Below are 111,143 nucleotides of genomic sequence, written 5' to 3'. Positions count from 1 at the left end.
CCTCGGCGAGCGGGCCCTTGGCCTGGGCGTCGACCTTGAGCAGCGCCGCGTGGCTCGACATGTCGGCGATCTGCGCCTCGGCCTTCGTCACCTCGACGCCGGGCGCGCCGACGATGCGGCCCCGCGCATTGCGCACCAGCATGCCGGCCCGCTCGAAGACAAGTTCGCCGGAGAGGCCGTTCAGCGCAGGCCAGGACTTGGGCGTATTGGGCGCGGAGGGCACGTACGCGTAGGTGACGTCGGCGACCCGCGCTGCAATGCGGAAGTCGCCCTGCTTCGGGTCCATGAAGGGCATGTCGTGCAGATCGCCCCGGACCTTGAAATCGACGGAGCTGGCCGTGCCCTTCGTCACCGCGTCGCGCACATAGTCGCGCGTTTGCTTGGGTATGTGCAGCGGCAGATAGCGGTAGACCCGCGTGCCGTCGGCGCGGGTGAGCTTGCCCTGCAGGTCCAGAACACCCGGATAGCGCGCACCGCTGCGCGACACCGCCGGATCGCTGGTGCGCCAACTGGCCTGCGCCTCGCCCTCCGCGTCGACATTGGCGAAGCGCAGGTTCGAGACCTGAACCTGCACCGCCTCTCCGTCAACCTTCCACTGCGCCTGCATCGAGAGCTGGTCGATCGGGACCACGGGCTCTTCGAAAACGCCCGGAAAGTCGAGCGCGCCCTTCGTGATCGAGGCCGTGGCGCTGCCGCCGGCCTGGCTGGCATCGAACTCGACCGTGGCGCCGCGCACGCCGGGAGTACCCACGGGAACGGGTGGCGGCTCCGCCGCTGCTGCTGCCGTTGCCGCGGCGCGAGTTCCTTCGTGAGACGGCGACGCTTCAACGGGTTCGCCCGGCTGCGACGAAATGCTGAAGTCGCTCACGCGGCCACGCAGCTGGTATTTGCCGGGCGCGTCGGGCGGGCCCTGCCAGTTCGCATCGACGCGTTCGACCAGGCCGCTCAGACCATACTCGCCAATGAGCTTGCGCGTGGCATCGCCGAGCGGCAGGCGATCGGCGATCAACGCCAGCGCGCCAAGGTCGAGCCGGTCGGCACGGAACGCGCCGCGCTCGGCGGCACGGTCTTTCGCGGGCGTGAGCTGCAGCCAGATGTTGCCCCCCGGCCAACGCTTGCCATCGGCCGTGTCGAACTGCAGATTGGTGGTAGAGAACTCGAAGGTCTCGTCGTTCAGCCGCCCCTCCATGCGTCCCGTAACGCCGCGAAGGATCAGCGGCTGGAGATCCTTGGCCAGCGAGGCGTCGACCTTCGCCAGCGCCAGATCGGCGACGGCTCCGGTGAGCCTGCCGTCGGTGAAGTCAGCCCACAGGCGCAATCCACCGCTGCCTTCGCGGATCCGCGCGTCGAGGTCCACGTAACGGCCAAGGCGCTTGACATCGATGTAGGGAAGGTTCGCGAAGATCTGGCCGTCCCAGGTCTTCCAGTTGCCGCTGCGAACCGACAGCAACGGCTGGCGGAAATCGCCGATCAGCGTGATCCGCTCGCCCCAACCGGCAGGCGGCGTGGCGTCAAGTCGCATGGCATGACGTCGGCCGCTGTTGCGAGCCACGAACTGCACATCGGTGAGGCGCAGCGGCTCCATCTTGCGGCCATCGTCGATCCAGCGGACCGTCCCGCCCTGGACGACGAGTTCGCGCTGCGCGAAGAACCAGTCGGCTCCGTCGCCTTTGCCACTGGTCTCGGTCGACATGTGGATCCCCGCGATGTGCAGCTCGCCGGAGGCATCGCGCCGCACATCCACCTCCGGTTGCTCGATGTAGAGCTGCTCGAAACTGAGGTTCCAGAGCGAGCGCGGCGACACGCTGGCCACCACGCGCATGAGCCGCAGCGCCTCCTGCTCGCTGGCGTCCTGAAGCACGACATCACGGAGTTCGATGGTGGGGAACAAGCCGCCGGGCTGCGCCGAAACCGAACCGATGCGCACGGGCACCCCGATGGTCCGGCTGGCCTGCGCCTCGAGCGCACCACGATAGTCGCCGATTCGCGGCACAATCCAGACGTGTAGGACAACGACGGAGAGCACCAGCAGGAGCCATGCACCGAAAAGCAATGCCAGCAACCAGCGCGCCGTCACAGCGGTGATCTTGAGCAGACGTGAAGGGGAAGACGTCGTGTCGTTCATTGAGGATCGCGCTGTGTCGGGAATTATGACTGCCAGCTCCCAACCGGGTTCCAACGACCCCAACTCCGTGTCGCAGAGTTCGCCGCAAGCATCCGGATCGACAACGCCGCTGTCGGGCTATTCGCGCTTCGTGCAGCGCCTGCGGCGGCGCTATGCGGGCGAGCTTTCGCTGCTGCCCCCTGGCGCGCCCGTTCTCGCGCACATGGCCGAGGCGTATGAATCCCTTCGCCGTCGCGGGGACAATGCCGCCGACGCACTGCGCACCGTGCGCCAACTGGTGATGGAACGGCTTGTCACGCTCGATTGCGACGCGCAAGCGCCGCTCGCCGTCGTGACCACTGCCGTGACCGAGCTCGCCGAATTCGCGCTCGATGTCGCATGCCACGAGGCCTGTGCCGAACTCGACGTGATCCACGGCGCACCCCTCGGGGCCGACGGCCAGCGCGCTCAGATCTGGATTGTCGGCATGGGCAAGCTCGGTGCTCGAGAACTGAACGTATCGAGCGACATCGACCTCATCTACCTCTACGACCAGGATGGCGAGACCGTCGGTGACGTCGACGGTCGGGGCAAGCTGTCGAACCAGGAGTATTTCGCGCGGGCGGTGAAGCGCATCTATGCCTTGGTGGGCGACACCACCGAGCACGGGTTCGTGTTCCGCGTGGACCTGGCGCTGCGCCCCAACGGCAACTCGGGACCCAGCGTGGTCTCGCTCGACGCGCTCGAGGAATATTTTCAGGTGCAAGGCCGCGAATGGGAGCGCTTCGCCTGGCTCAAGAGCCGCGTCGTCGCCCCGAGGTCCGTGGTGACCAGCGGCTCCGCCCAGGCGCTCAGGGGCGTGGTGCTCCCATTTGTCTTCCGGCGCTACCTGGACTACAGCGTGTTCGACTCGCTGCGCACGCTGCACCGCCAGATCCGCGAACAGGCATCGCGCCGCAGCGCCGGCCGGCCCGAACGCGCGAACGACGTGAAGCTGTCGCGCGGCGGCATCCGCGAGATCGAATTCACGGTGCAGTTGCTGCAGGTGGTGCGCGGCGGGCAGTTCCCCGAGTTGCGTACCCGCCCGACGCTCGACGCGCTGCAGCGGCTTGCACGCGCCAACCTGATGCCGCAGGAAGCTGCCGATGCATTGGCTGCCGCCTACGAATTCCTGAGGCGCGTCGAACATCGCATCCAGTACCTGGATGATCAGCAGACGCACGTGCTCCCGGTCAACGACGACGACATTCGATGGATCGCGCAAACACTCGGTTATGAGGATTGCTGCGCCTTTCTCGCACAGCTCGACACGCACCGCGAGTTCGTCGCCCAGGAATTCGACAAGCTCCTCGGCGGCAAGGCACCCTGCACGCGCTGCAATGGCGGCGCGGCAAGCGCGGCGCCCGTGGACCTGGCCGACCTGATCGACGGCCTGCCCCCACCGTTCGCCGAACGCCTCAAGGCCTGGCGCGACAACCCGCGCGTGCTGGCCTTGCGCGACGAAACGCGCGCTCGCCTGCGCCAGTTGGTGCACCGCACCGGCCAGTGGCTGCGCGAGCCCGACAGCGAAGCACCGGGCAAGATCGGGCACCACATCGACGGCGCGCTGCGCTGGGCCGACTGGATCGAGCCGCTGCTGCGGCGCGAGAACTACATCGCCTTGCTCGTCGAGCGGCCCGCGGTGCAAGAACGCTTGCTGCGGCTGCTGGGCTCCGCCAAATGGCCGGCGCGCTACCTGATGCAGCATCCCGGTGTGATCGACGAGCTTGCCAGCGACGAGATGCTGTCCGGCCGCTTCGTCGCAGCCGAGTTCGAGCGCGAGCTCGAAGCCCGGCACCAGTCGCTCACCCGCACCGGCGAGGCCGACGAGGAGCGACTGCTCAATCTTCTGCGCCACGCCCACCACGCGGAGCTGTTTCGCACACTCGCGCGCGACGTCGACGGCCGAATCACCGTCGAACAAGTCGCCGACGATCTCAGTGCGCTGGCCGACGCGGTGCTGCGCGCCACGGCACGCTGGTGCTGGCCGCACGTGCGCAACCCGCACCGCGAACAGCCGCAGTTCGCGATCATCGGCTACGGAAAACTCGGCGGCAAGGAACTGGGCTACGGCAGCGACCTCGACATCGTCTTTGTCTACGACGACGACGACGAGCGCGCCGGCGAGGTCTATGCGGCGTATGTGCGCAAGCTCATCAACTGGCTCACTGTGAAGACGCGCGAGGGCGACTTGTTCGAGATCGACACCGCGCTGCGGCCCAACGGCAATTCGGGGCTTCTCACGACAAGCTTCGAGGCCTACGAGAAATACCAGTTGGGCCGGGGCAGCAACACGGCCTGGACGTGGGAACACCAGGCCATGACGCGTGCGCGCTTCGTGCTCGGTGATCCTTTGCTGGGCGAGCGCTTCGACCGCATCCGTGAAGCCGTGATCACGGCGCCGCGCGATCGCGAGGCCCTCAAGGCCGAGATCGTCGCAATGCGCGAGAAGGTGCGCGCGGCGCGACCGGTGAAGCCCGACCGCTTCGACGTCAAGCACAGCGCCGGCGGCATGGTCGATGCCGAATTCGCGGTGCAGTTTCTCGTGCTCTCCGCGGCGAAGGCGCATCCGGAATTGGTCCCCAATGTCGGCAACATCGCACTGCTCTTGCGTGCGGAAGCTGCCGGCTTGCTTCCCGAAGGCGTTGGCCAGAACGCTGCGGCAGCCTATCGCGAACTGCGGCGCGTGCAGCATCGGGCGCGACTCAACGAAGAGCCGACCCAGGTGCCGATGAGTTCCTTGGTCGCGGAACGCGAAGCCATGCTGGCCTTGTGGAAGGCGGTCTTTGGCTGAGACGCCGCTGCCGATCCAGCGCGCTCTTGCGTTGGTCGCAGGCGCGACGCTCCTTTTTCTCGCCGGTTGCGCGAGTGGCCCGAAAAGCGGCGGCTTCGGACGCGACGGTGCCGACGCCAACCCACCGGCCGGCCTGAGCCAGGTCCCCGACGCGGAGCCGCGCATCGAACCGATCCGCAGCAGCGGCGGCACCAGCAAGCCCTATGTCGTGCTGGGCCGGTCGTACGTCCCGATCGCGGACGACCGCCCTTTTCGCGAAACCGGACTGGCTTCGTGGTACGGGCGCAAGTTCCACAGCCAGTCGACTGCCAGCGGAGAGCCCTACGACATGTACGCGATGACGGCGGCGCACAAGACCCTGCCGCTGCCGAGTTACGTGCGCGTGCGCAATCCGGCGAACGGCCGCGAAGTGATCGTCCGCGTGAACGATCGCGGGCCTTTCCACGAGGATCGCATCATCGACCTGAGCTACACGGCTGCACTCAAGCTCGACTTGCTGCGCGGCGTCGCGCCAGTCGAAATCGAGCGCATCACGAACGAGGACATCCGCACCGGTGCATGGCGGCGGGGCAATGTGGAAACGACACAGTTGGCACAGCGTGCGGCGCCGCCCACACCTGCCGAAATCGCGCCGGTGACGGACAGTGTCACAGTGCCGTCGGCATTGACGGCACCGGTCGCTGCCACGCCGCGCACCGACGCGATGGAGGTCGTCACGCTGGCCCCGATGACCCCGCTTGAAGCCCCGGCAGCGTCGCCTTCAACCACTTCGCGTCTGCCCGCGTCAGATGGCGTCGCATCAGCACCATTGCCCGGGTTCTGGGTACAACTGGGCGCATTCAGCCAGCGCGATGGCGCAATGCGCTTCCAGCAGCAAGTCGCACGCGAACTGCCGACCCTGGCGCCATCCCTGAACGTATTCAGTGAACGCGGCACCCATCGCCTGCAGGTCGGCCCCTACGCGTCACGCGATTCCGCCCGCGATGCCGCCGAACAGGTGCGCAACGGCCTCCAGTTGACCCCTCTCATCGTCGAGCGGCGCTGAGGTTTTGCGGGAGGGCGGCCGAGCCCGGTCAGGCCCCTTGGTATTCGGGCTTGGGCCCGAGCGAAGCCGCCAGTTCCTTGCGATAGCGGTTCAGCTCTTGCACGGTCTTGAAGCTCCTGTTCATCAGCAGGCTCAGGTTGTGCAGGATGCGATCGCCAACCTTGTTTTCCCAGACGGTGTCGAACTTGATCTGCTTGTCCAGCCAATGTTCGAGCCAGTTCGGGTCCGGGACCCGACTCTGGATGGTGTCGTTGGGGAACAACGCCTTGTTGACGTGCAGATTGGTCGGATGCAGCGCCTGCGCAGTGCGACGCGCGCTGGCCATGAGCACGCCGACCTTCGTGAATGCGGAACGCGCCTCGTCGCCGAACTTTTCGAGTGCGCGCTTCATGTAGCGCAGGTAGGCGCCGCCGTGGCGTGCCTCGTCCTGGCTGAGCGTGGTGTAGATGTGCTTGATGACCGGCTCGGTGTGCCACTCGGCCGCGCGGCGATACCAGTGGTTGAGCCGGATTTCGCCGCAGAAATGCAGCATCAGGGTTTCGAGCGGCGGGGCAGGATCGAAGTCGAACCGCACGTCGTGCAGTTCCTGCTCGGTCGGCGCGTGCTGCGGACTGAAGCGCTTGAGGTATTCCATCAGCACGAGCGAGTGCTTTTGCTCCTCGAAGAACCAGATCGACATGAAGGCCGAGAAGTCGCTGTCATGCCGGTTGTCGCGCAGGAACATCTCGGTGGCAGGCAAGGCCGCCCATTCCGTGATGGCATTCATCTTGATGGTCTGGGCCTGTTCTTCGGAGAGCCGAGTACCATCAAAAGACTGCCATGGAATATCCTTGTCCATGTCCCAGCGGACGGATTCGAGTTGTCTGAAGAGTTCCGGGTACAGCATTAGTATCTTTCTTGAGCCGCTGGATTTTAGTCGGCGGGGTTGGCGCGTCCATGACAAGCGCGCGAAGAAGCGAATAGGCGTACCCTTTCCGTGCGGATTCACGCCGCGTTTACTCAGGAAAACCGCCATGCGAGTCCACATCCGGCTGTCCATGACTTTTCTATTGGCCGTCGCGGCCGCGGCCTGTTTTCTCCCCTACAGCGCCAGTGCCCAGGACGTCCAGAACACTCCGAATGCCGCGGCTGCGTGTCCGGCCATCCTGCAGCACACCTTCCCAAGGCTCCAGGACGAAAAACCCCAGACCTTATGCCAGTACACGGGCAAGGTGGTGCTGGTCGTCAATACGGCGAGCTTCTGTGGATTCACGCCGCAATACAAGGGGCTGGAAGCGCTCGACGGCAAATACCGCGCTCGGGGACTGGTCGTGCTTGGCTTTCCATCGAATGATTTCGCGCAGGAAACCGGCTCCAACAAGGAAATCGCGGATTTCTGCGAAAGCACCTTCGGCGTCAAATTTCCGATGTTCTCGAAAAGCTCGGTACGCGGATCAGATGCCAACCCGCTGTTCAAGGAGTTGGCGCGCGCTTCGGGAACGACGCCGAAATGGAATTTCTACAAGTACTTGATCGGCCGGGACGGGACGGTCGTCGCGTCCTACTCGAGCCTGACCTCGCCGGAAGACCGATCGTTCATCCGGGACGTCGAGAAGCAACTCGGGCCGAACTGATTTACTCGCCGTTCACAAACGCTTACCTCTGACCCGGGAACCGGTCGCGCAGGCTGCGCTCATAACGGGTTCGGGTGTGGATCACCCGATCGGTTTCATGTTGCGAGGTCTTCCGGGCGCCTGCCGTCTGGTTGAAATCCCGAGGCGATTCTTCTCCTCCTCCCTCCCTCCCTCCTTCGTTTCGGGGCGCCTCGCAACGTTTTTATTTCCCCCAAGGCGGGCTCCTTTCGAGCAACAGCCCGGCACAAAAAGCCCATCACAAAAAAGCCCCGCGATGCGGGGCTTTTGTCGTTCTGCAGGCCTGAACCTCAAGGGGTCAGGGCTGGGTGTCGGCGAAGCTGGGGCGCAGCATCAGCTTGTCGTAAAGCTTTGCCAGATTCGCATGGTCGCCGCGCCAATCGATGTCCGGGAAGCGATAGCCGACCCAACCCAGCGCACAGCCGACCGCGATGTCCGAGAGACTCAGGTGGATGCCGCTGCAGAAGGGCTTGTCGCCGAGGCCCTTGGCCATGGCGGTGATGCCAGTCAGGACCTTGCCGCGCTGGCGATCCATCCAGGCCTGGCTGCGTTCGCCGTCGGCGCGATGTGCCCACGTGGCTTCGAGACGCCAGAGGACCCCGGCATCCATCACGCCATCGGCCAACGCCTCCCAGGTCTTGACTTCCGCACGCTCGCGGCTTTGCTGTGGAATCAGCTTGCCGACCGGCGAGAGCGTGTCGAGGTATTCGACGATCACGCGCGAGTCGAACATGGCTTCGCTGCCGTCCATGATCAGGCAAGGCACCTTGCCAAGCGGATTGGCGCTGGAAATCGTGGTGTCGGCAGACCAGACGTCTTCGATCACGAACTGGTAGTCGAGCCGCTTCTCGGCCATGACCACCCGCACTTTGCGCACGTAAGGACTGGCAGCGGATCCGATCAGTTTCATTCGGGCTTTCCCCCCATCAGGGTCATCGTTGTAGCGCTTTGATTCTAGGGTAAGGGACGCATTGCAGATTCGACCTCATCGGACCGGATTTGTCTTCCCGTCCGGCCACTGCCGAGGGCCGAAATTGCTTCGCCCGGGGCGAGACCTAAAATTCGCCCATGAGTTTCTCCACTGTCTCCGCGCTTTCCCCCCTTGACGGCCGTTATGCGGCCAAGCTCTCAGCGCTGCGGCCGCTGATGAGCGAACAGGGCTACATGCACCGGCGGGTGCAGGTCGAAGTGGCGTGGTTCATCGCCCTTTCGGATTGCGGCTTCGCCGAATTCAAGCCGCTCACGGGCGGCGCCCGCAAGTATTTGCTCGGGCTGGTCTCCAATTTCTCGGAGGCCGATGCGGTCGCGATCAAGCAGATCGAGAAGACCACCAACCACGACGTCAAGGCCGTCGAGTACTGGATCAAGTCGAAATTCGAGGCCCGGCCCGAACTGCTTGCTGCTTCCGAGTTCGTGCATTTCGCCTGCACCAGCGAGGACATCAACAACACGAGCCATGCGCTGCAGATCCAGGCGGCACGCGAAAAGGTGATGCTGCCGGCCATCGACGGACTGATCGCGACGCTGCGCGAGATGGCGATGAAGTTCGCCGACGTGTCGATGCTCTCCCGCACCCACGGGCAGACGGCCAGCCCGACCACGGTCGGCAAGGAAATCGCGAACGTCACCGTGCGCCTGTCCAAGGCACGCGAGCAGATCGCAGGCGTGCAGTTGCTCGGCAAGATGAACGGCGCTGTCGGCAACTACAACGCGCACATGGCGGCCTGGCCGGATTTCGACTGGGAGGCGTTCAGCCGCAAGGTGGTCGAGACGCCCGCGCCGCTGGGCCTGGGGCTCGCCTTCCAGCCGTACAGCATCCAGATCGAGCCGCATGACTACATGGCCGAACTGTTCGACGCGATCGCCCGGGCCAACACCATCCTGATCGACTTCTCGCGCGACGTCTGGGGTTACGTGAGCCTGGGCTACTTCAAGCAACGCTTGAAGAAGGGCGAAATCGGCTCGTCGACGATGCCGCACAAGGTCAACCCGATCGATTTCGAGAATGCCGAAGGCAACCTCGGCCTCGCCAACGCGGTGCTTCGCCATTTGAGCGAAAAGCTACCCATCAGCCGTTGGCAGCGCGACCTGACCGACAGCACAGTGTTGCGCAACATCGGCGTCGCGCTCGGTTACGCCACCCTCGCCTATGCAAGCCTTGCGACCGGCCTGGGCAAGCTCGAGCTCAACGAAGAAGCGATCGCCGAAGACCTCGACGCCTCGTGGGAAGTGCTCGCCGAACCGATCCAGACCGTGATGCGTCGCTTCGGCGTGCAGGGTGCGTACGAGCAACTGAAGGAAGTGACCCGGGGCAAGACGGTCACGGCCGAGGCATTGCATGGGTTGATCCGCTCGCTCGACATCCCCGAGGCCGAGAAGGAACGGCTGCTGGCGATGACGCCGGCCAGCTATACCGGCAAAGCTGCCGAACTGGCCCGGCGGGCATGAAGGCCCCCACACTCGGCACTTCGTGTCCTCGCTGCCTCCTGAGTGGGCTGATTCGCCTTGGGGCGGCCCGGCGGCGAATCTGATGGCACTCAAGTCAACGATCTTCAAGGCCAATCTCGCTGTCGCCGACATCGACCATGGCTACTACGCGGATCACACGCTGACGCTGGCGCGTCACCCGAGTGAAACCGACGAGCGGATGATGATCCGGCTGGCTGCGCTGGCCCTCAACGCCTACAAGCTGCAGGACGTATGCAACGGCGACGGGACGCTGGCCTTTGGGGCCGGCCTCTCGAATCCGGACGAACCAGACGTCTGGCTGCGCGATTTCACCGGCGAAGTGAAGATGTGGATCGAAGTCGGCCAACCGGAAGACAAGCCCATCATCAAGGCCTGCGGCAAGGCAGACGAGGTCATCGTTTATTGCTTCAACCACGCCGCGGAGATCTGGTGGCGCGGCATCGAGAACAAGCTGACGCGCCCTCAGAACCTGAGCGTGTTCCGCATCCCGACCGCCGCCTCGCAGGCACTGGCAGCCCTGGCCCAACGGTCGATGCAGCTGCAGGCCACGATCCAGGAAGGCGCGCTGATGTTGGGCGACGGCACGCACAACGTCGACATCGAGCCAGTGAGATTCAAATAGCCCAACGCACCCCGGCCGGCAAAGCCAGGCCCGTTGGTGAAACACCGCGGAACCGGCTTTGCTGGGCCGCTGGTGTTGCCCCCGGCAGGGGGTGGGCGCCCGACACGAAGTGCGGGCAACCTGGGGGCGAGCCCACTACTTCGGCATCATCGCGCCGCAGTGCCAGCACTGTTCGAAGCCGCCTTCGACCAGTTCACCACAGACGCATTGCCAGCGGCGCTGCGGGCGATGACGCAGTTCATGCAAGAGCCGCTCGGCGAGCGCGAACTGCGCATCGTCCTCGATCCAGATTTCAGGCAGACACTGGTCGGGCGGCAACTGGCCTGCGGCGGCCCCAAGATATTCGCGCTGTACCGAGGCCTCGACGCCGTCTTCGCGCAGTGCGTGCACCCAGAGCGTCGCAATGGCCAAGTTGGGGGCTTGCACGAGGCGGCGCATGGTTTCAGGCCGGAGTGTCGGAAACGTCCTGGGCGGAACCGTCGTCGGGCCAGACGTATTCGGCTTCGCGGGCGCGTTCGGCGTATTTGTTGAAGCGCCAAGCCGAATCCTGCATCGTGATGCGGCGCCAGGTCAACCGCTTCTCGGCCGGTGTCATGGCGGGCCAGTGCTGGACCTCGTCGAAGCTGCGCCCGCAGCCCTTGCATTGGTCGTCGCCCTGACTGGTGGAGCAGATGGCGATGCAGGGCGTGTCGGGGGTGGTTTGGTACCACGTCAGCCAAGCGTCCCACGCCTTGGATGGGAAGCCGACTTCATCGACTTCGTCTTCGTGGTGGAACACCATGAGCGCGTAAACCTCGGCCAACGCCCGCAACTCGGGCGCGAGGGTGATGCCGTCGGGCGAGGGCTTGCGGCCGCGCCAGAAGTTGATGGCGGCCTCGATGTCGGTGATGTGAATGGCGGCCATAGGGACGAAAAAAAGCGAGCGGCGATCATAGTCCCGCCAAATCCCGTCGTGACCGAAGGATTTGATTCGCTATCGGATTCATAGCAGCAAATTCTTTGCCGGCGCGACACTCCGGCGCCTTTTGCTTAAACCGCCGACGGTGCCCGGTTGCCACACGGCAGACGCAATGCTCTAATTCCGCCACGAAGGGGAGTAGCTCCCGCCAGCTTATTCATGAGCGGGCATCGCCAGGTCGTCAATACGAAGCACAACACTTCCGGCCTGTCGGGCAGCCCCGCGCTGTCGAGCAAGACCTTCGATTTGAACCTGTGCGGGTTTGATCGAAGCGATTGCGTGTTCCTCGAGGGCGTTGTTCCTCATCCGACCGCTTCATCCGACCCGCGTGGGAGGAATCGAAACGAACAGAGGACTTTATGGAACAGTTTCTGACGCCCGAGTTTTGGGTTGCGGTCGGTCAGATCATCATGATCGACATCCTGCTCGGCGGCGACAACGCCGTGGTGATCGCGCTGGCGTGCCGCAAGCTGCCGTCGGCGCAGCGCACGAAAGGCATTCTCTGGGGCACCGCAGGGGCGATCCTGCTGCGTGTGATCCTGATCTTCTTCGCGCTCACACTGCTGGCGATTCCTTTCCTGAAACTGGCAGGTGCCATCTTGCTGGTGTGGATCGGTATCAAGCTTCTGGTGCCCGAACATGACGACGCACACGGAAACATCGCCGCCAGCGACAAGCTGTGGGCCGCGGTCAAGACCGTGATCGTTGCCGACCTGGTCATGAGCGTCGACAACGTGATCGCGATCGCCGGTGCCGCCGAAGGTGCCGGTGAGGGCCACCAGATGGCGCTGGTGATTTTCGGCCTGCTGGTGAGCATTCCGATCATCGTCTGGGGCAGCCAACTGGTCATCAAGTTGATGGACCGCTTCCCGATCATCATCACGCTCGGCGGCATGCTCCTGGGCTGGATTGCCGGCACCATGGCGGTATCGGATCCCGCCGTAGCCAATGCCGCAGCGTGGACGTGGGTGCCCAAGCTGCCGCAGAGTGATGTGGTCCGCTATGGGGCCGGCGTCGCCGGCGCGCTGCTGGTGCTCGCAATCGGCAAGTGGATGGCCGCCCGCCGTCCCAAGCCCTCCGAGACGGTCACTGTTTGATCCAACGTTCGATGTCTCTGCCACTCCAACCAACGAAAGAAGGAGCACTCATGGAAAAGGTCATTCTGTACGTCGACGACGCAGCCTACGCGCGCGAGTTTCTCGCGAAGATGGCAGCCGAAGGAAACGGCAGGGCTCCACGACACTGGGTGCTGGTGGCCTGCGCTCCGCGCATGACACATCGCATCAGCAAGTGGGTCAGCCACAGCGCGCGCGAGAACTGGCGCAGCAAATGGTTCGCCAAGGTGCAGGAGCAGTTGCTGCCGGCGATGCAAAGCGAAGCAGGCGATGTCGTCACGCCGGTTCTTGCCAAGGGGCCGCTGGCCGAACTGACCAAGCGGCTGAGGCTGGAGCATGGTGTGGCGCAGGTCATCGATGCGCGCCGCCCGAAGGCGGGACTCGACCTCGAGCCGGTGGCAGCCGATGTGGCGCCACCCGGCCGCCAGGGCTGGGCGCTTCCGAGTGCGCTGTTGGGCATGGGCGCGTTGATCATGCTGGCGAACGAATTTGCCGACTGAGCCCGCGCCGGTCGAATGCGCCTCCTCATCAAATGGCTGCTCAGCGCGCTTGCGCTGCTGGCAGTGACCTATCTCTACAGCGGCGTCCAGGTGACGAGCTACGGCTCGGCGCTCCTGGCCGCGGCTGTGATCGGCTTGCTCAACATGTTCGTGCGGCCGGTGCTGGTGGTGCTCACGCTGCCGGTCACCATCGTCACTCTCGGGCTGTTCCTGTTCGTCATCAACGCCCTGCTCTTCTGGGCGGCGTCAGGATTGCTGTCGGGCTTTCACGTCAACAGCTTCCTGGCAGCGCTGATCGGGTCGCTGCTCTACTCGCTCCTCGGGCTGATCATCGAATCGGCGCTGGGCGGTTTGTTCGCCCGGAGTTGACTATTCAGTTGACTATTTGAGAGGCGGCTCGGCCGCCTGCTCCCTCACCAGAGCTTCCACCGCACGTGCGCGGGTGTCGATGATCGACGCTTCGTAGTTGTCGATGGGCTCGGATCCTGCCGCACCACGCGCGTTGGCGCGTATCAAGTCCTGCGCCGCCTTGAGTCGGTCACGGGCGGCCGGATAGTCCAGTATCGCGACGCTGGATTCCGCGTCTGCACGTATGGCGCGAACCGAGTCGTTCTGGGCACCGTACAGAGTGGCCAACGTGTGCCAAGCGGTCGCGTCGTGTGGATGCGTGGCGACCCAATCGCGCAACGGCGGAATCATCGGCCCCGGGTTGCGCACCGCGACGGCTGCCTGCGCGGCAAGCAGCATTTCCGGCCGGTCCTTGGCCTTGGGATTGAGCAGCGCCTGCGCCGCAGGGGCCGCGCCTGCGGTCAGTTCGATCTCGGCGGAAAGCAATCGCGCCAGGCGCGCTGACGGCGCATCGTCCGCGGTCCGCGCGATGAGCCGCTGCGCAAGGGCGCGGGCCGCCTTGAAGTCACGCAGTTCGCTCGCGGACATGGCAGCTGCGTAAAGAATGGCGGCCTGTTGCGCCGGCGAACTGCGGGCAAACTCGCTCGCCGATGCCGCATCGACCCAGAGCCGCAGCACATCGACGCCCGGTCGCGTCAGCACCCTTGCGCGGGCGGAAATCATGGCGTGATCCATCATCAACGGGAGGGCGGCCGACTTGCCGGGCTGAAGCTGGAAGCGCGACTGCATGTCAGCGATCCGCTCGCTGGTCAGCGGGTGGCTGCGCAGGTAGGGGTACGACCCGTTGTCGTTCAGCCGCGATGCGTACTGGAGCTTCTCGAACATCGACGCCGCGCCCTGCGGCGCATAGCCCGCCTGGGTCATCACGCCGAAACCGATGCGGTCGGCCTCGCGCTCCATGTCGCGCGAAAAACTGAGCTGGTTCTGGGTGAAGGCGGCCTGGCTGCCCATCATTACTGCTTGGCCGGCATCGGGGTTGCGACTCTTGCTCGCGGCGATCACGCCGAGGATCATGCCCGCGAGCATCAGCGGAAGCTGCTTGCTCTGCTTGGTCATCGTGCGCGCAATATGGCGCTGGGTGACGTGGGACATTTCATGCCCAAGCACTGTCGCGAGCTCGTCGCGGCTGCCGACAATGGCGATCAGCCCCAGGTTCACGCCGAGATAGCCGCCGGGCAACGCGAACGCATTCACGTCTCGGTCGCGGCCCAGGATGATCGTCCACGCAAAGCGCTCATCGAGTTCGGGCGTGAGTTCGCCGCGCGTGCGCGCCGCCGCGAGCAGGCGCTGCCAGATGTCATTCACGTATTCGACCAGCACCGGATCGTCGATGTAATCCGGGTCGCGGTATAGCTCGCGTGCGATCTGGTCGCCAAGGTGGCGCTCGGCGGCGGCGGTCATTTCGCCGCCATCGCCCATGCCAGGCAACTGCTGGGCGCGGACGGGGGCCGGCAACGCCAACTGGGCGGCGATCACCAGGGCGGCGCAAAGGGATCGCAGCGGACGGCGGGCGGGTCTCTGCGGTCTGGAGGATTCAGAAATCGGAGTCAAGCGCGGCATTCCTCATCAACGGCTCGGGCTCGTATGATGCGGCACTCCGCAGAACGTTCATAGTTGACATACTCCACCGCCCTAAAGGACGGGGATTCCCTCTGCAGGGGTTCCATGTCCGGAACCGCGCAACAAGATATTCTTGGCGGCGTTCACGTCGCGATCGTGCTCCGCGCCGCAGCCACAAGTCCAGTTGCGCTCATTCAGTCCCGCACGCCCTTTCGGGCCGGCGACTACGCCGCATGCGTTGCAGGTCTGGGTACTCCACGCCTCGTTTACTTCTTCGTAGCCCGCGCCATGCGCAATCGCCTTGTACGCGAGCATCTGTCGGAAGGACGACCACGATGCGTCCAAGACGCTCTTTGCCATCCTGGTCTTGGCAAGTTTTGCGGAAGATACATTGCCGACCGCGATGTAGTCGAACTCGCGCACGATGCGCATAGAGAGCTTGTGCAGGAAGTCCCGTCGCCTGTTGGCGATCTTCGCGTGCACATTGGCGACCTGACGCTTTTTGCCCGCGCGCTGGGCGGTTGCCAGCTTTTCTTCGAGTTGGCGCAAGTGCGCCGGGTTGTTGATCTTCTCGCCGGTGGACAGTGCGGCGAAGTCCTTCAGGCCCAAGTCAATACCAACGCCGTTGCGGATCTCCCGCGCCTGACCCTCGGGCACCTCAATGCACACGTTCAAGAACCAATTACCGCGGGTATCTTGCGCGAAATTCGTGCCGTCCTTGATCTTTGCGCCTGGGGGCAGTGGCCGGCTCTTGAAGACCTTGAACTCGCGGCCATGGAAGTGGAAACCCCTGGGCGTTTCCTTGACGTCGCGACCTTTCATGGGCACCCAGCCCAGCGATTTCTTGTGGCTGCGGTAGCGCAGGAACGGACGCATCTTCTGGTTGCGCGACTTGGCATATTGTTCACACACCGCGTTGACGGTGCCAGAGTGCACTCCGAGCTCCCTGCTGCTTCCGGTGGTGAGCTTGTTCAGATCGAACCCGGTGAGCCAACGCCGGCCAAAGCGCAAGGCGTCCTTCTGTCGGTCGTTGCAGTAGTTGAAGACGAAGTTCACCGCTCGGGCTTGCCTGGAAAGCAGGCCTGTCAACGACTTGACTCGATAGCGGTAAACGACCAACATGCGGCCGATTGTAAAAGATTGGTCTGCTCGGATGTCAATTCAAGACTTGCGCAGGGAAAGGCACTCGATTTCGAGGCTCGTCATTCATTTGGTCTGCGTGACAAAGTATCGGCGCAAGGTGTTCGACGACAGGGCGCTCGCCTGGCTGCAAGTGCACTTCGCCAGGGTCTGCACGACGATGGGCGCGCAGCTCATCGGATGCGACGGAGATTCGGACCATGTTCACCTTCTGATCGAGTACCCGCCCAAGCATTCCGTGTCGGTGCTGGTCAATGCGCTCAAGGGCACATCCAGCCGGTTGCTCCGCACAGAACGCCCCGACCTTGCCGGACGCTACTGGAAAGGCGTTCTCTGGTCGCCGTCCTACTTTGTGGTCAGCGCCAGCGGTGCGCCGCTGGAGACCATCAAGCAATTCGTCGACAGCCAGCGCGCCCGTCCAACTCCCTAAGCGGCGCCCTCTACATCCCCGGCCTGAAGGCCAAGATTTCTCGGAGTTTTCCATGAGCACCCTCACCCATTTCGATGCCCAGGGCCAGGCGCACATGGTCGACGTGGCAGCCAAACCCGCGACCCATCGTGTGGCCGTGGCGACGGGGCGTATCGAAATGCAAGCCTCGACGCTGGCCTTGATCGAGTCCGGCACGGCGAAAAAGGGCGACGTGCTGGGCGTCGCCCGGATTGCGGGGATTCAGGCGGCAAAGAAGACCAGCGATCTGATTCCGTTGTGCCATCCGCTGGCGCTGACGCGGGTGGCGGTGGCGTTTGCGCTTGGCGAAGGGGAAGTGCCGCAGGTTAATTGCACGGCGACGGTGGAGACTGTCGGGCCCACCGGGGTTGAGATGGAGGCGCTGACCGCTGTGCAGGTGTCGCTGTTGACCATCTATGACATGTGCAAGGCGGTGGATCGGGGGATGACGATCACCGGAGTGCATGTGCTTGAGAAGCATGGGGGCAAGTCGGGGAGCTTCGTCGCAAAGACGTGAGCTACCGATCCAGGAGGAGTAAGCGCGGTTTCCGGCAGCTCACCCTGCTGTGCAACCTGGGCTGCAGCTAACTCTCGCGTCCACATTTTTGACTCTCCGGCCGGACATCCCGACCGACGACACACGTTCTGGCATCCCGAGCAGTAACAGCCGCAAGGGCTGCTGACGCTCACCGTGCGCGCACTTGCGATGTGCGTGCCATCCAAAGGCTCCGGCGCCCGAGCACATTGCGATTTTCCGCAGTTTCCGACTCATCAACTGATGAACGGCCGCATCCAGAGGTCGGACGGCTTTGAGTTTGAAAGCCCCTCGTGACAATCTGTGACGAACGTCATCGCGCCTTGCTTCCTCTCGTTCGAGCATGGCAGCTGAATGCCACGGCTCTCTCCTTTTGTCGGATCAATGTTTGCGCGCTATTACGCCGATTCATTAATGGACACTGCACCAATGAAATTACTCAAATTCAAGAACGCGGCGAAAAAATTAAAGACTCAAAGCGGATTTACGCTGATTGAGCTCATGGTAACAGTTGCAATCGTGGCCATTCTTTCCATGATTGCCTACCCGAGCTACACAGATTACCTGCGGCGAGGTCAAGTCCAAGAGGCGCCAAATAATTTGGCCAGTTATCGGACTCAGATGGAGCAGTATTATCAAGACAACCGCACCTATGCGTCCGGCGGCGGATGTGGCATCACATTGCCTGCCGCTCCTCTCGTTAAAAATTTCACCTACGCTTGTCAAACGGCCAACGCGGGACAGACATATACGGCGACGGCGACCGGTGTTACCGGTGGCTTGGTAGCTGGCCTTGCCTATACGGTTGACCAGCTCAACAATCAAGGAACGACCTGCACAGGTTGCGCGTGGAATTTCAGCGGAACCCAGACGAGTTGGGTCATGAAAAAGCCATGAAACTCATCGTCCGCGAACGCATGAGGGGATTTACCCTCGTTGAGTTAATGGTGACAGTCGCGTTGTTCGCATTGTTGTTCGCGCTCGCATATCCCAGCTATACGAGCTTTATTCAAAATGCGCAAATTCGTACCGCCGCCGAATCCGTCTTAAACGGGCTGCAGCTTGCTCGCGCTGAAGCAATACGTACAAACAGCAACGTTCAATTCAATTTGCTCAATACCTCCAGCGGCACCGCCGTGACTGGCGGCACGGACTGGTCGGTCATGGCAGCAGCGCCAGCTACGCCCACGGTGTTCGATCAGCAGGTCCAGACCCGCAGGGAAAGTTCGGCGCTATCCCAAGCTCGCGCGGGCGTTAGAACCACAGTGAGCACCACCGCCGCCAATCCAGGCGCGGGCATGCCGGCGACCATTGCGTTTACGGGGCTGGGACGCTTGACCACCGCAAGTACCGCACGGCAAATCGACATCACTGGCGTCGCTGGAGCTCGAAGGCTCGCCATTGTCTTGGCGCCAGGCGGTGACGTCAGGCTTTGCGATCCGACAATTTCCCTGGCCACTAATCCGCAAGGCTGCTCATGATGCGTAAATCATCGCTCAAAGCCACGCGCACGCCACCCACCGCGCAGCGCGGCGTCATGCTCCTCGAGGCACTGGTAGCAATTGCCATCTTCTCTTTCGCGATTCTGGGTATCGTGGGTCTGCAAGCTACCGCGATCCGCACGGTGCGCGATGCAGACTATCGCGCCAAAGCAAGCCTTTTTGCAAATCAGATCGTGGGGCAGATGTGGCTCGATCGATTTAACGTTCCGACCTATGCGTTGAATTCCGGTTCGGCCGCCTGCGGCATCGGCGGCAATGCCACGGGCAATGCGGTTGTGACGAGCTGGATCAACGGACTTTCCGATTCGACCAATCCAGGCTCCTTGCCGGGCGCAGCCAATTTGCAGCAGCAAATTGTCGTTGGCCCGAACAATACCGTCACCTTGACGCTTTGTTGGCAAAGCCCGCAGGACGTCACGCCTCATAACTTCACGCTCACGACGCAGATTCAGGGCTGAAAAAATGTCAAGACTTCAGCACATCAAGCGCCAGCGGGGATTCAGCCTCGTCGAAATTCTTGTCGGCATGGTCGTGGGTCTCGTTGTCACGATCATCATTTATCAGGTGATCGCGACGAATGAGGGCGTCAAGCGAACAACCACGTCGGGTGCGGACACCCAGCAAAACGGCCTCTTCACTCTTTCTGCCGTCGAGCGGGACGTCCGTGCCGCCGGCTGGGGCATCCCAAGCGCAGGCGTCATGACTTGCAGCACGTACTTCACCTATATCAACGACGGCACGCTCAACGGTCCGGTTCCGAACTTTCCAGTCTCACCGGTCCGGATCGCCGACGGCGGCACTGCGGCCGGGGCATCCGACAGCGTCACCCTGCTGTGGGGCACGTCGGTGCGAGCCAACGTGATGGATGCGCTGCTGCAGAACGTCACGGCCAATCCCACCGGCACACCCACGGCCAACCTTCAGCCCACCACCGCGGTCGGCCTGTCGACAACGGGCGGATTCGTTTGGCTGACCGATGACATCGGCAACTGCGCGTTGACGCGCATTACCGCCTCAGCGCCGAATGGAGCCAGTCCGGGCACTGTGATCCTCTCTCACGATCCGGCCACCGGCACCGCATCCGCGCCCAGCTACAACCCGCCAGCAAGCTATATGACTGCCCAAGGCTGGCCAATTACGTACAACACGAATCCGCGCATCTACGACCTCGGCGCGCTCACTCAACGCACCTACTCCGTGGTGAATGGCTCGCTGATCTCGCAAGACTATTTCAGCTCGACCACCCAAGTTCAGGTGTCGAACAACATCGTCAGCCTCAAGGCGCAATACGGCATCAGCGACGCGGGCAGCCAGGTCGTCAACAACTGGGTAAGCGCGACCAACGGCGGCGGTGCGGGAAACTGGGCCACGCCTTTGGTGGCGGACCTCAAGCGAATCAAGGCGATCCGCCTCGCGGTGGTTGCACGCAGCCCCCTGCGGGAAAGGTTGGCTCCCGGTGCCACCGCATGCACGACCACCACCGTCGCGCCCACGAGTTGGCCCGGCGGCCCCGCCATCGATCTGAGCAACGATCCGGATTGGCGCTGCTATCGATACCGCACCTTCGAGACCGTAGTGCCGCTTCGCAACGTCCTTTGGGCCAATCTGTCATGAACTTCGCCAACTCTTCCCCGGTGCCGACGGTTCGCCCCCGGGCTTTGCGCAGCCGCTATCGCAACGCACAGCATGGCGTCATCGTTTTCATTGCCTTGATCGCGCTGTTGGTGCTTTCGCTGGCGGCCGTCGCGCTCTTGCGCTCAACCGATACGGCAGGCGTCATCTCAGGCAACGTCGCTTTCAAGGAAGCGAGCACGGGTGCTGCCGACACGGGCGCCGAACGAGCCTTCAACGCATTGCCCGCGCTCGCCGTGGCCGATGCAGACGTGCCCAACAGGTACTTCCGCCTCATGCAAGCGGTGGACGCCAACGGCGTGCCCAGCACGATCAACTGGACCAATGTCCCCTGCTATGACAACGTCGGCGGCGCCACCGCCATCAGTTGCACCGACGAATCGGCCTACCGCGTGCAATACGTCATCGACAGGCTGTGTACCACCGCGCCGGCCACGACCGACCCGGTCACTTTGCTCACAAGCAAATGTGTCGCCGGACAGCCATTTTCTGCAGGTGGCGGCTCAGTGGGCAACGACATCAGCAGCCATGCGCAGACCACCAACGTCCTCGGCAGCCTGACGCCACCACCGCCTACGCGCCCAACCATCCACTACCGGGTGACGGTGCGCGTCCTGGGTCCACGAAATACAAGCAGCATCGTCCAAACAACCATCGAACTGCCCTTCGGTTGATCACGGCCGTCACAACAACGAGTACGCACCATGCATCCATCGCTTAAAAAAACATCGAAGGGCATCATTTCATTGATGGTGCTCGCGCTGATTGCTCAACCTTTTCATGTCCTCGCCGCAACGACGGATTTGACGGACGTTCCTTTGGCGGTGCAGAGCGGTGTCAAGCCGAACATCCTCTACACGCTGGACAACTCCGGCAGTATGGAGTGGGGTTCGATCACAGGGGCAGACGCGACAGCTGAATACACAAACGGCAATAAAGACATGCGGGCGTACTACTCGCCCACGTTTAATCAGTTGTATTACAACCCGGCAATTACTTATTTGCCTGGCGTTAAATATGACAGTACCGCCACAACGTTTACCTCATCGATGGGAGCTAGCCCTACTACAACTGCGCGAATCGATCCGTATGCGACGACGTCGGGCGTTACCGGAACTCTGGATCTCACTTTATCTTGCTGGAACACCTCCACCCCTCCCAGCTTGCCGCGGTACAACGCCAGCAGCTTTGCGACCAATAGCAGCTGTTCAGCGACGACGACCACGTCCAAGACGACACAATACGCGCGCTACGCCTTCTATTACGTCTGGAAAGGCACTGGAACAGAAAGCGGAAGCTCAGGTCAAGACACGGACAGCAACTACAACCGAGTCGAAATCATCAGTACATCGGGTCCCTTCGCCAAAGCCGCCACACGAACAGACTGCGGGGACAGTACGGTTACGTCCTGTACCTACGCACAGGAAATACAGAATTTCGCAAACTGGTTTACGTACTATCGCACGCGCATTCAGACGGCAAAAACTTCGCTAGGGCTTGCATTTTCCGCGCTGGACGCAAAGTCACGCGTAGGATTTGCCACGATTAACGACAACAACTCAAACGACAATATAACTGCAGCTAACTTTGTCGCGCTTTCTGATTTCAACAGCAATCAGAAAAACACTTGGTACACCAAGCTTTATTCCATCAATCCAAACGGCGGTACCCCGTTGGTTGCAGCACTCGATCGTGCTGGCCAATATTTCCAATCAGGAACGATGACAGGTGGTACTAAGACGGCTCGCACCACGACGGTTCCCTTGTCTTGCACGCCTAACTATTCGATTCTTTCGACTGACGGCTATTGGAATGGCACCGGAATTAAAACGGCCGGAGATCAGGACACGACCGTTCCAACTCTGCCGGCCAACGTCTACACGGATGCCGATACCGGAGCAACGATCAATGACCCCGTCGCCGGCGCACCGCTGGTCAAAGGGCAGAATTTTCCCGCCCCCTTTTATGACGGCAAGAAAGCCTCCAACACTCTTGCCGATGTGGCAATGAAGTACTGGATTACCGATCTCACCGGTTCTTCAGCGGGAAAAGTGACGTCCAATGCGTCCGATCCGGCCACTTGGCAGCACATGACGACCTTCACGATTGGTCTTGGTGCCAACGGCACTCTTACCACGCCGCCAACAGGAACTGGCGGCTGGCCCACGCCGGTCGCAGACACCAACACCGCCATTGACGACCTCTGGCATGCAGCGCTCAATGGCCACGGACAATATTTCAATTCCAAGGACCCGGCCAAGCTGCAGATTGCGCTCGCATCCATTCTCAATGACATCGCCAACCGCACAGGCTCCGCTGCCTCGGTGGCTGTCAGCAACCCCAACGTCAAATCGGGTGACAACACCGCCTTTGCGTCCAGCTTCAATTCGGGTGCGTGGTACGGCGACCTTCAAGCCTTTGCCATCGACCTCAATACGGGCTTGTTGGCGGACACCGCGCTTTGGTCGGCTCAGTCACTGCTGGACAGCAAGGTATTCAGCACTCGCTATATCGCCAGCTTCGACGGCAGCGCCGGCGTGGCGTTCACAACGACTGGGTTGTCCGCCAAGCTGTCGCGCCTGAATTCACCTTCTACACCGCCTGGCCCGACCGACAATGCGGCGGTGATTTCGTATTTGCGGGGAGCTCGAAGCCTGGAAGGTGATGGCAGCGACAGCACCAAACCGTATCGCAAACGAACCCATGTGCTGGGCGATATCGTGGATGCCGAACCGACCTACGTGCCAGCGCCGCGCTCCAGTTACACCGACACCGGATATGCGATCTTCAAGGCAGGCACCGCAGCAACGCGCACCAAGGTGGTTTACCAGGGCGCCAATGACGGCATGCTGCACGCATTCAACGCCGACACCGGCGCAGAACTGTGGGCCTATGTGCCGGGCAACTTGCTCGACATGAATCTTTCAACGACCTATACCTCGACAAGCTCGCTGGTGGGCCTGACGCAGCAATCGTTGTTCCAGCACCGCTTCTTCGTGAATGGCACTCCCACGGCCACCGACGTGGACCTCAGCAATACGCAGGCGAACCAACCCACACCTCCGGCCGCCAACTGGGCCACGGTCCTGGTCGGGGGCTTGGCCAAGGGCGGCCGCGGTTACTACGCCCTGAACGTGACCAGCCCTGACGCAACCTCGGATGCATCGGTCGCCAGCAAGGTGATGTGGGAGTTTCCGAACGCGAGCACGGCCGCAGCCGTGCGGAACAACATCGGCTACACCTACGGCACACCGCTCAATGTGAAGACCAAGGCGGCGGGCTGGGTCACCCTCGTGACCTCGGGCTACAACAATGGCTCCACGACGGGTGGCGACGGCGCTGGCCACCTTTACGTGCTGAACACCGCGACGGGCGCGTTGATCAAGGACATCAGCACCGGTGCGGGATCGGGCACGAACCCCAGCGGGCTGGCCAAGATCAGCGCCTTCCTGGCGAATCCCGGTGTCGATGACACGACCGACTATGTCTACGGTGGAGACCTTCTCGGCAATGTCTGGCGTTTCGACCTTACCGATGCCTCGACCAGCAATTGGAACGTGAAGTTGCTGGCGACGCTGGTGGATTCCAGCGGAGCGGCTCAACCGATCACGGGATCGCCGGAGCTCGGCGTCGTGAAGGACAAGCGCATGGTTTACGTGGGCACCGGTTCGTATCTGGGGACCTCCGACATTCCGGGTACTTCCGGCGCAAGTGCCAGCGCCACTCAAGCGCAATCGATGTATGGCTTGTTGGACGACAAGTCGCCTACGCCGACGATTACCCCGTTGCGCTCACAACTCGTCGGGCAAACCGCAGTCGCATCTGGCACCAATATCAACGTGACGACAAATCCCGTGGATCTCACGACCAAAAAGGGTTGGGTGTTGGATTTTGCGACCACGCCCGCCGGCGAGCGCTCATATACAAGCCCCGTGCTATTCCAGGGTGTTCTTGCGTTTACGACGAACATTCCTTCGAGCGATCAGTGCGCGCCCGGAGGGAGTTCGAATCTCTACTTCCTCAATTACAGCAACGGCAACTCCATACCCAACCTGACCAGTCGCTATGTTGGCAATGTGCTGGCAAGCCGCGTGCAGCCCGAGGGTCTACCCAATGGAAAGGTCAAGATTCTCGTGCGCACGTCTGATGGCAAGACCAAGGTCTATGACGTAGCGGTGCCGTCTTCGACCAATCCGACTCGGATCATGTGGCGGGAAGTGATCACGAATTGAGGTCGGGCGCATCTGACGCCTTTTTTGGTGACGGACAACCGGCTTGATCAAGGCGGCCAATGGCGCCCGATGAATCTCATCGGGCGCTTTCAGTTTGGGGATTGGTGGGGGCATTGGTGGTTGTCGCTTGAGCGCGCCGCCAGCATGCGAAGCTCGCGCGGCACATCCAGCACCCAAGGTGTGCGTGCTGCAGCGGCCTACTTGAGAACGCGTGCAGTTGCGTGCGCCCAGGCGTGGGGGTGGCGCAGGCGAACGGCGCGAACAAGCCCAATTACCGTGTCAGAGCGTGCACGGCGTTGCTACTTATGGCTTGATAGTTGACGCCCCAATAGAGATGAGCCCCCGACACGCTCAGTCGCGAGACGAGCTTTTGCGAGACGGCTTGCCCAAAGGGTGTTATCCGACACGCACCCCGGTCTGTCCTCGGGACATCGAGCACGGCCTCGAGCAGCCGCGCGCCTCGTTGGCCTGCAGCTGAATTTCAAGCGCCTTGATCTTCTGCTCGCGTCAGCGGCACACGCGCTGGAGAAGAATTTTCATCTGCATTGACATAGGCAGTCTCGAATGATGTCCTAGACCCCCGGCCTTGCTGGCCGTGCTTGCGCAGCCACAAGCCACATCGCCATCATCGAGCGCCTTGGATGCCGTAGCGCTCCTGCATTTACTTTGTGGCTGAGGCCGCCCTTTTGCCGAAAGCTTTAAAACCCAGCGTGTAGTCCGCTGGGCAAGCGTGACGCCCGATTCCATTGACTTGCCTTTTCTTGGTTGAAAAGACGTCGACCCTTCAGGGCGAGTCAGCTACAACGAAAAAAGCCGCCCGAAGGCGGCTTTTGTTCACAGAGCCGAAGGGCTTAGCGGCATTCGGCCGGAGCGTACTTGGCAGGCATCGTGCCGACGGTACGAGCACCCAGACCGCGAGTCGTCGCAGTTGCATTGCCAAGGGACGCGCAAGCCCAGTCGACCGGACCGGTAGCCGTTGCCAGCGCAAGGCTGTTCACATTCGGCGAAAAGATGATGGTCGTAGCAGCAGCGTCCGCGGGCAAGCCAGACGTCGCGGCTGCAGCGGTGGTCACGGTGATGGCGCCAGTCGCTCCGTCGATCGTGATGTCGCCGACGAACTTGGATTGCTTTTCAGCCGCGGGGCGAGCGTTGTACTCCGTCGCAGCGGCAGCGACGCCGGTCAGGCCGTCTGTGGTGAATGACTCCGACACGAGGGTCTTGGCGGTCGTTGCAGCGGTAATCGCTTCTGTGATCTTGGCGCGCACGGTGTAATCCTGATACGCCGGCAGAGCGACAGCGGCCAAAATACCGATGATCGCAACGACGATCATCAATTCGATAAGCGTGAAGCCAGCTTGTGCGCGGCGGGCGATGGAACGACGGTTCATTTCAGTTACTCCAGGTTGGTTTTGAGGGCCCGAGGCGAGCCCTCGGTGCGCTCATGTAACCGCAGCATCCATGCCATGCCGCCATATCCCTCCTAAAGCCCCTCGCACCGCCAACTTGTTCACGTTCGAGTTACAACGTGTGACAAATTCTGTTGCAACTGGCAGACGGCAGATGACATTTTTGTCACCCCACGCACAAGTCTCGTCAGACCGCCAGGATTCCAGCCGTCTGCAGCCACCGAATGTCCCACCCCTTCTTGCCCTGCCCTTGCGATCCATCCGCCAACAGGTCGATCTGGCTCATGATCTCGCCCGTCTCCGCCGGCTTGGTGTGGGTGATGTAGATCGGATAGTTCTTGCCCACAGCAATCTGCGCCAATTCCCCCGCCAGCGACGCCGGCGAAAGATGCAGGCTCCGCTGGGCCAGTGCCTGCTCCCGATTGCTGAATGCCGTCTCGATCACCAGCATCGCCACATCGAGCTGATTCACCCGATCCCAGAACGGCGCGTTGCGCTCCGTGTCCCCGCTAAAGACCCAATTCGGCCCGCCTTGCGCGCTGCGAACCGCATAGCCGCAGGCCGGAACCGTATGCACGGCAGGCAGCACTTCAATGTGCTTGAGCGCCGCAGTCCCCAGTTGCAGCTGCTGCCCAATCACCAGGTCATGAAAACTGACGAACGGCGCCTCGCGGCTCGGAATGCTCGCGAAATCCGGCCAGATGACGTTGTTGAAGACATGCGCACGCAACGCCTCGATGGTGGCCCGCAATGCATGTACACGCAGCGGCCGCGTACGAAGGTTCGCGACAGAATCAAGCATCAGGGGAAGAGAGGCGACGTGATCGAGATGCGAATGCGTGAGCACCACATCGTCGATGGCAGCCATTTCCTTGAGCGTCAGATCACCAACGCCGGTGCCGGCGTCGACCAGCAGATCGCTGTCGACCAGGAAAGAGGTCGTGCGGCAGTCCTTGGCGATGGCGCCGGAGCACCCCAACACACGCACCTGCATTTAGCGAGACCTTTGACCTTTCAGCCTTTCGGCTGTTATTTCGATTCGAACCGGGTCGCACCATCCCAGTCTGGGTCCTTGGGCTGCAACGATTGCGAGGCTAATCGCTGCGCATACAGCTGGTAAAGGACTTTTTGCGCATCCGTGGTGTGCAGGTTTGCCAGCATGACTTGACCTTGCTGCCAGTCTTGCGCGCGGTAGGCAGAAAGGACGCAATTCCAGCGTTCGAGCTCGTCGGCTTGCGATTTGGCCACGCCGTCCCGCCTGCCGACGGGCGTAAAGATCCGAACCATCTTCAGCTTTCCCTGGACCCGCACGCAGTCAAGCTCCTGCCAGACGAACGAAGGCGCCAACGATTGCGTCGCCTCGCTGGCGACGATCTCGACACCATAGTGCACGCCCAAGCCCTCGATTCTGGACGCCAGATTCACCGCGTCCCCGACCACGGTATAGCTGCGGCGCACGGCGGAGCCCATGTCCCCGACGCTCATGACGCCGGAGTTGAGGCCGATCCCGACATTGATCTGCGGACGGCCTGTCTTGCGATGGACCTCGTTCAGATTGCGCACGTCCACAGCCATGTCCACGGCGGCACGGACGGCCAATTCGGCGTGATCGGGCGTGTCGACGGGCGCACCCCAAAAGGCCATCACGCAATCGCCCATGTACTTGTCGACGGTCCCGCGATGCGCGCTGATGATCTCCGTCAGGCGGCTGAAGATGGTGTTCAGAAAATCCTGCAGTTCGACAGGCGCCATCTGTTCGGCCATCTGCGTGAAGCCGCGCATGTCGCAGAACATCACGGTGAGTTCCTTGCTCTCCGCGCGCATGCTGTAGCGCTCGGGGTCCGCGCGCATTTCGACGACGAGTTCGGGAGGCACGTAGGTGCCGAACAGGTTGGCCAGCCTCCGGCTCGCGCGCGATTCGACGAGGTAACCCCAGCTCATGTTCAGAATGAAGGCCGACACGATCATGACCAGGGTGGAGCCCAAGGGCAGAACGAGGTTGGCCTGGAGAAAAAACCAGGTATTGATGCTCACTGTCGCACCGACAGTGAGCAGGGCAATCAGCACGGCGCGCGGCGCGCTACTCAGCGAGAGGCCGAAGGCCAGCACGAGGCCGGCAACCAGCACGACGACCAACTCATAGCCGGGGGCATAGTCCGGAATGCCGCGTATGCGGCCGTCCAGCAAACCGGAAACGATGTTGGCATGCACTTCGACGCCAGGAAAGGCAGCGCCTCCAGGCGTGGATCTCAGGTCTTCCAGGCCGGGTGCCGTGGAGCCGACGAGAACGATCTTGCCCTTCAACTGGCCGGGCTCCAGCACGCCGCGGATGACGTCGGCAGCAGAGATGTGCTGGAACGAGCCACCGGACGCGCCGCCCGGCCCGCGAAACGGCACCAGCATGCTGGCGGTCGCGTTCACGGGAATGCGCACGGTTCCCGAGGCCGTCGCCAATGCCAGCGCTTCGAGTGGCGGCGGCCCGCCTTGCGGACCGTTTGGCGCGAAGACCGGGCGAACGGCACGTGAGCCGACAGCCATCCGGTACACGGTCAGCGCCAGGGATTCGTAATAGCCAGGCTGCGCGACCTCCCCCGTATAGCGGGCGATCAACGGCACCGACCGGACGATGCCGTCCTGGTCCGCATCGAACACCACGTTGAGAAAGCCGGCGGCCGGCGCGGCACGCGCGAGTTGCGGGATGCTGCCGACGAAACCATTCCATTGCGTCGTATACACGCGTCCCTCGGGAAAGGCTCCCGGCGGCAAGACCGGGGCCGGCAACTGCCCTTTGGTGCGCGGCTCCCGCGTTTGCGTGAAATAGAACCCCAGCGCAACGCGCCGACCCGTGAGCGTCTTCGCGAAGGCGGTGTCGTGGTCGAGCTCGGATGCGAAGCGTTTGATTTCGTCGACCACATCGGGGCGGGCGGACAGAGGCCCCTGGGCCAGTCGTCGAAGGGGCTCGACGCCGGAACTCGCATCGGGTTCGACAAAGAGAACGTCGAAGCCCAGCACTTCGGCCTGCTGTCGCTCCATCACTTCGGTGGTGAGTTGCGCCAACCGGTCGCGACTCCAAGGCCACTGGCCGAGCTGTTGCAGGCTTCGATCGTCGACGTCGACGATCACGATGCGCGGATCGAGCGTGTTCGGCATCGTCGCGCGCAGGCGCGTGTCATAGATGAAGTAGTCGAGCGCCTCGACAAAGGGAAGATGCCGGCCGCCCACCACATGCGCAACGGCGAGCGCGACCGGCAAGAGAGTGACTGCGACCCGCGCCCAGCGCTGGCGCAGCGCGTTCATTGTTGTGAGCGGCCGCGGATTGCTGCGTACCGCGGCGAGGGATCAGCTGACGACGAACTGCATCCGCGTGCCGCCCAGTTCGAGCACGTCGCCGTCCTGCAAGGCCACCGCTTCACTGCCGAGCGGCTCGCCGTTGAGGGCGGTACCGCCGTCGATGGGCGCCACCACATAGCCGTGCAGCCGGCGGGTGACGGCCGCGACAGCGACACCGGGCTTGCCGATGGTCGTGACGACTTTTTGCAGGGAGAGCTCGCGTCCGGCACCGCTGCCGGAAAGAACACGGATGACCGCCACTCCGGCAGTTCCGCCACCGAGGGGGGCCTGGACAGTGGGCGCGGAAGAAAGCGGGATCGGGCCGGACGGCGCGGGGGGAACGACGGCGCGAACCGCGGGCGTGCTCTCTGTCGCGCTCGCACTCGCGGTCGCGAGATAGCGAATCTTGTACTTGCCAACCTCGATGATGTCGTTCTGCTCGAGCGCCTGCTTCTTGATGGCACGGCCGTTGACGTAGGTACCGTTGGTGCTGTTGAGATCTTCCAGATAGACATCGCCGCCGATCATGTGCAGCACGGCATGTTCGCCGCTGATGGCGAGATTGTCGACCACGATGTCGTTGTACGGCCGGCGACCCAGCGTGGTCCGGTCCTTGGCAAGCGTCACCTCCTTGATGACGACGCCGTCGATCGACACGATCAATTTCGGCATGGCCGACTCCTGGATCTCATTTTTCTGTTCACAGTAGGCCCCTGCGGCGGAAGTTCCTTGATCTTGGCTATCCAGGTTCCTCGGACGCTCCAACTCCGCTTGCACGGGCCAGGACAACCGAAATGTTATCCCGTCCCCCATTGTCGTTCGCAGTTGCAACCAAAAGTGTTGCTTTTTCTGGGAGATCGATATTCTGTAACAAAAGTGTGAAAAGCTGCGCGTCCGACACCATCTCGCTCAAGCCATCGGAACATAGCAGAAACAGGTCGCCAGCACGCACGCTGTGCTCGTGCATTTCGAGTTCGACATGGCGCTCGATGCCGAGCGCCCTTGTTACAAGATTGCGGTGCGGCGACAGGATGGCCTGCTCCGGCGTGATCGCGCCGGCGTCGAGTTGCTCCTGCAGCAGGGAGTGATCGCGCGTGAGCAGTTCGAATTTTTCGCCGCGCAACCGGTAGCAGCGGGAATCGCCGATGTGACCCACGATGGCGCGTTGCTGGCCGAAGGCAGCCAACACCAGGGTCGTGCCCATGCCCTGCAATTGCACGTTCGCAATGCCTGCCTCGAGGATGGCCGAATTGGCTTCATCGGTGCCGGCTTGCAAGGCCCGGCGAACCGCCTTCGGGTGCGCTTGCGGCCCTGCATGGGCGAGCCATCGGCCGAAGCTGGCCTGGAGCAGCGCGATCGCCATGCCGCTGGCGACTTCACCGCCGTTGTAGCCGCCCATGCCGTCGGCCAGGAGAACCAGGCCCAAGGAGGCATCGAAGGCGATGGTGTCCTCGTTGTTGGCGCGTACCCGCCCCGGGTCGGTCAGGGCAGCGAAATCCCAGGTCAGAGCGCCGGTTTCCGGAGATGCGGGTGCGCCCAGGTTCGCCATGGTCGTTCGTTGGAGGATCAGGCGACCAGCTTTTCAGTGTGTCCGCGGCGTTGCAGCCAACGGCCAACCACCACCACGAAGACCGCGCCGGTGATCGCGCCGGCGTAGTGCAGCCAAGGGTTGCTCGCCAGGACATCGGTGAGGATGGTGTCGCTGACGATCGTCTCGCCACCGACCCAGCCGATGAGGGCGGCGCCGAGCATGACGATGATGGGAAAACGTTCCATGAGCTTGATCATGAGCGTACTGCCAAAAATCACCAGCGGAATACTGATTGCAAGGCCAAGAACCAGCAGAACCATGCTGCCCTGGGCCGCGGCCGCCACGGCGATCACGTTGTCCAGGCTCATGACCAGGTCGGCCAGCAGGATGGTTCGCACGGCGGCGAGCATGCTGCCGTACTCCTTATCCTCGCCGCCGTCGTCTTCCTCTTCGCCGAGCAATTGCGTACCGATCCACAGCAGCAACGCGCCGCCGACGATCTGCAGATAAGGCAGCGCGAGCAACTTGGCGGCAACCACGGTAAGGATGATCCGCAGCACCACCGCGGCGCCCGAACCGAACAGCACGGCCGTGCGCTGCTGCTGAGGCGGGAGCGAACGCGCCGCCATGGCGATCACGACGGCGTTGTCACCCGAGAGGATGATGTTGATCCAGACGATCTTGAGAAGACCGATCCAGAAGTCCGCAGTTTGCAAATATTCCATGTCTCAGGGCCACTTGTTATTCGATTGAAAAAGCGCCCGCAACCTGAATTGCGGGCGCCCTTTCTTGTGTGGTTCAGTACGCTGGCGCGATTATCAGATAAGCGCCTTCAGGCGTTTCGCCAGTTCCGAGAAGTTGCGCGTCACGGTGAATCCGCATTCTTCCATGATGGCCAGCTTGGCGTCGGCAGTGTCGGCGCCGCCGGAAATCAACGCGCCAGCATGGCCCATGCGCTTGCCGGGGGGCGCCGTCACGCCGGCGATGAAACCGACGATCGGCTTCTTCATGTTGTCCTTGCACCAGCGTGCCGCATCGGCCTCGTCGGGGCCGCCGATTTCGCCGATCATGATGACCGCATCGGTGTCGGGATCGTCGTTGAAGGCCTTCATCACGTCGATGTGCTTGAGGCCGTTGATCGGATCACCGCCGATACCCACGGCGCTCGACTGACCGAGACCGATTTCGGTCAGCTGAGCCACGGCTTCATAGGTCAGCGTGCCGGAGCGGCTGACCACGCCGATGCGGCCCTTGCGGTGGATGTGACCGGGCATGATGCCGATCTTGATTTCGTCGGGCGTGATCAGGCCGGGGCAGTTCGGGCCGAGCAGCAGCGTCTTCTTGCCGCCGGCGGCTTCCTTGGCCTTCATCTTGTTGCGCACTTCGAGCATGTCGCGCACCGGGATGCCTTCGGTGATGCAGATCGCCATGTCCAGGTCGGCCTCGACAGCTTCCCAGATTGCGGCGGCAGCGCCAGCCGGCGGCACGTAGATCACGGACACGGTGGCGCCGGTCTGCGTCGCGGCTTCCTTGACGGAGCCGAAGATCGGGATGTTGAAGATCGACTCGCCGGCCTTCTTCGGATTCACGCCGGCCACGAAGCAGTTCTTGCCGTTCGCGTATTCCTGGCACTTCTCGGTGTGGAATTGGCCGGTCTTGCCGGTGATGCCTTGCGTGATGACTTTGGTGTCTTTGTTGATGTAGATCGACATGACGTTTCCTTAGGCTTTCTTGACTGCTGCCACGACCTTCTGGGCCGCTTCCGCCATGGTGTCGGCGCTGATGATCGGCAGGCCCGAATCGGCCAGCAGCTTCTTGCCTTCGACTTCGTTGGTGCCCTTCATGCGCACGACCAGCGGCACTTGCAGGTTCACGGCCTTGCAGGCTGCGATCACGCCGGTGGCGATGGTGTCGCACTTCATGATGCCGCCGAAGATGTTGACGAGGATGGCCTCGACATTCTTGTTCTTCAGCATGATCTTGAAGGCTTCGGTGACCTTCTCGGGAGTGGCGCCGCCGCCCACGTCGAGGAAGTTGGCGGGCTCGCCGCCGAAGAGCTTGATGGTGTCCATGGTCGCCATGGCGAGGCCGGCGCCGTTCACCAGGCAGCCGATGTTGCCGTCGAGGCTGATGTACGCGAGGTCGAACTTGCTGGCTTCGACTTCGGCCGCATCTTCTTCGTCGAGGTCGCGCAGGGCGACGATTTCGGGGTGGCGGAACAGCGCGTTGCTGTCGAAGTTGAACTTGGCGTCGAGCGCAACGACGTTGCCCTTGCTGTCGCGGTTGAGCGGGTTGATCTCGACCAGCGAGGCGTCCGTCTCCATGTAGCAGGTGTAGAGCTTCTTGAAGACATCCACGGCCTGGGCGGTGGAGTCGGTCGGGACGCCGATGGCGTCCGAGATCTTCTTGGCTTGCGCGTCACCGAGGCCGGTGAGCGGATCGACGAACTCGGTGACGATCTTCTCGGGCGTGGAGTGAGCCACTTCCTCGATGTCCATGCCGCCTTCGCTGGAGGCGATGATCGCGACCTTCTGCGTGGCGCGGTCGGTCACGACCGAGACGTAGTATTCCTTCTGGATGTCGGCGCCGTCCTCGATGTAGAGGCGGCGGACCTTCTGGCCTTCGGGGCCGGTCTGGTGCGTCTTCAGCTGCATGCCGAGGATTTCGCCGGCGAGCTTCTTGACGTCGTCGATCGACTTGGCGACCTTGACGCCGCCGCCCTTGCCGCGGCCACCCGCGTGGATCTGGGCCTTGACAACCCAGACCGGGCCGCCGAGCTTCTGAGCGGCCTCGACCGCCTCCTGCACTGTGTACGCCGGAATGCCACGGGGCACAGGCACGCCGAACTTGGCAAGAATTTCCTTGCCTTGGTACTCGTGAATCTTCATGAGGGTGTCTCTCGGAACGGGGTTTAGAGATCGGGAGAAATTTTGGCTGTTGTCCGCGGGCCACGGCGCCTGACGGCGGGGGCGGCGAACAGCAGGGGACTGTATCATGGTGCGCCGCACCAAGGGCTGGCCCTTGCGCTGTGGTCAATACGTAGTTACTCCAGAGCTTTTCGAGGCCCTACCATGCCCAAGGTCTTCATTGATGGCGAAGCCGGCACCACCGGCCTCCAGATCCGCGAGCGGCTTCAGTCGATGCCGAACATCGAACTCGTGAGCATCGCCCCCGAGTTGCGAAAGGACGTGGCAGCCAAGCGCGAATTGATGGCCGGTGTCGATCTCGTGGTGCTGTGCCTGCACGACGATGCTGCGCGCGAATCGGTGGCGCTGATTGACCAACTCGAAGGCCGTCGTCCCAAGATCATCGATGCCTCCACCGCGCACCGCACGGCGGAAGGCTGGGTGTTCGGATTCCCCGAACTCGTCGCCGGCCAGAAGGACGCCGTGGCGAAGGCCGAGCGCGTCGCCAATCCGGGCTGCTACGCGACGGGCGCCATCGCCATCGTTCGCCCGCTGGTCGACGCCGGCCTGCTTCCGCCCGGATTCCCGATCGCCCTCCCCTCCGTCAGCGGCTATTCCGGCGGGGGGCGCACCATGATCGAGGCGTACGAAAAGGGCGAGGCGCCGGCGTTCGAAACCTATGCGCTCGGACTCAAGCACAAGCACATTCCCGAGATCATGAAGTACACCGGCCTGACCCGTCGGCCGGTGTTCATTCCGTCGGTCGGCAACTTCAAGCAAGGCATGCTGGTCCAGTTGCCGCTGCACCTCGACGACCTGCCCGACCGTCCGAAGGCCAGCGACCTGCACGATGCCCTCGCCTCGCACTATGCGAGGAGCAATACGCCGGAGCTGTTCGTGAAGGTGCTTCCGCCCACCGGGGACGGCAAGCTCGACCCATTGGCGCTCAACGACACCAATCAGCTCGAGATCCGCGTGTTTCCGAATGAAGATCATCGGCACGCCGTCGTCATCGCCCGGCTCGACAACCTGGGCAAGGGCGCGAGCGGCGCAGCGGTCCAGAATTTGAAGCTGATGCTGGGGATCTAACTCGCCCCCAGGTTGCCCGCACTTCGTGTCGGGCGCCCACCCCCTGCCGGGGGCAACACCAGCGGCCCGGCGAAGCCGGTTCCGCGGTGTTCACCAAAGTGCCCGGCTTCGCGGGCCGGTGTTATTCATCAGGGTCGTAGCGTAGTACCTTGGAGACCACGGCGCCGTTGAATCCGCGCGCCAGCAGGAAGCGCGTCTGCTTCGCCCGGTCCGTCGCATCCTGCGGAAGGGCATCGAAGCGGCGGCGCCACACTTCACGAGCCCGGTCCAGTTCGCTGCCTTGCAGGCTCGCGACCGCTTCAGCGACAGCCTCGGGCGCGATGCCCTTGTGAAGCAGTTCCTGGCGCACGCGCGCGGCGCCATGCCGTGCTGCGCGCTGATGGAGCACCGACTGCACCACCCTCGCCTCGCTGATGAAATCCTTGGCGGTCAGTTCATCCAGCGCGCGCGACAGTTCGCCGGGTTGTTCCTCGTATTTCGCGAGTTTGCGTTCAAGCTCCGCGCGTGAGTGTTCGCGCTGGCTCAGCAGGCGAAGCGCGCGGCCCTTGAGGGATGGTGCGGCAAAGGCCATGACATGAATGATCGCTGCGTGTCAAAACCGCGCCCGCCGCGTCGGCGGGCGCTTCTGCAGGATGAGGCAGCCTTACTTCCCGGCTTTCTCGGCCTTCTCGGCCGGTGCGTCCGTCGCCTCGGTCAGCAGCAGCGGGATGCCCAGCGATTCGCGCACCTTGTTCTCGATCTCGCGCGACAGTTCGCGGTTCTCGCGCAGGAACTCGCGCGCGTTATCGCGGCCCTGCCCGATCTTCTCGCCGTTGTAGGCGTACCAGGCGCCCGACTTGTCGACGATCTTGGCGGTCACGCCCATGTCGATGATCTCGCCCTCCCGACTGATGCCTTCGCCGAAGAGGATGTCGAACTCCGCGGTCTTGAAGGGCGGCGACACCTTGTTCTTGACCACCTTGACCTTGGTCTCGTTGCCGATCGCTTCGTCGCCCTTCTTGATGGTGCCGATGCGACGGATGTCCAGGCGCACGGAGGCGTAGAACTTCAGCGCATTGCCGCCGGTGGTGGTTTCGGGCGAGCCGAACATCACGCCGATCTTCATGCGGATCTGGTTGATGAAGATGACCATGCAGTTGGTCTTCTTGATGGTGGCCGTGAGCTTGCGCAGCGCCTGGCTCATGAGGCGTGCTTGAAGGCCGGGGAGCGAGTCGCCCATTTCACCTTCGATTTCGGCCTTGGGCGTGAGCGCGGCGACCGAGTCGACCACGATCAGGTCGACCGCGCCCGAGCGAACCAGCGAATCGACGATCTCGAGCGCCTGCTCGCCGGTGTCGGGCTGGCTGATGAGCAGGTCGGACAGGTTCACGCCGAGCTTCTGGGCGTATTGCACGTCGAGTGCGTGTTCGGCATCGACGAAGGCGCAGGTGCCGGCCTGGCGCTGCATTTCGGCGATGACCTGGAGGGTGAGCGTGGTCTTGCCCGAGGATTCCGGACCGTAGATCTCGATCACGCGGCCGCGCGGCAGGCCGCCGACGCCAAGCGCGATGTCGAGACCCAGCGAGCCGGTGGAGACCACCTGGATGTCTTCGAGCGCTTCGCCCTCCCCCAGACGCATGATCGTGCCCTTGCCGAACTGCTTTTCGATCTGGGCCAGGGCGGCCTGCAGGGCCTTGGCCTTTTCGCTGCTGGCGACCGAGATGCTTGTGCCCTTGACGACTGCGTCCATGTGAAAACTCCTTGAATATCAATGGGTTGTATTGGATTCATCCATCTGCTTTTAACCACAGGCTGGATGCTTGAACAGTAGTGTAGGGGCTGATGAATGGGCGATGGTCTGTTTTTTGGTCAGTTTGCTTTACTATCGATCGACGATGACTGACGCGGCATTCTCAATCGACCATGACGCCTGGCGGCAAACCCATCTGGGCCGGTTGCTGGGTCACGCCATGCGCCGCTTCGACGAACGCCTGCTGGCGTTGATGGCCCACGACGCCGAGGTGCCACTGGCGCTTTCCAACCTCGCGGCACGCGCGCAGGTGAGCGCAGCCCACATCCACATCACGCGGCATCTATCGCGCGAAGGCTCGCGCCTCACGGACTTGGCTGAACGCGCAGGAATGACCAAGCAGGCCATGGGCACGCTGGTCGACCAGTGCGAAGCCTGGGGCCTGGTGACGCGCGGCCCCGATCCGCTCGATGCGCGCGCGCGCCGCGTGATGTTCACCACCGATGGACTGGCGTGGCTGGAAGCCTTCCGAAACGCGGTGGCCCAGGCCGAAGCCGAGTTCCGCGCGAGCGTCGGCGATGACGTCGCCACCGTGGTAACCATCGGACTCGAAGCCTATGCCGCGTCCTAGAATTCCGGAAGGGCGGCGGCCTGTGCAAGCCGCGATGTCTGGAGGCACGGGATGCGAATACTGATTGCGGAAGATGACCAAGTGCTGGCCGACGCGCTGCTGCGAAGCCTGCGCACCTCCGGCTCGGCGGTCGACCACGTGGCAACGGGGTCTCAGGCCGACGCCGCACTGATGACGAACAGCGAGTTCGATCTGCTCATTCTCGATCTCGGCCTGCCCAACATGCATGGCCTCGAGATCCTCAAGCGACTGCGCGCCCGCGGCTCGCAACTGCCGGTGCTGGTGCTGACCGCGGCCGACAGCGTCGAGGAACGGGTCAAGGGCCTCGATTACGGCGCGGACGACTACATGGCCAAGCCTTTTTCGTTGCAGGAACTGGAGGCGAGGGTGCGCGCGCTCACGCGGCGCGGCATGGGCGGCACCAGCAACGCCATCAGGCACGGCCCGCTGGTCTACGACCAGGCCGGCCGTGTCGCGACCATCGACGGCAAGATGATCGAACTCTCGGCACGCGAACTCGGCCTGCTCGAAGTGCTGCTGCAACGTGCAGGCCGCCTGGTGAGCAAGGACCAGTTGGTTGAACGCCTGTGCGAGTGGGGCGAGGAAGTCAGCCTCAACGCCATCGAGGTCTATATCCACCGCCTGCGCAAGAAGATCGAGAAAGGCCCGGTTCGCATCGCCACGGTGCGCGGCCTCGGCTACTGCCTCGAAAAGATTCCCTCCTGATGCGCCGACGCGCGTAGCCTGGGCAAGCCGGGTGAAACTTTTTCAGCGCGCGCAGCGCTCTCTTTTCGGCGAGATCCTCGACTGGATGCTGACGCCGCTCCTGCTCCTGGTGCCGGTCAGCATCGGGGTCACGTGGTTGGTGGCACAGGGCATTGCCAACGCGCCGTTCGACCGCGCCCTCGAATCCAATATCCAGACGCTCGCACGACTGGTCGAGGTCGAGCATGACCGGGTCCAGTTCGTCCTGCCGCAGCCGGCGCGCGAGATCCTGAGCGGCGACGACGTGGACCGCGTGTACTACCAGTTGCTCGACGGACACGGCACGCTGCTCAGCGGCGAGCGGGACGTGCCGTTTCCCGGCACGGACGATCCGCCGTCGCCGGGCGTGGTCTACCTGAGCAGCAGCGAGATCCATGGGCAGCCGGTGCGGGTGGCCTCCCTTTGGATAGCCGGCAGCACGCCCGACGCGCCGATGGCGCTGCTGCAGGTGGCCGAGACACGCGAGAAGCAATCGATTCTCGCCACGGAAATCATCAAGGGCGTGTTGCTGCCGCAGTTTGCGATCCTGCCGCTGGCGGTGCTGCTGATCTGGCTCGCGCTGGTGCGCGGCATCAAGCCGCTGTCGGTGGTGGAGGCGCGCATTCGCGAGCGCCGGCCGGGCGACCTGAGTCCACTGGACGAATCCTCCGTGCCGCTCGAAGTGGTGCCGCTGGTGCTGTCGGTCAACGATCTGCTGAGCAAGCTCAACGACTCGATCGGCACGCAGAAGCGCTTCCTGGCCGATGCGGCGCATCAGCTCAAGACGCCGCTCGCCGGGCTGCGCATGCAGGCCGACCTGGCGCAGCGCGAGGGCGCCAACGCGGATGAGCTCAAGCAGTCGCTCAAGCAGATCGGCCGCGCGAGCGTGCGTGCGACACACACGGTGAACCAGCTCCTGTCGCTCGCCCGCGCGGAAAGCAGCGGCGCCAACATCGGCCGGCAACCGTGCGATCTCGCGCGGCTCACCATCGAGGTCGTACGCGAGGCCGTACCGCGTGCGATCGACAAACGTATCGACCTCGGCTACGAAGGCGCCGAGGCAGGTGCACCGGGGGTCGTGCTCGATGGCAATCCGACGCTGCTCAAGGAGTTGGTGCGCAACCTGCTCGACAACGCGATCAACTACACGCCTTCGACGCCCGAACGCCCGGGAGTGATCACCGCGCGGGTGTTGGCAGATCCCTTCGGCCGCATCGTCGTGCTGCAGGTCGAGGACAACGGCCCCGGCATTCCCGAGAGCGAGCGCGAGCTGGTGTTCGAGCCCTTCTACCGCGTCCTCGGCAACGAGGCGGACGGCTCGGGCCTCGGCCTGCCGATCGTGCGGGAGATCGCGCGGCAGCACTTCGCGACGGTGCGGCTGGAAGACGCCCATCCGGGCCAGCATCCGCCCGGCACGCTCGTCAGCTTGCGCTTCGACGGCAACGAAAGCGAACGCCACGCCGTCAGGCCTCGCTAGATGCCGCCTCCAGACCCGTTCTTGCGAATTTCGAGCATCTGCGGCCGCACCTGCTGCTGCAGACGCTGAGGTTCCCGCTCGTCGAAGCGAGCGGGCTTGGCACCGAACACGGCGAGCCCGCCGTGAGACCACGCGTAGTAGCCCAGGTTGGCCAGCAACAGCGCCACCACCAACAGTCGCAACTTCATTGCGACGAGCGAACAGGCCGCACGCTGACTTCGGCGCTGGTGATGGTCTTCATGCCGTCGGCCGTCTGAACAAGCAGCTCGCCGCCCCAGCCGACGCCCTCGCAGCGCCCTTCGGTGCCGTCGCTGAGGCGCACCTCACGGCCGTGAAGGATGTCGCGCGCGGCGAATCGAGGTGCAAAGGGCACGAAGCCCCGCTCATCGAAGAGCCGGACGCTGTGCACCAGCGGCACCACGACTTCGCGAAGCACCTCGGGCGCGGTGGCGAGCGGTTGCCACTCCTGGAGCCAGGCCGGCGCAGTGCTGAGTCCGGCCGCTTCCCGCGGCCCGATGTTGATCCCGATGCCGATCACCAGGTAGCGCTCGGGTGAATCGGGCTGGAGCAGGGCGGTTTCGATCAGGATGCCGCCGAGCTTGCGGTCGCCGACCCACAGGTCGTTGGGCCACTTCAGCGCAAGACCTGCCGCATTCGAAGGGTCGAGGCTTTCTGCCACGCTGACGCCGACCGCCAGCGACAGGCCCGACCAGTCGCGGGGTGCCAGCGAAAGGCCGAGCGAGAAGGTGAGTGATGCAGGTTCGCCCGCGTTCTGCGCGCTTTCCCAATTTCGGCCCAGCCGTCCGCGACCGGCGGTTTGCCGCTCGGCCACCAGCAGCATGGGGGACCGGCGGCCATCCCGGGCACGGCGCATCAGCTCACTGCTGGTGGAGTCGATCTCGGCGACGACTTCCACGTCCAGGCCCGGCAATGGCTGTGCCAGCGCGTCCGTGATCTCGTTCTCGAACCAGGGTGCAGCCATGCTCAGTCCTTGTTGGACTTTGCAGTCTTCGCCGCCTTGTCGGCTTTGCCTTTTTTCTTCTTCGGTTCCTTGCGTGCCTCGTTCTTCTCGCTTTTCTTTTCGCTCTTGGCGCTCTTCTTGGCCTTCTTGTCCTTCTTCTTGTCCTTCTCGTCGGACTTCGGCGCCAGCAGGGTGCCTCGGCAGTTTTTCGAGCCGCACCAGCACGGGAAATCCGCCTTCAGCTTCCTGGTGTAGGGTTCGTCGATGATCAGGCCGTAGTCGTAGCTCAGCTCTTCGCCGGCAGCGATATTGCGCAGCGCCTTGATGAAGACGCGGCCGTCCTGCTCGTCGGCTTCGCAGCTCGGATCGCAGGAATGATTGATCCAGCGGGCCGCATTGCCCTTGACGCCGCCGTCGATCACCCGGCCGTCATCGATATGGAAGTAGAACGTGTGGTTGGGCTGCGCCGGGTCATGCGGATGGCGGCGCAGCGCCTCCTTCCACGTGATGATCTCGCCCTTGTATTCGATGAGCGTCTCGCCCTCCGCGATATCCTGCACGGCGAATACGCCGTTGCCATGGACGGCGGAGCGCCGTGTCTGAATGCGGCGGCCGCTGGAAACAAGGGACTTGGAAGGCATCGGCGAAGTCTGATAGTTTGAATATGTACGCATGCGCGTGCGCGTGCGCACGCGAGAAGCGCCAGATTGTAAGGATGACTTGTCAATGAAGACTTTGGTGATTGCAGAGAAGCCGTCGGTGGCCCAGGACATCGTGCGCGCGCTCACGCCGGTGGCCGGCAAATTCGACAAGCACGAGGAGCACTTCGAGAACGACAAGTACGTTGTCACGAGTGCCGTGGGCCACCTGGTCGAGATCCAGGCGCCCGAGGAGTTCGACGTCAAGCGGGGCAAGTGGAGCTTCGCGAACCTGCCGGTGATTCCGCCGCGCTTCGACCTGAAGCCGGTCGACAAGACCAAGACCCGCCTCAATGCGGTGGTCAAGCAGGCCAAGCGCAAGGACGTGACCCAGCTCGTGAACGCCTGCGACGCGGGCCGCGAGGGCGAGCTGATCTTCCGGCTGATCGAACAATATGCGGGCGGCAAATCGCCGCTGGGCAAGCCGGTCAGGCGGCTCTGGCTGCAGTCGATGACGCCGCAGGCCATTCGGGACGGTTTTGATCAACTGCGCAGCGAGCAGCAGATGCAGGGCCTCGCCGACGCCGCGCGCTCGCGCTCCGAGGCCGACTGGCTGGTCGGCATCAACGGCACTCGCGCCATGACGGCGTTCAACTCGCGCGATGGCGGCTTCTTCCTGACCACCGTGGGCCGCGTGCAGACGCCGACGCTTTCGGTGGTTGTCGAGCGCGAAGAGAAGATCCGCAAGTTCGTCAGCCGCGACTACTGGGAAGTGCATGGCAGCTTCCTTGCCGAAGCCGGCGCGTACCCGGGCAAGTGGTTCAACCCCGACTGGAAGAAGCCGCTGCCTGGCCCCGACGGCGTGCCCGACCCCGAACAACGCGCCGACCGCGTCTGGAACGAGCGCGAAGCCCGCGAGGTCGCCGAGGCCGCGCGGGGCAAGGTCGCCAGCGTCACCGAGGAAAGCAAGCCCACGACAACGGCTTCGCCAATGCTGTTCGACCTGACCTCGCTGCAACGCGAGGCCAACAGCCGCTTCGGCTTCAGCGCGAAGACCACGCTGGCGCTGGCGCAAAGCCTGTACGAGCGCCACAAGGCGCTGACCTATCCGCGTACCGATTCGCGAGCGCTGCCGGAAGACTATCTTCCGGTCGTCAAGCAGACCATGGGGATGCTCGCCAACAGCGGCATGCGACACCTCGCGCCTTTTGCGCAGCAAGCGATCGACGGCAACTACGTCAAGCCGTCGAAGCGTATCTTCGACAACGCCAAGGTCAGCGATCACTTTGCGATCATTCCGACCCTGCAAGCGCCCAGTGGCCTGTCGGATGCCGAGCAGAAGCTCTACGACTTCGTCGTTCGACGCTTCCTGTCGGTGTTCTTCCCGAGTGCCGAATACCAGGTGACGACGCGCATCAGCACCGTCGAGCATGCGGGCAAGAAGTATCCGTTCCGCACGGACGGCAAGGTGCTGGTGAAGCCGGGTTGGCTCGCGATCTACGGCAAGGAAGCCCAGGACGATGAAAAGGAAGACGACAAGGACGGCAAGCGCCTGGTGCCGGTCAAGCCCGGCGAGTTGGTGAAGGTCGAATCCGCCGAGATCAAGGGACTGAAGACACGTCCGCCTGCGCGCTATTCGGAAGCCACGCTGCTCGGCGCGATGGAAGGCGCGGGCAAGACCATCGACGACGATGAACTGCGCGAGGCGATGCAGGAGAAGGGCCTCGGCACGCCGGCCACGCGCGCGGCCATCATCGAAGGCTTGCTGGCGGAAAAGTACATGCACCGCGAAGGCCGCGAGCTGATCCCGACCGCCAAGGCGTTCCAACTCATGACGCTGCTGCGCGGCCTCGGCGTGGAGGAACTCTCCAAGGCCGAACTCACCGGTGAGTGGGAATACAAGCTGGCGCAGATGGAACACGGCAAGCTCAGCCGCGAAGCCTTCATGCGCGAGATTGCCGAGATGACGGAGCACATCGTCAAGAAGGCCAAGGAATACGACCGCGACACCGTGCCGGGCGACTACGCCACGCTCGAGACACCGTGCCCCAACTGCGGCGGCATCGTGAAGGAGAACTACCGCCGCTACTCCTGCACCGGCAAGCCGGGGCAGGAACCCTGCGGCTTCTCCTTCGGCAAGTCGCCAGCGGGCCGCACCTTCGAAGTGCAGGAAGCCGAGCAGCTGCTGCGCGACAAGCAGATCGGTCCGCTGGAGGGCTTCCGCTCCAAGGCGGGCTGGCCCTTCACCTCGGAAATCATCCTCAAGTTCGACGAGGAAGCGAACAACTGGAAGCTGGAATTCGATTTCGGCGACGACAAGAACGCCGAGACCGGCGAGATCGTCGACTTCGCCGGCCAGGAATCGCTCGGCCCATGCCCGAAATGCGGCGCGCGCGTGTTCGAGTACGGCAGCAACTACGTTTGCGAGAAGTCGGTGCCGACCAACGAACAGCCCACGCCGAGTTGCGACTTCAAGACCGGCAAGATCATTCTTCAGCAGCCCGTGGAGCGCGCGCAGGTCGAGAAGCTGCTCGCCACCGGCAAGACCGACCTCCTCGAAAAGTTCGTCTCGATGCGCACGCGTCGCGCGTTCAAGGCCTTCCTGGCGTGGAACAAGGAAGAGGGCAAGGTGACTTTCGAGTTCGAGCCCCGGACCAGCAAGTTCCCGCCGCGCAAGACTTTCACCAAGGCAGCGCCCGCCGCCGCAAAGAAGGCCGCTGCGCCTGCGAAGGCCGCGACAAAGAAGACCGCTGCGAAGAAAGCTGCCGCGCCCAAGGCGCCGCGCAAGCCCGGCGCCGGGCTCAAGCCGAGCGATGCGCTCGCCGCCGTGATCGGCGGGGAACCCGTGGCCCGCACCGAGGTCATCAAGAAGCTATGGGACTACATCAAGGCCAACGGCCTGCAGGATGCGGCGAACAAGCGTGCGATCAATGCCGACGCAAAGCTCAAGCCCGTGTTCGGCAAGGACCAGGTCACGATGTTCGAGCTGGCCGGCATCGTCGGCAAGCACCTGACTTGAACTCGGAGATTCGCATGAAGTCATTTTTCGCCGCGCTGTTCGCAACCACCGGGATCTGCCTGCTCACGGCCTGCGCAGGAGCGGGCGGCGGCGGTGCTGACGGTTCGGCCAGCGCGGGAAGCAGCAGCGTGACGGTGTTCGGTACGGTCGACGCGGGCGTCAGCAGCTACAAGAACCGCTAAACCGCTAGCGCATCAGGAGCGCCTGCCGCAGCAACCGTGCCGCGCGGTTGCGGATGCGGCCTGGGGCAGTGCGCAGCGGCCCCTTGGGGCTGACCTTGGCCGTGGCGCAGGCCCACAGGAAGTCCTCCAGGATGGCCGTGTCGTCAAGCGTGTCGGTGGCACCGTACGTGTGGAACTCCGGATGCCACTGGGTGGCCGCGATGTAGCTGCGGCCGCGGTCCGACCGGCGGCGGATGGCTTCGGCCACATGATCGGGAATGCTCCACGCATCGACTTCGAAACCGGGGGCAAGGTCTTTCACGCCCTGGTGATGGATGCTGTTGACGCGCGTCGTTTCCATGCCCGGATAGAGCATCGACAGGCGCGATCCCGGCGTGACGCGGATTTCGTGGAAGTTCCGGTCGTAGGTCACCGGATCGCGATGCCGCTGCGCGTTGGGGTGCTGAACCTCGATGTCCTGATAGAGCGTGCCGCCGAAAGCCACGTTGATGAGTTGCAGGCCACGGCACACGCCGAAGATCGGCTTGCCAGCCTCCTCGAAGGCCTCGACCAGCGCAAGATCGTAGAGGTCGCGGACGCGGTCGCCGACCCATGCATCCTTGAGCGGAACTTCGCCGTAGCTGCCGGGCCAGACATCGGCACCGCCGTGCATCACCACGCCGTCGAGCCACTCCGCGTAGTGTGAGAGCTTGGTGTCGCCACGAGCGGTTTCGCCGGTCGGGCAGGGCACCATCACCACCATCGCCCCGGCGGACATCAGCCAGTGAGCGATCGACTGCTCCACGTACTGCAGGGTCTTGTTCGTGAACAAGGAGCGCGCGGGGTCGGCATGGAAGAAGCAGGCAGACAGGCCGATCTTCAGACGCCCGGAAACCGTTTGTGACATCGCTCTTTCGGGGCGCCGCATGAGCCGCGTCGCCCTCGGGTGGACAGGCATTCCATTGTGAGACGTTCCGTCGCGGAGCGCATACGTCATCCCACATCGCGACGTGTCGGACGGTGCCTTGCGTTGCTTTAACGCAAACGCGTGCATCATTTGCATCGATCGACCAGGAGACAACCCATGAAGACCATCAAAGGGCCCGCCATTTTTCTGGCCCAGTTCGCCGGCGACGCCGCGCCCTTCAACTCGCTCGACGCCATTGCCGGCTGGGCCGCGGGCCTCGGCTACAAGGGCGTCCAGATTCCCAGTTGGGATGGCCGCATCTTCGATCTCAGGAAGGCGGCGGAAAGCAAGACCTACTGCGATGAAATAAAGGGCACGCTCGCCGGCCACGGGCTCGAAATCACCGAACTCTCGACCCATCTCCAGGGCCAGCTGATTGCCGTGCACCCGGCTTACGACGCAGGGTTCGACAGCTTCGCCGCGCCCGAAGTCCGCAACGATCCGGTCAAACGCCAGAAATGGGCGGTCGAACAACTGCACTACGCCGCGCAGGCTTCGGCCAACCTGGGCCTGACGGCGCATGCGACCTTCTCGGGCGCACTGGCGTGGCCCTATCTCTATTCATGGCCGCCGCGCCCCGCCGGCCTGATCGAGGAAGCCTTCGACGAACTCGCGCGGCGCTGGAAGCCGATCCTCGACCGCTTCGACGACGCCGGCGTCGACGTCTGCTACGAGATCCACCCGGGCGAAGACCTGCACGACGGCGTGACCTACGAGATGTTCCTCGAGCGCGTGGGCAACCATCCGCGCGCCTGCCTGCTCTACGACCCAAGCCACTTCGTCCTTCAGCAACTCGACTACCTCGCATACATCGACCACTACCACGAGCGCATCAAGATCTTTCACGTGAAGGACGCGGAGTTCAATCCGACCGGAAAGCAGGGCGTCTACGGCGGCTTCCAGTCCTGGATCAACCGCGCGGGCCGCTTCCGCTCGCTGGGCGACGGACAGGTGGACTTCGGCGCCATCTTCTCGAAGATGGCGGCCTACGACTTCCCCGGCTGGGCAGTGCTGGAATGGGAGTGCTGCCTCAAGCATCCGGAAGACGGCGCACGCGAAGGCGCGGAATTCATCGCGCAGCACATCATCCGCGTCGCCGACCGCGCCTTCGACGACTTCGCAGCCGGCAGCATCGACAAAGCCGCCAACAAGAAAATCCTGGGCATCCCCTGAGCCGCCCACAGCCGCCCCTTTCCAGAAACACCGCGGAACCGGCTTTGCCGGGCCGCTGGTGTTGCCCCCGGCAGGGGGTGGGCGGCTACACGAAGTGAGCCAACCTGGGGGGGAGCCTTATATGCCTTGAGGTTTGCGCAAAGTCTGCATGCGATCGACCGCATGCACCTTGATCTTTCGCACTTCCGAACCTTGCTGCACCGTGAGCTCCACGTCGCCCTCTGCGCCCGGCCGCTTCCATAGCTGCTTGTAGAAGGCTTCGAGCGTGCTGACCTGAACGCCGTCGATTTCCAGCACCACGTCACCGGGCTGCAGGCCCGCTTCAAGCGCCGGTCCCGAGCGATCGACCCGCACGATCTCCACATGACCGCCGCGCTCCGACGACGAGAGACCGAGCCATGGCCGCATGCTCGCTCGGGTAGTTCCGGTGGACTGCATTTCCTTCAGCACCGGCCGCAGCAGATCGACCGGCACGAACATGTTGCCCGGCAGCGTCCGATCCGGCCCGCCGGCTTCCAGGACGAACAGGCTGCCGATGCCGAGCAGTTCACCGTTGCTGTTGAAGAGCGACGCGCCGCTGTGATTGGCAATGGGCGGGCTGGTGAAGATCGCCTCCTCGATGTGGTATTCCCAGTAGCCCGAGAACGGGCGCGTTCCGACCAGTCGGGTGAAGCCCACCTCGGTTCCGCTGCTGCTGCCGGTGGCGACCAGCAGCGGCTGCCCCTGCTTCAGAGACGCGATGCCGGCGAGCGGCACCGGCTCGATGCCGCGCAGCGGCACCAGGGGCCGAACCAGGCCGAATCCCGTCGCCAGGTCGTAGGCCACCTGACGCGCCGGCAGGACGCGCTCGTCCTGGGTGATCACTTCGATGGTTTCGGCTTCGAGCAGCAGGTAGCCGATGGTGAGGATCAGGCCGTCACGCCCGATCACCACGCCCGAACCCGACCGCCACTGGCCCAGGCTGTCGGCCGAGGTGGCGCCTTCGGTCGCGGTGACATTGAGCGCGACGACGGCGTCACCGGCGCGCTTGAGCGCACGCACCTGCGCGCTCGCCGAGGCGCTGTCGGGCACCGACGTTGCCGGCATGGCGGGAAGTCCGAGGAGGGCGACGCTCGCCACGAGCATCCAGCCGAACCATCGAACGCTGCCGCATGGAATCCAAAGGGCCAACGAAGGTCGGACGACTGATCCTTGAACTTGCATGGCCGCGCTCCTTGGAACGATGGTCTTGCCATGGTGCGCCGCTCGCGCCGCACTCGCAAGTCCTGTCACAAGACTGAAATAGCAACTGTTGTGCCAGATCGGCTAGAATGCCAGGTTCGTTTCGATACCACGACGAAGCATTTCGTCAAAATCGCCGGCTGGCCTGGAATTCCCAGGCCCTTTTATTTCCAAGCCGGCTCCAACAGTGTGTTGGTGCGCCAGACCGGGCGCCCATGATTGCCACCACTGCCTTCGTACTTGTTGAAGCGAACAGCGCGCTGTCCGCTCCGGTGGGCGCCATCTCCGGACGGCCTGCGCTCGTTTTTTCAAATATTTTCAGCGCACCGCGGCGTCGCGGTACGCAAGGCTTTCGATGGACATCATTCAACACAGCATCGCGGTGGGCAAGTACCTTGTTTCACCGCTCATCAAGGATCTGGACGACGGCCGCTTCTCGGCTTCCGTGTCGATCCGTTCCGGCCGCGGCAGCGGCATGCATGACCGGGTCATGCGCTTCACGCCACGCTTCGTCAGCCGCGCCGCTGCGGTGCGTTACGCCATCGACGAAGGCCTGGGCTGGGTGCGCGAACGCACTACCCCTCGCACGCGTTGCGCTGCTTGAACCGGCCGACCATTTTCCTGTCCAATCACGACAACCATTCAAAGGTAATTCATGCCCAAGGAAGAACTGATCGAAATGAACGGCGCAGTCACTGAAGTGCTGCCTGATTCCCGCTACCGCGTGACCCTCGACAACGGCCACCAGCTGATCGCCTACAGCGGCGGCAAGATGCGCAAGCACCACATCCGCATTCTGGCGGGCGACAAGGTGTCGCTGGAGCTGTCTCCCTACGACCTGACCAAGGGGCGCATCACGTTCCGCCACCTCGAGCGCCGTGGTCCCCCGCCGGTCAACAGCGGCGGCAACAACTCCCAGCGTCGCTGATCCTCGCAGTGACCGGTCCGGCCACCGACTTCGCCACGCTGCCGCTTTCGCCAGAAACACTGGCGAACCTGACGCAGCTTGGCTACCTGCAGATGACGCCTATCCAGGCGGCCAGCCTGCCGGTGGCGTTGCTCGGCAAGGACCTCATCGCACAAGCCAAGACAGGCAGCGGCAAGACGGCCGCGTTCGCCCTGGCGCTGCTCGCCAATCTCAATCCGCGGCGCTTCGCGGTGCAAGCCATGGTGCTGTGCCCCACGCGTGAGCTGGCGGACCAGGTGACGACGGAAATCCGCCGTCTCGCGCGAGCCGCTGAAAACATCAAGGTGGTCACCCTGTGCGGCGGCGTCGCACTGCGCGGACAGCTCGCCAGCCTCGAGCACGGTGCGCACATCGTGGTCGGCACGCCCGGCCGCATCATGGATCACCTCGATCGCGGCAGCCTGAACCTCGAAGCGCTCAACACGCTGGTGCTCGACGAAGCCGATCGAATGCTCGACATGGGCTTCTTCGACGACATCGCCAAGGTTGCGCGCCTGTGCCCCAAGGAGCGGCAGACGCTGTTGTTCTCGGCCACCTACCCCGAAGGCATTGCCAAGCTCAGCGCGCAGTTCATGAGGACGCCACAGCAGATCACGGTCGAGGCGCAGCACGACGACACCAAGATCCGCCAGCGCTGGTACCAGGTCGAGGACAGCGACCGGCTGCACGCCGTCAGCCTGTTGCTCAACCATTTCCGTCCGCTCAGCACACTCGCCTTCTGCAATACCAAGCAGCAGTGCCGCGAACTGGTCCAGGTGCTGCAAGCCCAGGGCTTCAGCGCATTGGCGTTGTTCGGCGAGCTGGAGCAGCGCGAGCGAGACCAGGTGCTGGTCCAGTTTGCCAACCGCAGCTGTTCCGTCCTGGTTGCCACCGACGTCGCTGCGCGCGGACTCGACATTGCCCAGCTCGAAGCGGTGATCAACGTCGATGTGACCCCCGACCCCGAGATCCACATCCACCGCATCGGCCGCACAGGCCGCGGCGACGCAGAAGGCCTGGCGCTGAGCCTCGCCAGCATGGACGAGATGGGCAGCGTCGGGAAGATCGAGCAGTTGCAGGGCCGCGAATCCGAATGGCATCCGCTGTCAGAACTCACCGCCGGCCAATCGGGCGATGCGCCCCCCCTACGGCCGCCGATGGCCACGCTGCAGATCATCGGTGGCCGCAAGGAGAAGATCCGCGCCGGCGACGTGCTGGGCGCGCTGACCGGCGAGGCCGGCTTCACCCGCGAGCAGGTCGGCAAGATCAACGTCAACGAGTTCTCCACCTACGTGGCGGTCGACCGGCGCATTGCGCGCGAGGCTGTTCACAAGCTTTCCACCGGCCGCGTCAAGGGCAAGACCGTCAAAGTGCGGCTGCTCGATGATGTGGCTTAATTACGTCCTTCGATTTCTTTTCACCAGAGCTTTCCATGCCCAAGAAAATCCGCACCGAGGCAGACCGCATTGCCACTCCCAAGCCCGTTCCGATGCCCGGCTACAGCCTTCCCAAGATGGGTGGCGGCCAGAAGGTGAGCCTGGAGCGCGGCACCGCGACCCGCAGCAAGAAGCACCCGGGCAAGCGCGCCAAGAAGGGCGGCTGACCGGGCAGCCGGGTCCGTTGCGCCAACGCGCGCAGCAATCCCCCTGAAACGCGCCTCCGGGCGCGTTTTTCATTGGATCTCTCGCACTCCATGTCCGACGACTACCAGATCGACATCCCGCCCTCGTTCTTCGCGGTCTACACCGATGCGAGGCAACGCCTCAGCGAGCCGATTGCCGTCGTCCGCTCGCGCTACGAGGTGTGCGAGGACCTTGCCAACCATCTGGTGCAGCACGCCCAGGTGCTGCACCACGTCGAAGTGCCTTCCGAAGAAGAAATCCTGCTGCGGATTCATGCGGGCCTGAACTCGCCCGATGCCGGTGTGTCGCGCGCCGAAGCGATATGGATCGTGCGTCGTCTCGCCGAACTTCTCGGATGGGCCTGCCCGCCGATGGACGACGCGCCTAGCCCATAAGGGGGCTCAGGCCGCCGGGCGCTTCGTCTTCGCCGCTGCCTTCGTCCGTGCGGGAGGCATCTCGCTCATCGGTGGAAAGGGCGGCAACGGTCGGAGGGCCACGGCCTTCGCTTCCGCATGACCCATGCCGAGGCCTCGCAGAACGCAGTTCGCCACATCGCGGCCGTGATTTGCAGGCGCCGCACCGTAGGCCACCGTGCGCATCGCCTGCTGCACGGTTCCGTTGATCATGTCCATGGCCGCCGTTTCGCTGGGCACCCGAAAAGCCTTCTGCTTGACGCCGAGACGAAGGTCGGCCAGCGCGTAGTCGCGGATCTCGATGAGGAGTTGCGGCGCGGCGGCCGCGATCTCCAGCATCATCAGCGCCCATTGCGGGCTTTCTTCGGCCAGCCAGATGTAGCGCCGAATGCCGATGGCCATGCGCTGGGCGCCTTCCTGGACACCTTGCTGGCTGTCCGTGATCCGGCGGCACAGCGTGTCGGCCAGGAGCAGTGCCACCGCGCTTGCCAATTCTTCCTTCGTCTTGAAGTGGTTGTAGACCGTGCCAGTCGTCATGCCCGCGACCGCCGCGATTTCCTGCACCGTCGCTTCGACGTAGCCGCGCGCACCGAAGACCTTGATTGCGGCTTGCACCAGCAGCACGCGGGTGCGCTCGCGCTTGAGCAGGCCGGGCTGCGCCCGCCACACACTTTCGGCCAGGGCCTCTGGCAAAAGCGATATTGACGCCTCGCCAAAATTTACGCCATCATCCATTTTTGGATATCCAATGCAATTTTGAAGCACCCGTCAATTTAGCAGGAGTTAGCCATGTCTCCCAATCTCCGCCTGGGCCATCTGGTCTTTGAGGTACGCCGCCGTTCGCGCGTGACCACGGCGTGGCACGCGAAGGAGGCTGCATGAGGACCTCGCCGGGCAAGCGGTGGCTCAAGCGCATCGCCGTGGCGCTCGCGGTCTTGATCGCTCTCGCTTCGGCAGCGCTCTTCGCCGGCGACCAACTGGCGCGGCAGAAGATGCAGCGCAAGGTCGACGTGGCCGTGAAGGGCGTTCCATTTCGCGACGACGCGGCCGCGATCGAACGCGGGCGTTATCTTTTCGCGTCCCGTGGCTGCGTCGATTGCCACGGGGCCAAGGCGAGCGGCGCGATGTTCCTCGACGACGGCAAGGGCATGCGCATCGCCGGGCCCAACATCAGCCCCGGTCCCGGCAGTGTGGTCGTGGGCTACAAGCCGGAGGATTGGGAGCGTTCGATCCGCCATGGCGTCAATCCGCAGGGCAGGGCGCTGATGGTCATGCCGAGCGAAGACTACAACCGGCTGACTGACGACGACCTCGCCTCGCTGGTGGCCTACCTGCGTCACATCGAGCCCGCCACCGGCGGCGGTCCGGTGATCGAACTGCCTTTGCCCGTTCGCGTCTTTTACGGCTTCGGTTTGATGCACGACGCCGCGGCGAAGATCGATCACTCGCGCCCGCCCGAGCAACCCGTGCCCGATGGCGTGACGGTCGTTCATGGCGCCTATGTGGCGAACATGTGCCTCGGATGCCACGGCGCCAAGCTCAACGGCGGCAAGATCCCGGGTGGTCCGCCCGACTGGCCGGCGGCAGCCAACCTCACGCCGGGCGAGGGATCCGCAATGTCCCGCTACCCGGACGCCGAAGCGTTCGCACGCCTCTTCAAGACCGGCACCCGGGCCGATGGCACGCCCGTCAAGGTCATGCCCTTCGGCTCCCTGCGCGAGATGAGCGATATCGACGTGCGAGCGCTGCATCTCTATCTGAAGACGCTGCCGCCGATGCCGCACGGCTGACGACGCCAGTCGTGGCTTTGCGGGTTGGCCGCAGCGACCGCAAGCCCTACGATGACGCCATCGCCAGACGGAGTCCCCACATGAGCAACGAGTTGCGCAACAAACTGCACGAGCTGCAAGAGCTTTCGAACAACGCTCCCGACCCGCAGACGCGGGCGCTTATCGAAGCGCTGCGGCTTCAGACCGCCATCCTGAACGAGCGCTTGTTCCGCATCGAGCTTCAGCTCACCGAGGCCGCCAAGCGCTCCGACCCTGCCTGAGGCCGCCGGGTCGGCCGTTCAGCCGCGGTGCTCGGCGTTGCGCTTGCGCGTTGCCGCGGCCTTCTTGGCCGATGTCGAGCGTTGGGCAGCCGTGCGGGAGGCCGACGCGGCGCCGCCCAGGCGGCCACCCTTGTGGGCCGGCGCATGGTTCTCCGCCTTGCCCCGGCCGGCGCCACTCTTCTTGCCGCCGCCGGTTTCGGCATTCACGGTCGCCCACGCGCGGCGCTCCGCCTCCGCCTTGCCGACCCCGCGGTGCTCGTAGCCGCTTTCAATGTGTTCGGCCTGGCGTTTCTGCTTGCCGGTGTACGACGATTTATCACCCCTTGGCATGCCGTGCTCCTTGTGCGTTGGGATATCCCATGTTTCGCAGTGCGCACGGCCGTCGGGTAGGAGAGCGCGGGCGATGCGCGTCAGCCGGCACTTTCACGGGCATTTCTCGTTGGCCGGGTACGCGCCGCGAGGTGGCCGTTCGGCTGCTTCCTACACCTCGCGGTTCACGCTACCTTTAAGCTTTCGAATGCCTCAAGGAGACTGTGTGAAACGCCAAAAACGCCAGAACATCGCAGCGGTCGCGGGCCTGTCCGTGGTGGTCGGCTTTGTCGCGGGCACGGCCGGCTATGCCGCCCTCCGGCTCCGGCAATCGGCCCGTCGGGCACGAACGGGCCATCCCTTCGACCGGCAAGCACGGCCCGAGGGCGCCCGCCTGCTGATCGTCGGAGACAGCACGGCCAAGGGAACCGGTGCGAGCGACCCCGAATACAGCCTGCCCGGACTGCTGGCGCGCGCCAACCCGACGCTCACGGTGGTCAACAAGGGCACCCACGGAGCGCGCTTCGCAAACATCGCGCAACAGCTCGAAGAGGACGAGCGCTTCGATGCGGTGCTGGTGCTCGGCGGCGCCAACGACCTTTTCCACCTTGCCGGCGAGGCCGCGCTGCGCGACAGCGTCCGCCGCGTCGCGCAGCGCGCGCGGGTTTGCGCGGATCTGGTGGTCTTCATGCCACCCGGCAACCTGGGGAACGCACGATTCTTCCTGCCGCCCTGGAGCTGGTTGATGCGCTACCGCTCGCGCAGGCTCCATGCCATCGTCTCCGAGGCGGCGCAGGCCAACGGCGCCCACTACGTTTCTCTCTACGAGGAGCGCGACTACGACCCCTTCGCACGGCATCCCGACCGGCTGACCGCACGGGACGGCCTTCATCCGAGTGACGCAGGCTACGAGCTCTGGCAGCGCGAGCTCGAAACGCAGGTCCAGCTCTCAGCCAGGTTGCGCAAGATCGGGCGCAGCGCCAGCGTGCGTGGGCCGAGCTTCTGAGCGGTCGCGTCTCAGCGTTCGGCGGCGAACATCGGCTGCACCTGCCACCACGCGGGCAGCAGCTCGCGGATCTCCCGCCGCGCAAACCGGTCGTCCAGCAGATACAGCACGCCAGCATCGGTCTCGGTGCGGATGACGCGGCCCGCCGCCTGCACGACCTTTTGCAGGCCGGGGTAGACGTAGGTGTATTCGTAGCCATCGCCGAAGAGGGTCTGCATTCGCTCGCGCATGACCTCGTTGGGTTCGTTGTGCTGCGGCAAGCCCAGGCTGGCGACGAAGGCGCCGACGAGCCGATCACCGGGCAGGTCGACGCCTTCGCCGAAAGCGCCGCCCAGTACGGCGAACCCGATGCCCCGACCGCCGGCCACGAAGCGGGCCAGGAAGGCATCGCGATCCGCCTCGCGCATGCCACGCGACTGCGACCACACCGCAATCCCGGGGTGGCGGTCGGCAAAGGCCTCCGATGCGCTCGCCAGGTAGTCGAAGCTGCTGAAGAAGGCGAGGTAGTTGCCGGGCCGATCGGCGAACTGGCTGGCGATGATGTCGGTGAGCGCCGTCAGCGAACGGTCGCGGTCGCGGAGGCGGGTCGAGACATCCATGGCGACGCGCACCGTCAATTGCTCGCTGCGGAAGGGCGATCCCACGTCGAGCGTGGCCGTGTCTTCCGGCAGCCCCAGCGTGTCGCGATAAAAGGCGAAGGGCGCAAGCGTGCCGGAGAAGCAGGCCGCCGAGTTGCAGTCTGCGAAGCGGCTCTCGAGGAAGGGCGCGGGCACAAGATTGCGGATCGCCAGGCCGCGCGCGCCGTCGTCGCCCACGCTGCATTCGAAGACCGAATGCTTGCCGAAAGAATCGGCAAGGCGGGCAAAGCGAAGCAGGTCGAAGAAGCACTCCTGCAGCCACCCTTGCGCATCGTCCGGCCGCGCCGTGAAGTGCTCGGCCATCGTGCCGACCGCATCCTGCAGCGCGCGTTGGAAGCGTTCCGGGATCTCGTCACGCGCTTCGTAGGCGGCGACCTGGTCTCTCTGCAGTAGCTGCCATTCGCGCTGCAACTGCCCGAGCACCTTCTTGATGAAGGGCGGGGCCTTGCCGCGCACGGCATCCACGGCCGACGCTTCGAGTTGCGCGGAATACATGCCGCGCGCGCGATCCAGCAGGTTGTGCGCCTCGTCGACCAGCAGCGCGACGCGCCACTCTTCCTCCTTCATCAGCCCGAAGAGGAAGGCGCTTCCGTCAAAGTAGTAGTTGTAGTCGCCGACGATCACATCGCTCCATCGCACCATTTCCTGGGCCAGGAAGTAAGGGCAGACCTCGTGCGCCAGTGCGATGCTTCGCAGCGCCGCGCGATCCAGCCACGCGTCCTGCGCGGCCTCGCGGCGCGCCGCTGGAAGCCGGTCATAAAAACCGCGCGCCAGCGGGCAGGCCTCGCCGTTGCATGCGCGGCCGGGGTACTCGCAAGCCTTTTCGCGCGCAGTGAGTTCGAGCACGCGCAGCGGCGCACGCTCGCGGTCCAGCGTTCGCAACGCATCCAGCGCAATCGACCGGCCTGACGTCTTGGCGGTGAGGAAGTAGATCTTGTCCAGCTTCTGCGCGGGCCGTGCCTTGAGCAGGGGGAAGAGGGTGGCGACCGTCTTGCCGATGCCCGTGGGCGCCTGCGCGAGAAGGCAGCGCCCCGAGACCGCGGAGCGATACACCGCCTGCGCCAGATCGCGCTGTCCCGCGCGGAAATCACCGTGGGGGAAGCTCAGCGTGCCGAGCGCCTCGTCGAGTTGCGTGCGGTGGTCGGCTTCCTGCTCGGCCCACGAGAGGAAGCGGCTGCAGAGCATCTCGAAGTGCTCGCGCAGGCCTTCGCGCGTGCAGGCCTCTTCCAGCACCACCTCCCGTTCCGTGCCGAGGTCGAGGTAGACAAGCGCCACTTCGACCCGCTCCAGCGCGTCACGCTCGCAGAGCATCCAGGCGTAAGTGCGGGCCTGTGCCCGGTGCAGCGCGCGATGGTTGGCCTTGATGGCCTCGAAGTCGCCGCGGAAAGTCTTGATCTCCTCGACACGCCGGCGGTGCGGCTCGTAGCCGTCGGCGCGTCCGCGCACCTGCAGCCGCTCGTACTGCGATGCGAGCGTGATCTCGCTTTCGTAGCTCGGGCCTCGACGGGCCTGCACCATGCGATGGCCCGCCTGACCTTCCTGCGCGCTCGGCCCCGGAACGAAGCGCAGATCGAGGTCGCCGGCCTTCGCGGCAAAAGCGCAGAGCGTCTTGACCGAAACCGTGAACGCTGGCGATGAAGAAATTGCGGCGGCCATGAGGCTGGATGTGTACTCTCCAGCGTGTCAGGACACTGGATGAACGTGCACATGTTAGCGGCGCGGGGCGTGGATCTTTCGCAGCGCATCGCCAACACGCGCGCAGCAAACCCGGAGGCATCTCCATGGCCCACCTACTCTCCGTTTGCGTCGGACTTCCTCGCGACATCGAATGGCGTGGAAGGACCGTGCATACCGGCATCTGGAAGGAGCCCGTGCCGGGTCGTCGGCGCGTCCGGCGGCTCAACGTCGACGGCGACGGCCAGGGCGATCTCGACGGCCACGGCGGCGAGCAGCGGGCCGTCTTCGTCTATCAGATCGCGTCGTATCGCTACTGGGAACAACGGCTGGGCCGCAGCGATTTCACACACGGGCAATTCGGCGAGAACTTCACCATCGAGGGATTGCCCGACGACGAGGTCTGTATCGGCGACCGCTATCGGATCGGGACTGCCCTGTTCGAGGTGACCCAGCCCCGGGTCACCTGCTACCGCGTCGGGATTCGCACGAACGAACCTCAAATGGCTGCGCTCCTGACCTCCAGCAGGCGGCCGGGCTTCTACCTGCGCGTCATCGAGGAAGGCGAGGTCGGTGCCGGCGACGCCATCCTGCCCGTCACTCGAGGCTCGGAGCGCATGACCGTTGCCGAGGTCAGTGCGCTGCTGTATTCGTCGCACCATCCTCGCGACCAGCTCGAGCGGGCGCTGCGAATCCCGGCTCTGTCGCCCGGCTGGCGTTGGTCCTTCGAGGAAGTGATTCGAAGCCAGGACGCCCACCCAGGCGCGACAGGCAATGCAGGTCTGGCACCAGCCTCGGCAGCGCGGACGGCAGCGCCCGGGTTTCGGCCACTGCGGGTTTCGGGGATCGCGCATGAATGCGTGGATGTGATCTCGTTGTCGCTGCAGCCGGTGAATGGAGCGCGGCTCACGGCGCCACTCGCGGGCCAATTCGTCGTAATGCGTTTGCGGCCGAAGGCCGAGGGTCCGCTGCTCTACCGGAGCTATTCGCTGTCCGGACCTCTCTCCGACGACCACTATCGCATCAGCGTCAAGGTCGAGCCACACGGCGCCGCGGGCGGCTACCTGAACAGCAGTGTTCGCGCCGGCGACATCATCGAGGTCAGCGAACCGAGAGGCAGCTTCACCTTGCAGCCTGGAGATGGGCCGGTGGTGCTCTTGAGTGCGGGCATCGGCGCGACGCCGGTACTGGCCATGCTGCACAGCCTGGCTGAGAACGCTTCGCCTCGGGAGGTCTGGTGGCTGCACAGTGCGCGCAACGGCAAGTCGCATTCCTTCGCCACGGAGGTGCGGCAACTTCTGGGCGCGCTGGCTCGTGGGCGAAGTCACATCTGGTACAGCCGACCCGATGCGGACGATCAGGAGGGGCAGCACTACGACTCGACGGGGCGTCTCGGGATCGATGCCTTCCAGGCGCTGCACGTACCGCGAGATGGCGACTTCTATCTCTGCGGGCCGTCGAGTTTCCTCGCCGACCTGATGGCAGGCCTGGCCGCCTGGGGCGTGCCTGCGGGCCGCATCCATTCCGAGGTGTTCTCTGGTGGCCCTTCGCTGACGCCCGGCGTGGTCACAGGCCCGGTGCGCGCACCCCATCCGCCGGAGGGCGCTCCCGGCGCGGGGCCTCTGGTGTCCTTCGCGCGCAGCGGCCTTACGGTCCGATGGCGTTCAGTGCAGGACCGGAGCCTGCTTGAACTGGCGGAGGCATGTGACGTGCCGGTCCGCTGGTCATGCCGCACCGGCGTGTGCCACAACTGCGAGAGCGGATTGATCTCCGGGGCCGTCGTCTATGAGCCCGCTCCGTTGGACCCACCAGCGGAGGGAAACATCCTCGTCTGCTGCTCCCAGCCGAAGGGTGACCTGGTGATCGACATCTGAGCACTGGCGAGACCTCACTTCATGGGAGTCATGCGATGCACAAAGAAAAGGTTGGCGAGGTCACCGCACATCGGCTGGGCGCATTTTCGGACGCGGTCATCGCGGTGATCATGACCGTGATGGTGCTGGAACTGAAGGCTCCGGAAGACCCGGCGTTCTCTGCCCTCTGGCCCCTGTGGCACACGGTCGTCAGCTATGCCGTGAGCTACCTGTTCATCGCCATCATCTGGATCAATCACCACTACCTCATGACCCTCGTGGGGCCTCCGACATTGCGGCTGATATGGATCAACTTCGCCCATCTGTTCATGGTGTCGTTCCTTCCGTTCGCAACCGCATGGATTGCCCGCACCCAGCTCGCCTCGGCGCCCGTCGTGTTCTACGCGGCGCTCTTCGTGTGCGTGGACATTGCCTACAACGTCTTCGAGCGGGAGGTATTGACGGGAGCCGACGCAGCGCAAGTGCCTGCCGCGGCGCGGCGCGCGGCTCGGCGCCGTTCGCTCACGGTGCTCGCAGTCTTCGCGACCGCAACTTCGGTCGCCTTCGTCGCGCCACGCTTCGCCTTCGGGCTGATATGCGGGGCCTTGCTCCTGCACTTGCGGCCTGACCTCCGTGCCGCTCGGAGGTGATGGGCTTCACCGCTCAACTCTGCGGGAGAGCGGGATCTGACGCCGCGCGGTGTGAAGACTCTCAAGGCGTTTTGGCACCCGCCGGCAGCACGTATCCGTCGTTCAAGGTCTTCAGGAACACGACCACGTCCTGGATGTCCTCGTCGGACCACACCGGCTTGTCGCCCTTCTTCTGCGTCAGCGGAGGGTCGATGTGGTCGACGTTGTCCTGCAGTTGCGGCGGCAGGTCATCGAACTGCTGATTGCCACCGGGATGCGGATACCACTTGTGCGGCATGGCATCGCGCTCCACGTAGAAACGCAGCGCCTCGTCCAGGTCATGGAAACGTCCGTTGTGGAAGAAGGCGCCGCGCGTCGCCACGTTGCGCAGGGTGGGCGTCTTGAACAGGCCGCAATACTTCTTTTCGTCGCTCTGGTTGGTGCGCACGGGGCCGCACAGCCCGAGGTCGTAGTAGCGGGCGTCCGCGTTGGCGGGGATTTCCGGGTTGCGGGGCACGCCGAGGGCCTCGAAGCTGAAGTCGGTGAGCAGCGGGTGCGCACCGTTGGCGCCAGGTTCGATGATGTGGCAGGCCACGCAGTTGCCGCCGTCCCGATCCTTGAACAGTTTCAGGCCGCGCGTTTCCTGCTCGTTCAACTCGACCTTTCCGTCGAGGTAGAAATCGAACTTGCTGTCGTAGGGTTGGAAGCTCGGGTCATCGAGCTGGAAGCGCTGCAGGGCCTGACCCAGCGCGGCAAGCGCCGCGTCAGGACGGGAAAGGATGTCGTCGCCAAACACCTTGCGAAAGCGCGCCGCGTAAGGACTCTTGGACAAGCGTTGCGCGACTGCCGCAGCGTTCGCGTTGGCCATTTCATTGGCGGCCAGCAGCGGAAAGGCGGCTTGCGCGGCCATCGTGTCGAAGCGGCCATCCCAAGTGAATCCACCCACCGGCACGTGGTCGGTCTCGGTCATCCGCTCGCGCGGGTTGCCGATGTAGGTATGGCTCCAGATTGGCGTTCGCCGCAGGTAGCGAAGCGAAGGAACAGCCCGCGTGCCGGCATCCTTCATGTCGGCACCGCCCAGTTGCACGGCCAGTGAATTGGGCGGGCCGTAGGCGTGGTCGGGACTGTGGCAAGTCGCACACGACATGCGCCCCGACGCCGAGAGAGAAGGATCGAAGAAGGCCAGCCTCCCGATCTCGGCCATGTCCTTGTTGGACGGCGCAACGGCCACGGCCCCTGGTTCGGGGCCGCGGCTGCAGGCGACCACGCAAAGCATGATCGCCGCAAAAAAGGCGGCCCTCGCCGCCTTGCTCCCAAGCATCCTCACTGCAGGCTGGTGAAGATGTCGCTGCCGAAGGGCACGAGGTTCTTGTCGTCGGCGTAGCCCAGGTACTCCTTGGTCTGGAAGATGTCCTCCAGGCTCTTGAGCAGGGAATAGTGGTTGTACTGCACGTCGCTGACAGTGCCCGGCTTGATCCACTTCGACAGCAGCACCGCGCCAGTGCGGTCGCCACCCACGCCCACATAGTGCAGGTTGTATTGCAGGTTTGCGCCCGCCGGGAGGAACTGATCGTCAGGACGCGTCACGTTGGGGCCGGTCTGCTGACCGCAGCACGAAGCACCGGGCAGGTTCAAGGTGACCGTCGTCATGTGGGTGACCGGATCGGTCGCCTGGCCCGCCGGCACGATGTCGGCCGACTCGTCGAAGTTGATGATGATGAGTCCGTCCTGCTGGTAGGCGGGCGAATTCTGGATGATCGGGACCCACTTCTTCAGGAACGCATCGATGGAGGCCAGGCCGCCAGGAGCACCGGTCACACAGCCCTTGCCCGCAGTACCGGTCCCATCGCCGTCGTGGCCGTCGTCGCACAGGTTGGGCGTGACGAACACGAAGTTGGGCGTGGTGTCGATCGACTTCAGGTCGTTTTCCAGATTGGCGTCCAGGTTCACCACGTGCTTGTCGCAGTAGTCTTGGTCGTCGATGATCGAGTGGAAATAGACGAAGGGGTTGTGGCGGGTCGCGTACTGGTCGCCCTTCGGCACATCGGCAGTGGGCGCCTGGGCCGATTGGGTGTTGTCGATCGCGCCGATCTTCGGATGGCCGCAGGTGACGGATTCACGGGTCGGGTCGTTACCCATGTCTCCCATATAGCCCTTCCAGGTCACGCCGACCGTGTCGAGCTGGTTGGGGAGCGTCTTCACTTCCTTGGGATAGACGCAGCCCTTGCCGTCCTTCGTCTTGAGCACCTTGGGATTGGCGAAATCCCAACCGTCCGCGACTGCGTCATTGAAGCCCTGGAAGCAATCGCTCTCGGTCTCCTTGGTGGAGGGCTGGCCGCTCATCATCGCGATGTAGTTGTCCAGGCTGACGTGACCCGTGCCGTAGTACTGGCTCAGCAATGCGCCCTTCGTCGCGAGATCCTTCAAGAACGGATCCTGCGTGCTCGTTCCAAAGGTGTCGGCGAAATTCTTGTTCTCCATCGTCAGCACGAACACGTGCTTGATGGATTGCTGGGTGACGGGCGGCACCGTCGGCTGTTGGGTTGCAGGCGTGGTCGACGCAGGCTGCTGGTTTCCGGCTGCCGCTTGCTGGAGAGCAAGCGCGGTCAACGCGTCGTTATTGCTTCCGCCGCCTCCGCATGCGCTGATGGTGACCACGGCTGCAAGCGCGGCGACAGAGGTCAGCGCGCAGGCGACCCGACGCACTGTCCAGCGTTTGCTGGAAAAGATCTCGAACATGAAGGAGGTTTCCCCGTGAAGCGATCAAGCGCCGCTGGCGCAGATCGATGTAGTTGATTGGGCGCGACGCCCGCTTTTTGGTTTCGTTTGGAAGCGTAAGAAACCCATGTGACCGACCCGTGACATCGGGCGCACTGAAGCGGATAGTCATCATTCGTCATTGACATGGATCTGTCATGACGCCGTCACACGCGCCGCGATCGCTACATGCTCTCTGGGCATTCGACCGAATCATCGAAGCCCATGTGATGCACGAACGCCTCCACCCGTTGCCGTGGCATTTCCATCCGGTTCACATTCGAGTCCGCATCGCCGAACCCCATCGCCATGCCACACACGGTGAGTTCGTCTGGCCCCATTCGCAGGTGCCGCGCGATGACCTCATGGAAAGGCGCGAACGAGACCTGCGGACAGGTGTCGATCCCTCGCGCCTTCGCAACGATCATGACGCTCTGGATATACAGGCCAAGGTCCAGCCAGCTGTGGCGATTGAGGCGTGCGTCGATGCTGAAGATCAGCCCCACGGGCGCGCCGAAGAAGCTGTAGTTGCGTTCGGTCTGCGCCGCGCGGGCAAGGGTATCTTTCCGGCCGATGCCCAGGGCGCCGTAGTAGCGGGCGGCGAAGTCGGCCTGATGCGCGCATAACCCGCTCGGCAGTGGGTCGGGGAAGTGCGAGGGCGGAGGAAAATCGCCCCGCCGAAAGGCCGCCACGAGGTCACAGCTCAATGCCTTCAACGGGGCGCCCGTCAGCACGTGGACGCCCCAGGGCTGGGTATTGGAGTTGCTCGGCGCGGCGCCGGCCACTTGCAGGATGTCCAGCACGGCGTCTCGCGACAACGGGTCTGGCCGGTAGGCCCGCACCGATCTGCGCGACCGCAAGACCTCGTCCACACAGCGACTCGCCGCGGACTGCTGCTTCACCCTGGCTCCTCAGGCCTGCGGCGCAGGGTGATAGGCGATGCGCCCCGCGGGAAGGAAGAACAGCGCAATCACGGCACCACCTTTCGCCTCCGGATAGTGATGGCTTCCGGGCGCCGGCGCGGTCCAGCCGGCCTCGCACCAGCCATTGGGTCCGTTGAGTGCTGCGCCTGGGTTCAGGGGCACGACCATGTTGAGCTCGCCGTAGGGGTGCGCGTGGTATTGGCCGCGGTAGGTGTTCCCGGGGTTGCCCTGCGTGTTGTCGGTGCTGTCCATGTACACCGCCGTGACGCTGAAATACCGCGTGCCCTCCGAGGGGTCCGCGATGCGACTGCGGCGGTAGATCGAGCCGTCGAGTTCGACGTTCGCGGCCCAGCCGTCGCGCACGCCTTGCTTCACCAGTCGCGCAAGCGTCTGGTACAGCTCGCTGTCCGGCCCGCAGTGCTGGTTCAGCCATCGTTCGGTCTCGGTGCCGGCTGTCATGTCCTTCACGTCTTCGAGAAAACGAATGCTGCGCTCGATCAGTGCTTCACGGTCTGCGTTGAGTTCATCTTTCATCATCATGGTCACCTCTTGGTCATTCCTGGCGTGTAGTGCATGAATGATGGGCGCCGAATGAGTTGAATGGAACTGATCCATTTGCAAGTGCACAATGCACGCCATTCAACTCACGGAGATGGACGATGAGCATCGGCCGCATCGATCTCAACCTGCTGAAAGTGTTCGACGCCGTCTACGAAGACCGCAACCTCGTGCGTGCGGGCCGGCGGTTGAACCTGAGCCAGTCAGCCGTCAGCCATGCGCTCACGCGGCTGCGCGAACTGGTCGGCGACGAGCTTTTCCTGCGCACCGGCAAGGGGATGGCACCCACGGGCCGTGCGATGGCAATGGCGCCCGTCCTGCGCGACGCGCTGCGCCGTGTCGAGGTCACGCTCGGCGTGGAACCGTTCTCGCCGGAGGCGTCATCGCGGCGATTCGTGATCGCGGCAAACGACCATGTCACCGCGGTCATCGTCGCGCCGTTGTCGCGCGAACTGCAAAAGGCGGCGCCCAGGGTGGACCTGGTGATTCGGCCCTCCACGCGCCTGGACCTGGCCGAGCAGATCGACCTTGGCCGCATCGACCTCGCGATCGGCATCTTCTCCCAGGTGCCGGCAAGGTTGAACACGCGCACGCTCATGACGCAGGGCGAGGTCATCCTGATGCGCAAGGGTCATCCCGCCTCCCGCCGCAAGCTGCTGGTGAAAGACCTGGCGCGCTATCCACTGGTGACCATCTCGGTCGGCGGCCAGGAAGAGGGGGCGGTCGACGGCTTCATCCTCGAGCGGGGGCTTGCGCGCCAGTCCGAGATGTTCGACCGCCACGCGCTCGAAGAAGCGTTGCGCGAAACCGGGCAGCCGCCGCGGTTGCGCGTGACAGTGCCGCATTCGCTGGCTATTCCAGCACTGCTGCGGGACAGCGACATGCTTTCGATCGTGCCGGCCTCGCTGGCGCAGGCGCTCACGCACGGCGGCAGCGAACTGTTGTCGCGCCAACCGCCGTATCGCGCGGGCCAGTCGACCCTGCGCGCCGTCTGGCATCGACGCAACGAACACGACGCCGGACACGCATGGCTTCGCGACCGGGTGGCCGCAGTTGCCGATGCGGCGCAGTAGCGGTGGGTCTCTCTCCGAGGCTGACCGCTGCACTGGTGGAAGTCACGGCTCGCCCCCGATGACCCCCATCTCCAGCGGCACCTTGATGTAGAACAGCTTGAGCTTCTCGCCAGACAGGTGCGCGAGAAAGCTCTCGGCCTCCTGCTCTGTCAGCGCGAATCCGACTTCCACCGACACATCGCCGGCCAGCTCGAAGAAGTGCTCTTCGTGCAGCCTGCCGTGGCGGCCGAAGCCGGCTATCGCGCGAAAGGCCGAACCGCCATGGATGCCGACCTTCTTGGCCTCTTCGAGCAACCATTCATAGGCGAGGATGCCGTGGTGACGGTGGTTCTCCTGGACGTAGAACTTGAGGTAGATGCCTTGCATGGGGGGCCTCCTTCGGCTCGAATGACTCGGATGACGCGACTACGCCCTGACGAAGAGGGCATTGGCAATCAGGATGCCGATCCCCGTCAGGATCAGCGATCCGACAAGGTGCACGCTCGCCGCGCCCAGGGCCCACCAGTGTTCGTGTCGGCCGATCAAGGTCACGACTTCGACCGAGAACGTCGAGAACGTCGTCAGGCCGCCCATGAAGCCGGTGATGACCAGCAGCCGCCATTCAGGGGCGAGGCCGCTGTTGTGCGTGAAGAAGGCGCTGGTCACGCCGACCAGCAAGCCTCCGATGAGGTTGGCGGCCAATGTGCCCAGGGGAATCGTCGGGAACACCGGGTTCAGCCAGCCACCCAGCCACCAGCGCAGCAAGGCGCCGCAACCGGCACCGCCGAAGACTGCAAGAAAGGAAAAGCCGCTCATGTCGCTCCTTGGTCAATCGGGCCAGGGCGACCAGTGCAGCCATCGAGCGCGCATTGCGCGTCAAGAATGCCTACGCCGGCCCGCGCTGGACCCGGGTAGGCATCATCAGCCCGAGTGGGCGGTTCAGGGAGGAATGCCATCTCCGCAGCGCGGCAGTATATCGGTCGAGGCGCATGGCGGCAACGCAGTGGAGCGGCCAATCCAATATGGCCGCTGCGGCCGGAACAGCGGCAGGCCAGCGCACGCTATGGCGACTTCGTCACCGCTGGCGGATTCCATTTGCCTGTGAGCGCGTCTGCCTTCGGCGAATAGAGGCGCATGGTCAGATTGAACGTCCCTTTGGGCGCAGGCAGCCAGTTGGCTTCCTTGTCATTGCCGGGACTCTCGTTCTGGAAATACAAGTCGAGCGAACCGTCCGCGTTGGTCTTGAAGGGCATCCAGCTGCTGACCGCGAATCGGTCGAGCACGTTCGCCACCTGGAACCCATCGTCGTCGTACAGCGTGATGGACCAGAAGGCGTTCACGGGCGGTGTTGCCCCCTTGTCGAAGTGAATCGTGTACTTGTTTGCGCCGGTGAGCGGCTTGCCGGTCTCGTCGGCGATATTCAATGGATAGATGGCGTCTTCAGGCAGGTTGGCCCCAAGGCCCAACAGCGTCACGATGGCGCGCTTCAGATAGTAGTTGCCATAGACACCCATGGTGTCGGTGTTCATTGACCATCCGTTTGCGACGCGGGCAATCGTCGGAATCTTCCACTTCATGATTTGCTGGGCGTCCTCAGGCGCGCTCGCGAGTGCCTTCTGCACGGCGGGGTCGAGCTTGTCGAAGTCGAAGCTTTTGCCCGGCTCGATGCCGATGCGCCTCATCCGCGCGACGATCGGCTGGTCGGTGACGTGGGGCGGATGCAGCTTGAGGAGTTCGGCCGCATAGGTGAAGAAGCGGCTGGCCGGCATGGTGTCGGCCTGGGTTTTCGGTGGCGTCTTCATGTCGACGGCCGGGTCGATCTTCACGGTCACGGGTGTCGATGGCTTGCCCCATCCGGAGAGCGGCGTGACCGCGTAACCCGCCTGAATCCTGTTCACCGCAGCGTAGTCCGCGGGTCCGTCCGTCCTCGTGCGGCCGATGATCCAGACATAGGAAGTTGGTGCCGGAATATGCGCGAACCCCTCGGGGACCGTTCCGACCCAACCCGGCGGGGTGACGAGGAAATTGCCCGCGCTGGTTCCAGTCGTTCGCCAGCCGGGCGACGCGAAGACATCGGTCCACATGTCCAGCATCGGAAGAAGGTAGAACCGCCCGGCCGTGTCTGGTACGGAGACAACCTGCGCCTCCTTGGTGAGATCCAGCCATGCAATGGAATAAAGCGTATCGAAGTTGACGCGCACGACCACTTTCAGATCCGCGGGCGGATAGGCCGGGATGTTCACGAACATGTTCATCGGGCCTTTGCCGATTGCCTTGCCGGCCTCGATGTTCGTGGACTGCAACCGTGTGATGTCCATGCTCACGAGCGGATAGAGGTAGAGGTATGCATCCACCGCAATCTGGTGGACGTCAAGTTCAGAAATGGCTTCAGAAGTCATGGCCTTCCTCTTCGATTGTTGCAAGCGAGCTTGTGGAGCGCGGCAGCCAACATAGCACTCTATGGCGGCGTTGACCATTCGACGTTCGTCCGATGAGAAGGTAAAAAATGAGCCACTCACAGGACGGAGACGACCCCCAGCGCCACCGACGCCGCCCCCATCGCCCCCGTGGCAAGCCACCCCAGCACCTTCCACTTCCGCGGCAGCACCATCTCGCGCATGACCGTGCGGCTCGAAGCCGCCATCATCACGGCCACCATCACCGGCACCGAGATGACCGCATTGATCACAGCGGCCCAATAAAGCGCCGAGATCGGGTTGATGCCCGAGAGGCTGATCGCGACGCCGATCGCCATGGCGGCGGCGAGGATGCCGTAGAAGCTGCGGCCCTGCGCCAGCGTCAGGTCCAGCCCCTTGCGCACGTGGCAGTAGCTCGCGACCGCCTCCGCCGCGGAGCCCGCGAGCACGGGCAGCGCCAGCATGCCGGTACCGATGATGCCGAGCGCAAACAGCATGAAGGCGGCATCCCCTGCAATCGGGCGCAGCGCGGCGGCGGCCTGCGCGGTGGAGTCGATCTGCGTCTGGCCGTTGGCATGCAGCGTCGCGGCCGCTGCGGTGATCACGAAGAACGCGATCAGGTTCGAGAAGCCCATGCCCACCGCCGTGTCGATACGCAGGCGGCGCAACTGGCGCCGCGCCTGGTCGGGTGCGATGCGCAGCGGCTGGTCTTCGGGGACGCGCTTGATGTCCTGCACTTCCTGGGAGGCCTGCCAGAAGAAGAGGTAGGGGCTGATGGTGGTCCCGAGGATGGCGACGACCGTCGTCACGTACTCCCGGCTCCAATGCAAAGAGGGCGCGAACACGCCCCGCATCGCCGCGCCCCAGTCCACATCAACCGCGAAGACGACGCCCACGTAGGCGAAGAGCGACAGCGTCAGCCACTTGAGCACGCGAACGTAGCGCTCGTAGGTCATGAAGACCTGCAGCAACAACGACAGGGCGCCGAACCCCGCCGCGTACCAGGCCGCATGGCCGTGCAGGACGAGCGCGGCGGAGTCGCCCATGGCGCTCAGGTCCGCGCCGAGGTTGATGACATTGGCGATCACCAGCAGCGCCACCAGCGCGGCCACCATCCATCGGGGACAGAAGCGCGCAAAGGTCTCGGTGAGGTTCCTTCCGGTGACGCGTCCGATGCGGGCACTGGCAAGCTGGATGCCCATCATCAGCGGATAGGTGATCAGCAGCGTCCACCCCACCCCGTAGCCGAACTGTGCACCGGCCTGCGAGTAAGTGGCGATGCCGCTGGGGTCGTCGTCCGCAGCGCCCGTGATCAGCCCCGGCCCGAGCTTGGACCACCAGCGTTCGCTGGATGGCGGGGTGCCGCCGGTCGCAAGGTTCGAAGGGGTGCTCATGAGGGCTCCGCAAGTCGCAGCGTCCGGACATTGAAGCGAAGTCGCATCACGAGGGATAGGTGCCGGCCCCGGCGCGTTGTGGGACGTCGTCGACGTCTGCTCGTAGACTCGGGACCATTCGGGGCGGCCGATCCGGGCCCTGTCCACACTCCGCAAGACCATCCCATGAAAGTCACAGCCAACACCGTCGTCACCCTGCGCTACAAGGTGTCCGATACCGCCACCCAGAAGCTCGTCGACGAGGGCCACGACCCCATGGTCTATCTGCATGGCGGCTACGACAACACCTTCCCCAAGATCGAAGCCGCACTGGAAGGCAGGGAGTCCGGCTTTCAGGCGACGCTGAACCTGCAGCCCGAGGACGCCTTCGGCGCGCGTGACGAATCACTGGTGCGGACGATCCCCAAGAGCGAGTTCCCGCCCGGCGTGAAGGTGGGCGGCCAACTGGAAGGCCGCAACGACAAGGGCGAGCCGCAAGTCTTCAATGTCATGAAGATCAAGGGGCCGCAGGTGATCCTCGATGGCAACCACCCGCTGGCCGGCAAGGCGCTCAAGTTCAGTTTCACCGTGACCGATGTTCGCGCCGCGACCGAGGAAGAGATCGCGCATCGCCATGTGCATGGCGCGCACGGGCATCATCACTGACTCGCCCCCAGGTTGGCTCACTTCGCGTAGCCGCCCACCCCCTACCGGGGGCAACCACAGCGGCCCGGCAAAGCCGGTTCCGCGGGGTTCCTGGCCTTTGCCATGGGCGCTTCTGTCGATCAGCCGGAAAACGCGCCGTCGTCATACGCGGCCGCGTAAGTCGACCAGTCCCGCTGGACCTGCCCGGCGCACTCGATCGATGCATCGAGAATGCGTGCCTTCCACTTGCTGCGCTGGCCGAAATCGATCAGCTCGTCGGCGATGGCTGAACCTTCGCGCCCGGCGCTTCGCAACTGCGCCCACGCGACCAGCTTTCCCATCACGGCGATCACGCCTTCGAGATCGCTTGCGCCTTGCGCGGACTTGCCGCCCAACGTCACTCGGTCCTCGGTCGGTTGGAGGGCGCGCAAGACATAAGGCGTCCCAGCCACGACCACCGGCTGCAGGAAGGCCATGGAGACCGCCTGGACGCGGCGCTGCAATGCGACGACGCGATGTGCCTCCGACTTCCACTTCGGTTGCGCCACCTTCAGATGCGGCACCAGGGATGACGGAAGCGCTTGCTTCAGATCCAGCACATAGTTACCGTCGGGCGAGCCTTTGCCCTCGACCAGAATCGCGTAGCGTTCGACGCCGAGGCTGCCTGTGCCGGCGATCCGCCGCGCCACGTCCAGCACTTCATAGAACTTCGGGTTCGCCTGAAGCGCAGCGTATTGACTGACGACTCCCATGACCGTCGCGCGTTGCTCGACGGTCGCAGGGAAAGCCTTCTTGCCGTCCGTGCGCAGCACGCGACGACGGCCCTTGATGTCCGTGCGGCCCGCGAGAAACTGCGAACGTTGTCTTTCGCGCAGGCCATCGAGCAGCACGCGCACCAGCCCTTGCGCAGTGTCGCGCTCCACCCAGTAGGCCTTGCCGGCGCAAAGAGCCGACGCATAGCTTTCGATGAAGATCTCGCAGAGCTTGCGCGCCTCACGCGATCCCACCGAGATGCTCTCGGCGCCGACCCAGAGGCTTGTGAGAAACCGGACCAGGTCCCAGCTCGCCGGTGCCAAGGCCGCCTCGTCGAAATCGTTCATGTCGAAATAGACAAGCCGGTTGTCGCCCTTGAAGCTGCCGAAGTTCTCCAGGTGGAGGTCGCCGCAGACCCACGTCAGCGGCGCCGAGCGCGGCACGCTGAAGCGGGAGAGCCGGTCGTAGAACAAATGGCACGTGCCGCGCAGGAACACGAACGGGCTCGCGCGCATGTTGCGGTACTTGAGCACCAGGCGATCCGGGTCGCGGCCCTCGTTGAAGGATCGGATCTCGCGTACGACGTCCATCTCGGGCCTCCTGTGCCTGCTGTGTGGATACCTCCATCACGGTCGCGGACACGATACGCGAAACACAACGGGCCGGTGTCTTCTCCGTCAGGGAGCAATCAGCCTTGCCGGTGCACAGTTCAGCCCATGCCACGTTTGTCCCGTAGAAGCAGTCGTTTGAAGATCATCAAGCGTGCGAGGCCACTGTCCGCAGCGCTCATCCTGCAGCATGCCGCCTCCGCGGCAGTCGCCTTGGCGCTCCTTGCCGTGGCGCATTCCATCAAGATGCTGATCCTTCGCTGACGGGTTTCGCGTTGCGTCTCGACGCATCCGGATTCCCTCCCTTTGTCGAAGGTTGCGTAAGCGCGGCCAACGGCCAACGGCCAACGGCCCTCGCCATGAACACCTTTGACGTCCTGATCCTCGCGCTGGTGCAGGGTTTTTGCGAACTGCTTCCCGTGTCGAGCTCGGCGCACGTGATCATGGCGGAAAAGCTGCTCGGACTGAATCCGAGCGCGCCCGAGATGACCATGCTGCTCGTGATGCTGCACACGGGCACGATGTTCGCCGTCATTGCCTACTTCTGGCGCTCCTGGGTCACGACCTATTTCACCTCCGCCGACGCGTTCCGGCGCAACGGATTGCACGTCGTCCTGGCAACTGCGGCGACGGGCATCGTCGGGCTCTTTCTGCTGCAGGTGATCAAGGCGTTGGTCGCGAAGAACCTCCCCGACTTCGAGATCGAGGATCTGTTCGGCAATTCGAGGATCATTGCCGTTGCGCTGATGACTGCCGGTTTGCTGATCCTGTATTCGTCACGCCGCGCGAACGTCAGCGGCGGCGACGTGACGGCTCGCAGTGCGATGTGGATCGGCGCCGTTCAAGGACTGTGCCTTCCTTTTCGGGGTCTTTCGCGCTCGGGCGCGACCATCTCCGCGGGTCTCTCGCTCGGCGTGGGACGCAAGCTTGCGGAGGAGTTCAGCTTTGCGCTTGCCGTGGTGCTGACGCCGGTCGTGATTGCCAGGGAGGCCTACCGGCTTCTCAAGACGCCGGCCGCCGCGAGCGCCATTCACGCGGGCGGCACGTGGTCGCTCGTCATGCCGAGCCTGGTGGGGATGGTCTTCAGTTTCGTGGCCGGACTGCTCGCATTGCGATGGCTCTCGAAGTGGCTCGAAACAGATCGATGGCATCTGTTCGGCTTCTATTGCATGGCTGCTTCGTTGGTGGTCTTTCTGGTGGGATGAGCGAGTCAGTCAATATTCATATTGCCGGAATAGATTGGTTGGATGACCTGTTTCAGCCAGGTGGGAGGAGCGGTCGCGACGTGTCGCGACGCTGTCGAACGCGACAAGACCGAACTCGATTCGCGCTTGCCTCGGCACAGGCGTGCGATCACCGCACGTCTCGCCCTCTCCATCGATTTGAAAGCTTTCCCATGAGCGCGCGCCTGCCCGACGCTGACGCCCTTCGCGTCGACTCATCCGTTGCACGACGTACAGCCGTGGTGTTGCTGCATGGCTTGTGCAGCACGCCGGACGAGTTGTCGTCGGTCGCGAATGGCCTTCGCGGTGCCGGCTATTCCGTTCACGCATTGCCTGTCGATGGCTATTCGTTCGACGCTGCCGCGCCAGAGCGGCATGCCACGCCGTGGCGTCAATGGGTCGACACGGTCGAACAACGCGTCGACGCGCTGCGCAACGAACACGACCGGATCATGCTCGTCGGCATTTCCGCCGGCGCAGCGCTGGCCCTCGCCACCGCCATGCGCTGCGGCGCGCGAATCGACGCGCTGGTCCTGATGTCGACCACGCTGCGCTTCGACGGCTGGGCGATTCCGCGCCGACACAAGCTGCTTCCGCTGGCGCTGTACACGCCGCTCGGCCGTTTCTGGCGCTACCGCGAACGCGCGCCTTACGGCGTCAAGAACGAGCGCGTGCGCAGCTGGATCGAGCGCGAGCTGCGCCACCGCAAGGTGTCGCGTGCAGGTGCTGCGGTCATCGGCATCTCGCACCTGCGCGAGCACGATCGCCTGATTCGCCATGTGCGCAGCGGGCTGGATCAGATCGACTGTCCCCAGGTACTCGCCATCCATGCGGCGCAAGACGAAGTAGCCAGCGTCGCCAATCTTGATCTGCTGAAACGGGGCCTTGTTCGCCCCGAGCTGCAGACCGTCGTGGTGGGCAACAGCTACCACATGATCACCATCGACAACGATCGTCAGCAGGTGCTGCGCGAGACGCTTGAATTTGCCGCCGCGGTCACGCACCGCATTCCCTGAAGACACCAAGGCGAGAGCCGCTTCGTCCGGAGATCGCTCCATGAGTTCCCCTACCTTCGAAACCATTTCCGCCATCCTCGAAAAGGACTTCCAGGTCGCTCGCGCCGACATCCGGCCTGACCGGCCCCTGCTCGAACTCGGTCTCGATTCGCTGGCCCTGATGGAGTTCGTGTTCGCCGTCGAAGATGTCTTCCATCTGCGCATTCCCGAAGACAAGCTGGACCCGCGCGAGGCCGGGATCACGCTGCAACGGATGTGCGAGGTGATCGAGCAGGCGCCACGCGGGGCGATGCCGGCGTGAACCCGCGCATCTGCGTCACCGGCATGGGGTTGGTCTCGCCGCTGGGCAACACGCTGGCGGCTTTCGACGAGGCCTTGTTCGCCGGCCGCTCCGCCGTCGTCGCGAGCACGCTCGAAATGGAAGGGCTCGAGCCGATGGCGTTGTCTCTCGCAGCCTGCAAGTTCGACGACACCGAACGCAGCGTTTCGCGCCTTCCGCTCGACCGCGGCACCGCGATGTCGCTGGCCGCCGCGCGCGATGCCTATGCGCAAGCCGGCCTGGTCGAGACACCGCCGGAAAGCGAGCGGCTCGGCATCTACTGGGGCAGCGGCATGGCGGGCATCGCCACCTATGACGACAGTGCGCAGACGCTTTACGTCGGGCATCGCCGGATACGCCCCACCGCGGTGCTGAGTGCCATGCCCAATGCCGCGGCAGCGGAACTCGGCCTGCGTTTTCGCGCGCGCGGCGCTGCGCTCACCTATGCGTGCGCCTGTGCCTCGTCGGCGGTAGCGATCGGCGAGGCGATGCGCGCCATTCGCGCCGGCTGGATCGACGTCGCCATCGTCGGCGGCCATGAGGCCATGCTCACGCCGGGCACGCTGGCGGGCTGGTACGCCATGCGCGTGATGGCGCTCCCGCCGGCTGACGACCCGGCCAGCGCCTGCCGCCCCTTCTCGGCCGACCGCGCCGGGTTCGCGATGGGCGAAGGAGCCGCCGCGCTGGTGATTGAATCGGAGGCCCACGCCAAGGCGCGTGGCGCGAAATCAGACCTCGTGCTGGCCGGCTACGCCACCAACAACGACAGCACCCACATGACCAATCCGGATCCGGCCGGCCAGGCGCGCGCCATGCGTGCGGCACTGGCAGATGCCGGGCTGTCGCCGGCCGACATTGGTCACATCAACGCGCACGGCACCGCGACCGCGGCCGGCGACGCGGCCGAAGCGGCATCGATCCAGGACGTGTTCGGCAGCAACACGCCGGTCAGCGCCACCAAGGCCATCCATGGCCACCTGCTGGGCGGCGGCGGCGCGCTGGAGCTCGTGGCCGCCCTGCGCACCCTGGCGCACCGCCGGCACCCGCCGACCGCGCACCTGCGGCAGGTTGATCCGGCCTTCGCGATCGACATCGTGCACGGCGAGGCGCGCAGCGCGCCCGGCCTGCAATGGGCCATGTCGAATTCCTTCGCCTTCGGTGGCACCAACGCCGTGCTGGTGGCTGGGTGGACCGGAGCCTGAAAGCGCCACTGTTGCGCCCGTGACGCCACTGCGTTGCGCGATTTGGCCTTCCATCGCGGCAGAATGGCCCCATATTTCTTTGATCGCCCCGGTCGCATCGACCAGGGAACTGCAAAGGAATTGAGCGCCATGACCACCGCCAACCCCATCGTCCAGATCAAAGCCCTCGGCTTTCCGTGGGAGACGATCGACCCCTTCCTCTTCTGCGCTTATCACGACGACGCCTATCCGCGCGCCAATGCGCAGATGGGACCCGACACCCCGCTCGCCGGCCGCGACCTGGGCCAGGACTTCAGCCGCAAGGACGGCTGGAGCATGTACCACGGCACCACCGTGCCCGGCTTTCCGGGACATCCGCACCGTGGCTTCGAGACGGTGACGATCGTGCGCAAGGGCCTGATCGACCATTCCGACTCGCTCGGCGCAGTGGCCCGCTTCGGCGGCGGCGACGTGCAGTGGCTCACGGCCGGCAAGGGCATCGTGCACTCGGAGATGTTCCCCCTGCTCGACACGAAGGCGCCGAACCCGCTGGAGCTGTTCCAGATCTGGTTGAACCTGCCCGCCCGCAGCAAGATGGCCGAGCCGCATTTCACGATGTTCTGGGCCGAGGACGTCCCCAGCTTTACCGCAACCGACGCCGAGGGCCTGAAAACCGAAGTCGCGAGCATCGCGGGTCGGATCGGCCCCGTGGACGGAAAGCCCGGTGAAGGCGGCCCCCTGGCGCCGCCGCCGGATTCGTGGGCGTCGCGGCCCGAAGCCGACGTCGCGATCTGGACGATCCGGATGGAGCCCGGCGCACGCTGGACACTGCCGGCCGCCACGGGCGAGGGCACGCGCCGGAGTCTCTACTTCTTCAAGGGCCGCTCGGTGTCGATTGCGGGGCAGGGCGTCGACGGCCACGCAGCCATCGAACTGCGCGCCGACGCCGCCGTGGATTTGCTGAACGGCGACGAGACGAGCGAGTTCCTGGTGCTGCAGGGCCGGCCGATCGGCGAACCCGTGGCGCAGTACGGCCCCTTCGTGATGAACACGCAGGCCGAGATCGCGCAGACGATGGCGGACTACCGCCGCACCCAGTTCGGCGGCTGGCCGTGGCCCGATCACGCGCCGGTGCACGGTCGCGACCCCAGCCGCTTCGCCCGGCATCCCGGTGGGCGGGAGGAAGGACCGCTGGATCGCGCGACGGCCTGAACGCGTTCAGCCGGCGCGCTGCAGCGCCATCTCGCGGATCAACGCCCACACGCGCTGCGCCAGCGGCGCCGGCGCGCGGTTGCGGCGGTGCACGAGCATGATCGCGCGCTTCACCTTCGGCAGCAGCGGCCGCACGGCCAGCGCCGGCAGCCCCATGGGCGGCATCGCGAGCGCCGGCATGACGCTGATGCCGATCCCCTGCTCGACCATGCGGAAGCCGGTGGTGGGGTGGCCCACCTGCTGCCGCACCTCGCAGTGCACGCCATGCAGGGTCAACGCCTCGTCGATCAGCCGCCGGCTGCCGGAAGCGTGGTCGAGCAGCACCAGCGGCTCGCTTTCGAGCATCGACCAGCGCACCGAGGTCTTCCCCGCCAGGCGGTGGCTCGGCGGCATGACCAGGCAGAAGGGGTCGTCGAGGATGGCCTCGCAATGCAGATCGTCCGCCGCGGTCGGTTCGACCACCACGCCGAAGTCCACTTCGCCGGCGCGCACGCTGTCGAGCACATCCTGCTGAATGCGGTCGAGCAGCACGAGTTCGATGTCCGGATCGCGCCGCGCGCATTCGGCGATGCAGGCGGGCATGAGGTTCGCCGACAGGGTGGGACTGCTCGCGACACGGACCTTGCCGCGCCGCGCACCGGCCATGCCGTGGACTTCGGCCAGCGTCTGGTCGAGTTCGTCGAGAACCCGATCGAGCCGCAGCGCCAGCGATTGGCCCGCCTCGGTCAGCACGACCTCGCGCGTGGTGCGGTCGAGGAGCTTGAGCCCCAGCTGCGCCTCGAGCTCGACGATCGAGCGGCTGACCGCCGGCTGCGTGAGGCCGACCTGATCCCCCGCGCGGCTGAAATTGCGGCCTTCGGCGACGGCCTGGAAAACACGAAGTTGCCGAAGCGTGACGTTCATGCATCGCAATCATATATCTATCAGATAAATCCATTTATCTTTTGAATGCAATAGGCGTCCAATCCCGCCCATGGCACGTTCACGCTACCTCCCCGACAACTTCACCCTGGCGCTGATCGCCGTCGTCACCCTGGCCAGCTTCTGGCCGGCGAGCGGGGTGACGGCGCATTTCTTCGAGCGGCTGACCACGGTCGCGATCGGACTGCTGTTCTTCCTGCACGGCGCCAAGCTATCCCGGGAGGCCATCCTCGGCGGCATCACGCACTGGCGCCTGCACGTCTTGGTGTTCGCGGCCACGTTCGTCATGTTTCCGCTGCTGGGTCTGGCGCTCAGGCCCGTGCTGACGCCGCTCGTCACGCCCGAGCTCTACACCGGCGTGCTGTTCCTCTGCGTGCTACCCGCGACGGTGCAATCGGCCATTGCCTTCACGTCGATGGCGCGCGGCAACATCCCGGCTGCCGTGTGCAGCGCATCGGCATCGACGCTGCTCGGGGTCTTCGTGACGCCGATCCTGGTCGACCTGATCGTCGTACAGCACAGCAGCTCCGGCGCGTCGCTCGACGCGATCGGCCGCATCCTGCTGCAGTTGATGGTGCCCTTCGTCGCCGGCCATTTGATGCGCCCGTGGATCGGCGCCTGGATCAAGCGGCATGCATCGGTGCTCACGCTGGTCGACCGCGGCTCCATCCTCCTGGTGGTCTACACCGCCTTCAGTGCGGCGGTCATCGAGGGCTTGTGGAAGCAGGTGCCAATGTCCGCGCTGGCGGGCCTGCTGGTTGTCTGCGCCGTGCTGCTGGCGCTCGCGCTGGCCATCACCACCTGGGCGGCCCGAAGCCTCGGCTTCGACAAGGCCGACGAGATCACGATCGTGTTCTGCGGCTCGAAGAAGAGTCTGGCCAGCGGCATCCCGATGGCAAAGGTGCTCTTCGCCTCCCACGCCGTCGGCGCCATCGTGCTGCCGCTGATGCTGTTCCACCAGATCCAGCTGATGGTCTGCGCAGTGCTGGCGCAACGCTATGCGCGCCGACAGGAAGCCGTCAAGATGGCCCCCGCCAAGGCCGCCTGATCATTGCGGGCGCGAGCCCGACGGTCACCGGGGTGCGTCGCCTTTGCGGTATTCCGCTGTGAGCTCGTCGAGGCGTTGCTTCAGACCCGCATCCAGCTTGTAGTCCGCGGCGGCGAGCGTCGCGTCCAGTTGCTCCGGCCGGCTGGCGCCGAGCAGCGGGGCGGTGATCAGCGGATTGGCCATCACCCATGCCACCGCCAGCGTCGCGAGCGGCACCCCGGCTTCATCGGCCAGCTTGTGCAACTGCGCGACCGTGGCGAAACTGCGCTCGTTCCAGTAGCGGTCCTGGTACATCGAGCCGGCGGTACCGAGCGTGAAGCGCGTGTTGTCTTCGGGCTTGGCGCCGGCCTTGTACTTGCCTGTCAGCAAGCCGCCCGCCAGCGGGTTGTACGGAATCACGCCCAAGCCTTCCTCACCTGCGAGCGGCAGCAGTTCGCGCTCGATCTCGCGGAACAGCAGGCTGTAGCGCGGCTGCACCGACACAAGCCTGGTGAGCTTGTGCAGTTCGCTGCGCCCGATCGCGCGGGCGAGTCGATAGGCGAGGAAGTTGGACACGCCGATGTAGCGCGCACGGCCCGAGCGCACGATCACATCGAGCGCTTCGAGGCTTTCGTCGAGCGGCGTCTCGCGGTCGTCGGAGTGCAACTGGTAGAGATCGACATGGTCCGTCTGCAGTCGCTTCAGCGATGCATCGATCGCATCCAGCAAGTGTTTGCGCGAGGCGCCCTGATCCCAGCTGTTCGGCCCGACCTTGCCGCACGCCTTGGTCGCGATGATGAACTGGCCGCGCCGGCTCGCACCCTTCACGCGCAACCAGCGGCCGATGATCTCTTCGGTGCGTCCGGTGGTCTCGACGGTGCCGCCGAGCGGATACACATCGGCCGTGTCGAGGAAATTGATGCCGCCTTCCGTCGCCCTGTCGAGGATGCGGTGTGACACGGCTTCGTCGGTCTGAAGGCCGAAGGTCATCGTGCCGAGCGCGAGGCGCGAGACGGTCAGGCCGGTGCGGCCGAGGCGGGTTGTGGGAATGCTCATGGGAAGACTCCGATCGCTGATTTGCCAGGAATCATAGTCAGCAGTGCAATTTCTTGCCCGCGCCGACGCGCTTCCTCGCAGACACTCAATCCGAAGCCTGCGCCGCCATTTCAAGGAATCGCAAGGACGGCTCGGAGATCAACGCGCGCGTCACGGCCTGCGTTTCCGATGGGGTCAACGACACCAGGATCTCCACCTGGCCGGCCACGCTGGTCGCCAGCGGAACGCCATCTCGAAAGACCACGCGCGAACCCGCGACGCGCGCGACCTTCGGCCCCGGCACGACCGTGCCGAGCAGATTGGCCGGATCGGTGGCGGCCAGGCAAATCAGGCTGCCGTCCAACGCCTGGCGCCGCACTTGGCGCATCAAGCCAATCGCCTCCGGCAGTGCGAACTGCTCTCCGGCCACGCCCGCGATGAAACGGCCTCCGCGGATTTCTCCGCGCGCCTCGAGCCGGCGATAGGAGCGCACGAGGTCGCGCCACGGCGGCAGCCATGCCGCCTCCCGCTCCAACACGCGCCAACACACCACGCCGTAGCGGCGCAGCAGAATGCGCGCGACCTGCTCGATGGTGTCGGGTGCCGCGCTGGGAGTCGCACCGGGAGAGGCCGACGCGCGCTGCCGCACGAGCGACCAGCGACCAGCGTCCTCGATGCCGAACAGCGAAGTGCGCCGGCGGCGGCGCGCATGCGTCGACGAGCGCTTGGATGGCGGTATCAGCAATGCGCGCAGCCCGGCAAAACTGTCGCAATGCGCGCGGCCGCGCACGACCAGTTCGCTCAGCGCGTCTTCGAGTTCCGTGCCCAACAGATGCGTGCCCTGGATGATCTCATCGAAAAACGAGGCGCCATGCTCGGCCAGAAATGCCGCCACCCGCTGGGCGCGCGAACCCAATGCCGCGTCGTCGATCGGCGCGGGCGCGAGGCCAGTCCAGAGCGATGCTGTCCGGCGAGGCAGCAACAGCACCGGTGTCGCACGCAGGGACGTGCCCCCGCCACCTGGCCGGCCGTCGACCGCAGGCGGGCGCAACCGCGTCCACAGCATGCGGCCGGCGGTGCACAGGTCGTCGAGCCATGCCGGGGCGTAGTCCCTGACCCGCGCCGGCAGCAGTTCGGCCTCCCAACTGCCGGCCGGTGCCTCGTAGCCTTCGAGCTGCGTCAGGATGCCGGCCAATGCGTCGGGGCCGCTGACGCGGCTGGTCGCGCCGACGTGCTGCCACTCGAACAGGAAGCGCGCGAAATCGCGCGGCTCGACGGGCTCGATCTCGCGCCGCAGACGCTTCAAGGTGTAGCGATGGATGCGGGCGAGAAGATGCCGCTCGCACCATTCGATCGATTCGCCGCCGGGCGTGAATCGGCCCTGAAGCACGTAGCCTTCGCTCTGCAATGCGGACAAGGCCGCATCGACGCTGGATCGCGGTAGCTGCAACTGCGCGGCCAGATCGTCCGCCGTCATCGGGCCGAGGCCGGTCAGGCGTGAGCGCAGCAACTCGCGCAAGGCTTCCTCCGAACTGCCCAACACCTGTGCATATTCCGCCGGCGGCTCGATGGCCGGCTGCAGTGCAGCATCGGCGTATAGCACGGCAACCTGCGCAAGACGCTCGGCCACGACCCACAGCCCAGCGCCGGAAGGGATTGCGCCAGCGGGCAACAGGCGCGTTGCGCGCCCCGCTTTCGCGAGCGCTTCGAGCCATGCCGGCCATTCCGCGTTGGCGGATGCCTCCTTGTCGGTCATGACGCCAAGGCCGTTCAACGCTTCATGCATTTCGTCGACGCTGCGCACGCCGGGCCATGCTTCCTCGCGAACACTCGCGATCGCATCGAGGTCGAGCCGACCCAGATCGTCCGCGCTCTCCGGGTCGACATAGCGGCGACTCTGCACGGCCTGCGTGCGACGCTCTTCCAGCGGAGCATCGTCGAGGAATGCGTAGGGCCGCGCGTTCAGCGCCTCGGCGGCGAGCGGCGAGGGCGCGGGCAGATCGCGTGCCAGCACTTCGACTTCGCCTGATTCCATCCGTCGCAGCAGCCGGAGCCAGCCTTCGGCATCCATCGCGTCGTAGAGGCAGTCCTGCAAGGTCTGGGCAACCAGCGGATGGTCGGGAATCTCGCGCGCGCCGGCGAGGTTTTCCGCGCACGCCACCTGATCCGGGAAGACGGAGGCCAACAGGTCCTCCGACTTCATGCGCTGCAACTGCGGCGCCACCTTGCGGCCGCCGACGAAGCGCGGCAGCGCGAGCGCCGTGGTCGCATTCCACCGCCAGCGCACGCCGAACAGCGGCGCATCCAGCAGCGCCTGCACGAGCACATCGAGCGCAGACGCCGAATGCAGATAGCGTGCGACTTCATCGAGCGGAAAGCTGTGGCTGGTCGACAGCGACAGCACGATCGCATCCTCGGTCGCCGCGGCCTGCAGCTCGAAATTGAACTTGCGGCAGAAGCGCTTGCGCAACGCGAGCCCCCAGGCGCGGTTGAGGCGGCTGCCGTAAGGCGAGTGAATGACGAGCTGCATGCCGCCGGATTCGTCGAAGAAGCGCTCCATCACGATGCGCTCCTGCGTCGGCAATGCGCCCAACGCACGCACAGCGCGCGCGAGGTGGTCGACGATCTGTCGCGCGGCTGCCGTGTCCATGCCTATCGTGCGGACGAGCCACTCGTGGGTTGCATCGACGCCGCGCGCCGCCAGCATGTCGGCGATCTCGCCGCGAAGACGCGACACGCCGAAGGAAAGCTCGTCGGTCCGGCCCGGCGCTTCACCCAGCCAGAACGGAATGTTCGGCGGAACGCCGTGCGCGTCCTCGACCCTCACGCGGCCGGGTTCGATCCGCAAGATGCGGTAGCTCGCATTGCCCAGCTGGAAGATGTCGCCCGCCAGGCTCTCGACCGCAAAGTCCTCGTTGACCGTGCCGATCTTGTGCGCCTGCGGTTCGAGCATCACCGTGTAGTCGCCGGTCTCCGGAATGGTTCCCCCGGAGGTCAGGGCGGTCAGGCGTGCGCCCTTGCGCTCGCGCAGGCGGTGATGAACGGCGTCGCGATGCACATAGCTCGCGCGCTGGCCTTGCCGGGTGGTGAAGCCATCGGCCAGCATGCGAACGACCGACGCATAGGCCTCGCGCGTCAACTCTGCGTAGGGCCACGCACGGCGCACCAGCGCGAAGAGTTCGTCCTCGTCCCATTCGCGGCCTGCGGTCTCTGCCACGATCTGCTGCGCCAGCACGTCGAGCGGTGCAGGCAGCACGTGCAGCGCATCGAGCTCGCCACGGCGCACGCAGTCCAGCAGCGCCGCGCATTCGACGAGTTCGTCGCACGACTGGGGAAAGAGCCGGGCCTTTGGCACGCCGCCAACGGCATGGCCCGCACGTCCCGCGCGCTGAAGAAAGGATGCGATGGATCGCGGCGAACCCAGCTGACAGACGAGATCGACGTCGCCGATATCCAGGCCCAGCTCCAGGGAGGCTGTGGCCACCAGCACCTTCAGGTCGCCACGCTTCAAGCGCTGTTCGGCATCGAGGCGTGTCTCCTTGGCGAGGCTGCCGTGGTGCGCAGCGACCACTTCCTTGCCGATGATCTCGCCGAGGTGCCGCGCGGCGCGTTCGGCCATGCGGCGCGTGTTGACGAAGACCAGCGTGGTGCGATGCGCATGGACCAGCGCGGCCACGCGTGCGTAGACCTGCTCCCATTGCTCGTTCGACATCACTGCGGCCAGCGGCGTGGGCGGCAACTCCAGCGCGAGATCCCGCTGCTTGGCATAGCCGATGTCGACGATCTCGCAATCGGCCACGCCGTTCTTCACCGCTCCGGCACCGACGAGGAAACGCGCGATCTCGTCGATCGGCTTCTGAGTCGCAGAGACGCCGATGCGCGTCAGCGGCCGCTCGCAGTTCGATTGCAGCCGTTCGAGCGACAGTGCGAGATGGCTTCCGCGCTTGCTCGCGACGACGGCGTGGATCTCGTCGACGATGACCGTGCGAACCGTCGAAAGCATGTTGCGGCCCGACGCCGAGCCCAGCAGCACGTACAACGACTCGGGCGTGCTCACCAGGATGTGCGGCGGCCTGCGCAGGCTCTCCTGGCGTTCTTTGGCGGGCGTGTCGCCGGTACGCACCGCCGTACGAATCTCGACGTCCGCGTGGCCCAGCTTCGCGAGTTCGCGCCGGATACCCGCAAGCGGCGCCTTCAGGTTGAGGCCGATGTCGTTGGACAGCGCCTTGAGCGGCGAGACATAGAGGACGACGGTTTCGTCGGCGAGCCCACCGGATTCGACCCCCTGGCGCACCAGTCCGTCAAGCGCAGCGAGGAAAGCTGTCAACGTCTTGCCGGAGCCTGTTGGCGCAGCAATCAGCGTGTGTCTCCCCGCGGCAATCACCGGCCACGCGGCGGCCTGGGCCTCCGTCGGGCCCGGGAATGTCGCGCGGAACCAGTTCGCGACGGCGGGGTGGAATTCGTGAAGCACGGGAAGAGAGATCAGGCCGACGGCGGGGATGTCAAGGCTTGCAACCTAGGCTTTCACATCCACCACCACGCGCCCGCGCACTTGGCCGGCGAGCAGGCGGGGCGCCAGTTCGGCTACCGCGCCGAGGCCGATGGTCTCGGTGTTGGCGTCGAGCAGGTCCTTGGGCAATTCATTCGCCAGGCGTCCCCATGCGACCAGACGGCGAGGCTGCGGTGCATAAACGCTGTCCACCCCCGCGAGGGTGACGCCGCGCAGGATGAAGGGCGCAACGCTCCCCGGAAGGTCCATGCCCTGCGCCAGCCCGCAGGCGGCGACGGTGCCGCCGTAGCGCAGGCTCCCACAGACATTGGCGAGCGTGTGGCTGCCGACGCTGTCCACCGCGGCGGCCCAGCGCTCCTTCTGCAGGGGCTTGCCGGGTGCGCTCAAGGTGGCGCGGTCGATGATCTCCGTGGCGCCCAGCCGCTGAAGGTGCGCAGCCTCGGCGGTTCGCCCCGTCGAGGCGTGCACTTCGAAGCCCAGCTTTGCAAGCAAGGCGATGGCGATGCTGCCGACGCCACCGTTCGCGCCGGTCACGAGCACCGGTCCGCCGGCGGGCGCGGCGCCGCGATCCTGCAGCGCCATCACGCAAAGCATCGCCGTGTAGCCGGCCGTGCCGATGGCCATGCTCTGGCGCGCGTCGAGCCCCGCCGGGATCGGCACCAGCCAGTCGGCCTTGACGCGCGCCTTGCGCGCGAGGCCACCCCAATGTGCCTCGCCCACGCCCCAGCCGTTGAGCAATACCGCGGCGCCGGGCTTGAAGCGCGCGTCACCGCTCTCGGCGACGGTGCCCGCGAAGTCGATGCCGGGCACCATCGGAAACTTTCGCACCACAGGGGACTTGCCGGTGATGGCCAGTGCATCCTTGTAGTTGACGGTGGAGAAAGCGACGTCGACAAGCACCTCTCCTTCCGGCAACTGGGCTTCGTCGATTTCAGTGACGGCAGCCGTCGTGGTGCCGTCGTCAGCCTTGTTCAGCAGCAAGCCTTCGAACATCGGGATTCCTTCAGGGCGTGCGAGTCAACTCGCCAGGCTTCCTCAACATCTTGTCGACGTCCGCGGCGTGGAGTTCTTCGGCGTAGATCATCTGGCGCGCAAATTCTTCCAGCGCGACCGAGCGGCCTTCGACGAGCCCCAGCAACTGGCGGTACAGGTCGAGCGCCGCGCTTTCGGTCGCCAGCGACTCCTGCAGGATCGCCGCCATGTCGTGCTTGTGCGAATCGAGCAAGGCGCCGATGCCGAGCGACGGATAGGCGCCCAGCGCGGTGATCCATTCGCCGACCTGCTGGGCATGCAGGAGCGATTCGTCCGCCTGCTGGCGCAGCCACGACACCACGGGAATCCGGGAGAAACCGAAAACGAGGAAGGAGTAGTGGGTGTAGCGCACAACGCCGGCCAGCTCTGCTTCCAGCAGCCGGTTCAGCACAGCGACCACCTGGTCCTTGTCGATCTGAGCCATGAGGACACCTCCGCGACCGATGCGGCGCCACAAGCGACGCCCGCTGAAGACTGGCACGTTCGCCGATCCGACGCAAGCGGGAGGCGTCCGACGGCGCCCTCGAACACACGCCCAACTGCGTTTGACGCCAGGCGCCGATGGGCGTACGGTTGCCGCCCGGACCGCACGCGGGACGCCATCGAAGGAGACAAGAGAGATGACGGATCTGTCCACTCACCCGACACAGATCGCCGGCGCCTGGCTGGCCGATTTCAACTCCGCGCTCGAACGGCAGGACATCGACGCCGCGGTGGCGCTGTTCGAGCCCGATGCCTACTGGCGCGACCTGGTCGCATTCACCTGGAACATTCGCACGCAGGAAAGCCCCGAGGCGATCCGCGCCATGCTGAAGGCGCGCCTGGCCGATACGAAGCCCACCGGATTTGCGGTCGAAGGCGACGCGACGGAAGCCGACGGAATCGTCGACGCATGGTTCACCTTCGAGACGGCCGTGGCACGCGGACGCGGCCATCTGCGGCTGCGCAACGGCAAGGCCTGGACGCTGCTCACGACGATGACCGAGCTCAAGGGCTTCGAGGAGCGCAAGGGCGATCGCCGCATCAAGGGCGCCGAGCACGGTGCGAATCCGCAGCGCAAGACCTGGCTGGAGCGGCGCGACGAAGAAGCCAGGACGCTGGGCTACGCCGAGCAGCCCTATGTCGTGATCGTCGGCGGCGGGCAGGGCGGCATCGCGCTCGGTGCGCGGCTGCGGCGGCTGGGCGTGCCGACCATCATCGTCGAGAAGAACGCGCGGCCCGGCGACTCCTGGCGCAAGCGCTACAAGAGCCTGTGCCTGCATGACCCGGTGTGGTACGACCATCTTCCGTACCTGCCGTTTCCCGAGGACTGGCCGGTGTTCTCGCCCAAGGACAAGATCGGCGACTGGCTGGAGATGTACACCAAGGTGATGGAGCTCAACTACTGGAGCTCGACCACCGCGAAGAAGGCGCGCTACGACGAGGCGAAGAAGGAATGGGAAGTCACCGTCGAGCGCGACGGCAAGGAGATCACGCTGCGGCCGAAGCAGCTGGTGTTCGCGCTCGGCGTCTCGGGCTATCCGAATGTGCCGAAGATCCCCGGCGCTGAAACTTTCAAGGGCGAACAGCACCACTCCAGCGCGCATCCGGGGCCGGAAGCCTGGCGCGGCAAGAAGTGCGTGGTGCTCGGCTCCAACAACTCGGCGCACGACATCTGCGCCGCACTGTGGGAGAACGGCGCCGACGTCACCATGATCCAGCGCAGTTCCACGCACATCGCGCCGTCGGATTCGCTGATGGAGCTGGCGCTCGGGGGCCTGTATTCCGAATCCGCCGTCAAGGCGGGGGTGACGACCGACAAGGCGGACCTCATCTTCGCGTCGATCCCCTACAAGATCATGGCGCCGATGCAGGTGCCGGTCTACGAGGAGATGAAGAAGCGCGACGCTGATCTGTATTCGCGGCTCGAGAAGGCCGGCTTCCTGCTGGACTTCGGCGTCGACGGCTCGGGCCTCTTCATGAAGTACCTGCGGCGCGGATCGGGCTACTACATCGATGTCGGCGCATCCGAACTGGTGGCCAACGGCAGCATCAAGCTGCGCAGCGGCGTGACCATCGAGCGCATCAATCCAAATTCCGTGACGCTGAGCGACGGCACCGAACTGCCGGCGGACCTCATCGTCTACGCGACAGGCTACGGATCCATGAACAGCTGGCTCGCCGACCTGATCTCCCCGGAAGTCGCCGACAAGGTCGGCAAGGTCTGGGGACTGGGCTCCGACACCCCCAAGGACCCTGGCCCGTGGGAGGGCGAGCTCCGCAACATGTGGAAGCCCACCCAAGTGCCGCAACTCTGGGTCCACGGCGGCAACCTGCACCAGTCCCGCCACTACTCCCAATTCCTGTCCTTGCAACTCAAGGCCCGCATGGAGGGATTGTCGACCCCCGTCTACGAACTGGCCCCCACGCACCACAAGCGATAACGCAATGCACGCCCCAAAAAAGAGGCGCGCCAAACGCGAGAAACACCGCGGAACCGGCTTCGCCGGGCCGCCGGTGTTGCCCCCGGCAGGGGGTGGGCGGCTACACGAAGTGAGCCAACCTGGGGGGGAGCTACATCAAGGGTCCACGTTCGCTCATCAGGCGCATTGCCTCATCAGCGACGGACTCCTGATCGATCGCGAGAAAGCGCATCCAGTAACCGGCGATGTCGATGTTGTCGCCGTTCAGCAGAACTTGCATATGGATACGCTTGCCGTTCACGAACGTGCCGTTCTTGCTGCCCAGGTCACGGATGGTCACCAACGGCCCCTCCGTCCTCAGCGCCGCATGGAAGCGGCTCACGCGCATGGATGCGAGCACGACATGATTGCGCTCGGCCCGACCGATGGCCATGACGGGCTCGGCGACGGGGACCTGCGTGGTCTCGCCCTTGGGTGTCATCAGGATCAGCAGTGCCATCGGCGCGCGCTCCCGGGCGCATTGGCACACTACCGTTCCGGGAACGGAAGTTCAACGGCGAGCTGGTTACATTCCGTCGCGTCGCTGAGCGCAGGCGTCAGGCTGCTGCTGCGCGCTCCTTCGGCCAATTCAGCGCGTGGCCCGTCCGCTCGGTGAACGCGATCAGGTCCTCGGGGGTATCGATATCGACCCGGTAGCGGCTGTTGTCGGTGTCGAACCAGCGTACGCGCTCGGGATGGGCCTCGCGCCAGCGCCTGCAGGCCGCGTTCATGTCGCCCGCAAGCCATTCGTCCCGCAACGCGGCCTCGAAGATCACCGGATTACCCGGCTCCCCGGCCACGCGCGGCACCACCATCGAGGCGTCCCCGCGCTTCTTGAATGCGCCGATCAGCGCGGTGATGTCCTGCGCATTGACCATCGGTTGGTCGGCCAGCGCCACGATCACGGCATCGAGCTTGGACGACAGCGCCCCCAGCCCGATGCGCACCGACGAGGCCTGGCCGTCGTCGGGCGACGGATTGCGCGCCAGCGTGACCGGAAAGTCGCGCACCGCGGCCTCGATCGCCTCGGCGTGGTGCCCGAGCACGACCACCACCTCGTCGACGCCGGCGCCGGAGAGCGCGATCAGTTGGCGGCGGATGAGCGGCACGCCGCCCAGTTCGAGCAGCGATTTCGGTCGCCCGCCCAAGCGGCTGCCGGACCCGGCCGCGAGCAGCACCGCGCCGATCACCATGCGGGCGTAAAGGCCGCCACCACCTTTGAGGATGCAGCCCATGTCAGTGCTCGCAGCAGGATGACTTTGCGACCGGGAGTGGCGGAAGCTCAGCCGCCGCGCCGCAGCACCCCGATGCAGGCGACCCGACTTTGGAGTCACCGCGCGCCGCGTCGACGCCGTGCCGGTGCGATACAACCGCCGCCAGCACCGAGAGCGCGATCTCTTCGGGCGTGGTCGCCGGCATCGGATAGCCGGCAGGCGCAACGATCGCTTCCACCGCGCCAGGGTCCGCGCCGCCGGTGACGAGCGACGTCTTCAGCACCTGCGCCTTCCGCGCACTGGCGATGAAAGACACCTGCCGCGCCTTCATGCCCAGCGCCAGCCGCAAGGCCTGCACGTCGCGACGGCCCTGCGTCGCGACCACGACCCACGCGCCCGGCGCGATCTGCGGAGCGACCACTGCCGGATCGTCGCTGGCGATGACCTGCCGTGCGTCTGGATAGGCGGCAGCCTCGGCTTCATGCGCGACCAGTGTCACCGCGAAGCCCACCCGCGGTGCGAGTTGCGCAAGGCTCGCCGCGACCGGCGACGAGCCGATCACCACGAGTTGCGCCAGCGGCAGAACCGGGTCGACGAACAGCTCCAGCGTGCCACCAGAGTGGCACGCCATGCCGAACTCCAGCACATCGCCGAGATCGCGCTCTTCCGCCTCGGCGGTGGGCGCGATGCGGATCACCCGCGCGTGCCCGTCGGCCAGCACCTGGCGCACGGTGCGCACCACCGCCGGCTGCGCGCAGCCGCCGCCGATCCAGCCGTGGAAATCGCCATCGGCGGTGACGACGGCCTTGTCACCCGGATGCGCGGAGGCCGGCGCGAGCGCCTTGATCACGCTGACCAGTGCGTAAGGCGTGCCGGCCTGCTGAAGCCGATGGGCGGCATCGAAGACGGTGTCGACCTTGTTCATGGGGTCTCCTTGTCGGCGGGAAATGGTTGGATCACGTTCGGCGGCCGGTGTTCAGTGCAGGTGGCCCGCGAGTTCGGCCAGGTCACGCAGGCTGTTCAGGCGTGAAAAGCCCTCGACCAGACCGCCGTGCGCGAAGACACCCTGGATCGCCTGCGACGCTGGCGGCCGCTCGGTCGGATGGAACCAGCGAATGCGCGCGCCGCGTCGGCGCACATGCGCCAGTTCTTCGGCCAGCCGCTCCGGTTCATCGGCATCGAAGCCGTCGGACAGCACCCAGACGCGCGCATTGCGCGTGAGCTGTGCGCGCGCGTGCACCGCGTGGAAGTCGGCCAGGCTGGTCGCAATGCGCGTTCCGCCGCCGAAGCCGGCGGTCACGGCGTTGACCTTTTCCTGCACCGCCGCCGAATCGCTGCGCAGCAACGGCGTGACTTCAGCCAACCGCGTGTGGAAGACGAACACGCGCGCATTCATCGCGGACACGAAGGCCCGCGCGATGCGCAGGAAAAGCTGCGCGTGGGTTTCCATCGAACGGCTCACGTCGACGAGGATGAAGAGACGCGGCCATTCGCGCCGCGGCGCGCGCCACACCGGATGAACGGGCAGGCCGCCGGTGCGAAGGCTCGCCCGCAGCGTGCGCCGCACATCGAGGCGACGGCCTCGCGCGCTGTCGTGCCAGCGGCGCGTCAGGCGTTTGCGCAGCCGTTGCGCGATCTGTTCGGCCATGCGTTCGAGTTCGGCAAGATCCTGCGGCAGCCATTGCGAGAGCGAGCGATCGTGCAACGCATCGACACGGCTCGCACCGCCCTGGGCACGCGAAATGCCGTCCTCGTTCGGTTCGACGGCAGGTGCGTGCAAGGCGGTGTCGGACATCGACGGATGCGAACGCGGTGGCGAGCGGTCGAGGCTGTCATGCAGGCTTTTCACCAACTGCTGGAGATTGCGGCTCGGGCGGGTCTCGCCGCTGGTGCGGGTCTTTCCCTTGGTGCGGCCGGGATGCCAATAGCGGTCGAACAATTCAGGCCAGCGTCGCCAGTCGCGCGCGTCATGGCAGGCGATCGAACGCCAGGCCGCATCGAGGCGCGCTGCACGTTCGATCGGCACGCGCAGCGCGGCGCTCACCATGGCCTGCTGCTCCGCCACGCCTACCTTCAGGCCGTGGTCGCGCAGCAGTGCCGCGAATCCGGCAATGCTTTCGAGGGGGCGCGCGATCGTGTTCATGTGGGCTGCGGCGCCTTCTCGGCTACGCCGACCGTCCGCCGGCCTTCGATGAGTTGTCGCACGCGCTCCTCGCCAAGCTGGAAGCGATCCTCGCGGGTCTTGAGCAGGCATGCCAAGGTGCTCACAAGGGCATGTGGATCTTCGGGCATTGCCTTGAAATCGAGCCTGTGCAGCGCGCGCACCCAGTCCAGCGTCTCGGCCACGCCCGGCGTCTTCTCCAAGTCCTCGCGGCGGAGGCGCTGCACGAAAGCTATGGCCTGCTCGACCAGAGCGCCTTCGGCCTGTGGCAGCGTCGCGCGCACGATTGCGATCTCGCGCGCGAGCGTCGGGTATTCGAGGTAGTGATAGAGGCAGCGGCGTCGAAGGGCGTCCGAGAGCTCGCGCGTGCCGTTGCTGGTCAGCACGACCTGCGGCACGTGCTTCGCATGCACGGTGCCGAGTTCGGGCACGGTGATCTGATAGTCCGCAAGCACTTCGAGCAGGAAGGCCTCGAAGGCTTCGTCGGCGCGGTCGATCTCGTCGATCAGCAACACGCAGGGCGCGTCGCTCGATATGGCTTGCAGCAAGGGGCGTTCGAGCAGGTAGTCGCGCGCGAAGAGGTCGGCCTCCTTCATGCCCTGCGGCTGTGTCTCGTGCAGTCTGATCGCGAGCAGCTGACGCCCGTAGTTCCACTCATAGGCGGCCTGCGAAAGATCCAGGCCTTCGTGGCATTGCAGCCGCACAAGCGCCTGCCCCCGCGCACGCGCGAGGGCGCCGGCGAGCGAGGTCTTGCCGACACCCGCATCGCCCTCCACCAGCAGCGGCCGCTGCAGTTCGCCAGCAAGCCACAAGGTGGTGGCCAGCGCTTCGTCGGCGATGTAGCCGGCGCGGTAGAGCGATTCACGCAGCTCGGCTTCGGTCATGACGCGTTCAGGTGCGCTTGCCAATCAGGCCCGCGAACCACCCCTTGACAAGGCCCCACAGCATGGCGAGCGCGTTGATTTCCTGGACCCGCGCCACGGCCGGCTCGGATTTCGGCGCCGCCACCGGGCTCGCGACATCGTCTGCGGATGCGTCTGCGGATGCATGTGCGCTGGACGGTCCCCCCGCGGCGGCGCGGAAGTTGTCCACGAACTGCACCAGCAGCATCTCCGACACCGGCACCATCAGGCGGCTGCCGAACTGCGCGAACTTGCCGCTGACAGTGACCGCGGCCTGGCCGGCCAAAACCGACGTACCGGGCGACTCGCCCGGTTCGACCGTCGCTGTCAGATTCATCGAGGCCGACGAGCCACCGCGATCGGCGCCCTTGCCGAGCAGTTGCAGCCTCATCGCCGCCTCGTCGAGCGCGAGCACCTCGATGTCGCCCGCAAAGGCCGCGTTCGCCGGCCCGACCTTGACCTTGACGTTGCCCTTGTAGTGCGTGTCGTCGACCTGCTCGGTGATGGATGCGCCGGGCATGAAGCCGGCAACCGCCTTCACGTCGCGCAGCACCTGCCATGCGCGCGCGGGGTCCACGTCCAGCGGATAACGTTTGTCGATCTTGACTTCCATCGTGTCCCTTCTGCTGTTCCAATGACGTGGGAAACCATCATGGCCCGATGCCAGGAATACCGCGGAACCGGCTTTGCCGGGCCGCCGGTATTGCCCCCGGTAGGGGGTGTCCGAGCCACGCGCAGCGGGCGAGGCTGGGGGCGAGCTTCATAGTTCGACACCGCTTTGCTTCAACTGCTTCCAGACACGGTACGCGCTGTGCGGCATCACCATGTGCTTCACGCCGAGGTGCGAGAAAGCGTCGACCACCGCCGAGGTGAAGGTCGGGATCGAGCCCACATGCGGGGACTCGGCCACGCCCTTGGCGCCGATCGGATGGTGAGGCGACGGCGTCACGGTGTGGTCCGTCTCCCACTTCGGCGTTTCGACCGCGGTGGGCAGGAAATAGTCCATCAGCGTATTGCCGAGCAGGTTCCCCTGCGCGTCGAAGGGCATCTGCTGGCCCATCGCCACCGCATAGCCTTCGGTGAGCCCGCCGTGGATCTGGCCTTCGATGATCATCGGGTTGATCCGCGTGCCGCAATCGTCCAGCGCGTAGAAGCGACGCACCTTGGTCTCGCCGGTGCCGCGGTCGATGTCGACCACGCACAGGTAGATGCCGAAGGGGAAGGTGAAGTTGGGCGGGTCGTAGTAGTGCACGGCCTCCAGCCCGGGTTCGAGCCCTGGCGGCGCCTGGTGGTAGGCGGCCCAGCAGATGTCCTTCATCGACTTGAATCGGGCGTCGTCACCCTTGACCTTGAAGCGGTCGATCTCCCAGTCGAGGTCGTTCTCGCCGACTTCGAGCAGGTGCGCGGCGATCTTGCGAGCCTTGGCGTGGATCTTCCGTGCCGCCATCGCGACCGCCGCACCGCCGACCGGCGTCGAGCGCGAGCCATAGGTGCCGAGGCCGTAGGGTGCCGTGGAGGTATCTCCTTCCTCGACCTGAATCACTTCCGAAGGGAGGCCGAGTTCGGTGGCGATGATCTGCGCGTAGGTCGTCGGATGACCCTGACCCTGGTTGATCGTGCCCATGCGCGCGATCGCACTGCCGGTGGGATGCACGCGGATCTCGCAACTGTCGAACATGCCGACGCCGAGGATGTCGCACATCTTGCTCGGTCCCGCGCCGACCACTTCGGTGAAGGCAACGAGGCCGATGCCCATGAGCGTCGGGCAGTTCGGGTCTGCGCGCTTCGCGGCCTGCTCCGCGCGCAGGCCCTTGTAGTCGCAGGCGTCGAGCACCTTCTGCAACGCCGTGTGGTAGTCGCCCGAGTCGTACTCGAAGCCGAAGGCCGAGGTATACGGGAACTGCTCCTTGCGAATGAAGTTCTTCGCCCGGATCTCGGCCTTGTCCATGCCCAGCTTCTGCGCCAGGATGTCCACCATGCGCTCGATGACGTACACGGCCTCGGTCACGCGGAACGAGCACCGGTAGGCCACGCCGCCCGGCGCCTTGTTCGTGTAGACGCCCTTGACGCTGCACCACGCCGCCGGAATGTCGTAGGAGCCCGAGCAGATGTGGAACATGCCCGCCGGGTACTTGGTCGGATCGGCACAGGCGTCGAAGGCGCCGTGGTCGGCGACGACGTTGACGCGCAGACCCAGGATCTTGCCGTCCGCCGTGGCGGCGAGTTCGCCGTCCATGTGATAGTCGCGCGCAAAGGCGGTGCTCGAGATGTTCTCGATGCGGTCCTCGATCCACTTGACCGGCTTGCCCAGCACGATGCTTGCGACGATCGCACACACGTAGCCCGGGTACACGCCAACCTTGTTGCCGAAGCCGCCGCCGATGTCGGGCGAGACGATACGTATCTTCGATTCCGGCAAACCCGACAGCAGCGAGACCACGGTGCGCACGACGTGCGGCGCCTGCGAGGTCATGAACGTCGTCAACTCACCGCGCACCGGGTCGAAGCTGGCGACGCAGCCGCAGGTTTCGAGCGGGCACGGGTGCACGCGCGGATAGAAGATGCGCTCAGCCACCGTCACCGGTGCGGCGGCAAAGGCAGCATCGGCCGCCGCCTTGTCGCCGGCCTCCCAAGTGAAGATGTGATTGGGGTGGTCGCGCTTGCCATGCGCACCGTCGGTCTTGCCGGCGAGGTCTTCGCGCAGCACGGGCGCGTCCGGTTCGAGCGCCGCGAAGGGGTCGATCACGACGGGCAGTTCGTCGTACTCGACCAGGACTGCCTCCACGCCGTCAGCTGCCGCGTAGCGGTCCTCGGCAATGACGACGGCCACCTCCTGCATTTGGAAGTGCACCTTCTCGTCGGCCAGGACGGCTTGCACGTCGCCCGCGAGCGTCGGCATCCAGTGCAGCTTGAGCGGCTTGAGGTCGTCCGCGGTCAGCACCGCGATGACGCCGGGCACCTTCAGCGCCTCGGTCTTGTCGATCTTCTTGATGCGCGCATGCGCGACGGGCGAGCGCACGATGTCCATGTGCACCATGCCGGGCATCTTGATGTCGTCGACATAGTTGCCCTTGCCCTGGATGAAGCGGGCGTCTTCCTTGCGCAGGCGGCTGTCGCCAAGGCCCTGCAGCGCGGCGCTGCGTTCGAGCAGCTTGGGGTCGATCGGGGCGTTCATGCGACCACCTTTTCGGTCTGCTGCAGCTTCGCGGCCGCATGCAGCACCGCCTTGACGATGTTCTGGTAGCCCGTACAGCGACAGAGATTGCCGCTCATGCCCACGCGGACTTCGTCCTCGGTGGGATCCGGGTTCTCCTGCAGGAAGCGATAGGCCCGCATCAGCATGCCGGGCGTGCAGAAGCCGCATTGCAGGCCGTGCTCCTTGTAGAAGCCTTCCTGCACCGCGTGCAGCACCGCACCTTGCGCGAGGCCTTCGACCGTGAGCACCTCGGAACCGTCGCACTGCACCGCGAGATGCGTGCAGCTCTTGACGGACTGGCCGTCGAGGTCGACGGTGCAGGCACCGCAATGACTGGTCTCGCAGCCGATGTGCGCGCCGGTGAGCTGGCATTCCTCGCGCAGGAAGTGAATCAACAGCATGCGGGGCTCGACAGCCTTTTCGATGCGCTTGCCGTTGATGCTCACAGTAATGAGTTGCTTGGCCATGCGTGTGTCTCCGTCTTGTTGTTCGCTACTTGCAACGCGCCGCGGCCTTCGCGATGGCACGCTTCACCATCTGGCCGGCCATCGCGGTCTTGTAGTCGCGGTCGCCGCGCAGGTCTTCGGCCGGGTCGCAGATCGCCATCGCCTTGGCGGCGGCATCGGCGATGGTCGCGTCGCTCAGCGGCTTGCCCAGGAGCGCCGCCTCGGCATCGGCAGCGCGCAGTGCAGTCGGCGCGACGTTGGTGAGCGCGATGCGCGCATGGCTCACGTTGCCGCCATCCATGCGCAGCACCACGGCGGCGGCGGCCGTCGCCCAGTCGCCTGTCTTGCGCTTGAGCTTCTCGTAGGCGTAGCCGGTCTTCGGACCCAAGGCGGGTACGCGGATCTCGACGAGGATCTCGTCCTCGGCCATGTCGGTCACGTAGGTGCCCTGGAAAAAGCCGTCGGCCTTCACTTCGCGCCGGCCCTTCGGCCCTTCGAGCACGAAGACGGCATCGAGCGCAATGGAGAGCGCCGGATGGTCATTACCCGGATCGCCGTGCGCGATGTCGCCTCCGATCGTGCCGCGATTGCGCACCTGCGGATCGCCGATCTGTCGCGCGGCCTCAGGCAGCAGTGGCACCTTCTCGCGCAGCACCGCGGAATCGATGAGTTCGTTCTCGACAGTCATCGCGCCGATCACGACGGTGGCCCCGTCTTCGCGGATGCCGCGCAGCGCGTCGATGCGGTTGAGGTCGATCAAGTGCGCCGGCTGCGCAAAGCGCAGCTTCATCATCGGCAGCAGGCTGTGGCCGCCAGCCAGCAGCTTCGCGTCGCCGCCGAGGCTGCCGAGAAGCTGGATCGCGTCGCCCACCGAGCGGGGCGCGTGGTAGTCGAATCCGGGGGGAATCATCGTGCCTGTCTCCTTGTGTGCTTCGCTGTCGTGCAGCCGGCCGCGGAACTCTCCGGCTCGCGTCTTGCGAACTTAAGACCACTGAACCGGATCGAGGCGACCGACGCACGAACGACGAGGACACGCGCACGAAACGCGTTGATCGGCGCATGAAATGCACGCAGCCGGAAGCTATTGCGGGTTATCCCCGATCAGCTGCGCAACGCGTCGATCTCGGCAATGCCGAGCTGTTCCAGCAGGCGCGGCACGCTGGTTCGCGCGACCGGCAATGGCGTGGCTTCGCCGCGCAACTTGAGGCTGACCTTGCCGTCGTCGCGCAGGATCTGTTCGGCGAAGTCGAGGTTCGCGATGTAGCTTCGATGAATGCGCATGAACGACTCGCCGTCGAGCCGCTCGGCGAGGTCGCTGATGTTGAGGTTGCAGAAGCTCGACCCCAGCGCGGTGCTGACCCACGTGTAGTGACCTTCGGAACGGATGTAAGTCACCGCTTCTACATCGACGAGCACGATCCTGTTCTGCGACACCGTCGGGATCTTCTGCAACTGTCGCTTGGCCTGCGGCTTCTGCACGGCGGGCTCTTCCCCCGAAACCAACTCGGTGATGTCGTAGAAGATCAACGTGTAGCTCGCGGTGTCGCCGCGCAGGTCGGAGAGCTTGGCCACCTTGATCAGCAGCACCCGCTCGGGGATGTTGATGATCATCGTCATCGGCGGCGGATTGCTGACCGGACACTCGGCCTGGTCGAGCAGGAACTTGACCTTGGGCTGCGAACGCTCCGGATGGAAGGACAAGACCATCTTCTCGAAGGGCTGCTTGTCCTCCACGGGCAGCACGCGGCGCGCGAAGCTGTTCATCGCCACGACCTTCAGTTCGCGGTCGAGCTGGACCACGCCGACGTCCGAGCGCTCGAGCAGATACAGAGGACTGCGGCTTTGCATTCGTGTCTCCATGGTCCGGCCTTGGAAAACCTGGAACTCGATTGAAGCACTGTTTGCGCAAGCTTGCGCAGAGGGCTGACCCGGCGGCTACAGGCCCTTCTCGACCATGTCGATCACTCGCTGACCCAGCGCGTCAGCTTGCGACGGGGGCATGCCACGCAGGGGTCCATCGATGATGAGCAGGGCCAGTCCATGCACCGCCGACCAGGCGAGGAATTCGGCGCCGGGGCGACGCTCTGCCGGCATCGCCCCTGCCTCCACGAGACGGTCGAGCGCGGCGCCCAGCAGTTCGAAAGGATTCAATCCGCTGTGACCGCTTTTCGCTTCGGCAGGCTCGTCGTTCACATCGACCGGCGTTGCAAAGGCAGTGCGGAACAGGCCGGTCTCGGCCTGCGCGAAGCGAAGATAGCCAGTGCCCACTGCGCGCACGCTCGCGCGAGCGAATTCCACCGGATCCCCTGCCGGTTGCAGCGCCGCCAGTTCAATTTCCATCGCGCGCGCGACCGCTGACAGGGCCGCTGCCCGCACGGCCTGCAACAGCGCTTGGCGGCTCGCGAAATGCCGATACGCCGCGTTCGGCACCACGCCCGCGCGGCGCGTCGCCTCGCGCAGCACCACGGCTTCAGGGCCGCCGGCGCGCGCCAGTTCGACGCCGGCCTTGAGCAGCGCACGCCGGAGATCGCCGTGGCGATAGGTGCTGCGGGCGGCCGGAGCCAGGGCTGTGGGCGTGGTCATCGATCTTTTCATGTGGACAGCGTCCATTGTCTTTGCTATTGTCTTGTGGACGTTGTACACAAAGCAAGCTGCGTCGCACCGTGCAGTCGCCTGCACGCCCTCAATTGCCCATTGGCCCACCCATTCCCCCCAAGGAGATCCTCATGCAAGTCCAACCCTATTTGATGTTCGACGGTCGTTGCGAAGAAGCGCTTGAGTTCTACCGCAAGGCCGTCGGCGCGCAGGTCACCTCGCTGATGCGTTTCAAGGAGATGCCCGAGCCCAAGTCGCCAGAGATGTGCCCTCCCGGCGCCGCCGAGAAGGTGATGCACTCGAGCTTCACGATCGGCGAGACGACGCTCATGGCATCGGATGGCAACAACGGCGGAAAGCCGGTGTTCCAGGGCATCTCGCTGTCGCTGCTTGCCGCTGACGAGGCCGAAGCCAATCGCCTGTTCACCGCGCTGGGTGACGGCGGGCAGGTGCAGATGCCGCTGGGGAAGACCTTCTTTTCTCCGGCCTTCGGCATGGTCGCGGACCGGTTCGGGGTCTCGTGGATGGTGGTGGTGATGCATCCGGCGTGATCGCGCTGCCGGAAGCAGCCGTCACATTCGCAGCAGTTGTTCGGCCAGCCCGTCCAGCCGCGCCTTCACCTCACGCCAACCCGGCATGTGCGCTTCGAGCAGACGATGAAAGCCAGGGCCGTGGTTGTGTGCTTTCAGGTGGCATAGCTCGTGGACGATCACGTAGTCGATGCACTCGCGCTGCGCCTTGACGAGATGCGGGTTCAGCGTCAGGCGGCCGGTCGGTGAACAGCTTCCCCACTGGCGCTTCATGGCCTGCAGGCGCACGGGCGGCGGCGTGCCGACCCAGCGTAAAGATGCTGCAACGGCACCGACCCGGGCGTTCAGCACTTCGCAGGCGCGGATGCCATACCAACCTTCGAGCGCCGCACGAATCTGCTCCGGATCGCGTTGTGCGGTCGTGACTTCGATGCAGCCGCCGCGCATTCGCGCCATGCCGGAGGCATCCGTGTCGATCACGACCTTGAGCCGATAGCGTCGCCCCAGATAGAGCAACGATTCACCGCTGACGTACTCCATCGGAAGGACGTGAGCCATGCGCCGGCGACCGTCGGCAACGTGACGGCTGATCCAGCCGGCGCGTCGCTGCACGGCGGCAAAGATCGCCGCGTCCGTCGCCTGCGCGGGCGCGTCCACCAAGACGCTGCCCTCGGGCTCCACGTGGATTGAAATGCGCTGCGTCGTGCGCCCGCCATGAGCGCGGACTTGGAAACGAATCAACTCGTCGCCATAGCGAAAGCTGCGAAATGCCGACGTACTCATTCCCGGCGGCTCAGGCCGACCCGCGTGATCTGGAGTACATGGCCGATCACCTCGCCCGCCTTGTCCAGCCCCAAAGTGCCATAGAGACGAGTCAGCAGATCCTTGCGGATGGCAGCCTCGATGCTCTGCGGATTCAGCGAGTGTTCCGCGACCGCATGCTGAACCACTTGGCTGATGGCGAGCGCGTGATCGACGTAGTGGCCTCGCTCGGCCGCATCCAGCGCCGCGGATGCTTTATCGCCCAGCACCAGCAGGATCGCGCCGAAGTACGCCCGGGCTTGCGGATGGTGGGTCAGTACATCCGGCATGCCCGGCGTCGCGCGCTGGTCCACGCGGTTCTCGAACTCGCGGAACAGCGCGTACTGCTTGCGCGGGTGGTTGAACATGGCCTCGGCCTCGGCAATGGCACTCTTCAGCAGATCGGAAAACACCCGCTGCGCATAAGGATCGTCGGCCAGATCCTGCTCGATGGTCTTGCGCAACCGCGTCCGTATCAGGTCCGCCTCGTTGCGCGCCTTTTCTTCGGACCACGCATCGGCCGCCTCGGCCTCGGCCAGCTTGTGAACGACATACCTGCCGCCGGACTCGCGCACCTCGGTGCCGATCACCTGCGTGTCGACCAGCTTGCGGATCTGCTCTTCGTACTCGCCGTAGTCGACAGTTTCCATCGCGTCACGCCGAGCCGTCTGCCGCACATCGCCCAGAAAGCGCAGATCCTGCTTGTAGCGTGCGATCAGCGTTTCGGAAAAAGCGCGATCCTCGAAGAAGCTCCGCGATGACAACGCGGTTTGCAGGCACTGGCCAAAGGCCGTCAGCGCCAGCGAGAAGTCATCGCGCAGCTTCTGCCGCTCGTCGTACTCGCCGCCCGCGCCGTCGCTCGCGAAGCGTGGGCTCAACGCCTGCCGCAGTTGTTCCGGGTCGTTGCGATTCGCCACGCCCTTGAAGAACGACCACACCGCTTCGTGCAGCGCCGGCAACCGCTTGTATTCCGTACCGACCTGCGCATACAGGCCCGCCAGATCGGCCACGTCGAAGCCGCCCTGAGTGCGCGTCTCCAGGTCCTGATAAGCGCGGATCGCCGTGTCCAGTTCCTTGAGGATGCCCCGGTAGTCGACCAGCAGGCCATGGCGCTTCGCATCGTGCAGCCGGTTCACCCGCGCCACCGCCTGGATCAGGTTGTGGCTCTTGAGCGGCTTGTCAATGTAGAGCACCGCATTGCGTGGTTCGTCGAATCCCGTGAGAAGCCGGTCGACCACGATGAGCAGATCGGGCTCGCCGTCGGAACCGAAATCCTGCAGAACCTGCTTTTCGTACGCCGCGGCATCAAGGCCGGCGGCGACCACGTTCTGCTTCCACCACTTCTGCACTTCCGGCAGGCTGTCTTCGTCGACCTCGGTGTTGCCCTCTCGCGTGTCCGGCGGCGACATCACCACTGCGCTGGTGAGCAGACCCGTCTCGTCCAGCGCCTTCTTGTAGCGGATCGCATCGCGCTTGCTTGCAGTCGCGAGCTGCCCCTTCAAACCGGGCGCAATCTTCTTGATGTTCTCGCTGAAATGCAGCGCAATGTCCCACGCGATCAACTCGATCCGGTTGGCCGCGCTGTAGATGGCCCCCCGGCTCGCGTACTTCTTCTTCAGATCGGCGCGCTGCGCATCGGCAAGCCCCGCCGTGATCTTGTCGAACCAGCGATCCACCGCCTGCGCGTTGATCGCGAGTTCGGGCACGCGCTCTTCGTAGAGCAGAGGAGCGACCGTGTGATCGTCCACCGCGCGCTGCATCGTGTACGCATGCACGATCGGGCCGAACTTGCTCGCCGTCTTCTCATCCTCCAACAGCGGCGTGCCCGTGAAAGCGACATAGGCGGCATTCGGCAGCGCCTTCTTCATCCGCTCGTGCGTTTCGCCGCCGTGGCTGCGGTGGCCTTCGTCGACCAGCACGATCACATTCGGCGAATCGTTGCGGCACTCCGGCAGTCGCGAGGCGGTGTTGAACTTCTGCACCAGCGCAAAGGTGATCCGCTCGGTGCCCTGTCCGATGCGCTTTGCCAAGTCCCGGCCTGTGGCGGCCTTGCTGCGCTCGCCTTCCTTCTGCGTCGCGATCGACGATCCGAAGGCGCCGCCCGTGATGAAGTTGCGCGCCAACTGCCGTTCCAGGTCGAGCCGGTCGGTCACCACCACCACGCGGCATTCCTTCAGTCCATCGCTCAGCAAGAGCGCCTTGGTCAGAAAGACCATCGTGAAACTCTTGCCCGAGCCCGTGGTGTGCCAGATCACGCCGCCTTCGCGCGAACCGTCCGGCCGCAATGGAGCGAGGCGCTTCAGCAACGCACGCACGCCGAAGAACTGCTGATGGCGCGCGACGATCTTTCCCACCTTGCGATCGAACAGTACGAAGCCGCGCAACAGTTCGAGCAACCGCGACGGCGTGAGCAGGCTCACCAGCAGTCGGTCTTGCTCATTCGGCAGCACCGGAAGCGCCCACAGCGACTCGAACCATTCACGCAAGACGGCGGGCTTACCTTCAAAGAGGGCGGCGTGCGTCTTGGCCGGGAGCCGCTGGTTCTTGACCGCATGCATGTGCGCGTCGTCGAACTCTTCCTCCCTATTCCAGTGCGCCCAGAACTTGGCCGGGGTGCGTGTGGTGCCGTAGCGGCCTTCGGTCCGGCTGATGGAAAGCAACAACTGCGCATATGCGAAGAGATGCGGCACCTCGTCATCGCGCTGGTTGCGCAGGTGCTGGCTGATGCCTCCGCGCACCATCGCGTCGCTCTGGCCGCTGCTGCGGTGAGAACCGTTGGGCCGCTTCGCTTCGATCACGACCAGCGGGATGCCATTTACATAGCCAACGATGTCCGGCGCGCGATGGTGCGTTCCCTGGCTGGAGAGCACACGAAGTTCTTCCGTCACGTCGAAGCGATTGGCGGCAGGGTCGGCCCAGTCGATGACCGTGATCGTCGGCTGATGCTTCTTGCCGTCCGGCATGAACTCGGTGACGGTGATGCCGAAAGAGAGCTTGGCATAGAGGCGCTCGTTGGCCGCGAGCAAGCCATCGCCAAGACCCAACGACGTGAGTTCGCGCAGGATCTGGTCGACGGCGCTCGGGGACAACGGATACAGCGTGCCCTTGTAGTCGAATCGGCGGGTCTGGAGGAATTCGATGAGCCGTGGTTTGAGAAGGACCTCGCGCGTGCCGGACCGCAACTCAACGCACCCCGAGGAAGTCAGGAATTGCCAGCCCAGGTTGCAGAGGATGTGAAGCGCCGGCACATGAGCGCTGTTGGCACTCCTTCGCCGTGGCACAAAAGAAAAGACCGTCAAGGTTGCGCGTTCCGGGTTAAGGCCACCGCTGCGCGCCATGCAGCAGGCGAAGCACTTCGATGCGTTCGCCGTGGAGCCGGTAGATGACGATAAATGGCGTGCGGCCGATCACGAGCTCACGGGTTCCTGGCTGGCGGCCAGCTCGGCCCATTTCGGGGTGCTCGATGAGCATGTCGAGCTGGTGGTCGATGCGGTCGATCTGGGAGACCGCCGCGAGTGGGTTGTCCTTGGCGATGTAATCGATCTGTGAGTGACGGTCTCGGGTTGCCCGGCGCAGCCAGTCGACGATCATTCGGCCGCAGGCCCGGATCTGGACGCACGCGCGAGCAACTCAGCGCGCTGCTTGGCCCAGTCGGCTTTCACGTTTTCGTGGCTGACCCACTCGGCACCCGGATCGTCGGCTTCCGCGAGGCCAATCTCCACCTGTGCGCGAAACCATCGGTCATGTTCGGCGGCCGCATGCGCCTGACGCAGCCGCTCGGCGGCGTCCTCGCGCCGTGGCTTGCCCTCGCCTTCGCGCGCCACCTTGCTGTGGTTCGTGGCATCGAGCAGTTCGAAGCGAACGATGTGCAATTCGTTCTTCAGGTACGCCACGCACGTGTCGAGGCTGCGCCAAGTGCGCGGCTTGTCGCTGCGCTGGGCGCCGAGCGGCTTCTCCTGCAGGCCCAGCTTCAGCACGACGGACCAGCCGCCAGGCTGGCCGATGATCGAGGCACCGCCAATCGCCGCGGCTTCGACCATGCGCTTGGCCTTGGCCGTATCGATGGTATGGATGCTCATGATTTCCTCAGGCCCCTGACGGAGCATCAGTAAATAAAATTGTGCATGTTACTTAGTATTTGTGCAACCAGCCCCAAGGTCGGCCTTTCCGCGCGACATGACGCCCGTTGCATCACGCGACATCGTCCTTATGTCGGTTGGCTGTTCCATTGCTCCCCGGACCGGAAGTGCGGCGCTTGCCGCCAAGAAGGTCCGCCATGAGCCCATCCTTCTCTCGCCTCAGCAAGGCCGCCTGACGCTCCGCAATTCCGATCGCTCGATCCCAGGTGCCCAGCACTTGAACGATGTGGAGTTGCTCGGCCAACGGAGGAACGTGGATCAGGATGCGCCCCAACGCCTCCTGGCTCAGATTGCTGATGTTTGTTCCGCCACCGGCCAGCGCCATTTGGCGGCGCGCCGCTTCGGATCGCATCAGGGAAGCGGCGAACTCAGGGAGCAGCACTTCCCGGTTCACGCGCCCACGAATCGTGAAGCCCGAAAAAGCAAGTCTCTCCAACACGGCCGGAAAGTAGAGACACCTTCCGACCAGCGCCTTGTTTCCATTCGACCGAACGAACAGCAAGTCGCCGGAAGCCAGCAACTCTTCGTCGCGAACTTTGCGTGACACCCGGATCGTCGCCAGACCCTCGGTGCTCGCGAGTTGCGTGTGCTGCTGGAAGTCGGTAACACCGACGATCTTGATCGCTTCGCCGTCGTCTGCTGCTGTGAAGTTCAGCCCGTTCTTGAACGCAGCGACATCACCCAGGCGTAGGGTTCTCCATCCGTCGGGAGGCATTGAATGCAGCCCCAGCTCGTGACGCTCGTCGACACTTTCACTCATAGCCCAGCGCCTTCAAATACCCAGCCATCTCTTCCTCGATCCCTTGCCACTCCTGTTTGATCTCAACGCGCTCCCGCCGCACTTCCGCCATGTCGATGTTCTCCGCAGCCCTGGCACTGTCGACATAGCGACCGATGTTCAGGTTGTAGTCCTGCGCGGCGATTGCGGCGGGCGTGGCAAGGCTGGCGTATTTGTCGACAGAGCGCCGCGCCGCATGCGCGGCGAGGATGCGCTCCAGATCGGCCTCGCGCAGCAGGTTCTGGTTCTTGCCCGCCTGGAAGTCGCGGCTGGCATCGATGAAGAGAACCTTGTCGTCCTTCTTGTTCTTGCGAAAGACAAGGACAACCGCCGGAATGCCGGTCCCGTAGAAGAGCTTCTCCGGCACACCGATGACGGCATCGAGCAAGTTTTCTTCAACGAGCTTCTGGCGAACCCTGCCTTCGGCCGCGCCTCGGAACAAGACGCCGTGCGGCACCACGACGGCCATGCGGCCGGTGCCTGGCTTCATCGTCTCGATCATGTGCAGGATGAAGGCGAAGTCGCCCTTGGTGCGCGGCGGCACGCCTCGGCGGAAGCGGTCGAACCGGTCGGTCTCGGCGCTTTCGTGGCCCCACTTCTCCAGGCTGAACGGCGGATTCGCCACGACGATGTCGAAGTGCCGAAGCGTGGTGTCGCTGGCCAGCAGCTTGGGGTTGCGAATGGTGTCGCCCCATTCGATTCGGTGGTTGTCCTCGCCGTGCAGGAACATGTTCATCTTGGCGAGCGCCCAGGTGCTGCCGATGGCCTCTTGCCCGTAGAGCGCGTAGCGGCGAGAGCCGGTGCGGTCGCGGATCATGCGGCCGCATTTCAGCAAGAGTGAGCCTGAGCCGCAGGTCGGGTCGCAGATTTCCTCGCCTTCCTGCGGGTCCATGAGGCGGGCCATGAGCTCGGAGACTTCGGGCGGCGTGTAGAACTCGCCGGCCTTCTTGCCGCTGGAGGAGGCGAACTGCTTGATGAGGTATTCGTAGGCGTTGCCGATGACGTCGAGGGTGCCGACGCGACTGGGACTCAGGTCGAGCTCAGGCTTGGCGAAGTCTTCAAGCAGGTGACGCAGGATGTCGTTCTTCTGCTGCTCGTCGCCGAGCTTGTTGGCGTTGAAGCTGATGTCCTGGAAGACGTCGCGCAGCTTGGCCATGTTGGCGTCTTCGATGGCGTGCAGGGCCTTGTCGATGCGCTCGCCGTTGCCGGGCTCGAAGCGGGCGGCGTGCAGCGCATAGAAGCTGGCGCTGGGCGGGAGCACGAAGCGCTCGGTCTTGAGGAGTTCTTCGATCAAGCCGGGTTCGGCGTTGGCGTATTGCTTCTTGTAGTTGTCGTAGTGGTCCTGCCAGACGTCGGACACGTACTTGAGGAAGAGCATCGTGAGGACATAGTCCTTGTAGATGCTGGAGTCGACGGTGCCGCGGAAGGTGTCGCACGCGGTCCAGACGGCGGCGTTGATGCTGTCCTGGCTGATGGTTGCTTGGTTCATGAGTTTCCCTGGGGTTTTCTTATGGGGTGCTGGCAGAGCCGGCCAGCTCTTCGGCAATCGATTTGAAGAGGCGCTCGCGGTTGCGAATGAGCTGTGCCTGAAGCTGTCGCTCTCGATGAGCGAGGCGCGCGAGTTCGACGATACGGTGCTGATCGGCCAGCGACGGAATGCCGACTGGCAAGGCTTCCAGCACGGGCCGGCGCAGGCTCAACTGGCTGGAACCCTCGGCCGCGCGCCGCAGTTCGCGCTGGAAGGGCGGCTGGTTGATCTGCCATGCGAGAAAAGCCGGGACCACCGCGCTCCGAGACTTGACGCGCAAATGGAAGAGATGCGGCCCACAGACCGCCTGGCTCGGCGGCGCATCGAGGCAGGTCGCATAGAAACGGCTGCCTCGCGAGACGAACAGCAGATCGTCGGGCAGGAGCCAATCGGCTTCGCGGCGACCGCTGAGCCGCGTGCGCACCACGCCCTGCCAGCGGACGCCGTCGATCGGGTCCATGTCCTTCATCTGGACCGCTTGCACCGAACCGTTCGGAATTTCCTCGATGGAGCCCCGGAAAGGGTAGCCCGCTTTGATTCCGGCCACCTCGCCCAACAAGACACGAAGTGCATGAATCGACATGATGCACATACTACCTTGCGAAAGGGTTCGAAAACGCTAGACTCACTGTCGCAAATCAATGCATCAATTCAAGTGATGCAAAAAATAAGGTTTCAGGGAGTTTTGCGATGGGTTACGAGGTCGATTTCCTGCCTGTGAAGTCAGGCGGCGCAGCCATTAGTGTCCGGTGGCGCGATGAGGGCATGTACCGAGTGCTGGTGTACGACGCAGGCACGGCGGTGTCGGGCGAGCAGATGGTGGCGCACATCGAGAAGCTGTACATGACTTCTTACGTGGACTATGTGGTGAGTTCGCATCCGGCGAGCGACCACATGGACGGGCTGGCGGTGGTGCTGCGCAAGCTGACGGTCGGCGAGTTGTGGATGCAACGGCCGTGGGTCTATTCGGAAGACCTGCGGACTGCCATGGCCCCTGCTCGTGAGCTGAGAAAGCTCGCCGAGACCCGAGGGATTCCCGTGTACGAGCCATTTGCCGGCGCAAGCATCGGGCCGTTCGTGGTGCTGTCTCCGGAGTGCGACTGGTACCTGGATACGCTGCTGCCGGCCTTCGGCACGCAGCCGCCCGGTTCTGGCCGGAGCGCTGCGCGAAGGATCGCCAGGTTTGTCCGCTCACTGGACCACTGGACACGGCGCTACGCGAGCGAGCGCCTGCGCCCCGGCGTCGCCACCACCGCCGAGAACGAATCCAGCGCGGTGCTCTACGGCGAATTCGACGGGCGCGGCATCCTGCTCACGGGGAGGGCCGGCGTGCAGGCGCTCGGCGCGGCCGCAACCCTCGCCGAGCACTTGGGAATCGACCTGCCGTCGAAGCTCTGCCTGCTCCAGGCACCCAATGGAGGGAGCCTGGACCATGTGTCGGCGGAGGTGCTGGACCGCATCGTCGGCCAGAGCAAACCGCCATCGCAGCGCAAGCACACGAAGTCGGCTTTCATTTCCATCAGCCTGGAAGGACGCCAGCGTCTCAGTCGGATCCTGACGGAGGCGCTGAACCGGCGCGGCGCCACCACTTTCGCGACGCAGGGCATGAGCCTTCATCACTGGCACGGGATGCCCGATCGCGGGTGGTACAGGGCGAAGCCCATCTCCCAAAAGATCTGACCGCCGGCGCGTGGCCTTGGACGCGACAGGCATTCACGGCCTGTTCCTCGTAAATTCGACGGTTCATTACCAAGGAGCATCCGCACATGATTCACGTCGTCGCCGTCATCACCGCCAAGCCCGGGCAACGCGAACAGATCCTCGAGGCCTACCGCGCCAATCGGCCGGCCGTCCTCGCGGAAAAGGGCTGCATCGAATACACCGCGACCGTGGACGCCGCCGGCATGCCTGCCTCGCGCGCTTCATTCGGACCGGACACCTTCGTGGTGGTCGAAAAATGGGAAACGCTGGCCGACTTGCAGGCGCATGCAGCCGCGCCGCACATGGCGGCGTACGGGGCGAAAGTGAAGGACTGGACGGAGAGCCGGTTGATCCATGTGCTGGAGCCGGTCTGAGGCCTGAGCACACCCCAAAACAAAAACGCGCCCGAGGGCGCGTTCTTCAAGAGCAGTCGAAACCGACTTATTTCGCCATCACCCGCACCATCTCCAGGCACTTGTTCGAGTAGCCCCACTCGTTGTCGTACCAGCTCACGAGCTTGACGAAGGTGCCGTCCAGCGCAATGCCGGCTTCGGCGTCGAAGATCGACGTGCGCGGGTCGCCGCGGAAGTCGGTGGCGACCACCTTGTCCTCGGTGTAGCCGAGCACGCCCTTCAGCGCGCCTTCGCTCTGCGCCTTCATTTCGGCGCAGATTTCCTTGTACGTGGCGGCGTTGTTCAGCTCGACCGTGAGGTCGACCACCGACACGTCGGAAGTCGGCACGCGGAAGCTCATGCCCGTGAGCTTCTTGTTGAGCTCGGGGATGACCACGCCCACGGCCTTGGCCGCGCCGGTGCTCGACGGAATGATGTTCTCGAGGATGCCGCGGCCGCCGCGCCAGTCCTTGTTGCTCGGGCCGTCGACGGTCTTCTGCGTGGCCGTGGCGGCGTGCACGGTGGTCATCAGGCCGCGCTTGATGCCCCACTTGTCGTTCAGCACCTTGGCCAGCGGCGCGAGGCAGTTGGTGGTGCAGCTGGCGTTGCTGATGATGGCTTCGCCGGCGTACTTCTTGTCGTTCACGCCGTAGACGAACATCGGCGTGTCGTCCTTGCTGGGTGCGGAGAGAAGGACCTTCTTCGCGCCGGCGTCGATGTGCTTCTGCGCCGTTTCCTTGGTCAGGAAGAGGCCGGTGGATTCGAGCACGATGTCGGCGCCGACGTCGCTCCATTTCAGTTGCGCCGGGTCGCGCTCCTGGGTCAGGCGGATCTTCTTGCCGTTGACGATGAGCGTGTTGCCTTCGACATTGATTTCACCCTGGAAGCGGCCGTGCACGGAGTCGTACTGCAGCATGTAAGCCAGATATTCCGGCTCGAGCAGGTCGTTGATCGCGACGATCTCGATGTCGTTCTTGAAGTTCTGCACCGCCGCGCGAAGCACGTTGCGACCGATGCGACCGAAGCCGTTGATGCCGAGTTTGATAGCCATGTCATTTGCTCCTGGATGATTGAAAACCGAAAGGGCGATCGACCTCAGCGCTTGAGCGCCGCTTCGACCGTGGCAGCGACGTTCTCTGCCGTGAATCCGAAATGCTTGAACAGCACGCCCGCGGGCGCCGATTCGCCATAGGTGTCGATGCCGACGACGGCCGCGACACCGTACTTCCACCAGCCGTCCGTGGCGCCCATTTCGACGGCGATGCGCGGCGTGCCCTTTGGCAGCACGCTCTTCTTGTAGGCGACGTCCTGACGGTCGAAGGCGGTGGTCGACGGCATCGAGACGACGCGCACTGCGATCTTCTTCGCGGCCAGCAGTTGCTGGGCCTTGAGCGCCAATTGCACTTCGGAGCCCGTCGCGATGATGACGGCCTTGACGTTCTTGTTCTTCAGGCCGACCGCCTCAGGCTCGGACAGCACGTAGGCGCCCTTGCTGATGTCGCTGAGGTCCGACTTGGGCGAGTACGGCAGGTTCTGCCGCGACAGCAGCAGCGCGGTGGGACGGTTGGCGTTCTGCAGCGCGACGGCCCAGGCGACGGCGGTCTCTGCCGTGTCGCCCGGACGCCAGACGTCGAGATTGGGGATCAGGCGCAGCGAGGCGGCGTGCTCGATCGACTGGTGGGTGGGGCCGTCTTCGCCGAGGCCGATGGAGTCGTGCGTGAAGACGTGGATGACGCGCTGCTTCATCAGCGCAGCCATGCGGATCGCATTGCGGCTGTAGTCGCTGAAGGTCAGGAAGGTGCCGCCGTAGGGGATGTAGCCACCATGGAGCGCCACGCCGTTCATGATGGCCGCCATGCCGAACTCGCGCACGCCGTAATTGATATGGCGGCCCGGCAAGCCGTCGGGGAACTGCTCGTTGCCTTCGCTGCGGACCACGGCGCCTTCGGCGTCGAAGCGCAGGCTGGGCGTGCTCTTGGTGTTGGTGAGGTTCGAGCCGGTCAGGTCGGCGCTGCCGCCGAGCAATTCGGGCAGCGCAGCGGTGAAGGCTTCGAGTGCGAGCTGCGAGGCCTTGCGCGACGCGACGGTCTCGCCCTTGGTGTGGGCAGCCACGACGGTGTCGAACGCCGTCTGGTGGAAGTTCTTCGGCAGCTCGCCCTTCATGCGGCGGGTGAACTCGTCCGCGAGATCGGGGAAGGCCTGCGCATAGGCGGCGAACTTCTCGTTCCACTCGGCTTCGGCCTTGACGCCCGCTGCCTTGGCGTCCCATTCTTCGTAGACCGCCGCCGGCAGTTCGAAAGGTGCGTGGCTCCATTGAAGCGCGCTGCGCGTGAGGCCGATTTCATCGGCGCCGAGCGGCTCGCCGTGCGCCTTGGCCGTGTTGGCGCGGTTGGGGCTGCCCTTGCCGATCTGCGTCTTGCAGATGATGAGGGTGGGCCGGTCGTCGTGCTTCCTGGCCTTTTCGATGGCCTTCGACACGTCCTTCACGTCGTGGCCGTCGATCGGTCCGATCACATGCCAGCCGTAGGCCTTGAAGCGCTCTTCGGTGTTGTCGACGAACCAGGGCTTGACGGGGCCGTCGATGGAGATGCCGTTGTCGTCGTACAGCGCGATCAGCTTGCCTAGCTTCCATGCACCGGCGAGCGCGGCGGCTTCGTGGCTGATGCCTTCCATCAGGCAGCCGTCGCCGAGGAAGGCGTAGGTGTGATGGTCGACGATGTCGTGGCCCTTGCGGTTGAATTCCGACGCGAGCAGCTTTTCGGCGAGGGCAAAGCCCACGGCGTTGGTGATGCCCTGGCCCAGGGGCCCGGTGGTGGTTTCGACGCCGGGGGTGACGCCGGTCTCCGGGTGGCCGGCGGTCTTGCTGTGCAACTGGCGGAAGTGCTTCAGTTCCTCGATCGGCAGGTCGTAACCCGTGAGGTGGAGCACCGCGTAGATAAGCATCGAGGCATGGCCGTTCGACAGCACGAACCGGTCGCGATCGAACCAGTGCGGATTGACGGGGTTGTGCTTTAGATGCTCGCCCCACAGCGCGACAGCCATGTCGGCCATGCCCATTGGTGCGCCCGGATGCCCCGAGTTTGCGAGTTGTACGGCATCCATTGCCAGCGCGCGAATCGCGTTGGCCATCAAGGCTTGGTTGGCCATCTGTGGCTTCCTGGGAGCGAGTTAGGGGGAACCCGGCATTTTAGCGGGCGAGGTCGGGGCACCCCGATCAAGGCGCGGACGGGCTGCTAGAGTGCCAGCCCATGCATGGACTGCACCTCACTGCCGATCTTCATCATTGCCGCTGCGCGACACGCTGGCTGGTCGACGCGAAAGCCCTTGGCGCGTCCTGTGTCGAAGCGGCCGAATCCGCAGGCCTGCAAGTGGTCGGCGAGCTGTTCCACGCCTTCCCAGCCACACCGAAGGGCCCTGGCGGCGTGACGGCGACGGTGCTGCTCGCCGAGTCGCACCTGTGCGTGCACACGTGGCCCGAGGAGGGTAGCGTGACGCTCGATGTCTACGTCTGCAACTTCGGCGCCGATCATTCGGCCAAGGCACATGCCGTGATGAATTCGCTGGAGGCGCTCTTCATGCCGCAACACATCGAGCGGCATGCGCTGTGTCGCGGCGCGATCCAGGCAGAGGCCGCATGAGTTCTCCAGACACATCGACCATCAACGCCATGATTCTTGCCGCCGGACGCGGAGAGCGCATGCGGCCCTTGACGGACACGACGCCTAAACCGCTGCTCGAAGTCGCAGGCAAGCCGCTCATGCAGTGGCCCATGGAGGCGCTGGCGGCAGGAGGCTTCACCGGACTTGTGGTCAACACGGCTTGGCTCGGCGAACAGATCGAGGCGCACTTCGGCGAGCGGTTCGAGGCATCGACCGTTGCCTATTCGCATGAAGGACGGGATTTCGGCGGGGCGCTCGAAACGGCCGGCGGCATCGTCCGCGCACTGCCGTTGCTGGGTGACATTTTCTGGGTCGTGGCGGGCGATGTGTTTGCGCCGGACTTCAAGTTCACGCGCGAGGCGGTGGATCGGTTTGCAGTCAGTGGCCGGCTGGCGCACTTGTGGCTGGTGCCGAACCCGCCGCACAACCCGAAGGGCGACTTCGGCATCGCGCCGGACGGGAACGCCTTGAGCGAATGCGCGCAGAAGGACACCTTCTCCACCATCGCGCTGTACCGCGCCGGGCTGTTCGCCTCGCCGTATTGCGACATCGCGCCAGGAAATCCGCGAGGATCCAAGGCCGCGCTGGCGCCCCTGCTGCGCGCCGCCATGAAAGCGGGGCACGTCACTGGAAGGGCTTGCCGGGCAGCGTCATGGCGCCGCCGTATTCGGCCACGCTGCCGCTGATCGGGCATCCGTTGGGCGCCGGGCAGGCGCCGCCGTCGGAGAAGATCACCGGCCCGTAGCGGTAGCTGCGGATGGCCTTGCCGCCGTAGTCGGTCACGTTCACCAGGTTGTTCGAGTTGGCGAAGTTCTCGTTGTCCTCCACCGCGATCAGGTCCGTCAGCAGGTTGTGCTGGATGGTCCGTACGACGCTGCCGCTGTTCCCGTTRCCGGCGAAGCGCACCCACGAGATCTTGTTGTCGCCGCGCGAACCCACGATCACCTGCTGGTTGATCGAGTCGTTGGCGCCTCCGCTCGGTTCGCCCTTCGACGCGGCCAGCGAGGTCGGGTTGCGGCCGATGCCGCTCACGCTGCCCACCTCGGCGATGGCGCTCGCCGAGGGCGAAGCGACCGTCGCGCCAGGCGCGTAGCCATCCAGGCTGTAGATGTGCAGCGTGCCGTCCTGCGTGGCGATCCAGGCGCGCGGACTGTTGGCCGAAACCGTCGTCCTCACGGCCGTCGGACGCCCGCCCAGCGACACCGTCTTGATCACCGTCGGCGTCTGCGAAGGCACCTGGG

Annotated in this window: 108 protein-coding genes and 1 riboswitch (1 of these 109 running past the window's edge); of the genes, 48 read left to right on the top strand and 60 right to left on the bottom strand. The window is 64.7% G+C overall.

Going from position 1 to position 111,143, the window contains the following annotated elements; translation table 11 throughout:
- A protein-coding gene (locus tag AC1DN9_RS10500) for a YhdP family protein (RefSeq protein WP_478099801.1) crosses the window boundary here: on the bottom strand, positions 1-2,125 show its 5' portion. 1,994 nt of this gene lie to the left of the window's left edge; only the first 2,125 of its 4,119 coding nucleotides appear in the window; it begins with the start codon at positions 2,123-2,125; its stop codon lies off the left edge, out of view.
- 25 nt (positions 2,126-2,150) lie between these two features.
- On the opposite strand from AC1DN9_RS10500, the gene glnE reads away from it, so the two are divergent.
- Both glnE and AC1DN9_RS10490 read left to right on the top strand, forming a co-directional pair.
- A complete protein-coding gene (glnE, locus tag AC1DN9_RS10495) occupies positions 2,151-4,937 on the top strand; it encodes a bifunctional [glutamate--ammonia ligase]-adenylyl-L-tyrosine phosphorylase/[glutamate--ammonia-ligase] adenylyltransferase (RefSeq protein WP_478099799.1) in 2,787 nt (928 codons plus the stop codon).
- Entirely contained in the window at positions 4,930-5,982 is a 1,053-nt protein-coding gene (locus tag AC1DN9_RS10490; RefSeq protein WP_478099797.1) for a septal ring lytic transglycosylase RlpA family protein, read from the top strand. Before glnE ends, AC1DN9_RS10490 begins: the two co-directional genes overlap by 8 nt.
- Before the next feature lie 28 nt (positions 5,983-6,010).
- On the opposite strand, the gene AC1DN9_RS10485 is transcribed toward AC1DN9_RS10490, so the two are convergent.
- On the bottom strand, positions 6,011-6,868 hold the full coding sequence (locus AC1DN9_RS10485) for a ferritin family protein (RefSeq protein ID WP_478099795.1): 858 nt from the start codon (positions 6,866-6,868) through the stop codon (positions 6,011-6,013).
- A 127-nt stretch (positions 6,869-6,995) separates the two neighbouring features.
- Here AC1DN9_RS10485 and AC1DN9_RS10480 point away from each other — a divergent pair, with 127 nt between their 5' ends.
- Entirely contained in the window at positions 6,996-7,595 is a 600-nt protein-coding gene (locus tag AC1DN9_RS10480) for a glutathione peroxidase (protein WP_478099793.1), read from the top strand.
- Between the two features lie 316 nt (positions 7,596-7,911).
- Here the strand turns inward: AC1DN9_RS10480 and AC1DN9_RS10475 are convergent, their stop codons facing one another.
- Positions 7,912-8,523 carry a glutathione S-transferase N-terminal domain-containing protein gene (locus tag AC1DN9_RS10475; RefSeq protein ID WP_478099791.1) on the bottom strand — a complete coding sequence of 204 codons (612 nt, stop codon included), beginning with the start codon at positions 8,521-8,523 and terminating at the stop codon, positions 7,912-7,914.
- A gap of 158 nt (positions 8,524-8,681) precedes the next feature.
- Here AC1DN9_RS10475 and purB point away from each other — a divergent pair, with 158 nt between their 5' ends.
- On the top strand, positions 8,682-10,061 hold the full coding sequence (gene purB, locus AC1DN9_RS10470) for an adenylosuccinate lyase (protein ID WP_478099789.1): 1,380 nt from the start codon (positions 8,682-8,684) through the stop codon (positions 10,059-10,061).
- Positions 10,062-10,143: 82 nt separating this feature from the next.
- Positions 10,144-10,704 (top strand): YaeQ family protein, encoded by a 561-nt coding sequence (locus AC1DN9_RS10465; RefSeq protein WP_478099787.1) that lies wholly within the window; start codon positions 10,144-10,146, stop codon positions 10,702-10,704.
- Positions 10,705-10,839: 135 nt separating this feature from the next.
- Here the strand turns inward: AC1DN9_RS10465 and AC1DN9_RS10460 are convergent, their stop codons facing one another.
- Together AC1DN9_RS10460 and AC1DN9_RS10455 are read right to left on the bottom strand one after the other, a co-directional pair.
- A complete protein-coding gene (locus tag AC1DN9_RS10460) occupies positions 10,840-11,142 on the bottom strand; it encodes a DUF2007 domain-containing protein (RefSeq protein WP_478099785.1) in 303 nt (100 codons plus the stop codon).
- Positions 11,143-11,146: 4 nt separating this feature from the next.
- Complete coding sequence (locus tag AC1DN9_RS10455) at positions 11,147-11,608, bottom strand: DUF3717 domain-containing protein (protein WP_478099784.1); 462 nt, start codon at positions 11,606-11,608, stop codon at positions 11,147-11,149.
- A gap of 413 nt (positions 11,609-12,021) precedes the next feature.
- On the opposite strand from AC1DN9_RS10455, the gene AC1DN9_RS10450 reads away from it, so the two are divergent.
- Genes AC1DN9_RS10450 through AC1DN9_RS10440 form a run of 3 tightly spaced genes read left to right on the top strand, consistent with a single transcriptional unit; the run spans position 12,022 to position 13,646 of the window.
- Complete coding sequence (locus AC1DN9_RS10450) at positions 12,022-12,759, top strand: TerC family protein (protein ID WP_478099782.1); 738 nt, start codon at positions 12,022-12,024, stop codon at positions 12,757-12,759.
- 50 nt (positions 12,760-12,809) lie between these two features.
- Positions 12,810-13,277, top strand: coding sequence for a hypothetical protein (locus AC1DN9_RS10445; RefSeq protein ID WP_478099780.1), 468 nt, complete (start codon positions 12,810-12,812; stop codon positions 13,275-13,277).
- A 15-nt stretch (positions 13,278-13,292) separates the two neighbouring features.
- Positions 13,293-13,646 (top strand): phage holin family protein, encoded by a 354-nt coding sequence (locus AC1DN9_RS10440; RefSeq protein WP_478099778.1) that lies wholly within the window; start codon positions 13,293-13,295, stop codon positions 13,644-13,646.
- A gap of 12 nt (positions 13,647-13,658) precedes the next feature.
- Here the strand turns inward: AC1DN9_RS10440 and AC1DN9_RS10435 are convergent, their stop codons facing one another.
- Both AC1DN9_RS10435 and AC1DN9_RS10430 read right to left on the bottom strand, forming a co-directional pair.
- Positions 13,659-15,245 (bottom strand): M48 family metalloprotease, encoded by a 1,587-nt coding sequence (locus AC1DN9_RS10435; RefSeq protein WP_478099776.1) that lies wholly within the window; start codon positions 15,243-15,245, stop codon positions 13,659-13,661.
- Between the two features lie 72 nt (positions 15,246-15,317).
- Entirely contained in the window at positions 15,318-16,367 is a 1,050-nt protein-coding gene (locus AC1DN9_RS10430) for an RNA-guided endonuclease InsQ/TnpB family protein (protein ID WP_478099774.1), read from the bottom strand.
- Positions 16,368-16,398: 31 nt separating this feature from the next.
- Between AC1DN9_RS10430 and tnpA the strand changes: the two genes are divergently transcribed.
- The 8 genes from tnpA to AC1DN9_RS10390 all read left to right on the top strand — a co-directional run bounded on the left by tnpA (position 16,399) and on the right by AC1DN9_RS10390 (position 24,734).
- Positions 16,399-16,815 (top strand): IS200/IS605 family transposase, encoded by a 417-nt coding sequence (gene tnpA / locus AC1DN9_RS10425; protein WP_478099771.1) that lies wholly within the window; start codon positions 16,399-16,401, stop codon positions 16,813-16,815.
- 52 nt (positions 16,816-16,867) lie between these two features.
- The gene (gene moaC, locus AC1DN9_RS10420) at positions 16,868-17,350 is read left to right on the top strand and encodes a cyclic pyranopterin monophosphate synthase MoaC (RefSeq protein ID WP_478099769.1); all 483 of its coding nucleotides are present in this window, start codon (positions 16,868-16,870) and stop codon (positions 17,348-17,350) included.
- 372 nt (positions 17,351-17,722) lie between these two features.
- Positions 17,723-18,265, top strand: coding sequence for a type IV pilin protein (locus AC1DN9_RS10415; RefSeq protein ID WP_478099767.1), 543 nt, complete (start codon positions 17,723-17,725; stop codon positions 18,263-18,265).
- Entirely contained in the window at positions 18,262-18,849 is a 588-nt protein-coding gene (locus AC1DN9_RS10410; RefSeq protein WP_478099765.1) for a GspH/FimT family pseudopilin, read from the top strand. Before AC1DN9_RS10415 ends, AC1DN9_RS10410 begins: the two co-directional genes overlap by 4 nt.
- Positions 18,846-19,328 carry a type IV pilus modification PilV family protein gene (locus AC1DN9_RS10405; RefSeq protein WP_478099762.1) on the top strand — a complete coding sequence of 161 codons (483 nt, stop codon included), beginning with the start codon at positions 18,846-18,848 and terminating at the stop codon, positions 19,326-19,328. Before AC1DN9_RS10410 ends, AC1DN9_RS10405 begins: the two co-directional genes overlap by 4 nt.
- Before the next feature lie 4 nt (positions 19,329-19,332).
- Positions 19,333-20,484: a PilW family protein gene (locus AC1DN9_RS10400; protein ID WP_478099760.1), complete on the top strand. Its 1,152-nt coding sequence runs from the start codon at positions 19,333-19,335 to the stop codon at positions 20,482-20,484.
- Positions 20,481-21,176, top strand: coding sequence for a pilus assembly PilX family protein (locus AC1DN9_RS10395; RefSeq protein ID WP_478099758.1), 696 nt, complete (start codon positions 20,481-20,483; stop codon positions 21,174-21,176). The genes AC1DN9_RS10400 and AC1DN9_RS10395 overlap by 4 nt, the downstream gene beginning before the upstream one ends.
- 30 nt (positions 21,177-21,206) lie before the next feature.
- The gene (locus tag AC1DN9_RS10390; RefSeq protein WP_478099756.1) at positions 21,207-24,734 is read left to right on the top strand and encodes a pilus assembly protein; all 3,528 of its coding nucleotides are present in this window, start codon (positions 21,207-21,209) and stop codon (positions 24,732-24,734) included.
- Positions 24,735-25,585: 851 nt separating this feature from the next.
- Here AC1DN9_RS10390 and AC1DN9_RS10385 read toward each other — a convergent pair.
- The 8 genes from AC1DN9_RS10385 to sucC all read right to left on the bottom strand — a co-directional run bounded on the left by AC1DN9_RS10385 (position 25,586) and on the right by sucC (position 33,889).
- Positions 25,586-26,122 carry a pilin gene (locus AC1DN9_RS10385; protein ID WP_478099754.1) on the bottom strand — a complete coding sequence of 179 codons (537 nt, stop codon included), beginning with the start codon at positions 26,120-26,122 and terminating at the stop codon, positions 25,586-25,588.
- A gap of 205 nt (positions 26,123-26,327) precedes the next feature.
- Positions 26,328-27,134, bottom strand: a complete 807-nt coding sequence (locus AC1DN9_RS10380; protein ID WP_478099752.1) for a 3',5'-cyclic-nucleotide phosphodiesterase — start codon at positions 27,132-27,134, stop codon at positions 26,328-26,330.
- Between the two features lie 35 nt (positions 27,135-27,169).
- The gene (locus AC1DN9_RS10375; RefSeq protein WP_478099750.1) at positions 27,170-29,437 is read right to left on the bottom strand and encodes a CHASE2 domain-containing protein; all 2,268 of its coding nucleotides are present in this window, start codon (positions 29,435-29,437) and stop codon (positions 27,170-27,172) included.
- A 42-nt stretch (positions 29,438-29,479) separates the two neighbouring features.
- On the bottom strand, positions 29,480-30,142 hold the full coding sequence (locus AC1DN9_RS10370; RefSeq protein WP_478099748.1) for an FHA domain-containing protein: 663 nt from the start codon (positions 30,140-30,142) through the stop codon (positions 29,480-29,482).
- Between the two features lie 67 nt (positions 30,143-30,209).
- A complete protein-coding gene (locus tag AC1DN9_RS10365) occupies positions 30,210-31,019 on the bottom strand; it encodes a Stp1/IreP family PP2C-type Ser/Thr phosphatase (protein ID WP_478099746.1) in 810 nt (269 codons plus the stop codon).
- Positions 31,020-31,036: 17 nt separating this feature from the next.
- Positions 31,037-31,726, bottom strand: a complete 690-nt coding sequence (locus AC1DN9_RS10360) for a TerC family protein (protein WP_478099744.1) — start codon at positions 31,724-31,726, stop codon at positions 31,037-31,039.
- 93 nt (positions 31,727-31,819) lie between these two features.
- Complete coding sequence (sucD, locus tag AC1DN9_RS10355) at positions 31,820-32,713, bottom strand: succinate--CoA ligase subunit alpha (RefSeq protein ID WP_028249930.1); 894 nt, start codon at positions 32,711-32,713, stop codon at positions 31,820-31,822.
- Between the two features lie 9 nt (positions 32,714-32,722).
- Positions 32,723-33,889: an ADP-forming succinate--CoA ligase subunit beta gene (sucC, locus tag AC1DN9_RS10350; RefSeq protein WP_478099742.1), complete on the bottom strand. Its 1,167-nt coding sequence runs from the start codon at positions 33,887-33,889 to the stop codon at positions 32,723-32,725.
- 183 nt (positions 33,890-34,072) lie between these two features.
- On the opposite strand from sucC, the gene argC reads away from it, so the two are divergent.
- On the top strand, positions 34,073-34,996 hold the full coding sequence (gene argC / locus AC1DN9_RS10345) for an N-acetyl-gamma-glutamyl-phosphate reductase (protein WP_478099740.1): 924 nt from the start codon (positions 34,073-34,075) through the stop codon (positions 34,994-34,996).
- A 121-nt stretch (positions 34,997-35,117) separates the two neighbouring features.
- Here the strand turns inward: argC and recX are convergent, their stop codons facing one another.
- Both recX and recA read right to left on the bottom strand, forming a co-directional pair.
- Complete coding sequence (gene recX / locus AC1DN9_RS10340) at positions 35,118-35,567, bottom strand: recombination regulator RecX (protein ID WP_478099738.1); 450 nt, start codon at positions 35,565-35,567, stop codon at positions 35,118-35,120.
- Between the two features lie 72 nt (positions 35,568-35,639).
- Positions 35,640-36,725, bottom strand: a complete 1,086-nt coding sequence (recA, locus tag AC1DN9_RS10335) for a recombinase RecA (protein ID WP_478099736.1) — start codon at positions 36,723-36,725, stop codon at positions 35,640-35,642.
- Between the two features lie 145 nt (positions 36,726-36,870).
- On the opposite strand from recA, the gene AC1DN9_RS10330 reads away from it, so the two are divergent.
- From AC1DN9_RS10330 to AC1DN9_RS10320, 3 genes are read left to right on the top strand one after another with little or no spacing between them, the layout of a single operon-like run.
- The gene (locus AC1DN9_RS10330) at positions 36,871-37,356 is read left to right on the top strand and encodes a MarR family winged helix-turn-helix transcriptional regulator (protein WP_478099734.1); all 486 of its coding nucleotides are present in this window, start codon (positions 36,871-36,873) and stop codon (positions 37,354-37,356) included.
- A 51-nt stretch (positions 37,357-37,407) separates the two neighbouring features.
- The gene (locus AC1DN9_RS10325; protein WP_478099732.1) at positions 37,408-38,082 is read left to right on the top strand and encodes a response regulator; all 675 of its coding nucleotides are present in this window, start codon (positions 37,408-37,410) and stop codon (positions 38,080-38,082) included.
- Between the two features lie 31 nt (positions 38,083-38,113).
- The gene (locus AC1DN9_RS10320) at positions 38,114-39,577 is read left to right on the top strand and encodes a sensor histidine kinase N-terminal domain-containing protein (protein WP_478099730.1); all 1,464 of its coding nucleotides are present in this window, start codon (positions 38,114-38,116) and stop codon (positions 39,575-39,577) included.
- Here AC1DN9_RS10320 and AC1DN9_RS10315 read toward each other — a convergent pair.
- Genes AC1DN9_RS10315 through AC1DN9_RS10305 form a run of 3 tightly spaced genes read right to left on the bottom strand, consistent with a single transcriptional unit; the run spans position 39,574 to position 41,179 of the window.
- Positions 39,574-39,765 carry a sporulation protein gene (locus AC1DN9_RS10315; RefSeq protein ID WP_478099728.1) on the bottom strand — a complete coding sequence of 64 codons (192 nt, stop codon included), beginning with the start codon at positions 39,763-39,765 and terminating at the stop codon, positions 39,574-39,576. The two genes, AC1DN9_RS10320 and AC1DN9_RS10315, sit on opposite strands and share 4 nt — an antisense overlap.
- A complete protein-coding gene (locus AC1DN9_RS10310) occupies positions 39,762-40,559 on the bottom strand; it encodes a biotin--[acetyl-CoA-carboxylase] ligase (protein ID WP_478099726.1) in 798 nt (265 codons plus the stop codon). Before AC1DN9_RS10310 ends, AC1DN9_RS10315 begins: the two co-directional genes overlap by 4 nt.
- 2 nt (positions 40,560-40,561) lie before the next feature.
- Positions 40,562-41,179 carry an SET domain-containing protein gene (locus AC1DN9_RS10305; protein ID WP_478099724.1) on the bottom strand — a complete coding sequence of 206 codons (618 nt, stop codon included), beginning with the start codon at positions 41,177-41,179 and terminating at the stop codon, positions 40,562-40,564.
- Between the two features lie 85 nt (positions 41,180-41,264).
- Here AC1DN9_RS10305 and AC1DN9_RS10300 point away from each other — a divergent pair, with 85 nt between their 5' ends.
- Positions 41,265-44,195 carry a DNA topoisomerase III gene (locus AC1DN9_RS10300; protein ID WP_478099722.1) on the top strand — a complete coding sequence of 977 codons (2,931 nt, stop codon included), beginning with the start codon at positions 41,265-41,267 and terminating at the stop codon, positions 44,193-44,195.
- A 14-nt stretch (positions 44,196-44,209) separates the two neighbouring features.
- On the top strand, positions 44,210-44,377 hold the full coding sequence (locus AC1DN9_RS10295) for a hypothetical protein (protein ID WP_478099719.1): 168 nt from the start codon (positions 44,210-44,212) through the stop codon (positions 44,375-44,377).
- A 4-nt stretch (positions 44,378-44,381) separates the two neighbouring features.
- Here the strand turns inward: AC1DN9_RS10295 and AC1DN9_RS10290 are convergent, their stop codons facing one another.
- Positions 44,382-45,263 (bottom strand): gamma-glutamyl-gamma-aminobutyrate hydrolase family protein, encoded by an 882-nt coding sequence (locus AC1DN9_RS10290; protein ID WP_478099717.1) that lies wholly within the window; start codon positions 45,261-45,263, stop codon positions 44,382-44,384.
- A gap of 177 nt (positions 45,264-45,440) precedes the next feature.
- On the opposite strand from AC1DN9_RS10290, the gene AC1DN9_RS10285 reads away from it, so the two are divergent.
- Positions 45,441-46,496, top strand: coding sequence for a sugar phosphate isomerase/epimerase family protein (locus AC1DN9_RS10285; RefSeq protein WP_478099715.1), 1,056 nt, complete (start codon positions 45,441-45,443; stop codon positions 46,494-46,496).
- Between the two features lie 117 nt (positions 46,497-46,613).
- Here the strand turns inward: AC1DN9_RS10285 and AC1DN9_RS10280 are convergent, their stop codons facing one another.
- Positions 46,614-47,699, bottom strand: a complete 1,086-nt coding sequence (locus AC1DN9_RS10280) for a S1C family serine protease (RefSeq protein ID WP_478099713.1) — start codon at positions 47,697-47,699, stop codon at positions 46,614-46,616.
- Between the two features lie 373 nt (positions 47,700-48,072).
- On the opposite strand from AC1DN9_RS10280, the gene AC1DN9_RS10275 reads away from it, so the two are divergent.
- From AC1DN9_RS10275 to AC1DN9_RS10255, 5 genes are all read left to right on the top strand, one after another.
- Positions 48,073-48,321 carry a hypothetical protein gene (locus AC1DN9_RS10275; RefSeq protein WP_478099711.1) on the top strand — a complete coding sequence of 83 codons (249 nt, stop codon included), beginning with the start codon at positions 48,073-48,075 and terminating at the stop codon, positions 48,319-48,321.
- A 51-nt stretch (positions 48,322-48,372) separates the two neighbouring features.
- Positions 48,373-48,645, top strand: coding sequence for a translation initiation factor IF-1 (infA, locus tag AC1DN9_RS10270; RefSeq protein ID WP_286519699.1), 273 nt, complete (start codon positions 48,373-48,375; stop codon positions 48,643-48,645).
- A gap of 8 nt (positions 48,646-48,653) precedes the next feature.
- The gene (dbpA, locus tag AC1DN9_RS10265; protein ID WP_478099709.1) at positions 48,654-50,060 is read left to right on the top strand and encodes an ATP-dependent RNA helicase DbpA; all 1,407 of its coding nucleotides are present in this window, start codon (positions 48,654-48,656) and stop codon (positions 50,058-50,060) included.
- A 35-nt stretch (positions 50,061-50,095) separates the two neighbouring features.
- The gene (locus AC1DN9_RS10260) at positions 50,096-50,266 is read left to right on the top strand and encodes a hypothetical protein (protein ID WP_478099707.1); all 171 of its coding nucleotides are present in this window, start codon (positions 50,096-50,098) and stop codon (positions 50,264-50,266) included.
- A 90-nt stretch (positions 50,267-50,356) separates the two neighbouring features.
- The gene (locus tag AC1DN9_RS10255; protein ID WP_478099705.1) at positions 50,357-50,680 is read left to right on the top strand and encodes a hypothetical protein; all 324 of its coding nucleotides are present in this window, start codon (positions 50,357-50,359) and stop codon (positions 50,678-50,680) included.
- A gap of 6 nt (positions 50,681-50,686) precedes the next feature.
- On the opposite strand, the gene AC1DN9_RS10250 is transcribed toward AC1DN9_RS10255, so the two are convergent.
- Positions 50,687-51,391 (bottom strand): TetR/AcrR family transcriptional regulator, encoded by a 705-nt coding sequence (locus AC1DN9_RS10250; RefSeq protein WP_478099703.1) that lies wholly within the window; start codon positions 51,389-51,391, stop codon positions 50,687-50,689.
- Positions 51,392-51,576: 185 nt separating this feature from the next.
- Here AC1DN9_RS10250 and AC1DN9_RS10245 point away from each other — a divergent pair, with 185 nt between their 5' ends.
- Together AC1DN9_RS10245 and AC1DN9_RS10240 are read left to right on the top strand one after the other, a co-directional pair.
- Entirely contained in the window at positions 51,577-52,488 is a 912-nt protein-coding gene (locus AC1DN9_RS10245; protein WP_478099701.1) for a c-type cytochrome, read from the top strand.
- Positions 52,489-52,568: 80 nt separating this feature from the next.
- A complete protein-coding gene (locus AC1DN9_RS10240; RefSeq protein ID WP_478099699.1) occupies positions 52,569-52,748 on the top strand; it encodes a hypothetical protein in 180 nt (59 codons plus the stop codon).
- An 18-nt stretch (positions 52,749-52,766) separates the two neighbouring features.
- Here the strand turns inward: AC1DN9_RS10240 and AC1DN9_RS10235 are convergent, their stop codons facing one another.
- Positions 52,767-53,078: a plasmid stabilization protein gene (locus tag AC1DN9_RS10235; RefSeq protein WP_478099696.1), complete on the bottom strand. Its 312-nt coding sequence runs from the start codon at positions 53,076-53,078 to the stop codon at positions 52,767-52,769.
- Positions 53,079-53,283: 205 nt separating this feature from the next.
- Here AC1DN9_RS10235 and AC1DN9_RS10230 point away from each other — a divergent pair, with 205 nt between their 5' ends.
- On the top strand, positions 53,284-54,063 hold the full coding sequence (locus AC1DN9_RS10230; RefSeq protein WP_478099694.1) for an SGNH/GDSL hydrolase family protein: 780 nt from the start codon (positions 53,284-53,286) through the stop codon (positions 54,061-54,063).
- 11 nt (positions 54,064-54,074) lie between these two features.
- Here the strand turns inward: AC1DN9_RS10230 and AC1DN9_RS10225 are convergent, their stop codons facing one another.
- The gene (locus tag AC1DN9_RS10225; RefSeq protein ID WP_478099692.1) at positions 54,075-56,357 is read right to left on the bottom strand and encodes a helicase C-terminal domain-containing protein; all 2,283 of its coding nucleotides are present in this window, start codon (positions 56,355-56,357) and stop codon (positions 54,075-54,077) included.
- Between the two features lie 125 nt (positions 56,358-56,482).
- On the opposite strand from AC1DN9_RS10225, the gene AC1DN9_RS10220 reads away from it, so the two are divergent.
- A complete protein-coding gene (locus AC1DN9_RS10220; RefSeq protein WP_478099689.1) occupies positions 56,483-58,249 on the top strand; it encodes an MOSC domain-containing protein in 1,767 nt (588 codons plus the stop codon).
- A 35-nt stretch (positions 58,250-58,284) separates the two neighbouring features.
- Complete coding sequence (locus tag AC1DN9_RS10215; protein WP_478099687.1) at positions 58,285-58,878, top strand: TMEM175 family protein; 594 nt, start codon at positions 58,285-58,287, stop codon at positions 58,876-58,878.
- A 61-nt stretch (positions 58,879-58,939) separates the two neighbouring features.
- Here AC1DN9_RS10215 and AC1DN9_RS10210 read toward each other — a convergent pair whose 3' ends face one another.
- The 4 genes from AC1DN9_RS10210 to AC1DN9_RS10195 form a co-directional block, all read right to left on the bottom strand.
- Positions 58,940-60,133 (bottom strand): cytochrome-c peroxidase, encoded by a 1,194-nt coding sequence (locus AC1DN9_RS10210; RefSeq protein WP_478100019.1) that lies wholly within the window; start codon positions 60,131-60,133, stop codon positions 58,940-58,942.
- Positions 60,134-60,180: 47 nt separating this feature from the next.
- A complete protein-coding gene (locus tag AC1DN9_RS10205) occupies positions 60,181-61,596 on the bottom strand; it encodes an alkaline phosphatase family protein (RefSeq protein ID WP_478099685.1) in 1,416 nt (471 codons plus the stop codon).
- A gap of 203 nt (positions 61,597-61,799) precedes the next feature.
- Complete coding sequence (locus tag AC1DN9_RS10200; RefSeq protein WP_478100017.1) at positions 61,800-62,486, bottom strand: nitroreductase; 687 nt, start codon at positions 62,484-62,486, stop codon at positions 61,800-61,802.
- A gap of 39 nt (positions 62,487-62,525) precedes the next feature.
- Positions 62,526-63,074: a 4-hydroxylaminobenzoate lyase gene (locus AC1DN9_RS10195; protein ID WP_478100015.1), complete on the bottom strand. Its 549-nt coding sequence runs from the start codon at positions 63,072-63,074 to the stop codon at positions 62,526-62,528.
- A 122-nt stretch (positions 63,075-63,196) separates the two neighbouring features.
- On the opposite strand from AC1DN9_RS10195, the gene AC1DN9_RS10190 reads away from it, so the two are divergent.
- Positions 63,197-64,168: a LysR family transcriptional regulator gene (locus AC1DN9_RS10190; protein WP_478099684.1), complete on the top strand. Its 972-nt coding sequence runs from the start codon at positions 63,197-63,199 to the stop codon at positions 64,166-64,168.
- Positions 64,169-64,210: 42 nt separating this feature from the next.
- Here AC1DN9_RS10190 and AC1DN9_RS10185 read toward each other — a convergent pair whose 3' ends face one another.
- The 4 genes from AC1DN9_RS10185 to AC1DN9_RS10170 form a co-directional block, all read right to left on the bottom strand.
- On the bottom strand, positions 64,211-64,534 hold the full coding sequence (locus AC1DN9_RS10185; protein WP_478099682.1) for a DUF190 domain-containing protein: 324 nt from the start codon (positions 64,532-64,534) through the stop codon (positions 64,211-64,213).
- Between the two features lie 39 nt (positions 64,535-64,573).
- A complete protein-coding gene (crcB, locus tag AC1DN9_RS10180) occupies positions 64,574-64,963 on the bottom strand; it encodes a fluoride efflux transporter CrcB (protein WP_478099679.1) in 390 nt (129 codons plus the stop codon).
- Positions 64,964-65,052: 89 nt separating this feature from the next.
- Positions 65,053-65,116, bottom strand: a riboswitch (Fluoride riboswitch).
- Between the two features lie 92 nt (positions 65,117-65,208).
- On the bottom strand, positions 65,209-66,546 hold the full coding sequence (locus AC1DN9_RS10175) for a DUF1254 domain-containing protein (RefSeq protein ID WP_478099677.1): 1,338 nt from the start codon (positions 66,544-66,546) through the stop codon (positions 65,209-65,211).
- 116 nt (positions 66,547-66,662) lie between these two features.
- Positions 66,663-67,958, bottom strand: coding sequence for an Nramp family divalent metal transporter (locus AC1DN9_RS10170; protein ID WP_478099675.1), 1,296 nt, complete (start codon positions 67,956-67,958; stop codon positions 66,663-66,665).
- A gap of 165 nt (positions 67,959-68,123) precedes the next feature.
- Between AC1DN9_RS10170 and AC1DN9_RS10165 the strand changes: the two genes are divergently transcribed.
- Positions 68,124-68,603 carry an FKBP-type peptidyl-prolyl cis-trans isomerase gene (locus tag AC1DN9_RS10165; RefSeq protein ID WP_478099673.1) on the top strand — a complete coding sequence of 160 codons (480 nt, stop codon included), beginning with the start codon at positions 68,124-68,126 and terminating at the stop codon, positions 68,601-68,603.
- 119 nt (positions 68,604-68,722) lie between these two features.
- On the opposite strand, the gene AC1DN9_RS10160 is transcribed toward AC1DN9_RS10165, so the two are convergent.
- A complete protein-coding gene (locus tag AC1DN9_RS10160; RefSeq protein WP_478099672.1) occupies positions 68,723-69,925 on the bottom strand; it encodes a DUF2252 domain-containing protein in 1,203 nt (400 codons plus the stop codon).
- Between the two features lie 156 nt (positions 69,926-70,081).
- Here AC1DN9_RS10160 and AC1DN9_RS10155 point away from each other — a divergent pair, with 156 nt between their 5' ends.
- From AC1DN9_RS10155 to AC1DN9_RS10130, 6 genes are all read left to right on the top strand, one after another.
- The gene (locus AC1DN9_RS10155; protein WP_478099670.1) at positions 70,082-70,207 is read left to right on the top strand and encodes a hypothetical protein; all 126 of its coding nucleotides are present in this window, start codon (positions 70,082-70,084) and stop codon (positions 70,205-70,207) included.
- A 95-nt stretch (positions 70,208-70,302) separates the two neighbouring features.
- A complete protein-coding gene (locus AC1DN9_RS10150; protein WP_478099667.1) occupies positions 70,303-71,148 on the top strand; it encodes an undecaprenyl-diphosphate phosphatase in 846 nt (281 codons plus the stop codon).
- A gap of 191 nt (positions 71,149-71,339) precedes the next feature.
- The gene (locus AC1DN9_RS10145; protein ID WP_478099665.1) at positions 71,340-72,182 is read left to right on the top strand and encodes an alpha/beta hydrolase; all 843 of its coding nucleotides are present in this window, start codon (positions 71,340-71,342) and stop codon (positions 72,180-72,182) included.
- Positions 72,183-72,222: 40 nt separating this feature from the next.
- Positions 72,223-72,483: an acyl carrier protein gene (locus AC1DN9_RS10140; RefSeq protein ID WP_478099662.1), complete on the top strand. Its 261-nt coding sequence runs from the start codon at positions 72,223-72,225 to the stop codon at positions 72,481-72,483.
- Positions 72,480-73,703, top strand: coding sequence for a beta-ketoacyl-[acyl-carrier-protein] synthase family protein (locus AC1DN9_RS10135; protein ID WP_478099660.1), 1,224 nt, complete (start codon positions 72,480-72,482; stop codon positions 73,701-73,703). Before AC1DN9_RS10140 ends, AC1DN9_RS10135 begins: the two co-directional genes overlap by 4 nt.
- Before the next feature lie 129 nt (positions 73,704-73,832).
- On the top strand, positions 73,833-74,894 hold the full coding sequence (locus tag AC1DN9_RS10130; RefSeq protein ID WP_478099658.1) for a pirin family protein: 1,062 nt from the start codon (positions 73,833-73,835) through the stop codon (positions 74,892-74,894).
- Positions 74,895-74,900: 6 nt separating this feature from the next.
- On the opposite strand, the gene AC1DN9_RS10125 is transcribed toward AC1DN9_RS10130, so the two are convergent.
- Positions 74,901-75,797, bottom strand: a complete 897-nt coding sequence (locus AC1DN9_RS10125) for a LysR family transcriptional regulator (RefSeq protein ID WP_478099656.1) — start codon at positions 75,795-75,797, stop codon at positions 74,901-74,903.
- A 70-nt stretch (positions 75,798-75,867) separates the two neighbouring features.
- On the opposite strand from AC1DN9_RS10125, the gene AC1DN9_RS10120 reads away from it, so the two are divergent.
- Positions 75,868-76,863 carry a bile acid:sodium symporter family protein gene (locus AC1DN9_RS10120; RefSeq protein WP_478099654.1) on the top strand — a complete coding sequence of 332 codons (996 nt, stop codon included), beginning with the start codon at positions 75,868-75,870 and terminating at the stop codon, positions 76,861-76,863.
- A gap of 24 nt (positions 76,864-76,887) precedes the next feature.
- Here AC1DN9_RS10120 and AC1DN9_RS10115 read toward each other — a convergent pair whose 3' ends face one another.
- The 4 genes from AC1DN9_RS10115 to AC1DN9_RS10100 form a co-directional block, all read right to left on the bottom strand.
- Positions 76,888-77,898 carry an aldo/keto reductase gene (locus AC1DN9_RS10115; protein ID WP_478099652.1) on the bottom strand — a complete coding sequence of 337 codons (1,011 nt, stop codon included), beginning with the start codon at positions 77,896-77,898 and terminating at the stop codon, positions 76,888-76,890.
- An 85-nt stretch (positions 77,899-77,983) separates the two neighbouring features.
- A complete protein-coding gene (locus AC1DN9_RS10110; protein ID WP_478099650.1) occupies positions 77,984-82,348 on the bottom strand; it encodes a DEAD/DEAH box helicase in 4,365 nt (1,454 codons plus the stop codon).
- A 45-nt stretch (positions 82,349-82,393) separates the two neighbouring features.
- Entirely contained in the window at positions 82,394-83,380 is a 987-nt protein-coding gene (gene acuI, locus AC1DN9_RS10105; protein WP_478099648.1) for an acrylyl-CoA reductase (NADPH), read from the bottom strand.
- A gap of 10 nt (positions 83,381-83,390) precedes the next feature.
- Positions 83,391-83,843: a ferritin-like domain-containing protein gene (locus AC1DN9_RS10100; protein ID WP_478099646.1), complete on the bottom strand. Its 453-nt coding sequence runs from the start codon at positions 83,841-83,843 to the stop codon at positions 83,391-83,393.
- A gap of 196 nt (positions 83,844-84,039) precedes the next feature.
- Between AC1DN9_RS10100 and AC1DN9_RS10095 the strand changes: the two genes are divergently transcribed.
- Positions 84,040-85,842 (top strand): NAD(P)/FAD-dependent oxidoreductase, encoded by a 1,803-nt coding sequence (locus tag AC1DN9_RS10095; RefSeq protein ID WP_478099644.1) that lies wholly within the window; start codon positions 84,040-84,042, stop codon positions 85,840-85,842.
- Between the two features lie 130 nt (positions 85,843-85,972).
- Here the strand turns inward: AC1DN9_RS10095 and AC1DN9_RS10090 are convergent, their stop codons facing one another.
- The 11 genes from AC1DN9_RS10090 to AC1DN9_RS10040 form a co-directional block, all read right to left on the bottom strand.
- Entirely contained in the window at positions 85,973-86,320 is a 348-nt protein-coding gene (locus AC1DN9_RS10090; RefSeq protein WP_478099642.1) for an FHA domain-containing protein, read from the bottom strand.
- A gap of 97 nt (positions 86,321-86,417) precedes the next feature.
- Positions 86,418-87,095: a nucleotidyltransferase family protein gene (locus AC1DN9_RS10085; protein WP_478099640.1), complete on the bottom strand. Its 678-nt coding sequence runs from the start codon at positions 87,093-87,095 to the stop codon at positions 86,418-86,420.
- A 1-nt stretch (position 87,096) separates the two neighbouring features.
- Positions 87,097-87,999: an XdhC family protein gene (locus tag AC1DN9_RS10080; protein WP_478099638.1), complete on the bottom strand. Its 903-nt coding sequence runs from the start codon at positions 87,997-87,999 to the stop codon at positions 87,097-87,099.
- A gap of 51 nt (positions 88,000-88,050) precedes the next feature.
- Positions 88,051-89,217: a vWA domain-containing protein gene (locus AC1DN9_RS10075; RefSeq protein ID WP_478099636.1), complete on the bottom strand. Its 1,167-nt coding sequence runs from the start codon at positions 89,215-89,217 to the stop codon at positions 88,051-88,053.
- Complete coding sequence (locus tag AC1DN9_RS10070) at positions 89,214-90,119, bottom strand: AAA family ATPase (protein ID WP_478099634.1); 906 nt, start codon at positions 90,117-90,119, stop codon at positions 89,214-89,216. The genes AC1DN9_RS10075 and AC1DN9_RS10070 overlap by 4 nt, the downstream gene beginning before the upstream one ends.
- A 7-nt stretch (positions 90,120-90,126) precedes the next feature.
- Positions 90,127-90,750: a CoxG family protein gene (locus AC1DN9_RS10065; RefSeq protein WP_478099632.1), complete on the bottom strand. Its 624-nt coding sequence runs from the start codon at positions 90,748-90,750 to the stop codon at positions 90,127-90,129.
- Between the two features lie 147 nt (positions 90,751-90,897).
- The gene (locus AC1DN9_RS10060; RefSeq protein WP_478099630.1) at positions 90,898-93,312 is read right to left on the bottom strand and encodes an aerobic carbon-monoxide dehydrogenase large subunit; all 2,415 of its coding nucleotides are present in this window, start codon (positions 93,310-93,312) and stop codon (positions 90,898-90,900) included.
- Complete coding sequence (locus tag AC1DN9_RS10055) at positions 93,309-93,800, bottom strand: (2Fe-2S)-binding protein (protein ID WP_478099629.1); 492 nt, start codon at positions 93,798-93,800, stop codon at positions 93,309-93,311. The genes AC1DN9_RS10060 and AC1DN9_RS10055 overlap by 4 nt, the downstream gene beginning before the upstream one ends.
- A gap of 25 nt (positions 93,801-93,825) precedes the next feature.
- Positions 93,826-94,689, bottom strand: coding sequence for an FAD binding domain-containing protein (locus AC1DN9_RS10050; protein WP_478099627.1), 864 nt, complete (start codon positions 94,687-94,689; stop codon positions 93,826-93,828).
- 191 nt (positions 94,690-94,880) lie between these two features.
- Positions 94,881-95,627, bottom strand: a complete 747-nt coding sequence (locus tag AC1DN9_RS10045) for a PAS domain-containing transcriptional regulator (RefSeq protein ID WP_478099625.1) — start codon at positions 95,625-95,627, stop codon at positions 94,881-94,883.
- A gap of 87 nt (positions 95,628-95,714) precedes the next feature.
- Complete coding sequence (locus AC1DN9_RS10040) at positions 95,715-96,362, bottom strand: TetR/AcrR family transcriptional regulator (RefSeq protein ID WP_478099623.1); 648 nt, start codon at positions 96,360-96,362, stop codon at positions 95,715-95,717.
- A gap of 143 nt (positions 96,363-96,505) precedes the next feature.
- Between AC1DN9_RS10040 and AC1DN9_RS10035 the strand changes: the two genes are divergently transcribed.
- Positions 96,506-96,925: a VOC family protein gene (locus AC1DN9_RS10035; RefSeq protein WP_478099621.1), complete on the top strand. Its 420-nt coding sequence runs from the start codon at positions 96,506-96,508 to the stop codon at positions 96,923-96,925.
- 21 nt (positions 96,926-96,946) lie between these two features.
- On the opposite strand, the gene AC1DN9_RS10030 is transcribed toward AC1DN9_RS10035, so the two are convergent.
- The 7 genes from AC1DN9_RS10030 to AC1DN9_RS10000 form a co-directional block, all read right to left on the bottom strand.
- Positions 96,947-97,687 (bottom strand): M48 family metallopeptidase, encoded by a 741-nt coding sequence (locus AC1DN9_RS10030; RefSeq protein WP_478099619.1) that lies wholly within the window; start codon positions 97,685-97,687, stop codon positions 96,947-96,949.
- Entirely contained in the window at positions 97,684-100,953 is a 3,270-nt protein-coding gene (locus tag AC1DN9_RS10025; protein WP_478099617.1) for a type I restriction endonuclease subunit R, read from the bottom strand. The genes AC1DN9_RS10030 and AC1DN9_RS10025 overlap by 4 nt, the downstream gene beginning before the upstream one ends.
- A 67-nt stretch (positions 100,954-101,020) precedes the next feature.
- Entirely contained in the window at positions 101,021-101,296 is a 276-nt protein-coding gene (locus tag AC1DN9_RS10020) for a type II toxin-antitoxin system RelE/ParE family toxin (protein WP_478099615.1), read from the bottom strand.
- Entirely contained in the window at positions 101,293-101,784 is a 492-nt protein-coding gene (locus tag AC1DN9_RS10015; protein WP_478099614.1) for a hypothetical protein, read from the bottom strand. Before AC1DN9_RS10015 ends, AC1DN9_RS10020 begins: the two co-directional genes overlap by 4 nt.
- Positions 101,785-101,896: 112 nt before the next feature.
- A complete protein-coding gene (locus tag AC1DN9_RS10010; RefSeq protein WP_478099612.1) occupies positions 101,897-102,604 on the bottom strand; it encodes a restriction endonuclease subunit S in 708 nt (235 codons plus the stop codon).
- Positions 102,597-104,111 (bottom strand): type I restriction-modification system subunit M, encoded by a 1,515-nt coding sequence (locus tag AC1DN9_RS10005; RefSeq protein WP_478099609.1) that lies wholly within the window; start codon positions 104,109-104,111, stop codon positions 102,597-102,599. The genes AC1DN9_RS10010 and AC1DN9_RS10005 overlap by 8 nt, the downstream gene beginning before the upstream one ends.
- Positions 104,112-104,130: 19 nt before the next feature.
- Positions 104,131-104,733, bottom strand: a complete 603-nt coding sequence (locus tag AC1DN9_RS10000; RefSeq protein ID WP_478099607.1) for a restriction endonuclease subunit S — start codon at positions 104,731-104,733, stop codon at positions 104,131-104,133.
- 182 nt (positions 104,734-104,915) lie between these two features.
- Between AC1DN9_RS10000 and AC1DN9_RS09995 the strand changes: the two genes are divergently transcribed.
- The gene (locus AC1DN9_RS09995) at positions 104,916-105,830 is read left to right on the top strand and encodes a ComEC/Rec2 family competence protein (RefSeq protein ID WP_478099605.1); all 915 of its coding nucleotides are present in this window, start codon (positions 104,916-104,918) and stop codon (positions 105,828-105,830) included.
- An 86-nt stretch (positions 105,831-105,916) separates the two neighbouring features.
- The gene (locus AC1DN9_RS09990; protein ID WP_478099603.1) at positions 105,917-106,225 is read left to right on the top strand and encodes a putative quinol monooxygenase; all 309 of its coding nucleotides are present in this window, start codon (positions 105,917-105,919) and stop codon (positions 106,223-106,225) included.
- A gap of 67 nt (positions 106,226-106,292) precedes the next feature.
- Here the strand turns inward: AC1DN9_RS09990 and gap are convergent, their stop codons facing one another.
- Both gap and tkt read right to left on the bottom strand, forming a co-directional pair.
- On the bottom strand, positions 106,293-107,294 hold the full coding sequence (gene gap / locus AC1DN9_RS09985; RefSeq protein WP_478099601.1) for a type I glyceraldehyde-3-phosphate dehydrogenase: 1,002 nt from the start codon (positions 107,292-107,294) through the stop codon (positions 106,293-106,295).
- A gap of 44 nt (positions 107,295-107,338) precedes the next feature.
- Positions 107,339-109,390 (bottom strand): transketolase, encoded by a 2,052-nt coding sequence (tkt, locus tag AC1DN9_RS09980; RefSeq protein WP_478099599.1) that lies wholly within the window; start codon positions 109,388-109,390, stop codon positions 107,339-107,341.
- 101 nt (positions 109,391-109,491) lie between these two features.
- Here tkt and speD point away from each other — a divergent pair, with 101 nt between their 5' ends.
- Both speD and AC1DN9_RS09970 read left to right on the top strand, forming a co-directional pair.
- On the top strand, positions 109,492-109,881 hold the full coding sequence (gene speD / locus AC1DN9_RS09975; protein ID WP_478099597.1) for an adenosylmethionine decarboxylase: 390 nt from the start codon (positions 109,492-109,494) through the stop codon (positions 109,879-109,881).
- A gap of 29 nt (positions 109,882-109,910) precedes the next feature.
- Positions 109,911-110,588 (top strand): sugar phosphate nucleotidyltransferase, encoded by a 678-nt coding sequence (locus AC1DN9_RS09970; RefSeq protein WP_478100013.1) that lies wholly within the window; start codon positions 109,911-109,913, stop codon positions 110,586-110,588.
- Here AC1DN9_RS09970 and AC1DN9_RS09965 read toward each other — a convergent pair.
- Positions 110,527-111,143 (bottom strand): lactonase family protein (locus tag AC1DN9_RS09965; RefSeq protein ID WP_478099594.1); only part of this gene is annotated, 617 nt, incomplete at its 5' end. The two genes, AC1DN9_RS09970 and AC1DN9_RS09965, sit on opposite strands and share 62 nt — an antisense overlap.

This window comes from Variovorax sp. 05L425, from assembly GCF_056397705.1.
Note: the sequence above shows the minus strand (reverse complement) of the source record. Positions and strands in the feature narration are given on the sequence as shown.

What these genes read in the sequence shown, in the direction of transcription:
- glnE (WP_478099799.1), top strand. Translation starts at nt 2,151, where the DNA reads ATGACTGCCAGCTCCCAACCGGGTTCCAACGACCCCAACTCCGTGTCG.
- AC1DN9_RS10485 (WP_478099795.1), bottom strand. Translation starts at nt 6,868, where the DNA reads ATGCTGTACCCGGAACTCTTCAGACAACTCGAATCCGTCCGCTGGGAC.
- AC1DN9_RS10480 (WP_478099793.1), top strand. Translation starts at nt 6,996, where the DNA reads ATGCGAGTCCACATCCGGCTGTCCATGACTTTTCTATTGGCCGTCGCG.
- AC1DN9_RS10475 (WP_478099791.1), bottom strand. Translation starts at nt 8,523, where the DNA reads ATGAAACTGATCGGATCCGCTGCCAGTCCTTACGTGCGCAAAGTGCGG.
- purB (WP_478099789.1), top strand. Translation starts at nt 8,682, where the DNA reads ATGAGTTTCTCCACTGTCTCCGCGCTTTCCCCCCTTGACGGCCGTTAT.
- AC1DN9_RS10465 (WP_478099787.1), top strand. Translation starts at nt 10,144, where the DNA reads ATGGCACTCAAGTCAACGATCTTCAAGGCCAATCTCGCTGTCGCCGAC.
- AC1DN9_RS10460 (WP_478099785.1), bottom strand. Translation starts at nt 11,142, where the DNA reads ATGCGCCGCCTCGTGCAAGCCCCCAACTTGGCCATTGCGACGCTCTGG.
- AC1DN9_RS10455 (WP_478099784.1), bottom strand. Translation starts at nt 11,608, where the DNA reads ATGGCCGCCATTCACATCACCGACATCGAGGCCGCCATCAACTTCTGG.
- AC1DN9_RS10450 (WP_478099782.1), top strand. Translation starts at nt 12,022, where the DNA reads ATGGAACAGTTTCTGACGCCCGAGTTTTGGGTTGCGGTCGGTCAGATC.
- AC1DN9_RS10445 (WP_478099780.1), top strand. Translation starts at nt 12,810, where the DNA reads ATGGAAAAGGTCATTCTGTACGTCGACGACGCAGCCTACGCGCGCGAG.
- AC1DN9_RS10440 (WP_478099778.1), top strand. Translation starts at nt 13,293, where the DNA reads ATGCGCCTCCTCATCAAATGGCTGCTCAGCGCGCTTGCGCTGCTGGCA.
- AC1DN9_RS10435 (WP_478099776.1), bottom strand. Translation starts at nt 15,245, where the DNA reads ATGCCGCGCTTGACTCCGATTTCTGAATCCTCCAGACCGCAGAGACCC.
- AC1DN9_RS10430 (WP_478099774.1), bottom strand. Translation starts at nt 16,367, where the DNA reads ATGTTGGTCGTTTACCGCTATCGAGTCAAGTCGTTGACAGGCCTGCTT.
- tnpA (WP_478099771.1), top strand. Translation starts at nt 16,399, where the DNA reads ATGTCAATTCAAGACTTGCGCAGGGAAAGGCACTCGATTTCGAGGCTC.
- moaC (WP_478099769.1), top strand. Translation starts at nt 16,868, where the DNA reads ATGAGCACCCTCACCCATTTCGATGCCCAGGGCCAGGCGCACATGGTC.
- AC1DN9_RS10415 (WP_478099767.1), top strand. Translation starts at nt 17,723, where the DNA reads ATGCCACGGCTCTCTCCTTTTGTCGGATCAATGTTTGCGCGCTATTAC.
- AC1DN9_RS10410 (WP_478099765.1), top strand. Translation starts at nt 18,262, where the DNA reads ATGAAACTCATCGTCCGCGAACGCATGAGGGGATTTACCCTCGTTGAG.
- AC1DN9_RS10405 (WP_478099762.1), top strand. Translation starts at nt 18,846, where the DNA reads ATGATGCGTAAATCATCGCTCAAAGCCACGCGCACGCCACCCACCGCG.
- AC1DN9_RS10400 (WP_478099760.1), top strand. Translation starts at nt 19,333, where the DNA reads ATGTCAAGACTTCAGCACATCAAGCGCCAGCGGGGATTCAGCCTCGTC.
- AC1DN9_RS10395 (WP_478099758.1), top strand. Translation starts at nt 20,481, where the DNA reads ATGAACTTCGCCAACTCTTCCCCGGTGCCGACGGTTCGCCCCCGGGCT.
- AC1DN9_RS10390 (WP_478099756.1), top strand. Translation starts at nt 21,207, where the DNA reads ATGCATCCATCGCTTAAAAAAACATCGAAGGGCATCATTTCATTGATG.
- AC1DN9_RS10385 (WP_478099754.1), bottom strand. Translation starts at nt 26,122, where the DNA reads ATGAACCGTCGTTCCATCGCCCGCCGCGCACAAGCTGGCTTCACGCTT.
- AC1DN9_RS10380 (WP_478099752.1), bottom strand. Translation starts at nt 27,134, where the DNA reads ATGCAGGTGCGTGTGTTGGGGTGCTCCGGCGCCATCGCCAAGGACTGC.
- AC1DN9_RS10375 (WP_478099750.1), bottom strand. Translation starts at nt 29,437, where the DNA reads ATGAACGCGCTGCGCCAGCGCTGGGCGCGGGTCGCAGTCACTCTCTTG.
- AC1DN9_RS10370 (WP_478099748.1), bottom strand. Translation starts at nt 30,142, where the DNA reads ATGCCGAAATTGATCGTGTCGATCGACGGCGTCGTCATCAAGGAGGTG.
- AC1DN9_RS10365 (WP_478099746.1), bottom strand. Translation starts at nt 31,019, where the DNA reads ATGGCGAACCTGGGCGCACCCGCATCTCCGGAAACCGGCGCTCTGACC.
- AC1DN9_RS10360 (WP_478099744.1), bottom strand. Translation starts at nt 31,726, where the DNA reads ATGGAATATTTGCAAACTGCGGACTTCTGGATCGGTCTTCTCAAGATC.
- sucD (WP_028249930.1), bottom strand. Translation starts at nt 32,713, where the DNA reads ATGTCGATCTACATCAACAAAGACACCAAAGTCATCACGCAAGGCATC.
- sucC (WP_478099742.1), bottom strand. Translation starts at nt 33,889, where the DNA reads ATGAAGATTCACGAGTACCAAGGCAAGGAAATTCTTGCCAAGTTCGGC.
- argC (WP_478099740.1), top strand. Translation starts at nt 34,073, where the DNA reads ATGCCCAAGGTCTTCATTGATGGCGAAGCCGGCACCACCGGCCTCCAG.
- recX (WP_478099738.1), bottom strand. Translation starts at nt 35,567, where the DNA reads ATGGCCTTTGCCGCACCATCCCTCAAGGGCCGCGCGCTTCGCCTGCTG.
- recA (WP_478099736.1), bottom strand. Translation starts at nt 36,725, where the DNA reads ATGGACGCAGTCGTCAAGGGCACAAGCATCTCGGTCGCCAGCAGCGAA.
- AC1DN9_RS10330 (WP_478099734.1), top strand. Translation starts at nt 36,871, where the DNA reads ATGACTGACGCGGCATTCTCAATCGACCATGACGCCTGGCGGCAAACC.
- AC1DN9_RS10325 (WP_478099732.1), top strand. Translation starts at nt 37,408, where the DNA reads ATGCGAATACTGATTGCGGAAGATGACCAAGTGCTGGCCGACGCGCTG.
- AC1DN9_RS10315 (WP_478099728.1), bottom strand. Translation starts at nt 39,765, where the DNA reads ATGAAGTTGCGACTGTTGGTGGTGGCGCTGTTGCTGGCCAACCTGGGC.
- AC1DN9_RS10310 (WP_478099726.1), bottom strand. Translation starts at nt 40,559, where the DNA reads ATGGCTGCACCCTGGTTCGAGAACGAGATCACGGACGCGCTGGCACAG.
- AC1DN9_RS10305 (WP_478099724.1), bottom strand. Translation starts at nt 41,179, where the DNA reads ATGCCTTCCAAGTCCCTTGTTTCCAGCGGCCGCCGCATTCAGACACGG.
- AC1DN9_RS10300 (WP_478099722.1), top strand. Translation starts at nt 41,265, where the DNA reads ATGAAGACTTTGGTGATTGCAGAGAAGCCGTCGGTGGCCCAGGACATC.
- AC1DN9_RS10295 (WP_478099719.1), top strand. Translation starts at nt 44,210, where the DNA reads ATGAAGTCATTTTTCGCCGCGCTGTTCGCAACCACCGGGATCTGCCTG.
- AC1DN9_RS10290 (WP_478099717.1), bottom strand. Translation starts at nt 45,263, where the DNA reads ATGTCACAAACGGTTTCCGGGCGTCTGAAGATCGGCCTGTCTGCCTGC.
- AC1DN9_RS10285 (WP_478099715.1), top strand. Translation starts at nt 45,441, where the DNA reads ATGAAGACCATCAAAGGGCCCGCCATTTTTCTGGCCCAGTTCGCCGGC.
- AC1DN9_RS10280 (WP_478099713.1), bottom strand. Translation starts at nt 47,699, where the DNA reads ATGCAAGTTCAAGGATCAGTCGTCCGACCTTCGTTGGCCCTTTGGATT.
- AC1DN9_RS10275 (WP_478099711.1), top strand. Translation starts at nt 48,073, where the DNA reads ATGGACATCATTCAACACAGCATCGCGGTGGGCAAGTACCTTGTTTCA.
- infA (WP_286519699.1), top strand. Translation starts at nt 48,373, where the DNA reads ATGCCCAAGGAAGAACTGATCGAAATGAACGGCGCAGTCACTGAAGTG.
- AC1DN9_RS10260 (WP_478099707.1), top strand. Translation starts at nt 50,096, where the DNA reads ATGCCCAAGAAAATCCGCACCGAGGCAGACCGCATTGCCACTCCCAAG.
- AC1DN9_RS10255 (WP_478099705.1), top strand. Translation starts at nt 50,357, where the DNA reads ATGTCCGACGACTACCAGATCGACATCCCGCCCTCGTTCTTCGCGGTC.
- AC1DN9_RS10245 (WP_478099701.1), top strand. Translation starts at nt 51,577, where the DNA reads ATGAGGACCTCGCCGGGCAAGCGGTGGCTCAAGCGCATCGCCGTGGCG.
- AC1DN9_RS10240 (WP_478099699.1), top strand. Translation starts at nt 52,569, where the DNA reads ATGAGCAACGAGTTGCGCAACAAACTGCACGAGCTGCAAGAGCTTTCG.
- AC1DN9_RS10235 (WP_478099696.1), bottom strand. Translation starts at nt 53,078, where the DNA reads ATGCCAAGGGGTGATAAATCGTCGTACACCGGCAAGCAGAAACGCCAG.
- AC1DN9_RS10225 (WP_478099692.1), bottom strand. Translation starts at nt 56,357, where the DNA reads ATGGCCGCCGCAATTTCTTCATCGCCAGCGTTCACGGTTTCGGTCAAG.
- AC1DN9_RS10220 (WP_478099689.1), top strand. Translation starts at nt 56,483, where the DNA reads ATGGCCCACCTACTCTCCGTTTGCGTCGGACTTCCTCGCGACATCGAA.
- AC1DN9_RS10215 (WP_478099687.1), top strand. Translation starts at nt 58,285, where the DNA reads ATGCACAAAGAAAAGGTTGGCGAGGTCACCGCACATCGGCTGGGCGCA.
- AC1DN9_RS10210 (WP_478100019.1), bottom strand. Translation starts at nt 60,133, where the DNA reads ATGCTTTGCGTGGTCGCCTGCAGCCGCGGCCCCGAACCAGGGGCCGTG.
- AC1DN9_RS10205 (WP_478099685.1), bottom strand. Translation starts at nt 61,596, where the DNA reads ATGTTCGAGATCTTTTCCAGCAAACGCTGGACAGTGCGTCGGGTCGCC.
- AC1DN9_RS10195 (WP_478100015.1), bottom strand. Translation starts at nt 63,074, where the DNA reads ATGATGAAAGATGAACTCAACGCAGACCGTGAAGCACTGATCGAGCGC.
- AC1DN9_RS10190 (WP_478099684.1), top strand. Translation starts at nt 63,197, where the DNA reads ATGAGCATCGGCCGCATCGATCTCAACCTGCTGAAAGTGTTCGACGCC.
- AC1DN9_RS10185 (WP_478099682.1), bottom strand. Translation starts at nt 64,534, where the DNA reads ATGCAAGGCATCTACCTCAAGTTCTACGTCCAGGAGAACCACCGTCAC.
- crcB (WP_478099679.1), bottom strand. Translation starts at nt 64,963, where the DNA reads ATGAGCGGCTTTTCCTTTCTTGCAGTCTTCGGCGGTGCCGGTTGCGGC.
- AC1DN9_RS10175 (WP_478099677.1), bottom strand. Translation starts at nt 66,546, where the DNA reads ATGACTTCTGAAGCCATTTCTGAACTTGACGTCCACCAGATTGCGGTG.
- AC1DN9_RS10170 (WP_478099675.1), bottom strand. Translation starts at nt 67,958, where the DNA reads ATGAGCACCCCTTCGAACCTTGCGACCGGCGGCACCCCGCCATCCAGC.
- AC1DN9_RS10165 (WP_478099673.1), top strand. Translation starts at nt 68,124, where the DNA reads ATGAAAGTCACAGCCAACACCGTCGTCACCCTGCGCTACAAGGTGTCC.
- AC1DN9_RS10160 (WP_478099672.1), bottom strand. Translation starts at nt 69,925, where the DNA reads ATGGACGTCGTACGCGAGATCCGATCCTTCAACGAGGGCCGCGACCCG.
- AC1DN9_RS10150 (WP_478099667.1), top strand. Translation starts at nt 70,303, where the DNA reads ATGAACACCTTTGACGTCCTGATCCTCGCGCTGGTGCAGGGTTTTTGC.
- AC1DN9_RS10145 (WP_478099665.1), top strand. Translation starts at nt 71,340, where the DNA reads ATGAGCGCGCGCCTGCCCGACGCTGACGCCCTTCGCGTCGACTCATCC.
- AC1DN9_RS10140 (WP_478099662.1), top strand. Translation starts at nt 72,223, where the DNA reads ATGAGTTCCCCTACCTTCGAAACCATTTCCGCCATCCTCGAAAAGGAC.
- AC1DN9_RS10130 (WP_478099658.1), top strand. Translation starts at nt 73,833, where the DNA reads ATGACCACCGCCAACCCCATCGTCCAGATCAAAGCCCTCGGCTTTCCG.
- AC1DN9_RS10125 (WP_478099656.1), bottom strand. Translation starts at nt 75,797, where the DNA reads ATGAACGTCACGCTTCGGCAACTTCGTGTTTTCCAGGCCGTCGCCGAA.
- AC1DN9_RS10120 (WP_478099654.1), top strand. Translation starts at nt 75,868, where the DNA reads ATGGCACGTTCACGCTACCTCCCCGACAACTTCACCCTGGCGCTGATC.
- AC1DN9_RS10115 (WP_478099652.1), bottom strand. Translation starts at nt 77,898, where the DNA reads ATGAGCATTCCCACAACCCGCCTCGGCCGCACCGGCCTGACCGTCTCG.
- acuI (WP_478099648.1), bottom strand. Translation starts at nt 83,380, where the DNA reads ATGTTCGAAGGCTTGCTGCTGAACAAGGCTGACGACGGCACCACGACG.
- AC1DN9_RS10100 (WP_478099646.1), bottom strand. Translation starts at nt 83,843, where the DNA reads ATGGCTCAGATCGACAAGGACCAGGTGGTCGCTGTGCTGAACCGGCTG.
- AC1DN9_RS10095 (WP_478099644.1), top strand. Translation starts at nt 84,040, where the DNA reads ATGACGGATCTGTCCACTCACCCGACACAGATCGCCGGCGCCTGGCTG.
- AC1DN9_RS10090 (WP_478099642.1), bottom strand. Translation starts at nt 86,320, where the DNA reads ATGGCACTGCTGATCCTGATGACACCCAAGGGCGAGACCACGCAGGTC.
- AC1DN9_RS10085 (WP_478099640.1), bottom strand. Translation starts at nt 87,095, where the DNA reads ATGGGCTGCATCCTCAAAGGTGGTGGCGGCCTTTACGCCCGCATGGTG.
- AC1DN9_RS10080 (WP_478099638.1), bottom strand. Translation starts at nt 87,999, where the DNA reads ATGAACAAGGTCGACACCGTCTTCGATGCCGCCCATCGGCTTCAGCAG.
- AC1DN9_RS10075 (WP_478099636.1), bottom strand. Translation starts at nt 89,217, where the DNA reads ATGAACACGATCGCGCGCCCCCTCGAAAGCATTGCCGGATTCGCGGCA.
- AC1DN9_RS10070 (WP_478099634.1), bottom strand. Translation starts at nt 90,119, where the DNA reads ATGACCGAAGCCGAGCTGCGTGAATCGCTCTACCGCGCCGGCTACATC.
- AC1DN9_RS10065 (WP_478099632.1), bottom strand. Translation starts at nt 90,750, where the DNA reads ATGGAAGTCAAGATCGACAAACGTTATCCGCTGGACGTGGACCCCGCG.
- AC1DN9_RS10060 (WP_478099630.1), bottom strand. Translation starts at nt 93,312, where the DNA reads ATGAACGCCCCGATCGACCCCAAGCTGCTCGAACGCAGCGCCGCGCTG.
- AC1DN9_RS10055 (WP_478099629.1), bottom strand. Translation starts at nt 93,800, where the DNA reads ATGGCCAAGCAACTCATTACTGTGAGCATCAACGGCAAGCGCATCGAA.
- AC1DN9_RS10050 (WP_478099627.1), bottom strand. Translation starts at nt 94,689, where the DNA reads ATGATTCCCCCCGGATTCGACTACCACGCGCCCCGCTCGGTGGGCGAC.
- AC1DN9_RS10045 (WP_478099625.1), bottom strand. Translation starts at nt 95,627, where the DNA reads ATGCAAAGCCGCAGTCCTCTGTATCTGCTCGAGCGCTCGGACGTCGGC.
- AC1DN9_RS10040 (WP_478099623.1), bottom strand. Translation starts at nt 96,362, where the DNA reads ATGACCACGCCCACAGCCCTGGCTCCGGCCGCCCGCAGCACCTATCGC.
- AC1DN9_RS10035 (WP_478099621.1), top strand. Translation starts at nt 96,506, where the DNA reads ATGCAAGTCCAACCCTATTTGATGTTCGACGGTCGTTGCGAAGAAGCG.
- AC1DN9_RS10030 (WP_478099619.1), bottom strand. Translation starts at nt 97,687, where the DNA reads ATGAGTACGTCGGCATTTCGCAGCTTTCGCTATGGCGACGAGTTGATT.
- AC1DN9_RS10020 (WP_478099615.1), bottom strand. Translation starts at nt 101,296, where the DNA reads ATGATCGTCGACTGGCTGCGCCGGGCAACCCGAGACCGTCACTCACAG.
- AC1DN9_RS10015 (WP_478099614.1), bottom strand. Translation starts at nt 101,784, where the DNA reads ATGAGCATCCATACCATCGATACGGCCAAGGCCAAGCGCATGGTCGAA.
- AC1DN9_RS10010 (WP_478099612.1), bottom strand. Translation starts at nt 102,604, where the DNA reads ATGAGTGAAAGTGTCGACGAGCGTCACGAGCTGGGGCTGCATTCAATG.
- AC1DN9_RS10005 (WP_478099609.1), bottom strand. Translation starts at nt 104,111, where the DNA reads ATGAACCAAGCAACCATCAGCCAGGACAGCATCAACGCCGCCGTCTGG.
- AC1DN9_RS10000 (WP_478099607.1), bottom strand. Translation starts at nt 104,733, where the DNA reads ATGTCGATTCATGCACTTCGTGTCTTGTTGGGCGAGGTGGCCGGAATC.
- AC1DN9_RS09995 (WP_478099605.1), top strand. Translation starts at nt 104,916, where the DNA reads ATGTACCGAGTGCTGGTGTACGACGCAGGCACGGCGGTGTCGGGCGAG.
- AC1DN9_RS09990 (WP_478099603.1), top strand. Translation starts at nt 105,917, where the DNA reads ATGATTCACGTCGTCGCCGTCATCACCGCCAAGCCCGGGCAACGCGAA.
- gap (WP_478099601.1), bottom strand. Translation starts at nt 107,294, where the DNA reads ATGGCTATCAAACTCGGCATCAACGGCTTCGGTCGCATCGGTCGCAAC.
- tkt (WP_478099599.1), bottom strand. Translation starts at nt 109,390, where the DNA reads ATGGCCAACCAAGCCTTGATGGCCAACGCGATTCGCGCGCTGGCAATG.
- speD (WP_478099597.1), top strand. Translation starts at nt 109,492, where the DNA reads ATGCATGGACTGCACCTCACTGCCGATCTTCATCATTGCCGCTGCGCG.
- AC1DN9_RS09970 (WP_478100013.1), top strand. Translation starts at nt 109,911, where the DNA reads ATGATTCTTGCCGCCGGACGCGGAGAGCGCATGCGGCCCTTGACGGAC.